The organism is Agrobacterium vitis (assembly GCF_037039395.1).
Classification (GTDB): domain Bacteria; phylum Pseudomonadota; class Alphaproteobacteria; order Rhizobiales; family Rhizobiaceae; genus Allorhizobium; species Allorhizobium vitis_E.
Genome location: NZ_CP146243.1, coordinates 115,344 through 206,864, shown reverse-complemented (window position 1 = coordinate 206,864; position 91,521 = coordinate 115,344). Strand labels below are relative to the sequence as shown.

79 protein-coding genes and 13 pseudogenes (1 of these 92 cut by a window edge) are annotated in these 91,521 nt (G+C 56.6%); 48 read left to right on the top strand and 44 right to left on the bottom strand.

Features of this window, described 5'->3' with window-relative positions:
• Nucleotides 1–26: 26 nt before the first annotated feature.
• A pseudogene (locus tag V6582_RS27595) lies at nucleotides 27–119 on the top strand (LysR family transcriptional regulator); the annotation flags it as partial.
• Nucleotides 120–257: 138 nt separating this feature from the next.
• Here V6582_RS27595 and V6582_RS21455 read toward each other — a convergent pair.
• The 3 genes from V6582_RS21455 to V6582_RS21445 form a co-directional block, all read right to left on the bottom strand.
• Nucleotides 258–680, bottom strand: coding sequence for a glyoxalase superfamily protein (locus V6582_RS21455; protein WP_156634938.1), 423 nt, complete (start codon nucleotides 678–680; stop codon nucleotides 258–260).
• Nucleotides 677–2,071, bottom strand: coding sequence for an MATE family efflux transporter (locus V6582_RS21450; RefSeq protein ID WP_156634937.1), 1,395 nt, complete (start codon nucleotides 2,069–2,071; stop codon nucleotides 677–679). The genes V6582_RS21455 and V6582_RS21450 overlap by 4 nt, the downstream gene beginning before the upstream one ends.
• A gap of 961 nt (nucleotides 2,072–3,032) precedes the next feature.
• The gene (locus tag V6582_RS21445) at nucleotides 3,033–4,061 is read right to left on the bottom strand and encodes an IS110 family transposase (protein ID WP_060718548.1); all 1,029 of its coding nucleotides are present in this window, start codon (nucleotides 4,059–4,061) and stop codon (nucleotides 3,033–3,035) included.
• Between the two features lie 206 nt (nucleotides 4,062–4,267).
• On the opposite strand from V6582_RS21445, the gene V6582_RS21440 reads away from it, so the two are divergent.
• Nucleotides 4,268–4,579, top strand: coding sequence for a DUF736 domain-containing protein (locus V6582_RS21440; RefSeq protein ID WP_041699667.1), 312 nt, complete (start codon nucleotides 4,268–4,270; stop codon nucleotides 4,577–4,579).
• Nucleotides 4,580–4,622: 43 nt separating this feature from the next.
• Here the strand turns inward: V6582_RS21440 and V6582_RS21435 are convergent.
• The 4 genes and pseudogenes from V6582_RS21435 to V6582_RS21420 all read right to left on the bottom strand — a co-directional run.
• Nucleotides 4,623–4,742 (bottom strand): annotated as a pseudogene (locus V6582_RS21435) (HU family DNA-binding protein); the annotation flags it as partial.
• Nucleotides 4,743–4,814: 72 nt separating this feature from the next.
• Nucleotides 4,815–6,355 (bottom strand): annotated as a pseudogene (gene ltrA / locus V6582_RS21430) (group II intron reverse transcriptase/maturase).
• A 610-nt stretch (nucleotides 6,356–6,965) separates the two neighbouring features.
• A pseudogene (locus V6582_RS21425) lies at nucleotides 6,966–7,133 on the bottom strand (HU family DNA-binding protein); the annotation flags it as partial.
• Nucleotides 7,134–7,216: 83 nt separating this feature from the next.
• Complete coding sequence (locus V6582_RS21420; protein ID WP_156634903.1) at nucleotides 7,217–7,489, bottom strand: WGR domain-containing protein; 273 nt, start codon at nucleotides 7,487–7,489, stop codon at nucleotides 7,217–7,219.
• Nucleotides 7,490–7,589: 100 nt separating this feature from the next.
• Here V6582_RS21420 and V6582_RS21415 point away from each other — a divergent pair.
• Nucleotides 7,590–7,738, top strand: a pseudogene (locus tag V6582_RS21415) (IS5/IS1182 family transposase); the annotation flags it as partial.
• 537 nt (nucleotides 7,739–8,275) lie between these two features.
• Here the strand turns inward: V6582_RS21415 and V6582_RS21410 are convergent.
• The 4 genes from V6582_RS21410 to V6582_RS21395 form a co-directional block, all read right to left on the bottom strand.
• Nucleotides 8,276–8,809 (bottom strand): AP2 domain-containing protein, encoded by a 534-nt coding sequence (locus V6582_RS21410; protein WP_156634902.1) that lies wholly within the window; start codon nucleotides 8,807–8,809, stop codon nucleotides 8,276–8,278.
• Nucleotides 8,810–9,298: 489 nt separating this feature from the next.
• On the bottom strand, nucleotides 9,299–9,685 hold the full coding sequence (locus V6582_RS21405) for a hypothetical protein (RefSeq protein ID WP_156616717.1): 387 nt from the start codon (nucleotides 9,683–9,685) through the stop codon (nucleotides 9,299–9,301).
• Between the two features lie 21 nt (nucleotides 9,686–9,706).
• Nucleotides 9,707–10,369, bottom strand: a complete 663-nt coding sequence (locus V6582_RS21400; protein WP_156634901.1) for a hypothetical protein — start codon at nucleotides 10,367–10,369, stop codon at nucleotides 9,707–9,709.
• Nucleotides 10,366–10,908: a hypothetical protein gene (locus V6582_RS21395; protein ID WP_349508971.1), complete on the bottom strand. Its 543-nt coding sequence runs from the start codon at nucleotides 10,906–10,908 to the stop codon at nucleotides 10,366–10,368. Before V6582_RS21395 ends, V6582_RS21400 begins: the two co-directional genes overlap by 4 nt.
• Before the next feature lie 135 nt (nucleotides 10,909–11,043).
• Between V6582_RS21395 and tnpA the strand changes: the two genes are divergently transcribed.
• From tnpA to tnpC, 5 genes are all read left to right on the top strand, one after another.
• A complete protein-coding gene (tnpA, locus tag V6582_RS21390; RefSeq protein ID WP_060718545.1) occupies nucleotides 11,044–11,496 on the top strand; it encodes an IS66-like element accessory protein TnpA in 453 nt (150 codons plus the stop codon).
• A complete protein-coding gene (gene tnpB, locus V6582_RS21385; RefSeq protein ID WP_349508970.1) occupies nucleotides 11,493–11,705 on the top strand; it encodes an IS66 family insertion sequence element accessory protein TnpB in 213 nt (70 codons plus the stop codon). The genes tnpA and tnpB (V6582_RS21385) overlap by 4 nt, the downstream gene beginning before the upstream one ends.
• Before the next feature lie 64 nt (nucleotides 11,706–11,769).
• A complete protein-coding gene (locus V6582_RS21380; protein WP_349508847.1) occupies nucleotides 11,770–12,861 on the top strand; it encodes an IS5 family transposase in 1,092 nt (363 codons plus the stop codon).
• Nucleotides 12,862–12,971: 110 nt separating this feature from the next.
• A complete protein-coding gene (gene tnpB, locus V6582_RS21375) occupies nucleotides 12,972–13,160 on the top strand; it encodes an IS66 family insertion sequence element accessory protein TnpB (RefSeq protein ID WP_349508969.1) in 189 nt (62 codons plus the stop codon).
• Nucleotides 13,161–13,222: 62 nt separating this feature from the next.
• Nucleotides 13,223–14,911 carry an IS66 family transposase gene (tnpC, locus tag V6582_RS21370; RefSeq protein ID WP_060718544.1) on the top strand — a complete coding sequence of 563 codons (1,689 nt, stop codon included), beginning with the start codon at nucleotides 13,223–13,225 and terminating at the stop codon, nucleotides 14,909–14,911.
• A 167-nt stretch (nucleotides 14,912–15,078) separates the two neighbouring features.
• On the opposite strand, the gene V6582_RS21365 is transcribed toward tnpC, so the two are convergent.
• The 3 genes from V6582_RS21365 to V6582_RS21355 form a co-directional block, all read right to left on the bottom strand.
• Nucleotides 15,079–15,510 (bottom strand): DUF4123 domain-containing protein, encoded by a 432-nt coding sequence (locus V6582_RS21365; protein ID WP_197434519.1) that lies wholly within the window; start codon nucleotides 15,508–15,510, stop codon nucleotides 15,079–15,081.
• 105 nt (nucleotides 15,511–15,615) lie between these two features.
• On the bottom strand, nucleotides 15,616–18,072 hold the full coding sequence (gene tssI / locus V6582_RS21360) for a type VI secretion system tip protein TssI/VgrG (protein WP_234889892.1): 2,457 nt from the start codon (nucleotides 18,070–18,072) through the stop codon (nucleotides 15,616–15,618).
• Nucleotides 18,073–18,452: 380 nt separating this feature from the next.
• Nucleotides 18,453–18,842 carry a WGR domain-containing protein gene (locus V6582_RS21355; RefSeq protein WP_432706321.1) on the bottom strand — a complete coding sequence of 130 codons (390 nt, stop codon included), beginning with the start codon at nucleotides 18,840–18,842 and terminating at the stop codon, nucleotides 18,453–18,455.
• Between the two features lie 225 nt (nucleotides 18,843–19,067).
• Here V6582_RS21355 and V6582_RS21350 point away from each other — a divergent pair, with 225 nt between their 5' ends.
• Nucleotides 19,068–19,277, top strand: coding sequence for a hypothetical protein (locus tag V6582_RS21350; RefSeq protein WP_071205425.1), 210 nt, complete (start codon nucleotides 19,068–19,070; stop codon nucleotides 19,275–19,277).
• Between the two features lie 282 nt (nucleotides 19,278–19,559).
• Here V6582_RS21350 and traG read toward each other — a convergent pair whose 3' ends face one another.
• The 3 genes from traG to traC are packed head-to-tail and all read right to left on the bottom strand — an operon-like array spanning nucleotide 19,560 to nucleotide 22,030.
• Nucleotides 19,560–21,527 carry a Ti-type conjugative transfer system protein TraG gene (gene traG / locus V6582_RS21345; protein ID WP_156634797.1) on the bottom strand — a complete coding sequence of 656 codons (1,968 nt, stop codon included), beginning with the start codon at nucleotides 21,525–21,527 and terminating at the stop codon, nucleotides 19,560–19,562.
• On the bottom strand, nucleotides 21,514–21,729 hold the full coding sequence (gene traD / locus V6582_RS21340) for a type IV conjugative transfer system coupling protein TraD (protein ID WP_197433862.1): 216 nt from the start codon (nucleotides 21,727–21,729) through the stop codon (nucleotides 21,514–21,516). Before traD ends, traG begins: the two co-directional genes overlap by 14 nt.
• Nucleotides 21,730–21,733: 4 nt before the next feature.
• Nucleotides 21,734–22,030, bottom strand: coding sequence for a conjugal transfer protein TraC (gene traC / locus V6582_RS21335; RefSeq protein WP_156591308.1), 297 nt, complete (start codon nucleotides 22,028–22,030; stop codon nucleotides 21,734–21,736).
• 247 nt (nucleotides 22,031–22,277) lie between these two features.
• Between traC and traA the strand changes: the two are divergent.
• From traA to V6582_RS21270, 13 genes and pseudogenes are all read left to right on the top strand, one after another.
• Nucleotides 22,278–24,356 (top strand): annotated as a pseudogene (traA, locus tag V6582_RS21330) (Ti-type conjugative transfer relaxase TraA); the annotation flags it as partial.
• Between the two features lie 20 nt (nucleotides 24,357–24,376).
• On the top strand, nucleotides 24,377–24,589 hold the full coding sequence (locus V6582_RS21325) for a hypothetical protein (RefSeq protein WP_156634798.1): 213 nt from the start codon (nucleotides 24,377–24,379) through the stop codon (nucleotides 24,587–24,589).
• Between the two features lie 255 nt (nucleotides 24,590–24,844).
• Nucleotides 24,845–25,726 (top strand): AraC family transcriptional regulator, encoded by an 882-nt coding sequence (locus V6582_RS21320; RefSeq protein WP_234889894.1) that lies wholly within the window; start codon nucleotides 24,845–24,847, stop codon nucleotides 25,724–25,726.
• A 108-nt stretch (nucleotides 25,727–25,834) separates the two neighbouring features.
• A complete protein-coding gene (locus V6582_RS21315; protein WP_349508968.1) occupies nucleotides 25,835–26,923 on the top strand; it encodes an MFS transporter in 1,089 nt (362 codons plus the stop codon).
• 405 nt (nucleotides 26,924–27,328) lie between these two features.
• Nucleotides 27,329–27,499 (top strand): hypothetical protein, encoded by a 171-nt coding sequence (locus V6582_RS21310; protein ID WP_156634801.1) that lies wholly within the window; start codon nucleotides 27,329–27,331, stop codon nucleotides 27,497–27,499.
• Nucleotides 27,489–28,388 carry a helix-turn-helix domain-containing protein gene (locus V6582_RS21305; RefSeq protein ID WP_349508967.1) on the top strand — a complete coding sequence of 300 codons (900 nt, stop codon included), beginning with the start codon at nucleotides 27,489–27,491 and terminating at the stop codon, nucleotides 28,386–28,388. Before V6582_RS21310 ends, V6582_RS21305 begins: the two co-directional genes overlap by 11 nt.
• 94 nt (nucleotides 28,389–28,482) lie before the next feature.
• Nucleotides 28,483–29,292, top strand: coding sequence for an ABC transporter ATP-binding protein (locus V6582_RS21300; protein ID WP_156634803.1), 810 nt, complete (start codon nucleotides 28,483–28,485; stop codon nucleotides 29,290–29,292).
• Nucleotides 29,289–29,975, top strand: coding sequence for an ABC transporter permease (locus tag V6582_RS21295; RefSeq protein ID WP_156634804.1), 687 nt, complete (start codon nucleotides 29,289–29,291; stop codon nucleotides 29,973–29,975). The genes V6582_RS21300 and V6582_RS21295 overlap by 4 nt, the downstream gene beginning before the upstream one ends.
• Nucleotides 29,976–29,984: 9 nt before the next feature.
• On the top strand, nucleotides 29,985–30,743 hold the full coding sequence (locus tag V6582_RS21290; RefSeq protein WP_156634805.1) for an ABC transporter permease: 759 nt from the start codon (nucleotides 29,985–29,987) through the stop codon (nucleotides 30,741–30,743).
• On the top strand, nucleotides 30,740–31,897 hold the full coding sequence (alr, locus tag V6582_RS21285; RefSeq protein ID WP_156634806.1) for an alanine racemase: 1,158 nt from the start codon (nucleotides 30,740–30,742) through the stop codon (nucleotides 31,895–31,897). Before V6582_RS21290 ends, alr begins: the two co-directional genes overlap by 4 nt.
• Before the next feature lie 23 nt (nucleotides 31,898–31,920).
• A complete protein-coding gene (locus V6582_RS21280; RefSeq protein ID WP_156634807.1) occupies nucleotides 31,921–32,760 on the top strand; it encodes a transporter substrate-binding domain-containing protein in 840 nt (279 codons plus the stop codon).
• Between the two features lie 199 nt (nucleotides 32,761–32,959).
• Nucleotides 32,960–33,970: an IS30 family transposase gene (locus tag V6582_RS21275; RefSeq protein ID WP_156634948.1), complete on the top strand. Its 1,011-nt coding sequence runs from the start codon at nucleotides 32,960–32,962 to the stop codon at nucleotides 33,968–33,970.
• A 45-nt stretch (nucleotides 33,971–34,015) separates the two neighbouring features.
• Nucleotides 34,016–34,236 (top strand): annotated as a pseudogene (locus V6582_RS21270) (IS6 family transposase); the annotation flags it as partial.
• A gap of 55 nt (nucleotides 34,237–34,291) precedes the next feature.
• Here V6582_RS21270 and V6582_RS21265 read toward each other — a convergent pair.
• Together V6582_RS21265 and V6582_RS21260 are read right to left on the bottom strand one after the other, a co-directional pair.
• Nucleotides 34,292–35,056, bottom strand: coding sequence for a class II aldolase/adducin family protein (locus V6582_RS21265; protein ID WP_156634931.1), 765 nt, complete (start codon nucleotides 35,054–35,056; stop codon nucleotides 34,292–34,294).
• On the bottom strand, nucleotides 35,053–36,192 hold the full coding sequence (locus V6582_RS21260; protein ID WP_234889925.1) for a TauD/TfdA family dioxygenase: 1,140 nt from the start codon (nucleotides 36,190–36,192) through the stop codon (nucleotides 35,053–35,055). The genes V6582_RS21265 and V6582_RS21260 overlap by 4 nt, the downstream gene beginning before the upstream one ends.
• A gap of 129 nt (nucleotides 36,193–36,321) precedes the next feature.
• On the opposite strand from V6582_RS21260, the gene V6582_RS21255 reads away from it, so the two are divergent.
• Nucleotides 36,322–37,209, top strand: coding sequence for a LysR substrate-binding domain-containing protein (locus tag V6582_RS21255; protein WP_197434537.1), 888 nt, complete (start codon nucleotides 36,322–36,324; stop codon nucleotides 37,207–37,209).
• A gap of 269 nt (nucleotides 37,210–37,478) precedes the next feature.
• On the opposite strand, the gene V6582_RS21250 is transcribed toward V6582_RS21255, so the two are convergent.
• From V6582_RS21250 to V6582_RS21235, 4 genes are all read right to left on the bottom strand, one after another.
• Nucleotides 37,479–39,134 carry an electron transfer flavoprotein-ubiquinone oxidoreductase gene (locus tag V6582_RS21250; protein ID WP_432706320.1) on the bottom strand — a complete coding sequence of 552 codons (1,656 nt, stop codon included), beginning with the start codon at nucleotides 39,132–39,134 and terminating at the stop codon, nucleotides 37,479–37,481.
• A 30-nt stretch (nucleotides 39,135–39,164) separates the two neighbouring features.
• The gene (gene folD, locus V6582_RS21245; RefSeq protein WP_156634563.1) at nucleotides 39,165–40,070 is read right to left on the bottom strand and encodes a bifunctional methylenetetrahydrofolate dehydrogenase/methenyltetrahydrofolate cyclohydrolase FolD; all 906 of its coding nucleotides are present in this window, start codon (nucleotides 40,068–40,070) and stop codon (nucleotides 39,165–39,167) included.
• A 9-nt stretch (nucleotides 40,071–40,079) separates the two neighbouring features.
• On the bottom strand, nucleotides 40,080–40,931 hold the full coding sequence (purU, locus tag V6582_RS21240) for a formyltetrahydrofolate deformylase (protein ID WP_156634582.1): 852 nt from the start codon (nucleotides 40,929–40,931) through the stop codon (nucleotides 40,080–40,082).
• 123 nt (nucleotides 40,932–41,054) lie between these two features.
• Nucleotides 41,055–41,627: a helix-turn-helix domain-containing protein gene (locus V6582_RS21235; RefSeq protein ID WP_234889864.1), complete on the bottom strand. Its 573-nt coding sequence runs from the start codon at nucleotides 41,625–41,627 to the stop codon at nucleotides 41,055–41,057.
• 428 nt (nucleotides 41,628–42,055) lie between these two features.
• Between V6582_RS21235 and V6582_RS21230 the strand changes: the two genes are divergently transcribed.
• The 11 genes and pseudogenes from V6582_RS21230 to V6582_RS21180 form a co-directional block, all read left to right on the top strand.
• The gene (locus tag V6582_RS21230) at nucleotides 42,056–43,150 is read left to right on the top strand and encodes an ABC transporter ATP-binding protein (protein WP_156634565.1); all 1,095 of its coding nucleotides are present in this window, start codon (nucleotides 42,056–42,058) and stop codon (nucleotides 43,148–43,150) included.
• Between the two features lie 154 nt (nucleotides 43,151–43,304).
• On the top strand, nucleotides 43,305–44,330 hold the full coding sequence (locus tag V6582_RS21225) for an ABC transporter substrate-binding protein (RefSeq protein WP_197434506.1): 1,026 nt from the start codon (nucleotides 43,305–43,307) through the stop codon (nucleotides 44,328–44,330).
• A 92-nt stretch (nucleotides 44,331–44,422) separates the two neighbouring features.
• On the top strand, nucleotides 44,423–45,673 hold the full coding sequence (locus V6582_RS21220; protein ID WP_156634583.1) for an ABC transporter permease: 1,251 nt from the start codon (nucleotides 44,423–44,425) through the stop codon (nucleotides 45,671–45,673).
• A gap of 2 nt (nucleotides 45,674–45,675) precedes the next feature.
• Nucleotides 45,676–46,485: an ABC transporter permease gene (locus V6582_RS21215; RefSeq protein WP_156634584.1), complete on the top strand. Its 810-nt coding sequence runs from the start codon at nucleotides 45,676–45,678 to the stop codon at nucleotides 46,483–46,485.
• A gap of 33 nt (nucleotides 46,486–46,518) precedes the next feature.
• Nucleotides 46,519–47,268 carry an electron transfer flavoprotein subunit beta/FixA family protein gene (locus V6582_RS21210; protein WP_156634567.1) on the top strand — a complete coding sequence of 250 codons (750 nt, stop codon included), beginning with the start codon at nucleotides 46,519–46,521 and terminating at the stop codon, nucleotides 47,266–47,268.
• Between the two features lie 13 nt (nucleotides 47,269–47,281).
• Nucleotides 47,282–48,211 (top strand): electron transfer flavoprotein subunit alpha/FixB family protein, encoded by a 930-nt coding sequence (locus V6582_RS21205; RefSeq protein ID WP_156634568.1) that lies wholly within the window; start codon nucleotides 47,282–47,284, stop codon nucleotides 48,209–48,211.
• A 130-nt stretch (nucleotides 48,212–48,341) separates the two neighbouring features.
• Nucleotides 48,342–50,789, top strand: coding sequence for a GcvT family protein (locus tag V6582_RS21200; RefSeq protein WP_156634569.1), 2,448 nt, complete (start codon nucleotides 48,342–48,344; stop codon nucleotides 50,787–50,789).
• On the top strand, nucleotides 50,786–53,233 hold the full coding sequence (locus tag V6582_RS21195) for a GcvT family protein (RefSeq protein WP_156634570.1): 2,448 nt from the start codon (nucleotides 50,786–50,788) through the stop codon (nucleotides 53,231–53,233). The genes V6582_RS21200 and V6582_RS21195 overlap by 4 nt, the downstream gene beginning before the upstream one ends.
• Before the next feature lie 23 nt (nucleotides 53,234–53,256).
• Nucleotides 53,257–54,585, top strand: coding sequence for an aspartate aminotransferase family protein (locus V6582_RS21190; RefSeq protein ID WP_156634571.1), 1,329 nt, complete (start codon nucleotides 53,257–53,259; stop codon nucleotides 54,583–54,585).
• Nucleotides 54,586–55,100: 515 nt separating this feature from the next.
• Nucleotides 55,101–55,817 carry an IS6 family transposase gene (locus tag V6582_RS21185; RefSeq protein ID WP_156634572.1) on the top strand — a complete coding sequence of 239 codons (717 nt, stop codon included), beginning with the start codon at nucleotides 55,101–55,103 and terminating at the stop codon, nucleotides 55,815–55,817.
• 49 nt (nucleotides 55,818–55,866) lie between these two features.
• Nucleotides 55,867–56,004 (top strand): annotated as a pseudogene (locus V6582_RS21180) (helix-turn-helix domain-containing protein); the annotation flags it as partial.
• A 132-nt stretch (nucleotides 56,005–56,136) separates the two neighbouring features.
• Here the strand turns inward: V6582_RS21180 and V6582_RS21175 are convergent.
• From V6582_RS21175 to V6582_RS21165, 3 genes are read right to left on the bottom strand one after another with little or no spacing between them, the layout of a single operon-like run.
• Nucleotides 56,137–56,691: a DUF4865 family protein gene (locus V6582_RS21175; RefSeq protein WP_156634573.1), complete on the bottom strand. Its 555-nt coding sequence runs from the start codon at nucleotides 56,689–56,691 to the stop codon at nucleotides 56,137–56,139.
• The gene (locus V6582_RS21170; RefSeq protein WP_156634574.1) at nucleotides 56,688–57,122 is read right to left on the bottom strand and encodes a cupin domain-containing protein; all 435 of its coding nucleotides are present in this window, start codon (nucleotides 57,120–57,122) and stop codon (nucleotides 56,688–56,690) included. Before V6582_RS21170 ends, V6582_RS21175 begins: the two co-directional genes overlap by 4 nt.
• Nucleotides 57,119–57,520 carry a tautomerase family protein gene (locus V6582_RS21165; protein WP_156634575.1) on the bottom strand — a complete coding sequence of 134 codons (402 nt, stop codon included), beginning with the start codon at nucleotides 57,518–57,520 and terminating at the stop codon, nucleotides 57,119–57,121. The genes V6582_RS21170 and V6582_RS21165 overlap by 4 nt, the downstream gene beginning before the upstream one ends.
• Before the next feature lie 107 nt (nucleotides 57,521–57,627).
• Between V6582_RS21165 and V6582_RS21160 the strand changes: the two genes are divergently transcribed.
• Nucleotides 57,628–58,542 (top strand): LysR substrate-binding domain-containing protein, encoded by a 915-nt coding sequence (locus V6582_RS21160; protein WP_156634576.1) that lies wholly within the window; start codon nucleotides 57,628–57,630, stop codon nucleotides 58,540–58,542.
• A 141-nt stretch (nucleotides 58,543–58,683) separates the two neighbouring features.
• On the opposite strand, the gene V6582_RS21155 is transcribed toward V6582_RS21160, so the two are convergent.
• The 5 genes from V6582_RS21155 to V6582_RS21135 all read right to left on the bottom strand — a co-directional run bounded on the left by V6582_RS21155 (nucleotide 58,684) and on the right by V6582_RS21135 (nucleotide 65,470).
• Entirely contained in the window at nucleotides 58,684–59,946 is a 1,263-nt protein-coding gene (locus V6582_RS21155; protein WP_156634577.1) for a type II toxin-antitoxin system HipA family toxin, read from the bottom strand.
• Nucleotides 59,943–60,170, bottom strand: coding sequence for a helix-turn-helix domain-containing protein (locus tag V6582_RS21150; RefSeq protein WP_113094258.1), 228 nt, complete (start codon nucleotides 60,168–60,170; stop codon nucleotides 59,943–59,945). The genes V6582_RS21155 and V6582_RS21150 overlap by 4 nt, the downstream gene beginning before the upstream one ends.
• A gap of 147 nt (nucleotides 60,171–60,317) precedes the next feature.
• A complete protein-coding gene (locus tag V6582_RS21145; protein ID WP_156634578.1) occupies nucleotides 60,318–61,229 on the bottom strand; it encodes an HNH endonuclease in 912 nt (303 codons plus the stop codon).
• Between the two features lie 569 nt (nucleotides 61,230–61,798).
• On the bottom strand, nucleotides 61,799–62,989 hold the full coding sequence (locus tag V6582_RS21140) for a hypothetical protein (protein ID WP_234889865.1): 1,191 nt from the start codon (nucleotides 62,987–62,989) through the stop codon (nucleotides 61,799–61,801).
• A gap of 1,129 nt (nucleotides 62,990–64,118) precedes the next feature.
• Nucleotides 64,119–65,470, bottom strand: a protein-coding gene (locus V6582_RS21135) for an IS3 family transposase (RefSeq protein ID WP_156634579.1) whose coding sequence is annotated in 2 segments (ribosomal slippage) — nucleotides 64,119–65,134 and nucleotides 65,134–65,470 — 1,353 coding nt in all. Because the reading frame shifts where the segments join, the coding sequence is not laid out codon by codon here.
• 499 nt (nucleotides 65,471–65,969) lie between these two features.
• On the opposite strand from V6582_RS21135, the gene V6582_RS21130 reads away from it, so the two are divergent.
• Together V6582_RS21130 and V6582_RS21125 are read left to right on the top strand one after the other, a co-directional pair.
• Entirely contained in the window at nucleotides 65,970–66,293 is a 324-nt protein-coding gene (locus V6582_RS21130) for an ArsR/SmtB family transcription factor (protein ID WP_156634580.1), read from the top strand.
• Between the two features lie 37 nt (nucleotides 66,294–66,330).
• Nucleotides 66,331–66,714 (top strand): annotated as a pseudogene (locus V6582_RS21125) (IS6 family transposase); the annotation flags it as partial.
• Between the two features lie 71 nt (nucleotides 66,715–66,785).
• Here V6582_RS21125 and V6582_RS21120 read toward each other — a convergent pair.
• Nucleotides 66,786–67,094: a hypothetical protein gene (locus V6582_RS21120; RefSeq protein WP_156634581.1), complete on the bottom strand. Its 309-nt coding sequence runs from the start codon at nucleotides 67,092–67,094 to the stop codon at nucleotides 66,786–66,788.
• Nucleotides 67,095–67,436: 342 nt separating this feature from the next.
• Here V6582_RS21120 and V6582_RS21115 point away from each other — a divergent pair, with 342 nt between their 5' ends.
• The 3 genes from V6582_RS21115 (at nucleotide 67,437) to V6582_RS21105 (ending at nucleotide 70,918) form a co-directional block, all read left to right on the top strand.
• Nucleotides 67,437–68,528 carry an IS5 family transposase gene (locus V6582_RS21115; protein WP_349508847.1) on the top strand — a complete coding sequence of 364 codons (1,092 nt, stop codon included), beginning with the start codon at nucleotides 67,437–67,439 and terminating at the stop codon, nucleotides 68,526–68,528.
• A gap of 385 nt (nucleotides 68,529–68,913) precedes the next feature.
• Complete coding sequence (locus V6582_RS21110; protein ID WP_156634537.1) at nucleotides 68,914–69,951, top strand: glycosyltransferase family 2 protein; 1,038 nt, start codon at nucleotides 68,914–68,916, stop codon at nucleotides 69,949–69,951.
• 16 nt (nucleotides 69,952–69,967) lie between these two features.
• Nucleotides 69,968–70,918, top strand: a complete 951-nt coding sequence (locus tag V6582_RS21105) for a polysaccharide pyruvyl transferase family protein (protein ID WP_156634538.1) — start codon at nucleotides 69,968–69,970, stop codon at nucleotides 70,916–70,918.
• 128 nt (nucleotides 70,919–71,046) lie between these two features.
• On the opposite strand, the pseudogene V6582_RS21100 reads toward V6582_RS21105, so the two are convergent.
• From V6582_RS21100 to V6582_RS21050, 11 genes and pseudogenes are all read right to left on the bottom strand, one after another.
• Nucleotides 71,047–71,436 (bottom strand): annotated as a pseudogene (locus tag V6582_RS21100) (transposase); the annotation flags it as partial.
• Nucleotides 71,437–71,463: 27 nt separating this feature from the next.
• Entirely contained in the window at nucleotides 71,464–71,784 is a 321-nt protein-coding gene (locus tag V6582_RS21095) for a hypothetical protein (protein ID WP_156634539.1), read from the bottom strand.
• Between the two features lie 17 nt (nucleotides 71,785–71,801).
• Nucleotides 71,802–73,502: an asparaginase domain-containing protein gene (locus V6582_RS21090; RefSeq protein ID WP_156634540.1), complete on the bottom strand. Its 1,701-nt coding sequence runs from the start codon at nucleotides 73,500–73,502 to the stop codon at nucleotides 71,802–71,804.
• Between the two features lie 21 nt (nucleotides 73,503–73,523).
• Nucleotides 73,524–73,835, bottom strand: a complete 312-nt coding sequence (locus tag V6582_RS21085; protein WP_156634541.1) for a hypothetical protein — start codon at nucleotides 73,833–73,835, stop codon at nucleotides 73,524–73,526.
• A gap of 1 nt (nucleotide 73,836) precedes the next feature.
• Nucleotides 73,837–75,174 (bottom strand): NtaA/DmoA family FMN-dependent monooxygenase, encoded by a 1,338-nt coding sequence (locus V6582_RS21080; protein WP_156634542.1) that lies wholly within the window; start codon nucleotides 75,172–75,174, stop codon nucleotides 73,837–73,839.
• Between the two features lie 42 nt (nucleotides 75,175–75,216).
• A complete protein-coding gene (locus V6582_RS21075; protein WP_197434500.1) occupies nucleotides 75,217–76,266 on the bottom strand; it encodes an LLM class flavin-dependent oxidoreductase in 1,050 nt (349 codons plus the stop codon).
• Between the two features lie 71 nt (nucleotides 76,267–76,337).
• Nucleotides 76,338–77,162: an ABC transporter permease gene (locus V6582_RS21070; protein ID WP_234889861.1), complete on the bottom strand. Its 825-nt coding sequence runs from the start codon at nucleotides 77,160–77,162 to the stop codon at nucleotides 76,338–76,340.
• Between the two features lie 44 nt (nucleotides 77,163–77,206).
• Nucleotides 77,207–78,019, bottom strand: coding sequence for an ABC transporter ATP-binding protein (locus V6582_RS21065; protein WP_156634545.1), 813 nt, complete (start codon nucleotides 78,017–78,019; stop codon nucleotides 77,207–77,209).
• A 114-nt stretch (nucleotides 78,020–78,133) separates the two neighbouring features.
• Nucleotides 78,134–79,141 (bottom strand): ABC transporter substrate-binding protein, encoded by a 1,008-nt coding sequence (locus tag V6582_RS21060; protein WP_156634546.1) that lies wholly within the window; start codon nucleotides 79,139–79,141, stop codon nucleotides 78,134–78,136.
• Between the two features lie 441 nt (nucleotides 79,142–79,582).
• Complete coding sequence (locus V6582_RS21055) at nucleotides 79,583–80,287, bottom strand: GntR family transcriptional regulator (RefSeq protein ID WP_156634547.1); 705 nt, start codon at nucleotides 80,285–80,287, stop codon at nucleotides 79,583–79,585.
• Nucleotides 80,288–80,439: 152 nt separating this feature from the next.
• Entirely contained in the window at nucleotides 80,440–80,934 is a 495-nt protein-coding gene (locus tag V6582_RS21050) for a flavin reductase family protein (protein WP_234889860.1), read from the bottom strand.
• Between the two features lie 180 nt (nucleotides 80,935–81,114).
• Here V6582_RS21050 and V6582_RS21045 point away from each other — a divergent pair.
• Nucleotides 81,115–83,343 (top strand): annotated as a pseudogene (locus V6582_RS21045) (efflux RND transporter permease subunit); the annotation flags it as partial.
• Nucleotides 83,340–84,743, top strand: coding sequence for an efflux transporter outer membrane subunit (locus V6582_RS21040; protein ID WP_156634550.1), 1,404 nt, complete (start codon nucleotides 83,340–83,342; stop codon nucleotides 84,741–84,743). The pseudogene V6582_RS21045 and the gene V6582_RS21040, both read left to right, overlap by 4 nt.
• A gap of 309 nt (nucleotides 84,744–85,052) precedes the next feature.
• Here the strand turns inward: V6582_RS21040 and V6582_RS21035 are convergent.
• Nucleotides 85,053–85,746 (bottom strand): annotated as a pseudogene (locus V6582_RS21035) (IS6 family transposase).
• A gap of 237 nt (nucleotides 85,747–85,983) precedes the next feature.
• Here V6582_RS21035 and efeU point away from each other — a divergent pair.
• The 6 genes and pseudogenes from efeU to V6582_RS21005 all read left to right on the top strand — a co-directional run.
• The gene (gene efeU, locus V6582_RS21030) at nucleotides 85,984–86,826 is read left to right on the top strand and encodes an iron uptake transporter permease EfeU (protein WP_156634560.1); all 843 of its coding nucleotides are present in this window, start codon (nucleotides 85,984–85,986) and stop codon (nucleotides 86,824–86,826) included.
• A gap of 14 nt (nucleotides 86,827–86,840) precedes the next feature.
• On the top strand, nucleotides 86,841–88,031 hold the full coding sequence (gene efeO, locus V6582_RS21025) for an iron uptake system protein EfeO (RefSeq protein ID WP_156634551.1): 1,191 nt from the start codon (nucleotides 86,841–86,843) through the stop codon (nucleotides 88,029–88,031).
• On the top strand, nucleotides 88,031–89,353 hold the full coding sequence (gene efeB / locus V6582_RS21020; RefSeq protein ID WP_156634552.1) for an iron uptake transporter deferrochelatase/peroxidase subunit: 1,323 nt from the start codon (nucleotides 88,031–88,033) through the stop codon (nucleotides 89,351–89,353). The genes efeO (V6582_RS21025) and efeB overlap by 1 nt, the downstream gene beginning before the upstream one ends.
• Nucleotides 89,354–89,388: 35 nt before the next feature.
• Nucleotides 89,389–90,213 carry an iron uptake system protein EfeO gene (gene efeO / locus V6582_RS21015; RefSeq protein ID WP_349508979.1) on the top strand — a complete coding sequence of 275 codons (825 nt, stop codon included), beginning with the start codon at nucleotides 89,389–89,391 and terminating at the stop codon, nucleotides 90,211–90,213.
• A 228-nt stretch (nucleotides 90,214–90,441) separates the two neighbouring features.
• Nucleotides 90,442–90,894, top strand: a pseudogene (locus V6582_RS21010) (IS110 family transposase); the annotation flags it as partial.
• A gap of 78 nt (nucleotides 90,895–90,972) precedes the next feature.
• Nucleotides 90,973–91,521: the 5' portion of an IS5 family transposase gene (locus V6582_RS21005; protein WP_156634554.1), read on the top strand. 450 nt of this gene lie beyond the right edge of the window; the window shows 549 of its 999 coding nt (coding positions 1–549); it begins with the start codon at nucleotides 90,973–90,975; the stop codon falls past the right edge of the window.

The window sequence follows — 91,521 nt, the reverse complement described above, 5'->3', positions numbered from 1 at the left end:
ACGGGATTGGGTGCGCGACCCGTGCTGCCGATTGGTCACCCCCGGCCTCTGGCTATCACCTCTGCTGTCTAAGCCGTCGCCAGCCAACCCCCGCCTTTTCCATAATCCTGGATACGCTTGCTATCGTGAAAAGGAGTATTGGGACCTTTAGCCGGAGCCGGATGACGCTTTGGCGCACTCGTGGCATGACGGCATTCTGCCCTTTGCGGACATTGGCCACCGCAAAAATCGGCCGCGAACCTTTAACTCACAGAGGCTCATAACGCGCTTAAAGTCAGGTGCGGCGTCCCGTTTGATGTCTTGCGTACGGAAGTTCCATTGATATCCACCGTACCTCTTACCATTCGACGCATGTTCGAAAAGCTGTCGAAGGTAACCGTGTCCACCGGTTCATCGAAACGGACAGTTACGCAATAGTGCGAGCCCGAGGATGATAATGCGCTGATTTCGCCCTTGAAGGAGTGCCCAAGATACCGCCCCTGTACCCTTTGGTGCAAATGGAACGGAGGGGGAGCAGCGTTGGCGAGGCGGGCGGACAAGGTGTTCCAGTCGCGCGCGCCGTTCTGCCGGGCGATCAGTTCCAGCGCCTGGGCATGGCCCAACACGGTACCGTCGGCGGCAAGTGCGCTCCTCAGAGATTTTGCGTGCGCCTTGGCTTCTGCGATGTTTCTGACTGTCATGACATGGTCCCCAGGGCCTTGAGCCCGACACCAGCGGTTCCCCGCGCCTTCAGGGCGACGGCGAGCACAAGAGTTGCGATGACTGCGGCCACGCCATCGGCCAACGGATAGGCGAACCAAATCGCATCCGCGCCCAACATTGCCGCAGCGATCGTGACCAAGACAGGCAACAGGATAAGCGGCTTGACCACGGTCAGAAGAGCCGCGCGGGCCGGTTGGCCGATGGCTTGGAAATATAGCCCGAGCACAAAAACTGGTCCGGAAAAGAGATAGACCGCAGCCATGGGACGAAGCAATCGGCCGACCTCGCCGATCACATCCGGATCAGCGACAAAGGCCGCTCCGACGACTGTGCCTTGGCTCAGCAACAAAACCTCGACGGCAAGACAGTAGAGCAATGTTGTTGCTGCAGCGATCCGCAGGACCGCATCCGAGCGGGAGTAAAGCCGCGCTCCAACATTGTTGCCGACGATGCTCTGCATCGCCATCGCGATCGCCATGATTGGCAGGAAGGCAAAACTGAAAATGCGTGTCACGATCCCGTAGGCGGCAATGGTCGTGGCGTAATCGGTGGCGCCTGCAAGACGGAGAGCGAGAACCACACTGGCGGCTGAAAGCGCCATTCCGATAAAACCCAGACTGACGGGGGCACCCAGCGCAGCAATACGCCTCCAACTGCCCGTCCATCGGTTCCGCCAGAGGCTGTTGAGCGGCATCATGCCCCCAAGGAACGGGCGTAGCCCCGCCAGAAGCACCAGTCCGAGCGTCTGTGCCAGAACCGTGCCCGTAGCCGATCCCGCGACGCCCAGTTCAAGCACGACGACCAGGATGTAGTTCAGCAGGATGTTGATGAGTGTGACCCCAAGTGACATGAGCGCCATCAATCCCGCCTGTCCTTCGTTCCTCCAGGCGTCGGCATGAATACCGAGCAGAAATTGTACCGGGGTTCCGAATATGGTGATTGCCAGGAAGATCCACACCATTTCGGCAACCGGGCCATCGGTGCCGGCAATGTGCAGAGCGAAGGCCCACCCGCCCGCAAAGAAGATCACGATCAGCGCTGACGCGGTCGTCAACGCAAGTCCATGCGCGCCGGCGAAGGTCGCGTTGGCCGCGTTACGGTCGTCGGCGCCGAGCTGGCGAGCCAGCAGGCTGGACATTCCCCCGCTGACAAGGGTCGAAAGCGCGATCGTCAGCATCAGAACTGGAAACGCCATGCCGACGGCCGCCATGGCGTCCGCACCGACGAAATGCCCCAAAAAGACGGCGTCGATAATACCTAGCATCCCGTTCATCACCATGATGGCGACCATAGGAAACGCGGTTGCGGCAAAAATTTTGCCTGGCGAGACACTCAGAAAACGATTTTCGGGCGATTGTCGCAAAGACATCACTCACTCCTCCAAAGAGGCATTTCGACTGTGATGGGGGCCTGCATTGCCACCAACGAAATGCTTCGAGGGTGAGAAAAAACGTCATATGCCGGGCTTTACCGTGACTTGCGTCTGCAGGCGGCAGGTGCTCGGAACCTTCGCGAGAAAAGCCAGCAAACTCACAGATTGTCAATAGGAGCGTGCGTGAGAATTCTGCACGCGGCCCAAGGGCGGCTAGTTTTTGACCGCCAAGTGGGCGGCGACCTTCAACGGGTCATGCGCTATCATTCGACATCCCACGTTGAATAGTCCGCTTGTGGCGCATCTGAGCCATGGCGGCAATCGACTTGAAGGAGCCTGCTGCAAATTCTGCAATCGCGTCAGCGTCACATAGCAGTGCTTACCCGAGAATATCCAGGCATGGTCCGACAACCAATCTACGCGAGGAAATGCAACGTTCCTTTCCTGGCAATCTCCCATATGTGGGCGCTGGCTTCGACCATACGACCAGGGTTTGTTGGCGGTATGTATACACCCCCATTAGTTACCACTCGACGATGCCATTGCCGTACCCCTTTATCTGCCAGCTGGCACGTCCACTGCGGTCTCGATGGGGCATGTCTGACCAAAGACCGCCTCGCGGTGCTCGGCTCGCTCGGCATCCGCAACGGCCGGCTCGTTTTCTTCCCCTGTCGGCTTAGCCGCCATTCCTCGCGAGGCATATGTGGACACCCCCTCGGTCAAGCCTTTCTTCTGATCTTTTTGAACCCGGCTGGCTGCTCGCATATGTCCGGCCTCTCTGATGATCGGCCGAACGGCCGCGGGCCTTGATGAAATCCGCGGATCATGGTCCCAATCAAAAAAGCGCATTCTGCAGATGCAGTCTCGCGAACGGGTTGTCCTGATCCCCGGCGGAACCGGTATTCATCACGATCGTCTGGCAGGCCCTCCGAACTCGGTGACGCTGGTGCGTCGGTTTCTATGCGATGGCGTTTGTGTATACCGTCTGCCGAGTCATCACGGCCCATGCGATCCGCGCCATCTTGTTCGCCAGCGCCACGGTCGTCAGGCGCGGGGGCTTCGTTAACAACAATTTCCTGACCCACTCGATGAGCGGCCCGTGCATCTTATGCCTGACATGCCTGAGGACGGCTGTCGCGCCGACGATCAGCAGCGTTCGCAGATATCGGTTCCCGGCCTTCGTGATCCTGCCGAGGCGCTCTTTTCCTCCAGACGAATTCGATCGTGGCGTCAGCCCGAGCCATGCGGCAAATTCTCGCCCCGACCTGAAGACTGACGCATCAGGCACCGTCGCCGCCAGTGCTGTGGCAGTGATGACGCCGACGCCCGGGATCGTCGCAAGCCTGCGGCCTGCTTCGCTCGTTCGTTGCCATTCGCGTATCTTGGCTTCAAGTGTCCTGACCTCGGCGGTCAGGGAGTCGATTTGCCTGGCCAAGGATACGACAATGTCAGTCACGAGCGGCGGAACGTCCAGCTCTGTCGGCTCGTGTGCGAGCACCCGCTCGACGAGCTCTGCCGTTCTTTCGATCCCGACCGGCGCCACGATGCCGATCTCGGTGAGATGGCCTCGTAAGGCGTTCACCAGCATGGTCCTCTGCCGGATGAGGAGAGCACGCGACTTGTGCACCATCAGGATCGACTGCTGCGACGCGGTTTTGATTGGAACGAACCGCATGGTCGGCCGGGTCACAGCCTCGCAGATCGCCTCGGCATCCACCATGTCGTTCTTCCCCCGCTTCACGTACGGCTTCACATAAGCCGGCGCCATCAGCTTGACCTCATGGCCCATGCCTGTCAGTTCGCGAGCCCAGTGATGCGCGGAGCCGCACGCCTCCATGCCGATCAGACTCGGCTCCAGCTTGGCAAAGAATGCAAGAAGGTGTGTGCGCCGGAGTTTCTGAGCGATCACGACACGACTGCTGTCATCAATGCCGTGAACCTGGAAGACATTCTTTGCAAGGTCGATTCCGATTGTCAGCCTGGACATCCCGTTTCCTTTCCAACGTTTGATTGGTCCCTGCCGATATTCTCGGCGGTAGTGGTGGGGGTGTCCACATCATCAAGAAAGCCTCTCCTTTGGCCGTCCTCCACTCTGTTTCGGCCCTTCAGGTGCAGGCCGATCGTCTCCGGTCCTATCGACTGCCATCGAGGCCGCGATGGACGCGGCCCGAACAACCGAAAAGGATTACGACAATGGCAACCATCGGCTCTTTCACCGCTTCCGGCAACGGCTTCTCCGGCACCATCAAGACCCTTAACCTCAACGTCAAGGCAACCATCCGCGCCGTCGAGCGCACTTCCGAAAAGGGCCCGGACTACCGCATCCTCGCCGGGGCTACGGTCGAATTCGGCGCTGCCTGGAAGAAGACCTCGAACGAAGGTCGCGATTACCTCTCCGTTAAGCTCGACGACCCGAGCTTCCCGGCTCCGATCTACGCAACGCTGATCGAGGTCGAGGGCGAGGAAGGCCTCTCCCTCATCTGGTCCCGGTCGAACCGGGACTGAGACTGGATGCCCCGCCTTGCGGCGGGGCTCTCCACGTCAGAGATCACTTGTTCAGTGCATCCTTGAGGGCCTTGGCAGGCGCGAAAGTCAGCTTCTTCGAAGCTGCAACAGTCATTTTTTCTCCGGTCGCGGGATTGCGACCCTCGCGCTCAGGTGATGTTTGTCGGGTAGGAACGACCCGTTGCCGGGCCGCTCCTCCCTAAGAACTGTACGTGCGAGTTTCCCAGCATACAGCTCAAGCCTCCGCCAAGCCCTGTTTGACCAGAGCCGCCAGTTCCTGTGCATCGGTATGAGATGTGGAATCACCGGGCCGATCCGTAACTTCCGACGGCAGACCGCGCCTTCCGGCGAAGTAGCTGTCCCACATGGGATCGAAAGGATTCGCTTCGGCCCGGATTTTGCAGTGGCGACGTATCGGTACGTCGGACGCGTGGATGAGGCGGATGAACTTGAGGTTTCCTGCCTTATCCTTCATCCCTGCGCGGAATACCCAGTCTCGTGTACCTTCCCGAGCGAAGTAACGATACTTCACCCAGCGAAGCGGCTTGTCCGGGTGTCTACGACAGGCCCACTGCCAGAGACACTTCCAGATGAGATGATCGACCTTGCGGAAGGTCTCCTTCGCCACCTGGTTGTGATGATAATTGGTCCATCCCCTTATGACCGGGTTCAGCCGCATTATCAGATACTCCTGCTTCACATCGGCGGCACCCTTGATGATCGTCCGAATCTTGCGCATAAACGCCACCACGTTCTTTTTGGCGGGTTTGATGTGGGTATGCCCATCATATCTGCGCACGTTCCAGCCGAGGAAGTCGAAACCTTCCTCGACCCGCACGATGCGAGTCTTTTCTTCAGACAGAGACAGACCTCGTTCCGACAGAAAGTCCTCGACTAGAGATTTCGCCTCCTCAAGCACCTCTTTCGAAGCACCTGTGACGACGAAGTCATCGGCGTAACGTATCAAGTGGACCTTGGTCAGGCTGTTGCGACGTCTTGGGCCGTAGAAGTCCCGTAACATCTTTTCCATTCCGTCCAAGGCCATGTTAGCGAGCGTGGGCGAGATTATTCCCCCTTGCGGAGTACCCGCTTTCGTCGCGTGCCAATCACCATCCTGTATGTAACCGGAGTCCAGCCATTTCCGGAGCACCACCTTGTCCATGGGGATGTTGGCGATGAGCCAGTCTTTGCTGATTTCGTCGAAGCAACCAGCAATGTCCGCATCTAAGACCCATTCCGCCGTGCCTCGTCCGCGCAGAGCAATATAGCACTGGCGGGCCGCATCACGGGTCGCTCGAAACGGTCGGAAACCGTACGAATTCGGGTCTGCCGTCGTTTCCGCGACAGGTAGCAGAGCGAGCAGGTGAAGTGCCTGCATGGCCCTGTCCTTCATCGTCGGAATACCGAGCGGACGCAGTTTCTTGCTATTTGCTTTCGGGATATATACCCGCCTCAACGGCAAAGGATGATACCCACGCCGTTGAGCGACAATAATCCTCTGACGCACTTACCCGGTGTGTCCCAGATGATCCGGTCCACTCCGGGTGTTCTCTTTCCCTGATTTCCAGTAACCCGTTTCACGGCAAGCGCTTTGCCGCTGAACGAGTGGGTCAGCAGCCGTTGCAAGGCTTTCACCTTGCCCCAGCGACCTTCCCTAACCGCCTTCGCAATACGCATCTGCAGCCGTCGCACGTGTTGGTAAGCCTTGCGCCAGTCAATCTGGTCCCAGCTCACCGCTTCGCGGGAGGCCGCACCAGTCACTGTTGTGACCGTCATTTGCCTGTCCTCCTGCCGAGGGTTCTGCACATTCTCTCGCGACGGGAGACCCGTCGGAAGTCTGCCCCCTTTCGGGCGGGGTGATGTTGGCGAGCCGCAACCCCTGTCCAAACCATTACAGTCCGGCGTTCGCTTTCTCCGACATCCTCTGCCCGCACCGCCAACAACTTTCCTTGCGGTCGGCCTGCCCGTTGCCGGGCGACGATACGGGTTTACCGTGTTTCACCTAAATAACGCGGGTGGGTTAGATCCTGCCTATCCGCCGGCGGTCCTTCGTCCGTGTGCCTCCAAAGTAAAGGGAAGCAGCCGACCGCACACCTTTTGGTTCAAGCCTGTCAGCATCTTTGGCTTGTCAAATTTCACGACGTTTATCAGCAGTTCATTTGCATTGATCATACCACCCAGCCTAGCGCCTCATCCGCACTGATGCTCGCAGAAGATGCCTCAGCCTCACGACATCGGCATGGCCCGAAGGCCCGGCTACATTGTCCCGACAGCTTCAAACCGGACCGTTACCAGTCCCGCATGTGCCGGTAGGCTACTGATGACGGAACATCAGGTTTGTCCCGGAATATAAATCCCGTACAAACAATTACTTAGGCAACTTTCACGTCGCACTCACCTTAAATTTGCCGAAGCCGGGGATTGACGTTTCCGCGTCGGAGCCTGCGGCGTCGGCGATGGCCTGGAACACGGATTCGACGATGCCCTTGGCCTGAACCTTTGTCAGGCCGTTGTCGGCGGCGATCTTGTCGGCGATTTCATTGGTGGTGGTCATGGAAATTCCTTGCATCTTGTCACAAAGATAAAATCCGTGTCAGCTTATGAGCGGATTGTCATCGGCAAGGATTGGGACGAGGGTCAGATCCGCTGGATGTCCACAGGTCGTTTTGGCCGATAACCTCGTTTGGGCTTCTCGCGAAGCACGTCGAGGAACAGGTTAATGGCCTGGCTCTCATTGTCGAACAGATGCACCATCTGCTGTCCGCGCGTTCCGATCCGGCCCCAGGCGTGCACAAGCGACACCTCTCCGAACAATGTCGGTTGAACAGCAAGCGCATAGAACCGCGCCATGTTCTGTTCCGGCGCGATACGCTCGACATAGATGCGGTAGCGCGTTGGTGCGGAGATCAAATTTCAATGTTCTACGTCTATACGCCGGGATCAAAAACAGGTTGATTGATCCCGGATGCCGCACAAACATAACACCGCCCGCCGCCGTCACATCGGTAAGATGAAGTTCAAATTGACGAACTGGGCGGAGTATGAGGGGGTCTTTGCCGCCGTGGCAGTTTGACTCCTTGGAAAACGCCGGAAGCAACGGCGGGCTGGGAAGCCCCACGTCGCATGACGCTTGGTGGCCAGCCGCGCTATGCTTGCTTGCGGACGCCATCCGTTCGTCGCCAAGCCTTGACGGGAGAAACCGAATAAGCAGGGCCATCAAAGACCAGGTTCCGCACGTTTGCCGATCCCTGCACCAGCGCCCTTTGTTTTACCTGTCTTCCGGTATGACAATCAAGATGTGGCAACGAAAGGGACGCGAAAGCAGGACTGGCGGGAAGATCCCTCAAAACCACAGGAAACATCGACTTTCTGATGATGAGGTGTAGCGGCGCGGAATAGTGATTGTTCTGAGGCGCAATAAATGGTGATTTTGGTGCAAATTATTTGAGACGGAAGCGATCCCGCGACGCACATTCGTTGAGACAAGGTTCACAATCTCGGAGACAGACGCAAAATCATGATACGGCGGCGCAAATTGTCGGTGTCTTTAAACTCGCCAGAAAAGACCAAAGGGTGGATTTACCCTTGCGCTGATTTCCGCAACGGGTCTTCTCGTGATTTTCTAACGCCAATATCGGTCTATTCACTACTACCAAAAAACGGGCCGTTTTTTGGTAGTGCTGATGACAATGCCTTCTAATCGTCGTTGTCGTCTAGGGTAAGCTTGTCATGAAGTTTCAAAGCTTGCGGGCTGCGTAAAGCCGGATCTTCGCCATTTTCGACAGCCAGGACCATACGAATGCGTTCTTCTTCCGCCATGCGGCGGGCTGTCTCATAGCCGAATTTGCTGACGTTGAAGGTGCGCGTGAACTGTCGGCGGCGGCGCTTTCCCGCAGGGACCGGCGTGTTATCATCGAGGGCGATCTCAATACGAGCCATCCAGATACCGCTTTTATGTGCCCCGGTAGGTCCGATAAAATAGACGCCCGGCACGCTACTGCCTTCTGAGCGATTTTTGCGCACCAACATCCGCATATCATTGTTGGTCAATGGGGGTACGACCCGGAGAACGGCATCGCGGTAGGCTTGCGCCACTTCCAGCGCCTGTTCCTTGCCACCATAGGTGCTGTCACTGAAGGTCATGTGGATCGATTTCCCGCCGCGCGACATGTTGACCATCCAGGCATCTTGTTTGTGTCGGTCGACGTCGAGCCGATTGATCGCATACATCGCCTCGTCGTGGAACTGCTCCTTTCGAAGAAGGCTGAGTCTCGGTCTAGTCATCGTCTACTTCCATTGAGGATGGACATCAGGTATTCATCGACGACGTACAGTGGGTTGGCACAAGTCCACAGCTTCGCCGAATGTAAAATATTGAGCCGGCCAACTTTTGCTTACAAAAGTTCGAAGTGCATTCGCTTTTCAGTGTGAGGCTCAATCAACTGCCTCTTCTACTCCGGGAAACATATCGCCACGCGAGAAAGATGCAGCCAGTCAAGGCTGCGTAGCCAATGCTAATTAGCGGTCCACTTATGAACATCACAATAACTGGGCATGCAATGTCATTGCTGCACTCATATAGACCATTAATGGCAGCCCACATAGCCGTCTTATATCCTAGAAGGATACAGAGAAATGCAATTAGACTAAATGTAAGCGCTATCTTGAGAGCTCTCACAGGTTGGACCTCGTAAGCGTTTCTTTAGGTAACAGCGTTGCTTAGGGTGCCAATATGCTCGCCTCAGCGACAACTTTAGAGACAACGCCTTGTTCGTTAAACGTAAGGTAAACCTCCCACATCATTGCGGCCATAACCGTGTCCTGTTTAGGATCCTTAAGTCCGAAGCGATAGGAGATTACTGCTTTCGCTGGGTCATCTTCGACATCACTATAATATATGTTGCTAGCATCATGGGCGCCTTCCGCCTCAAGACGAACTTCGTGGTCAACAATGCGCCTAATTTCCTCCCGCCTTTTACCCATTAAAATTTCCGCATAGTACGCTGTAGCACCTGCCTCGTCCCGTCTATTCCAGTCGTCAAATGTGAGCACTCTCCCGTTTTGCGGAAAACCGATCAACAACATCTTTTGTTCGTCTGAATTCATCACAGCCCTCCTGGCTTATTTTTACCTGGCAATCAGTAGGTCCGTTCCCCAACCAGGATTTATAGATGTTGAAGGTTTCCGCGTTGGAAGGCCAGTGTGTTTCAATATTGTGTACGCGACCGAATTACTGTTCGGCCCTTGTATTTCATACTCAATTCGCGCAGCTGAAATATCTCTCATAATCGCAATGAATTTATCATGGTAACCGCAATGTTCTGGACCTTCCGCAATCGTGATAATGCCTTGCGGAGAGCTTTCAAATGTCCTCTGCTCGTAACTTCCCCTCCAATTCCCCGTGTGCGTTATGATCGCGCCAAACACACTCATTTTGCTCCACCATCCGTCATCCAAAGTAGTCTGGTCAGATGGCCTAAATTTCCCAGAAGGCTGAGAATTTTGATGATTATATTCCGTTATCCCAGGCGCACCTGAGAGCTTGTTACCCGAGGTCGGGCCGCCACGGTAGAAGCGGACCGTGCCATCGGCTAACGTATAGCGGATAAACAAATGCCCAAATTGTGCCTTACTATCTATATAACCCGTCGGATCTTTTACTGTTACTACGTTGAAAGCACCCACCTCCACTTTACAACTGCAGTTCTGGCAGACTTCGTCCGTGTTCTGCTGCCCACCTGCCTGAGCTTGTAACTTAGCCAACGAGTTAGACACACTGCTGTCACTCATTCGAGAACTTCCCGTTGTTCCTGAGCCGCCCATCGATGAAGCAATCTGGAGAGCTTTTCTTGACTGAATTCGTCCCCGCCTTCTGCCGATGAAAGCGCCTCATTCGCGATCGGATACTTCTGAGGGAATTGACTATGTCTTGCTGAGCAAATTACGAAATTGATCAAGTCCGTCTTTGTCGTTAAGCCGTGTTGTTTCCCACGCTCGATTTCCAGCTTGCTGATTGTTCGTGCCTCCTCCAGATTAATGTTTCTTTCGGCCCCGAGGCATTCAATAAGTCCAGTTGCAACTTGCTCTCTAAACTTCGCATCTTCGACCTTTTGAAACGCCTCAACATGATGAGCGCCAATGCGGGGGTAAGGCGCCCCCGTATCAGTTTCGTCGCGTAACTGCTGAACCTCCCGTTGATGGGAACTCCCGACCGGCGCGATATAGTTTGGTGAGGATGCAAGCTCCCTTACTTCTCGTAGGCGAATATCCAGAATGCCTGCGCGAATTTTAGCCCTCGTACCATCTTCGTCACACGACACTGAGAACATCAGCATGTTGCCAGGAGCGTTAAGACTCTCGACTTCGGAGTAATCCGTAAGCGCGGTCTCCGCCCCATTGGATTGGGTGTATTTTGAGGCTTGCTGCGTATGCGAGAAGGTTTCCAGTTTTATCTGGAGATTTGCATGGCAGATGATGGATTTGTTGGTCGCTACGAAGTTGTCGAGCCGCGCCGCGGTAACCGGCGTTGGCCGGATGATGTGAAGGCGCGGATCGTGGCGGAAAGCTTTGAGCCTGGTGTTCGTGTTGTGGATGTCGCGCGCCGTCACGGCGTTATAGCAAACCAGCTTTCCGATTGGCGACGTCAAGTGCGTGACGGCATTCTGGTGCTGCCGTTTGCGGCGGCAACGACGCCGTCGGAGCACGATGGTGTCGAGCCGTCATTTGTTCCTCTGGCAATCGCTGCGGAGCCGCCTGAGCCTGTCAATCGTTTGCCGCTGCCGAAGCTGGCCTCCGACGGGCCGAGTGTGCAGGTTTTGACGTTGGAGATTGGCTCAGACGTTGTGATGCGGGTTCCTAATAATGTGCCCGTTGAACGGGTCGCCGCTCTGGTTCACGCTGTGCGAGGAGCGTCATGATCGTCGCGGGCCAACGACTGCCGATCCTGATCGCAACCCGTCCGGTTGACTTCCGCTGTGGGCATCAGGCGCTGGCTTTGATGGTGCAGACCGAGTTGAAGCTGGACCCGCATTCCGGGGTGACGGTGATCTTCCGGTCGAAGCGCGGGGATCGTCTGAAGATCCTGGTGTGGGATGGCACAGGAATGGTGCTAACTGGACACCTCTAAAAACCTCCCCATTTTCCGCGTTTCATGATTCAATCCGGCCAGTGTGATTTTCTGGGAGCGGATGATGCGTGGGCAACCGGGCTTTTGGGATTTGGATGATCGTTACGAACGGCTGAGTGCCGTCGGCGATCCGCTGGAGAAGCTCAACAGCATCATTCCATGGGCGATATTTGAAAAACCTTTAGCGAAGGCGCTGAAGCGGTCCGACGGATCGAAGGGTGGACGTCCACCATTTCCGTCGGTTCTGATGTTTAAAATCCTGGTGCTGCAAGCGCTTTATAATCTCTCCGACGACCAAGCGGAGTTTGTTATCCAGGACCGGCTGTCGTTTATGCGTTTCCTTGGCCTTTCCCTTTCGCAGAAGGTGCCGGATGCCAAGACGATCTGGCTGTTCCGAGAGAGTTTGGTGCGTGCAGGTGCCATTGATAATCTGTTTGCCCGTTTCGACAAGCATCTCTCACGTTCCGGATATCTGGCCAAAGGCGGGCAGATCGTTGACGCCACGATCATCCAGGCTCCCAAGCAACATAACAGCCAGGACGAGAAAGACGCGATCAAGGCCGGCGAAATCCCTGAGGACTGGAAGGATAAACCCGCCAGGCTGGCCCAGAAGGACCGCGACGCGCGATGGACAGTGAAGTATTCCAAGGCGAAACGGCCAACGGAGACGCCGACGTCGACGACGACTGGCCAGCACGATATTGCCATTCCAATGTTTGGTTACAAAAACCATGCAGGCATCGACCGAGCCCATGGCTTTATCCGGGGATGGACGGTGACGAGTGCGAGCGCCCATGACGGAGCCCAGCTTCGAAACGTAGTGACCAAAGACAATACCGCGTCGACGGTCTGGGCCGATACGGCCTATCGCTCCAAGACCAACGAGGAATGGTTGCAGGACAATGGCCTAAAGTCCGACATCCATCAGAAGAAGCCAAAGGGCAAACCCATGCCGGAGGCGATGTCGCGCGCCAACGGCCGTCGTTCGAAGGTCCGCTCCGCCATCGAACATGTCTTTGCGCGGCAGAAGGACAAGATGAAGCTCTTCGTGCGCACCATCGGAATCAGCCGAGCGAGGGTGAAGATCGGCATGGCCAATATCACCTACAACATGCTTCGCTATGTCTGGCTGACTGGAAAACCACGGACCGCATAACGCGCAGCTGGCCGGAAGGCCGAAATGCATGCCGCAGATGCGGCAATCATCACAAAAAATGGGCGATCATCCGCGCGAGTTCATCGCGGAAATACATCCACGGCACCATCTTGCCAACTGCGACCGGTAAATCGAGGTGTCCAACTTACAAAATTCTTGAACATGGAAGCTTTGCCTGGCCCAAGGTTCAGGATGGGACGATGCGTCTTTCCAGGGGTCAATATGAGGCTTTGTTCGAAGGTCTTGACTGGCGGCGGGTGATGGCGCAACGGGTGACCGCGCCGTCGGCGGCAGGATGATTGTTCGGCCGTCTTTCTATTGTTTTATTTGGATTTTTTGAGCTGCTTTGCTATAAAGCGGCATGTCGCAACCTATTGATCTCAGCCTGTTTCCGGACCTTCCGCCAGAGGTAGTCAAAGCCTTTGCGGCGATGCAGTTCGAACTGTCGGTCGAGCGTGCGGCACGCCAGCATGAGCAGGCGGTCGTTGCCGAAAAGGACGCGTTCATCACTGAGCTGAAGGAACTGATCGAGAAGCTTGAGGGGCAGGTTCACGACTACAGGCGCACGAAGTTCGGGCCAAAATCGGAAAAGCTCGATCCGGCGCAGATGGAACTGGCACTGGAAGACCTTGAAACGGCGATTGCCGAAACACAGGCGCGGATCGCCGCCGTCGAGAAGAAGATCGAAGCCAGCGCAGATGATCCCGAAAAGGCTGGCAATTCTGGAGAGGTTGGCGATCCGGACAAGGCCGTTTCTCGCAAGGAGCGCAAGGCCCGTGCACTGCCCGAACACCTGCCGCGGGTCGAGCGCGTGATCGAGCCCGATAGCATCGTTTGTCCCTGCGGTTGCGGCAACATGGTCCGGATCGGCGAGGACCGGACGGAACGGCTCGACCGGATCCCGGCGCGCTACGAGGTGATCGTCACGATCCGCCCGAAATACGCATGCCCCAAGGGTCGAACCGGCGTCGTCCAGGCCAGAGCGCCGGCGCATCTTCTGGAAGGGAGCTGGCCGACGGAGGCCCTTCTGGCGGAGATTGCCGTCTCCAAGCATTCCGAACACATGCCCCTCAACCGTCAGGCCGAGGTCATGGCGCGACACGGCGTGCCAATCGACCGCACGGTGCTGGCCGATTGGATGGGGCGCACGGGTAGCGAAATCGCACCGGTGGTCGACCACATGGCCAAACGGCTGCTGTGGGAAAGCACGCGCCTCTATGTCGACGAAACGACCGCCCCGGTGCTGGATCCTGGGCGAGGCAAGACAAAGACCGGCTATCTCTGGGCCGTGCTGCGTGACGACCGCGGCTGGAATGGTTCTGCTCCGTCAGGTGTGGTGTTCCATTATCGGCCCGGGCGTAAAGGAGAATATGCCGCTGAGATCCTTGACGGGTTCAACGGCACAATCCAAGTGGATGCCTACGGCGGTTACTCTCATCTCGCTACGTCCGATCGTATCGGCGGCGCTCCGCTGAAGTTGGCTTTCTGTTGGGCACACGGGCGCAGAAAGCTGATCAAGGCCACGCCAAAGAGCGGATCGCCCATCGTCGACGAGGCGTTGGTGCGGATCGCCGCGCTCTACAAGATCGAAGACAGTATCCGAGGCTCAGACCCCGAACATCGCCGGGCAGTTCGACAGGACCTGTCCCTCCCGCTGGTGGAGGAGTTCTTCACCTGGCTGGCAGCCCAGGCCGCGCGCGTCTCACGCAAATCTGACCTCGGAAAAGCCCTGGCCTATATGCTGACGCGACAGGACGGATTCCGGCTGTTCCTGGACGATGGCCATGTCGATATCGACTCCAACCTGGTGGAAAACGCGATCCGCCGCCCGGCCATGAACCGCCGCAATGCGCTCTTTGCGGGGCACGATGAAGGGGGCCGCAATTGGGCTCGGTTTGCCAGTCTTATCGGCACTTGCAAAATGAACGGCGTTGAACCTTACGCCTATCTTTGCGACCTCTTCACCCGCCTCGCAAACGGCCACCTCGTGAAAGACATCGATGCCCTGATGCCTTGGGCCTATGCCACCCGTATCAAGGCCTCACAATGAGCTCGTCAGATACTCATCGGTGAGCTCACATCCGGCCCCCAGGCAAAACTATCAAGCCGCTGCAACTGAAAAATCAATGGGGCGTGGACGCCGCATACAGTAATCCTCGAAAATGAACAGGCGAATAGGACCGGCGAATTGTCTTAGCTCATAATAGTCTGCATTCATCAAATAAGTACGTAATGTCGCGGATCGTAGAAGCGGAACACGACAATCCGATCGTTGGGAAAAAGGCGGACCCGGGTGAATTTGCGGAAATGCCGCCTCAACCGCAATATCGTGGCGTCCTCAAGAACTTCCAAGCCATCCGAACCGAAGAACTCCCCGGCTGCACGCTTGCGGGCAATGTGTTCAGAATTCGTCGAAGGGTATTCGCGACTCAGTGTTTCACACGAAACCTGAAAATATACACCCCAACCTTTCGACCATCCCTCACTCAGGAGCCAGTCGGTGAGCCGGTTGTCCGGCTCCAGTCGAACAAGATACGGACTATTGATAATGCGATCATTCTCGATAGGGCCTTCAAACAGGCTGCAGAACTCTAACTTGCTATTAATGAGTTCGTGAGCGAGGTTTGGCGCCCATTGGCCATCGAGCAATGCCCATACGCCAACGTCAGAGTCAGCATTGTACCACAAATTCTCCTTGATGGTTGCGAGTTTAACTCGCTGAATCTTGAACTAGCGCATGATTGCTGCGGTCCATCATTGTGACGTGCTCGCATTGGCGGAAGCATATCGGCACTCCTCGGCAAAAGGTTTACGTGTTTTTCGGGGGACACTCGGTGCGCCGGGGCCTGGTGACTGCCCCTGAACGATAACAGGGGTATAGAGAATTGGCCCTGGACCAATGGTAAATTGCGCGCCGCCACCTTTAACAGTAGTCGTTTTGCCTGCGGTGATTGATATAGTTCCATCTTTCTCCATGGTTAGGGAAGAGCTTCCTACCTTGATGGAGAACCGCGTACCAACCTCGATCGTGAACTCGTTGCCTACGTTGATAGATTTTCGTTTCCCGACATGGGTTTCCTGTTCATCACCGACGACGCTGACTGACTTTTTTCCAATATTGCTTTGAAGGGTCTTACCAACATTGACAACCTTGGTGACCCCTACCTGCTCAACGCTAGCCATACCGACAGTTTCTGAGCGGAAGCTCCCAACAACGGTGTTCATCACTCCCGTTTGTGGGAACAAGTTGCTCATCACTTCGCCCACCAAGGAGCCGGATGCCCGCATCATATCTCCAGCGTCCGTCCGCGGTGAGGCATTCGAAATAAGATTGTCTCTGGCATCCAAGCTCTGGCTATCAAAATATCCTAAAGCGAGGCCGCTTATAGCGTCAGTAAATGGCTTGATTTCAGAAGGTCGGCCAGAATCTCTTCCGGCTTCGTCGAGCATTGTTGCGGTAACTTTCGCCATTTCCGAATAGCGTTTCGCCTGCCATTGAGCACCAACACCAATTGCACCTACAGTCAAATGCACTGAGCCGCCGATTTCGTGCTTCTGGTTGCCCGCGACTTCCACGGCGCGGTTGCCGCCGATGGAGGCGACCTCATGCCGGTCGACGCGCTTGGTGCGATCGTTCAGCACGCGTGACGTCTGATCCTTCTGGGCATGGAAGAACATGTTCTCCTGGCCGTTCTCGTCCTCGAAAGTCATCTCGTTGAAGCCGCTACCTTTGTGGGTGTTGGAGCGCAGCACCATCCGGGTCTTATTGGCCGGAAGATCATAAGGCACAGCATTCTTCGGATTGGGCACCACCCCCGTCACCAATGGCCGGTCCGGATCGCCATCAATGAAAGCGACCATAACTTCCATGCCGATCCGTGGGATGATCTGCCCTCCCCACTGGCCGCCCGCCCAGTTCTGGGCAACCCGCACCCAGCAAGTGTCGCTGCCATCCTTCTTTGCCTTGCGGTCCCAGGGATACCAGACCTTGATGCGGCCATACTGGTCGGTGTGGATCTCTTCACCGGAGGGTCCGGCGACGATCGCCACCTGCGCCCCCTCAATGCGGGGGCGTTTCGTGTCGCGATGTGGCGTCAGCGGAACCCGCGACGGAATAGCCTCGAACGCATTGCGATATTCCGGTTCGTTCTCCGTCGTCTCATAGGAGCGATCAACGACCCAATGGGTAATATGGGTGATGACATGCTCTTCGTATTTATGTTCCGGATGCGGCTCCTCGTAAGGGGTGAACCGACGGCCAGGTTCCAGGAAACGCACATTGGACTGGCCCGTCACCCGCTCATGATCGGCTTCCACAGCCTGCATCCGAAACGTCTCGGCCACTTCGGCCTCTTTGACATCGGAGATGCGGGCTGGATATTCGTAAAGCTCGCGCTGCTTGGCGCCTGGCATCTGGATCAGCGACGGCGTGACGTTGAGCGGAACTGTGCTTGGCGTCTCGAAATTCCAGTCCGCGCCGGCGCGCTGGCCGGGGACATAGGAGAACTGCCGCATCCATTCATTGATATGGTTGCGATCCGAGGAGCCTTGGGCAAGACGCACATTCTGCTCGCCTTCTGCTGAAGCCGATGGCTTGCTCCAGGCTACCTTGCTGTCGCTGACCTTCAGGCGGTGAACGCCGGTCTCATGTTCAAACCAGAAGAACAACCCTTCTTGCTCGAAGCGACGCAGCAGATAATCGAGATCGGTCTCGTTCCATTGCGTTGAATATTCCCGCGACGGCGGCGTTTTATGCAGAGGGGCATATGCGGGGGCCGGAATGCCATGCTCAGAGAACAATGTCTCCATCACCTGGATGGCCGTCATGTTCTGCCAGATCCGGCAATCGGACCGGCGTGATAACAGCCAGAGTTGCGGGCGGATAGTCAGCGTGTAGGAGCGTAACCCCCGTGTGACTGGCGGACCTTCGGACAGATTGGTCACAAGTCCATTAAAGGGCCGTCGCACGCCCTCGCCATCCAATTCGCCCTGGCGGATTTCCAGGGAGACATCGACCAGTTTGCCGATCAGCTCTTCCGGCTTGACGGCCTCACGCTTGGCGCGCACCGACAAGGTGATCTCGAACAGACGATTGACGCCTTCGTCAACCATCATCCGTTCAGGCAACAACTGATCCTCACCCAAGGGCGACGACAGTTTCAGTACACGGCTGGCCTGGATGAAATCGGCAGGTGACAGAACGTCGTCCATGGAAGCCCCCAAATGTCGTTTTCAAAATCAAAAGATCGTATTGCTGGCCACGCAATGGCTATCCTAATATTCACTCATCAAGTGTCGCAATCACGACATCGAATCTCGAACCTAGATCACCCTACCAAAAGGTCAAGGTCTCGGTTGTAGATTTTTGTCTGGTTGTGTTTTCGCAGCAATTCGCTTTAAACAGTCGCCTTTTGTTGAGCAACAGGCCAAAATCCAAGCATCCTGACCCATCAGTGCCATCAAAAGCTGCACACCCCTGCCGGAGTAAGTTCGAGGAACAATGAGCATGATCTTCGAAATCAATCATGTGCGTTCATCGCAAGGAATATGATTTCATTCTCATTTATTGCGCGCCACTACAAAAAGGGCAGCTATTCAGTGCGATTGACCTCGGAATAACCCCGTCGTTTCTTTGTGCGCTCGAGGTGGGAAACGGCCCAATCCGCGTCTTCCTGGCGATCGAAGGTTTCAATCATCGTCTGGCCGCCTGAGCCGATCCGGCCCCAGTTGCGAATGACTGATGCGCCTCCAAACAGTGTTGGCTGGATTGCAAGCAAGTAGAAGCGTCGCATGTTCTGCGTCGTGTCAATGCGGTGAAGATGAACCAGGTCTTTCGCGTCTTTTTCCATGACCGCATTGTTGTTTCCTCTTGGAGCTGCGTCCAACGACTTTTCTGAATCGATGAGGCTTGATTGATTCAAAGCCATGATGAACCGCCGCTGTTGGACAATACCGAAATGGGCGAGGTGGTTTTGTCCCATTCGGGTTGCAGCGCGATCCCGCTGACAAATTCGCAATGACGGCCAATGTGCTCTTTTGTGGGTGCAAGATCATCCCTCGAAGATGGCACCAAACGCGCGGTGTCCCGGAATCTCTTGATAAGATGCACGTCGAACATGCAATGGGGATCTTGGATATGTCGTGTTGAGGCTTGACGTTCTCAAAAGATAATGAGAACATAAAGTGAACATTGATCGGAGGCGACCATGAACACAGCCGACATTGCAATTCAAAACGCCAGGCAGGAAATATCCAAGATACGAGCCGCCCGTGAGGTACACATGGCGCAACGCTTGGAAATGCAACGCAAGGCAGAGGCCATGATACGTCGTCCTCCGACCTATATGGTAAGGAAATACGGTGGCCAGCAACTCACTCTCAACATCGGGGCGGGCCATGCAAACAAAACCAATTGAACCCCAGGTTCATGATGAGGCGGCTCACCTCATCGCTTGGCACGATGGAGACGCGACGGCTGCCATCCGGACTTTACTCAAAGATTGTCGCCATCTTCATGAACAGTTGCGGCTGGCGGCGGTTGCAATGGGCTGCGGATATACACGAGGCTGGATGCCAACAGCCGAGCCGAAACACCTCGACGTCGAAGCGACCTCGACTTGTTGTAAAGAAACGTAGCCGCGCCCAATGTGAACAAAACGGATAGGTATGGATCGCCCTGTTGACAGGAGCGTACCGCCTCAGTCTTCATCCGACTTCGTCACTTTGGGTGCGGCAATGGCCGTTGTTGTCGTATGGGGGTGGTGGAACCTATTCTCCCCGACGCAGGCTTTCATGTCTTCGCGTCGAAACCAGATGGCGCGCCCGCAGCGTAGCGGTGCATTGCCAGCAGTAAAGACGATTTGCTCGTCGCTGCGCATGCGCAGAACCTCATGCGGCAGGATCAACGGCCGGCGGCTGAGCTGTTTTGATCGCGACCGTGACGATCCCTTCATTCCGGAGGAGCGATTGGTTTGGTCGACCTCAACCGTGGTATCGCCACATCGCTTCGAGATGTAGTCTGCGGTATCAGGATCGTTGATCGCCGCAAATGATATCCACGACGCGGATTCGAACCATTTGGACGTCGCGTCCCGGCCGCCATAGGCCTCGCGCATCTGGCCCAGCGACTGGAAGATCAGCGTCAGCGTGATGCCGTATTTACGACCTGCATCGCGGGCAGTTTCAAGGATGCGCAGGTAACCGAGCCGGGCGACCTCATCAAGCAGGAAGAGGGTGCGTCCCTTCACATCACCGTTGCGATTGTAAATGGCATTGAGCAGCGAGCCGATGACGACACGCGCCAGGCCGGGATGGGCTTCCAACACCTTCAGATCGAGTGCGATGAAGATGTCCGTTCCGCCCTCGGCGAGATCGTCGGTGGAGAAACTATCGCCCGACACGAGGCTGGCATAGTTCGGGTAGGATAGCCAGTGTGTCTCCTTCACCGCGTTCGCGTAGACGCCGGAAAACGTTTCCGGCGTCATGTTGACGAAGACAGCGACGTTCTCCTTGACGAAGTCGGATTCCGACTGCTCATAGATCTCGGTCAACCGGCCCCGCAGCTTGGGCTCTGGTTCGGAGAGATTGGCCCGGACAAGGCGCAGTGTCTGGTTCTTCTCGTCCGTGTGACCGGACAGACAAACGTCGGCGATGAGTGCGGTCAGAAGCTGCATGGCCGAGGCGCGAAAGAAATCGTCGCGGGCGGATGCTGTGCGTGCATTGTCGGTCATGATCCAGGTGGCGACGGCGACGATATCTTCTTCCTTCGTATTGCCGTGACGACCGATCCAGTCGAGCGCGTTGAAGCCCACTCCCTGCAGGGTGGGATCCAGCACAATCACCTTCCGGCCAGCCTTGCGTCTGTGATCGACGACCATCGGTGCGACCTCGCTGGACGGATCAAGCACAACCAGTCCACCACCCCATTTGAGCGCGGCCGGGATTGTTACCGACGTCGTCTTGAAGCCACCGGAGCCGGCAAAAACGATACCGTGCGAGGAGCCGAACGAGCCATCGAAGCAGAGCAGCGGTGACTTGCCTCCGGCACCCCAGCTCTGCGGATCATCGGCTCGAAAAGGCATAGTAGCCACGCTGTCCTTGTCGACTCGATATCGCTCGCCAATGACGATGCCGCCGGGTTCGGGAAAGAGCTTTGCCGCCTCCTGCAACTTCATCCAGTCGGCTTCCCCATGCACTGCCCGCTTTCCGCCGACCCGCTTAGGTCCGGTTTGAGCAAAAGCGGCGTTGCCCTTGATCGCGACGCGCAGCGCAAACATTGCACTGACAAAGGCGACGCCTACACCGACCATTGTCGCTGGATCGGCATAGGTGAGAACCGATTGTCCTGCCGGTACGCTGCTCGCGATGCCGGTCAGGCGGATCGTCTCGGGTATGATCGCGATAACGATCGCCGCACCGTTTCCGGCAAGGACGCTCAGACCCGCCGTCTTGATGTTGGCTGATCCATTTGCCGCGAACAACGCAACGACACCAGTTGCGGCGACCGTGATGTAGGGGAGGGCAAGGCCTGTTCGTCCCAGCATCAGCTTTGCCTGGGGGGATGAGCCGAGCTCCGCCAGCCGATGTTCCATTCCGAATGTCATGACCAACGCGGCAAGCATGATTGCCGCTGGCAGGACGAACAGCACAAGCCTATTCACCCTCATTGCCAAACGCCTCCACGCCGATGGATGTCAGGCGTGATCGCTCCGCCTCATTGTCCTTGATCCGGTTGCTCGCATCGATCAGAAGACCGAGCAGCAGCGCCCGCTGTTCATAGCGCAAGCCCGCTTTCACGATCAGGCCGCCGAGCTCGATCTTTTCGCGCGTGTCCTTTTTGCGCGCTTCTGTCGTCATCGCCTTCGCCATCCGATCAAGCCTCACCAGGCCCGCCCGCATCCGCGCCAGGCGTGAACGACGGGCGGGTGTCGCGATCTGGCTTGTCACCATGCCCATTCTCTTTTCCGGTCGCAGGTCCTTTGCCTCCGCGAAACCGTCGTGCAATCTCCTCGAAAGCCGCCTGAAGCTCTGCCTCGTCAATCTCGATCTCACCAATCCCGGCCTTCAGCGCGATCCGGCCGATGCGTTCGGCCTCGCGTGTTTCAGCCGCTCTCAGCTGGTCCTGCAATCTGGCGATTTCTTCCCTGATCTTCGACGATGGCTTTTTCATTCCGGTTGCTCTCCCTGGCGTTGCTGTTGCGACGCCAACTTTCTCCCGGATGCGCGACAAAGGGAATCTGCAGATCTGCAGATCGCCAAGGGCGATGCTTTCGTGAATGATCCCGCCGTTCCGTAGGAATGGCTCCAAGGGCGCAATTATACGTCGCTGATGCGACGTGCTTGCTCACGGCCCTGGCGGGGTCGTTGTGGGGTCGTCGCCCCGACGAACGAGATTCGAACCGGGAGTATTTTACGCCGTGGCCATCGCCCATTTCTCAGCCAGCATCGTCAGCCGCGGCGACGGCCGCAGTGCCGTGCTGTCTGCGGCCTACCGGCACTGTGCGAAGATGGACTATGAGCGCGAGGCCCGCACCATTGATTATACCCGTAAACATGGCCTCTTACATGAGGAGTTCGTCCTCCCCGTAGATGCCCCGAAATGGGTCCGCTCCCTTATCGCCGATCGCTCTGTATCGGGAGCGGTCGAGGCCTTCTGGAACAAGGTCGAGGCCTTCGAGAAGCGCTCCGATGCCCAGCTCGCGCGGGACCTGACCATCGCACTTCCGCTGGAGCTGACGGCCGAGCAGAACATCGCACTGGTACGCGACTTCGTGGAAAAGCACATCCTTGCCAAGGGCATGGTGGCCGATTGGGTCTACCACGACAATCCCGGCAATCCGCACATCCATCTGATGACCACATTGCGCCCGCTCACCGAAGATGGGTTTGGGGCAAAGAAGGTCGCGGTCACAGGTGAGGATGGCCAGCAGGTCCGCACCAAGTCCGGCAAGATCCTTTACAAACTCTGGGCCGGTTCCACCGAAGATTTCAACAAGCTGCGCGATGGATGGTTCGAACGCCAGAACCATCACTTGGCGCTCAGTGGTATAGATCTTCGTGTCGATGGCCGCTCCTACGAGAAGCAGGGCATAGACCTGGAGCCGACCATCCATCTCGGCGTCGGCGCAAAAGCGGTCGAGCGCAAGGCCGAAAGCCAGGGCGTGCGTCCAGAGCTCGAGCGGATCGAGCTGAATGAGCAGCGTCGAAGCGAGAACACCCGTCGAATTCTGCGACGCCCAGAGATCGTCCTCGACCTGATCACTCGGGAGAAGAGCGTCTTTGATGAGCGAGATGTCGCCAAGGTGCTGCATCGCTATATCGACGATCCCGGCATCTTTCAGCAGTTGATGGCGCGCATTATCCAGAGCCCGGATGTGCTGCGTTTGCAGCGCGATACGATCGACTTCGCCACGGGCGACACGGTGCGGGCCCGCTACACCACGCGGGCGATGATCCACCTGGAAGCAACGATGGCACGGCAGGCCATCTGGCTGTCGAACCAGCAAGGACGTGCCGTCTCTGACGCTGTGCTGGATGCTACGTTCCGACGTCATGAACGGCTTTCGGACGAGCAACGGACTGCAATCGAACGGATCACCGGCTCCGCCCGGATCGCTGCCGTGGTTGGCCGTGCGGGCGCTGGCAAGACCACGATGATGAAGGCGGCGCGTGAGGCATGGGAACTGGCCGGCTATCGTGTGGTCGGCGGCGCGCTTGCGGGCAAAGCGGCCGAAGGCTTGGAGAAGGAGGCTGGCATCCAGAGCCGGACGTTGGCGTCGTGGGAGCTGCGCTGGGGTCGGGGCCGCGACATGCTCAATGACAGGACCATCTTCGTCATGGACGAGGCCGGCATGGTCGCCTCCAAACAGATGGCGGGCTTTGTCGATGCCGTTGTGAGGGCAGGCGCCAAGATCGTCCTGGTCGGCGATCCCGAGCAGCTTCAGCCGATCGAGGCGGGGGCTGCCTTCCGCGCCATTGTTGATCGCATTGGATACGCCGAACTCGAAACCATCTATCGCCAGCGTGAGGACTGGATGCGCAAAGCCTCGCTCGATCTGGCGCGGGGCCGCGTCGGAGAGGCGCTGGCTGCCTATCGCTCAGAGGGCAGGGTGCTTGGTTCCGAGCTGAAGGCTCAGGCTGTCGAAAACCTCATTGCCGACTGGAACCGCGACTACGATCCGGCAAAGTCCATGTTGATGCTGGCGCATCTGCGTCGCGACGTTCGCATGCTGAATGCCATGGCGCGCGAAAAGCTTGTCGAGCGCGGTATCGTGGCCGAGGGCCATGCCTTCAGGACCGCCGATGGTATCCGCCATTTCGATGCCGGCGACCAGATCGTCTTCCTGAAAAATGAAGGTTCGCTTGGCGTCAAGAATGGCATGATCGGCCGCGTCGTCGAGGCAGCAGCGAACCGGATTTCGGTCGTCGTCGGGGAGAGCGATCAGCAGCGTCAGGTGTTGGTCGAGCAGCGCTTCTACAACAATCTCGATCACGGCTAAGGAATGCTGCCGTGGTAGTGTTTGTCGAAAAATCCCTGCCGGCGGGAATGAAGCTCGACGATCCGGTAAAGCAGGGGGTCGGTTGGCAGAAGACGCATATCGGCAACGGGGCGTCGAACAGGCATGCCTCTGCTACCGGATGCGGTTTCGTCAAAGAACCCGGCCAACCGGTTCAATCGTGGACCTTGATCACATTCTTGAAGGAAACTACTGAAATCCTGCATTTCTAAACCTTTAAAAAATGAGGGATCAACGCGACGACACCCAAAAGATCTGGAAAGAGATAAATGCCGGAGGGTGACGGAATATGGGCGGCGTCAACTCGTCCTAAGTCGGTATTTCACGCTGTGCTTTCATCGGCATGCCGTTTTGTCATGAAAGTGCCATGATCGGACCAGCGTGGATCCGCGGCGGTTGTTCAGGACGCCTGAATCGACCTATAAAAGTGATGATTGGCGGTTTTTCATGTGGGAGGATTGCCCTGTTTGACGAAGACCTGTGATTTTCGCCCAGATGAGGCCCGTCGTTGCGACCACCGAAAGCTGGTTCATCAGTATGTCGATTGGGGCATTGTTCGCGCCGACCTTGTCAGAAGAACGGGTTTCAAGCGGCAGGAAACGAAAGTTGCATTGAAGCATCACTGCTTGCTGATCAACCTGCACGGCGAGGCGCGCATCGGCGAGGATTTTGTCGAGGGGCGCCCGGTCGCCTTCACACCGCGCCGACCAGGATCGGTGATTTTCATTCCGGCCCATCACGAATGGAGAGGCTGGGACGAGGGCGACGCGGCTGGATCCTACTTGTTCGTTTCCATCAACACTGGTTTTATTGAGCAGACAATCGGCTCGCATTGGGTCCCTGGATTAAAACCTGCGATCGGCTTTCGCGACAACACTGTCGAAGCCTGCCTGCACCGGATATCAGCGGAGCTGAAAAACCCGGATCCGATCAGCCTCGTGATGGTCGAGAGCCAGATCATCCAGCTTTTTGTGCAGATCCTGCGGATAAATGGTGCGGGATTGAAGCCCACCAAGGGCGGACTGTCTTCCTTTGATCTGAAACGTGTTCTGGCATTTATCGAGGAGCGGCTTACAAAGCCTCCCACCCTTCTGGAAATGGCCACAGTGGCAGGCGTCAGCCGGCGCCACTTCTTTCGCGCCTTCAAACAGTCGACCGGGAAAACACCGCATAGCTATCTGGCTGAATACAGACTGAAACAGGCCCTTGCACTGTTGAACGGCACTGAACTCTCGGCCACAGAGATTGCTTTGGAATGCGGTTTTGCAAGTTCGAGCCACTTCACCTATGCCTTCCGGCGCACCTTCGGCGTCAGCCCGCTGGAATATCGTCGCGGATGGCGCAGTTGAAGCCTTTCCGCTTGTTTATGGCACGATCATGATATCTAGGCACGATTATGAAAGCGTGCGACATGTGATCCCTCCATCATGGCCTTTGACCATCGATGAAGGTGCCCGATGTTTCGACGATGCCTTGCAGCAGACACGGGACGGGCGTCTCAAATCTGTTTTCTCGTCGCAATTTTCTTTATGTCCTTCGGCCGCAACAGCTATAATTTCGCGTGCTCGTGGCTTCTCGTTGCCTCGGGTCACGGCACCACATCCGTTGCGGTGTTTTTTGCTGTCTCCAGCTTGACAGAGCTTGTGACAAGTCCGATCGCCGGATGGCTGTCCGACCGATATGATCGCCGCAACCTGTCAATGATCGCCGACATCACCCGACTGTTTGCTGCACTGCTGATTGCAGCCATGATTATGGTCGCTGATCTGCCTTGGATGCTGTGGTTGTCGACCATTGTGTTCTCGGGCTGCGACAGGCTGTCCCTCACGGCGACACAGTCTATGATTCCATCGTTGAGAGCCGACCAATCGCTGGCAAGAATCAATTCGATTGTGTTCGTCATACTGCAGATTGGAAGCCTCGCTTCCGCAGCCATCATCGGTTTCCTGCTGCAGGCGTGCTCCCCTCGGGCCGCATTGTTCGCCATTGCTGGATGCTTTTGCCTTTCGGCTGCCTGCGTTGGCCTGATGCACAATGAAAGGCAAACTCCGTGGCGAGAGGTCGTATCGAGAGACATATCATTGGTACTTAATGACGCCTTGCTGCGGCTTGCCGTCATCTATGCCCTTTTGAACGCCGGCGGTATGTTGGTGAGCGTGGTTGGACCCAGTTTTGTGTGGGAGGAACATCTGGGACGGGCCATGGATTTTGGGCATCTGGAAAGTGCATGGTCAGCCGGTTCTATCCTCGGGGTTCTCATGCTGATCCCGATGATGCGGTTCATCAAGCTCTCCAGCTTGCATCTGATCGTCCTTGTCGTCATGGCCAGCCTGTTTGCAGCCACGGCCTTTGTTGCTTTTTCCTGGAACCTGCTCGTCTTCGCCATGCTGGGGGCCTTCTATAATCTTGGCAGGGTGTCCGTCGAGGTGGCGCTGCAGGCTTGCGTTGCGCAAGACGAAGCTCGGCCGGGCCAAAGGCACCATCCATTCCATCGCCGTTGCCGTGAGCCTGCTTCTGGTTGCGATAATCTCTCTGACATCGGATGATCTCGAACCCTCAACCATGTTTTTGATGTTTTCAGGCCTTGTCGTATTGAGCGTGAGCGCTCTGGCAAGCCTGCCGGTTCAGCGCAAAAGCCACTGATGCGAAGTTCCGATGTGTTTTTCGCCAGCGCAGACTGGCGAAGCGCTGTCATCTCATTTATCCTGTGACGTGAGGCAGTACGTGCTGCCTTGGGGCGTGGAAACCCCTCCGTGCGACTGATGCTGGTCGATTCAGCATCGAACTCTCTGACCTTTCGGGTCGGGGAGCCTGTGGCGTATGTCCAGGTTCCCCGGAACTAAAGGCCACAGGGCTGTCACGGACAGTTTCCAACTCCCCGATCATTCGGAGGTTAAGTGAGTCTATCGCGGGGACGGACCGCGACAAACTCTCTTGATGGGGAGCAACCGATGGGACAGCAAGCCGTTCAGCATTATGATCTGCGACATGCCGAACTGGTTGCCCATGAGCGCCAGAAGTCAGCATCCCATCCATCATCGCCGCAGCATGTGAATGTGGCACGCGCCTGGGCGATATCGTTGCCATTGATGAATGGGGCCGAGGCGCATGATGGCGTCTGATTTGCACCCGACCTTCAAACGCGGACCTTGCCGAACCTTATCACACCAGTCGAAATCCTGGCACCATATGCGCGCCGATCTGGTGCGCAGGACGGGTCTTGACCGGGAAGAGACAGTGTTTATCGCTGACCGGCATCTTGTTCTTCTCAATCTTCACGGACATTCGGAGCGGGGCGAGCATTTTCTGGACAATCGTAGAGCTGGTTTCGTGCGCCGAAAACCGGGTGCAATCCTCTTCGTTCCAGCTGGCAGTATCTGGCGGGGCTGGGAAACGGGGGCGTCCAATGCCGCCTATCTGTCTCTCGGCGTCGATCCCGCAAAGCTGACGGGTCTGTTTGCATCTGTGCCGTCACGAACCGTGTCCTGCCTTTCCCTTTCGCCCGATCTTGGCTTTGAAGATCCGATTGTCATGTATGCAATGCGCGGGATCGGCTCGGAAATTCGGGAGGAGAGTCCACTGAGCAATCTTCTTGTCGAAAGCTATGTCGCGACGATCTTCACGCAATTGATGCGAAGGCAAAGCAGTCTACCCGCGCGGCGCCAGGGTGGGCTCTCATCTGCCACCCTCAACCGCGTGGCCCAGAAGATCGACGATGAGCTGGACGATGGCCTGTCTCTCCAGCAGTTGGCAGACCTGGCCGGGCTCAGCATTCCTCATCTTTGCCGGGCCTTCAAGCAGACCTTCGGCTTGCCACCCTATCGATATATCATTCAGCGCAGAATAGAGCGTGCGAAACAACACTTGCGCGACACATCTCTCTCGATCACCGAGATTGCCCTGTCCTGTGGTTTCTCGAGCGCAAGCCACTTTGCCAATGTCTTCAGAAAAGAAGTCGGAACAACGCCGCTCGACTATCGTGCCACATGGTCCGACAGGGCGTTCCGGTAATTTCCTGATCAGATCCCGTTGCCAGATCAATTTCCTGCAAGCGCCACGCAAATGAGCGGGCAATCATGGTGATATCTTTCGCAAGGATGTCATCATGGAATTCGAAGCCGTTTCATCCCGTCTGCAACTGCCACATCCCTCTGATCAGACAGCATTGCGCGTCAAGGATCTGAAAAAGCAGTTCGGTCCGCTCGAGGTGCTAAAGGGGATCTCGTTGAGTGCTTCGCGCGGTGAGGTGATTTCAATCCTTGGATCCAGCGGATCAGGAAAAAGCACCTTGCTCAGATGCCTCAATTTTCTCGAGGAACCGAGCAGTGGCGACATCTGGATTGGCGGCCAGCATATTCACCTGCGCCGGGGACGGGCTGCCCAGTCGGAAATCAATGTCCTGCGTGCCGGCCTTGGTATGGTGTTCCAGACCTTCAATCTCTGGTCTCATAAGACAGTTCTTGAAAACCTGATCGAGGCGCCGGTTTACGTGCGCAAGATCCCGAAAGAAATGGCATGTGCTCGGGCTGAAGACCTCCTGTCGAAAGTTGGCCTGGCGGATAAGCGCCATGCCTATCCTGTGCATCTGTCCGGTGGTCAACAGCAGCGGGTCGCCATCGCCCGGGCGTTGGCGATGGAGCCCGACATTCTCCTGTTCGACGAGCCGACATCGGCTCTCGATCCCGAACTGGTTGGCGAGGTTCTGAATGTCATTCGGTTGCTTGCCGATGAAGGGCGAACCATGCTGATCGTCACCCATGAACTCGCGTTTGCGCGTCAGGTCTCCAACCGCATTCTCTTCCTCCATCAGGGGCGGATCGAAGAGGAAGGGGCGCCTGAAGCCATATTCGAACGACCGGTGTCGCCGCGGTTGCGCCAATTCCTATCCGCGCAGTTCGGGAGGACCACCCGATGATATCTCTGCAAGAGCTTGGCCTGCAAGGGTTTGGAGCGCAAATCGCGGCAGGTGCCGCCACGACGCTTCAGACAGCATTAACAACCCTCCCTGTGGGGATCTTTGTCGGCCTGTCCGGGGCAGCAGCAAAGTGCAGCCGCTTGCCGCTGCTTCGTCGTCTGGCGCAAGCCTACACGACAATCATCAGGGGCATTCCGGAACTCCTGATCATTCTCATCTTGTATTTCGGGGGAACTGTTGCCCTGACGGCGATGTTCGGGCGCTATGTCGAGGTCAATGCGTTTGCAGCCGGCGTGTTTGCCCTGACCATCGTGTTCGGTGCCTATGCGACTGAAGTCTTCAGGGCCGCAATCCTGGCAGTGCCACGGGGACAAATCGAGGCCGCTTGCGCCCTTGGACTGTCTCGCTTTGCTCTCTGGCATTTGATCGTCCTGCCGCAGATGTGGCGCTACGCCTTGCCGGGTCTTGGCAATCTCTGGCTCACCTTGCTCAAGGACACGGCTCTCATTTCCGTGGTCGGGCTGGAAGATCTCATGCGCAAGACTGGTGTCGCGGCTGGAGTGACCCACGATCCTCTCAGGTTCTATCTGGTTGCCGCCTGCCTCTATCTGCTGTTCACCTCAGTATCTTTGGTGGTTTTGACGCTGCTCGAGCGGCGAGCAAGCCGTGGTCTGGACCGATAGGAAATCATCATGAACATCACTCTCATCCTTGAGGTTCTGCCGCATCTGCTTGGTGGCGCATTGCTGACAGCAGAATTGACGGTCACGGCCGTTGTGGCCGGATTTCTGATTGCGGTGCCCTTGTCCTTACTGCGTGCATCTCCGTCATTGGTCGTCTCCGCGCCCGTTCAGTTCTACACTTTCCTGTTTCGGGGCACGCCACTGCTGGTCCAGCTTTTCCTGATTTACTATGGTGCGAGCCAGATCGGCTGGCTTCGAGCGAGCCCGGCCTGGATTGTCTTGCGCGACCCCTATGGCTGCGCCCTTATCGCCTTTTCACTCAACCACGCGGCCTACGCGACCGAAATCTTGGCGGGTGGAATTCGTGCTGTTCCGAAAGGAGAAGTGGAAGCGGCAAAGGCGCTCGGCATGCCGGCCCTGTTGCGCATGAGGCGGATCATTTTTCCCAATGCCTTGCGTCTATCCTTCCCCGCTTATGGAAATGAGGTCGTTCTGATGCTGAAGGCAAGTTCTCTCGCCAGCACGATCACGCTCATGGAGTTGACCGGAACGGCCCGAAAGCTCGTCGCCCAAACCTTTTCGCCATACGAAGTCTTTGTGTCGGCGGCCCTAGTCTACCTTGGACTGACCCTGGTTCTTGTTCATATCTTTGCTTGCCTGGAGCGACATCTGGCCAACCAGGAAAAGCGTAGTTCTGAGGTGAATGAATACAAAGCACTGACCAACGTTACACCCCCACTCTCGACGAAAGAAAGGGCGTCACAATGAGCGGTCGCATGTTCCCTGCATCGAATGATCCACTTTATGGGGTGAGCGAGGCCGCTTTGCGCGGCAGCTGGTATGATATTGATCTCGGCGCAATCCGGCATAATTATCGTCAGCTGCGCGGACATTTGTCCGCCCATGTCAAGGTTTTTGCCTGCCTGAAACGCAATGCCTATGGCTGTGGCGCCGGTCCGGTCGCTTCGGCCCTAGCCTGTGAGAACATTGATGGCTTCGCAGTTGCCTCCTTGCTGGATGCTTTAGCCATCCGGCGCGCGGGGGTCTCGAACCCGATCCTTCTATATCCCGGCGTCACACCTGTGGGGGCCGCCATGGTGGAAAGCCTTGATCTCATCGTCAGTGTATCGAGCCTCGATGAACTCCAACAATGGTCTGCTGTCGTCAACACCTTGCGAGTGTTCATCAAACTGGATCTCGGGTTTTTTCGGGCCGGGGTCACACCTGCGGGTGCCAGGAAGCTGGTCGCCGTGGCAATGGCAGATCCCACTGTCCGAGTTGAGGGTATCTACGCTCACATGAGTGAGCTCCCGACGGTGCAACCCACCGACGCCGACGCGCAACATGAACGCTTGGTCGGCATTATCACTGATCTTGATAATCTGGGAATCCGTCCGCCGGTTGTGATGATGTCAAGTACTGACGGTGTCTTGAACCATCCTGACATGGACTTCGACGCCGTTGATCCAGGAGCGCTGTTCGTGGGGATCGGCGGCTCTTCAACGCTCGCGCGCGCAGTCGAGTTGCGTCCGGCCCTTAAAGCTATTTCCACGAGCCTCGTTTGTGTCAAGCGCCTCGACCCATCCCTTGGGCCAGTGCCGGAAATCCCAGGTTACAAGACAGATATGACCCTCGGCGTTATTGGTATGGGCTGGGGAGACGGTTTGCCCCGGCATATTCCGGAAGGCGCTGTTGGTCTGGTTCAAGGCAGGCGCGCTCGGCTGTTGGCGCCGGCGCATCTTGAACATATTCGCATTGATCTGACCGGTATCCCGAACGCCAGAACGGGAGACGAGGTCATCCTTCTCGGTCGACAGGGACCGGAGATGATCACTCACGACGAAGTCTGCGCCATCTGGGGCACAGATGCTGTCGGCCTCTATGCCGATCTACGGGACCACGTCCCTCGACGCTATCTCTGAACCGACAAAAAAGGGAACAAACAATGAATATATTTAGATTGCCACTCATATTGCTTTCTATCTTTGCGATCGTCGGACCGGCTGTGGCTGTTGAACCGCGACTGATCAAGATTGCTACCGAAGGCGCGTTTCCGCCCTGGAACGCAGTTGATCCATCCGGAAATGCCATAGGATTTGATGTCGATGCCGGCAAGGCGATCTGCGAGCGCGCCAAACTCAGATGCGAGTTTGTCACACAAGCATGGGACGGCATCATTCCCGCGCTGACGGTTGGCAAAGTCGATGCAATCATGGCCGGCATGTCGATCACTGATAAGCGAAAAGCCGTCATCGGGTTTTCGGAGCCTTATGCCCTTACCTCCAACTATTTTGTCGTCGCAAAGGCGCTTAAGCTTCCAGAGATGGACGGCACGGCACGTCTTTCACTCTCATCCATGGGAGTGAAAGATAGCCAGTCTTTGAAGGTCCTGGAGGCCAATCTTCAAGGGAAAATCATAGGGGTCCAGGGCTCTACAAATGCCGAAGCCTTTGTCCGCGACTATCTGGGGGAGGCCGTCGATGTCCGCACCTATGATAAGCAGGATAGCCTCAATCTTGACCTGATTGCCGGGCGGATCGATGCGGGATTGGCGGATTACTCGGTCTGGAAGAGTTTTCTGGAAACTAAAGAGGGCGACGCAATGACCCTTTATGGCCCACAAATTTCTGGTGGTGTGTTTGGGCCCGGTGTCGGGATCGGATTGCGAAAGCAGGACAAGGAACTAACTGGGCAACTCAACGCTGCGATCAAATCTCTAAAGGTTGACGGCACGCTGAAAGCGCTAAGCTTGAAGTGGTTTGGGGCGGATCTGGTATCAGAGTGATAGTTCCCGGATGCATGCGAAGGTTGTTTTGTGTTCGGCGATCGCTACGGAGATTCCCATTGCACATACTCCCATAATAAGCGCCAAAATAAGTTCCATAATTATGCTTATCAATATTTGCGATGTAGCCAGGTGGGTTCAAGGATGAAGTGCGACTTGCAATAGATAACAACGATTTACCCCTTGCAAGGAAAGCGCAATGAAACGCACCTACTCCCATATCGACTTGGACGAACGCCGTAAGATCGCTCGCTGGCGTATGGCGGGCCAGAGTATTGAGATGATCGCCGAGACACTCGGTCGCCATCGCTCGACGATCTTTCGTGAAATCAAACGGAATACGTTCATCGATGAGGTGGTCCCGGACCTCAATGGCTATTACTGCGTCACGGCGCATGACATGGCGTGCGAACGGCGGGCCAAGCTGAGGAAGCTGGCGCGCTTCTCGAATGTGAGGCAGTCCGTGATCGACCGGATCATGCATGGCTGGTCGCCCCAGCAGATCGCCGGTCGCATGCGACTGGAACACCATCCGATCTTTGTCAGCCACGAGACAATCTACAAGTTCGCATACTCGGCTGATGGTCATGCCATCAAACTGTGGCGTCACTTGCCGGAGCATCGGGCCAGGCGACGACCACGACATGCAAGACGCAAGCATGGTCAAAGGTTTGGCCCGGAACTCAACATTCTGCACCGGCCGGATGTCGTTGCTGACCGCAAGCAGTTCGGGCATTGGGAATGCGATCTGATCCAGTTCCGCAAGAAGTTCGGCAAGGCCAATGTGACATCGCTCGTTGAGCGGGTGAGCCGCTTTACGATCTTGTTGCGTAACAATGATCGCCAGTCTCGCCCGGTCATGGATGGCATCATCCAGGCGCTGAAGAGCCTCCCTCGCCTCGCCCGTCGATCGATGACATTCGACCGAGGCACCGAGTTCACCGACTGGCCGTACCTTCAGGCAGGCATAGGAACGCAAACATGGTTTTGTGACCCTCAGTCGCCCTGGCAGAAGGGAACGGTCGAAAACACCAACAGGCGAGCGCGGAAATGGCTTTCCAGGGACGTCGACCCCTTGTCCGTAGCCGATGCCGATCTGATCAAGATCTGCAATCAACTCAATCAGACGCCGCGTAAATGCCTTGGCTACCGAACACCGGCTGAGGTCTTCCGCAAGAAACTACTCGCGCAGATGCGACATGCCAGCTAGCTTGAAAGCCACGCAGGTCGCGCTTCAGCGTGAACTCACACCAGCGGCCTCAACAATCGGGCCGAAAACAACCACCTGCCGTTTCGAAAAGGGAACGAACCATGCCGGGCCACCGATCGCCGGGAGCATTGCAACGGTTCGTCTCCATGCACTCCGCTACCCGCAATTGCTTTTCAGTTCCATCCCGCCGCCGAGCCGCACAAACAATTCGCTACCATCACCTCGAAGCTTTCGACGCATGGAAAATTGCGGCTTGCATCCCCTGAAAATCCGAGATCCTCAACTCATTCTCGGCATGGGAACCTTAACGTGACAACACCGTCATTCCCTGTAGCATGGGTCGCTTTTGTCCAATTCCGACTTCAGATAGTCGAAGTGACGTTCGGCCATTCCCCGGTAGGGAATCCATCCCTTCGTTGTTGCTTCGGCCACTTCGTCTGACAGGACCGCGAGTGGCTTTCCGGAGGAAAGCGCCAAAATGACTGTCTGGGCGGCTTTCTCGAAGAAATAGAGATCCTCGAAAGAGTCTGCCACGGTTGGACCAGCAATGGAAACGCCGTGATTGCCCATGACAAGGACAGACTTGCCCCTCATCATCTGCGCAAGGCGAACCCCCTCCTCTTCTGCATCGGCAATGCCTCCAAACTCGAGGTCATAGCCGATCCTTCCGAAAAAGCGCGCCGTGTTGTTGTCGAGCGGCATCATCGTTGGATCCTTGAGGCATGAAAGCGCCACCGCATAGGGCGAATGGCAGTGTAGGACCACGCGGGCCTCCGGTAGCATGCGATGCAACGTGCCATGGACCGTCCAGGCCGACGGATCGGGCGCGTTTGGACCATGCATTACGTTCGGATCGTCTGCGTCCAGAAGCAGAAGATCGCTGGCCTTGATGGTGGCGAAATGCTGCCAGCGCGGATTGAGCAAGAACCTTCGACCGCTGGGGGACGCGGCGGCGCTGAAGTGGTTGCCGACGGATTCGCTCCAGCCGAACCTGTGACAAATGCGGAAAGCGGCGGCTAAGTCCTTCCTCAGAGCAGCGATCTCGATCTGTTCAGTGATATCGTTCTCAAGCGCTGCCAAAGTCATGACTTGAATCTCCCATCGCTGACGAGGGCGCGATAGGTGGAGCGCATTTCCGCACGGTCGGCATAACATCCACGCAGATAACGGTCGCCACTGATAGCCGAATAGGCAAGACGACCATGAACGATGCGGTGATTGTCGAAGACCATGCATTCACCCGCCTTCATCAGAAAGCGCATCATGTACTTGTCGTCCTGAAGCATTTTTCCAAACCGGCAGAACGCCGGATAATAATCATCGAGGAATTCCTGAGGCAAATCGAACATGTCGGCCATGTGCTGGCTGATCGTCAGGCCGGAAACGTCGCCATGCTGGTCGAGTTCGATCACCCGCTGGCGCGAACGCATATCGTACGTGTCATGCTCACAATAGAAGGGAATCTCGGTCTCCGACAGCAGCCGGAATCCTTCCGGATCAAGCGTGCGGAAATCATTGGCGACCGCGACGCCGTCCGAATAGATGCTGAGACCACCCTGCACAGAGTTCGCCCGGCAATGGAGGAACTGGATACCTGGCGCGAATTCCTCCGCCGGCGTATCGGTGTGCAGTTCCAGAGCCTTGGCCGTGTACGCTGTGTTCGTGGGGTTGATGTGCGTCTTGACGTCGAAATAGTCGCCGAAGAATGTAGGACGCACATGCCCCATCAGCTGCACCGTCTCGGTCAATCCTTCATTGCCGTCCGGCATGTCCGTGACAATCGTCAGGCCATCGGTGATCATCGCCTTGATCCATTCGGCAACCTTGGCAGGATCCTTGACCAACTCGGGCTGAGAGAAGCGCGCAATCGTCGGATAGTGGTCGCTGTACCATGCCTTCCTCGGCAGGTCGGCCGGATCAACGCGACGTTTGCCATCGGCATAACGCATAAGCATCGAAATTGGATAACGCGACGTATGGTTCTCGCCCTGCCATTTCACTACCAGCGCATCGCCTTCCACGGCAGCCGATTCCGGCTTCGGCGCGTTTTCAAGGTGAAAGATGTCGTAATGGCGCTCGCGCGTTGCCGTGTCGAACGAGGTCGGACAATTGTCGCGAAGCCAATAATAATTGAAATAGCTGGTCTTGCCGTCGTCCTGGACGAACCGAAGCCCGTTCTCTCCTAGCTCAACCATAGTGGCGGGCATAAAATGTGTGTTCATGACGACCATCCCGGACTTATACATCTTTTCGAGGCATGACTGGCTTCGACATCAAGGATACGAGGCAAATATCTTATTTGGAATGCTGTAAATTCTTACGATAGTATAAGGTGAGATTATAGAAAAATGATGCCACTGCTACCTCCGCTGCGATTGTTCGCCGTGTTCGAGGCTGTGACCCGTACGGGAAGCACTCAACGCGCTGCCAATGACCTGAATGTCACCCAGCCAGCGGTGAGTCAGGCCCTGAAAATACTTGAAGACTTCGTTGGCGTAAGGCTTTTCGATCGGACGACGCGGCCAATCACACTGACACCCGCTGGCGAAATCCTCAGGGTTGGCGTGTCGGAAGGGCTTGGCAGGATAACGGACGCGATGGAACGAGCCAGAGCTTTGTATCTGTCATCCGATAACTCGGTTACGGTCGCATGCACTGTCGGAACGGCAACCTATTGGCTGATGCCGCGCCTTGCCAGCTTCTATGCGGATCATCCCGACATCGCGGTGAATGTGCTGACGACGGCAGGAAGTGCCGAAGTGCTTCCCGGTGTCGATCTCGTCATTCGCTATGGTTCCGGCGGATGGAACGACGGTCACACGGTCAAGCTTTTCGACGAGAAGGTTACGCCCGTGTTCAGCCCCCTCCTGCGGGATAGCATCAGGTCGCTGGACGATCTTAACCATGCGACACTGCTTCACGTCGTGAACGCCGACACGACTTGGCTGACGTGGAAAGATTATCTAGATCGTTTAGGACTACCGGACAACAAGACTCTGGGACGCAATTTCACCAATTATGTGCAGGCCACACAGGCCGCGCTCTCCGGTCAGGGTGTCATGCTGGGGTGGGAATCAAACACCGGAGACCTCGTGCGCGAAGGCAGGCTGGCGGCGTTGTTTGGAGCCGAGTACCATCCTCAGGAAGCATTCTATCTGGTTATTCCCGCCAAAAGCGAGCGGCGTGACGTGTGTCAGCTTTTCAGCAAATGGCTGAATGCCCTGAAGACAGGCGAGTAGGCTCGATCCATTGCGTTTCCGACGCGCAAAGTCGCGCGGGAAACAGAGAAGCAACAGAACTATCAGCCTTTCATTGATTATCACGGTCCGTAGAGCAAGCTCTCAGGCTGATCACGTCTTAGCATCTGTCGCAACATTCCGAGCCCAGAAACTCGCATAGATTGCGGATTTATACATTCTCGTCCTGTGGGCAACGTCGGAGGGAGTTGAACCAGCTTGAGCTTTGTCTAACTGTTCCGTTTCCCAACTCTTTCCGTCGAGACTTGGTATTACATGTTCGGATAAACCGGTCCTTCGCCTCCTTGTGGCGGCACCCAGGTGATGTTCTGGTTCGGGTCCTTGATGTCGCAGGTCTTGCAGTGGACGCAGTTCTGGGCGTTGATGACGAAGCTCGGCTCGCCCTCCTTCTCCACCCATTCATAAACCCCGGCGGGACAGTAGCGGCTGGACGGACCGGCATAGACGCCAAGCTCGGAACTCTTCTGCAGGGCCATGTCCTTGACCTTGAGATGAACCGGCTGGTCTTCCTCGTGATTGGTGTTGGACAGAAATACCGAGGACAGGCGGTCGAAGGTCAGCACACCATCCGGCTTGGGATAATCGATCTTCTTATGCTTTGCAGCCGGTTCAAGGCTCTGGGCATCGGTCTTGCCATGCTTCAGCGTGCCGAATACGGACAAGCCGAGAAGCTGGTTGGTCCACATGTCCAGCCCGCCAAGTGCCACGCCGAGCACCGTGCCGAGTTTCGACCATAGCGGCTTGACGTTTCGCACCCGCCGCAAATCCGTGCCGATTTCGCTGCCACGCCAGCTGTTTTCGATCTCGACCGGCTCATCATTGGCGCGGCCTGCGGCAATTGCCTCGGCAATCTTTTCCGCCGCCATCATGCCTGAGAGAACAGCATTATGGCTGCCCTTGATGCGCGGCACATTGACCATGCCCGCCGAACAGCCCAGCAGCGCTCCACCGGGGAAGGACAATTTCGGCACCGATTGATAGCCGCCTTCGGTAATCGCCCGCGCTCCATAGGAAATCCGCTTGGCACCCTCGAAGGTTTCACGGATCGCCGGATGGGTCTTGAAGCGCTGGAATTCTTCAAACGGATAGAGATAGGGGTTCTTATAGTTCAGATGGACGACAAAGCCGACCGCGACCTGATTGTCCTCCAGATGATAGAGGAAGGAGCCACCGCCGGTTTTCATGTCCAGCGGCCAGCCGAACGAGTGTTGGACCAGGCCGGGCTTATGGTGCTCAGGCTTGACCTGCCACAGTTCCTTGATGCCCAGGCCGAATTTCTGCACATCGCTGTCGCGGGACAGATCGAATTTGGCGATCAGCTGCTTGGCAAGCGAGCCACGCACCCCTTCGCCGATCAGCACATATTTGCCCAGCAATTCCATGCCGCGCGTGTAACTGGAACCGGGTTCGCCGTTCTTTTCGATGCCCATATCACCGGTGGCAACACCGATCACTGCGCCAGCCTCATTATAAAGCAGTTCGGTTGCGGCAAAGCCCGGATAGATCTCGACACCGAGCGCCTCGGCATGGCCCGCCAGCCAGCGACAGACATTGCCGAGCGAGACGATGTAATTGCCGTGATTGTTCATCAGCGGCGGCATCAGCGCGTTGGGCAGGCGCATGGAGCCAGCCGGTCCGAGAAACAGAAAGTGGTCAGCGGTGACTTCGGTCTTGAACGGATGATCGGCTTCCTTGCGCCAATCCGGCAGGAGCTTATCGACACCAACCGGATCGACCACGGCCCCGGAGAGAATATGGGCGCCGACTTCCGCGCCCTTTTCCAGCACCACAACCGTCAGATCAGGATTGACCTGCTTGAGGCGAATGGCCGCCGAAAGCCCCGCAGGCCCCGCACCCACAATCACCACGTCGAATTCCATACTCTCGCGCTCTATTTCGTCACTCATTGCGCTGATCCAAGGTATTTTTGTCCGGGCTCAAAAAGCCGGTTGGGGCAACCCATTGGCGAGGCACGCTGCCTTCAATGTGTTTGCCATGAGCATTGCGATGGTCATCGGACCGACACCCCCTGGCACGGGAGTTATCGTCCCAACGGTGTTGAGAACATCATCGAAATCTACGTCCCCGACAAGGCGCGACGTTGAACCGACGTCCGTGCCCGGAGCTATTCTGTTGATGCCCACATCAACTACGAGAGCGCCAGGTTTGATCCAGTCTGAGTTGACCATGCGCGGGCACCCGACCGCTACGACGAGAATGTCAGCACGGCGGCAGACGGATGGAAGTTCTTTGGTCTTGCTATGAGCGATAGTCACCGTGGCATTGGCGGCGAGTAATAGATTGGCCATCGGTTTCCCGACGATATTTGATCGACCAATCACGACGGCATTGAGACCAGAAAGATCAGTTCCCAACACTTTTTCGATAAGAACCATTGATCCTGCTGGTGTGCAGGGAACAAAAGCCTGGGCGAGCGAGCCGGTTGCGAGTTTGCCGGCATTCACGTAGTGAAAGCCATCCACGTCCTTGTCCGGCGAGATCGACTGTACTACTTTTTCGGCGTTGATATGTTTCGGCAGGGGCAACTGAACCAGAATTCCGTGGAGAGCCTCGTCGGCGTTCAAAGAAGCGATGAGGGAAAGAAGTTCAGCCTCACTCGTATTTTCCGCCAGTTCATGCTTGATGGAAAGAAAGCCGCATTCTTCGGCCTTCTTTCCCTTGGATGTCACGTAAACCTGGCTCGCAGGATCGTTCCCGACGATAACAACGGCCAGGCCTGGCTTAATCCCTTGAGCAACCAGACGAACTGTTTCTGATTTGACGTGCTCCAGCACGTTTTCTGCAACGACCTTGCCAGACAGCACCTTTGAGAATTTGTCCATGGTCGATCCTTACGCAAAGACGACGGTTTTGTGGCCGTTCAGCATCACGCGGCATTCCAGATGCATTTTCACCGCGCGCGCCAGTACTCGGCTTTCGATGTCACGGCCGGTCGCCACGAAATCCTCTGCGCTCATCGCGTGGGTGACCCGTTCAGTCTCTTGCTCGATAATCGGACCCTCATCCAGATCCGGTGTGACGTAATGCGAGGTCGCTCCAATAATCTTCACACCGCGGTCAAAGGCCTGGTGATACGGCTTTGCACCCTTGAACGAAGGCAGGAACGAATGGTGGATATTGATGATCTTGCCGAAGAGCCGTGTCGAGAGGTTGTCAGACAGCACCTGCATGTAACGAGCGAGAATAACCAGATCAGCGCCCATTTCGCTTGCAAGCGTAATCAGCCGCTCTTCTTGCTCCGCCTTGTTCTCCCTCGTCACCTTCCAGCAATGGTAGGGAATGCCTTCAAGTTTTGCGGTTGCAGCGCTATCCTCATGATTGGAAGCGATTGCCACAACTTCGGCATTCAGCCATCCGACTCGGATCTGATACAGGAGATGGAGCATAGCGTGGTCGAATTTGGAAACCATAATGATGATCTTCGGCTTGCGACTGACATCGACAAGCTTGGTTTTCATCTCGAATCGGTCGGTTACCGATTTCAGGACGCGCTCGACATCGTCGCGGGACTTCTCGTCCGACGTAGTGAATGCTAAACGCATAAAGAACCGATTGGAATTCTTATCCCAATACTGATTGCTTTCGGCAATGTTCGCGCCAATAGCAGCCAGCTCTGTCGTCACCGCCGCAACGATTCCGACCTTGTCCACGCAATTCAGCGTCAGGATGAAGTTTGATGGCATGGTTATTCCCCTTTTTTTGCCACTGAGTAGGTAGCCGTCATCGCTCCGCAAAGCGAAGTGACGAAAGCGCCCTTAACTGAATTTAGACCGATCGAACGACTGGTCGGCAGGCCTTCCGCGACGCTAGTAGTGCGGCGGCGTAATGACCCAAACGACCTTCGTCTGCTTGTCACCGGAATTCGCACAACGGTGGATTTCCGTGCTCTTGAAGGAAAAACTGTCACCCTCTTCGAGCTGGAAAAACGTACCTGACACCCATAAGTCCAGCCGTCCTGAAACGACGAGCCCTGCCTCAACGCCATCGTGGCTGTAATCTCCGCTGTCAGCGCCCGGCTCGATGGTGCTCATGAGCAACTCAAGCGGACCGCTCAAATTGGGAGAGAGCAGTTCTTCCTCAATGCCAATCCCGGTAAAGGTAAAGCGGCGGCGGTTGTGTGACCGCACCACTATGTCCCTTTCCTGGCTCGGAATGTCGTCAGCATGAAAAAACCAGCTCATGTGCACACCGAGAGTGCCGCTGATCTTTTTCAGGACGCCGATCGGCAACTTCGTCTGATTGCGCTCTATCTGACTGAGGTATCCCACGGATATCTCAGCAGCGTCGGCAACCTGTTGCAGCGTGAGCCCCTTAACCTTTCGCAGTTCCCTGATCTGTCCGCCAATCGCTGCCTCAGGCGCCACCTCTTCGGCATTCAAGGCTTCAGCTCTACGCAAACTTCTCGGGGGCATCGCGATTCCTCGGCAAAAAATCAGAAATATTTACATCTCAGGCAGAGCCGCAGACAATTTCTGAATGTTGAGTCATCGCCTTCCATGAAATTTCTAGCGCAGTTTTTCAATAGTTTTCTGATGTTGGCGTGATACTGAATATTTATTGGTGAAAAATCAAGCCATTTTTTTCACACTTGTAAAACCATTTTTTATATGAGATGAATTTTCTAGTCCAAATTATATGGATTGTGGCACTGACCCCCAAGCAAGGGAAAAAAAATCAGGCCCTCAGACCGGAGTGGGAACATGAGATTTTCTGAACGGAACGCCCGACGGGGCACCGTCCGGCTTGCACAGCCGTGCCTGTCGGTCAAGACCTGCACCCTGCCGCTGAGCTATCGAGCGAGGCAGAAATGAACCAGAGTAACGACACTTACATTGTTCGCTTCGATGCCGTTGAAAAGACCTATGACGGCGTCAATATTGTCGTCAAACGATTGAACCTCGATATTCGAAAGGGCGAATTCCTGACGATGCTGGGACCATCGGGATCAGGCAAAACAACATCGCTCATGATGCTCGCAGGGTTTGAGACCCCTACCTCAGGCGCGATCATTCTTGATGGCAGGCCCATCGAAAATCTACCCCCGCACCATCGCAATATCGGGGTTGTCTTTCAAAATTACGCCCTTTTTCCAAACATGACGGTCGCTGAGAACGTTGCGTTTCCTCTCCAGATGCGGCGCGTCGGGAAAGTGGATCAGAAGGAACAGGTTCGGGCGGCCTTGGACATGGTTCAAATGGGCCAGTTTGCAAACCGTCGACCAGCTCAGCTTTCCGGCGGTCAACAACAGCGTATAGCGCTGGCAAGAGCACTCGTTTTCAAACCGTCTCTGGTCCTCATGGATGAGCCCCTCGGGGCGCTCGACAAGCAACTGCGCGAGCATATGCAGCTTGAAATCAAACACCTGCATGAACGGCTCGGCATATCCATCGTTTACGTGACTCACGACCAAGGCGAGGCGCTGACGATGTCCGACCGAATTGCCATCTTCAACGATGGTATCGTTCAACAGCTTGGTTCCCCAACCAACATTTACGAGAACCCATCCAATCCCTTCGTCGCGCGGTTTATCGGCGACAACAACGCGCTAGCTGGACGAGTGCAATCGATCAATGGATCCGAATGTCACGTTCATCTGGATGGTGCAGACCAGTTGGTTCGGGCAAGAGCGTCAGGCTCCATGAGTGCCGGTGCCCGCACGACGCTATCGATTAGACCAGAACGTATTCACATCGATCCAAAGGGTGACAACGACAATGTCGCAGCCGCCATCATCGAAGAGGTGTTCTATCTCGGCGACCACGTCCGGGTTCGTCTGTCGGCTCTCGGAAGCAACGATATCGTCGTCAAGGTTCCAAATGGATCATTGCAGTCATCGGAAATGACCAAAGGGAAAAAGGTCAATATCGGCTGGAGCCAGGCCGACTGCTCTGCTCTCCAGTAGCCAAGAATTCAGCGCAGCAATTTTTCGAGTTGCTGTCTGGAAATAACCAAGGGCGGGCATTTCAAATTGATCGTTCTTGGCCAGTGACTGAACGATAACAATCAGGGGAATGACAATGAAGAACAAAATCACGTCCAAGTTCACCTCGGCAGCTATGTACGCAGTCCTGCTGTCGGGATCGTCCACTTTCGCCCATGCAGCAGACAGCCTCACGATCGCGTCTTGGGGCGGTGCGTATCAAGAGAGCCAGGCAAAGGCCTACTTCGAACCTTTCAAGAAGGCGTCCGGCGTCAATATCGTAACCGATGAGTGGAGCGGCGAAACTGCGAAGCTCAAGGGCATGGTCGAAACCGGTACAACGAGCTGGGACGTTGTTGACGTCGAACCAGGTCACGCGCTGCAAGGTTGCGACGAAGGCTGGCTAGAGCCCATTGATTACAATAGCCTCGGTGGGAAAGACAAATTCTTACCCGGCGCTGCTCTGGAGTGCGCAGTCGGCAACGTCGCCTTTGCCTACATTTTTGCCTATGATGCTTCGAAATTCCCCAATGGTGGCCCGACAACTGTTGCAGACATCTGGGACGTCAAGAGGTTTCCGGGCGCACGCTCCCTTCGTAAATCCCCCAAGTCGACTCTCGAGCTTGCCTTGATCGCGGACGGCGTCGCACCGGCCGACGTTTACAAGGTGCTCGCCACCAAGGAAGGGGTCGATCGCGCATTCAAGAAACTCGACCAGATCAAGCCGTACGTAAAGGTCTGGTGGGGGGCCGGCGCTCAGCCGCCTCAGCTTCTTGCAGACGGCGAAGTGGCTATCACCACCGCATATAACGGCCGCATCTACGATGCCGTGAAAAACAGCGGAAAGAATTTCAAGATCGTTTGGGATGGCGCGGCTCTCGACTGGGACATGTGGGCGATCCCGAAGGGAACCTCCAAGCTCGAACTTGCAAAGAAGTTCGTTGCTTTCGCAAGCAAGCCTGAAAACCTTGCCGAACAGACAAAGTACATGCCGTATGGCCCTTCAAGCCTCGAGGCATCGAAGTTCGTTGATGCATCCGTCATGTCAAACCTTCCGACAGCTCCGGACAATTCAAAGACGTCGTTCTCGATCTCAGCTCAGTTCTGGGCCGACCACGACGAGGAACTGACAGCGCGCTTCAACACCTGGCTCGCTCAATAAGGCAACCCTCTCGGTGGAGGGGCAACCCTCCGCCGAGTTTTCAATGTCCGTTTTCGTTGGCGAGAGTATCGATGGCACTGCCTAAACATGACATGCCCTACAATGAGACCGTCGTGACAAAGACCGCATCCGGCCCAAACCTCGCATTGAAGAAGCGGCTCGAAAGGTCGCGTAGGGCCGGAAGCCTCAAGGCTCTGGGGCTCGTTGCGCCGCTTCTCGTGTTTCTCTTGGTGACTTTCCTGTTTCCGATCGGACTTCTTCTGGTCCGCGCCGTGGACAATCGGGAAGTTCCAAACGTTCTGGCTTTAAGTGCGCCGCTTCTGGCCCGATGGGATGGTCGGGAGCTTCCCTCCGATGAAACTTTCCGCGCATTTGTCGCGGATCTAAAGGCAGCCCCGCGTGATCGGATTGCCGAGTTGGGAAAGCGCCTCAACTATTTGGACGCAGGATTTCGCACACTGGTTACTCGTACCGTTAAGGAACTTGGTGACCTCGATCCGGCTAACACCAAGCAGGGACTGATCGCTATTAACGAAAAATGGGGGCAGGTCGCGACCTGGCAAACCATCCTGGATGGCTCGCCCGCGATTACGGATTACTACCTTTTGAAAGCACTCGATCTCAAGAAGGCACCCGACGGTTCAATCGTGATGGAAACACAGGACGCGATCTATATCGACGTCATCATCCGGACGGTCCTTATAAGTCTGTCAGTGACTATCCTTTGTGTCCTGATTGGCTATCCACTTGCCTACATGCTGGCTTCTACAGATCCCAAAACTACGCGCTGGTTGATGATGCTGGTTCTCCTGCCATTCTGGACGTCCCTGCTCGTGCGAACGACCGCGTGGCTGGTACTCCTGCAGAACAACGGGGTGGTAAATTCCCTTCTGCGAACGCTTGGCCTGATCACCAATCCATTGGAACTTGTCCATAACCGCGCTGGCGTCCTCATTGCGATGACCCACATCCTCTTGCCGTTTGTCGTCCTTCCGGTGCACGCCGTCATGAAAGGGATCCCCGGAACATATTGGCGGGCCGCATCGTCACTCGGCGCACCACCCTACAAGGCCTTCTTGCGCGTTTATCTCCCGCTCACATTACCTGGTGTGGGAGCGGGAGCGCTCCTCGTGTTCATTCTGGCGCTTGGCTACTACATCACGCCAGCCCTCGTTGGGGGTCCGAAAGACCAGATGCTGAGCTACTTCATTGCCTATTTCGTCAATCAATCGTCGAACTGGGGTATGGCAGCAGCACTCGCAGTTGTGCTGCTTGGCCTCGTCGTTGGTTTCTATACGGCGCTCGTTGTCGCTTATGGTCGGCGCACGGGAGCAAAAGCATGAGTATGGCAGTCTCGCTTCCAAAGGCCACCGGCGCACGCTGGCTACTGCGTTTCTTCTCGGCGCTTGTGCTTTTTTTCCTCATGGCACCAATTCTCGCAATCATACCGTTGTCATTCAATGCCGAGCCCTTTTTCACTTATCCCATGCCCGGCTTTTCGCTTCGCTGGTACGAGGACGTGTTTGCCTCGGCGGATTGGCAGTTGGCAGCGCGCAACAGTGTCATTGTGGCGATCTTTGCAACTTTGCTGTCGACTATCCTGGGTACCCTAGCCGCGATTGGCCTCAATCGACCGGACTGCCCCTGGAAGATGGCCCTGTCGGCCATCATCATTTCGCCGATCGTTATACCGGTCGTCGTCGCGGCTGTCGGTATTTTCTACTTTTATGCAGACATCGGTCTGCTGAACACGCTGACTGGATTGATCCTCTCGCACACTGCTCTCGGTGCGCCTTTCGTGATGATTACCGTGGCCGCAACGCTCGAGGGCTTCGACCACCGTCTTATGCGGGCCGCAGCCAGTCTCGGAGCCGCACCAACGACCGCTTTCCGCCGGGTTATGCTCCCAATCATCATGCCGGGTGTCGTTTCCGGTGCGATCTTCGCATTCGTCACCTCTTTTGATGATGTCGTGGTGGCTCTTTTTGTGACTGGCGCCGAGCAGAAAACACTTCCGCGGCAAATGTGGTCAGGCTTGAGAGAGCAAATCAGCCCGGCGATTACAGCGGTCGCCACACTTCTTATCATTGTTGCAGCAGCATTGATGCTGACGGCAAACGCCCTTCAGGCCCGCCAGGAGCGAGCCGAACCCTGACGCAGAATAGTGCGCTCGATCTCGGAGACCACCATGAAGATTCTTGTCCCTGTCAAAAGAGTGATCGACTACAACGTCAAAATTCGGGTCAAACCCGATGGATCTGATGTCGAGCTCGCGAACGTCAAGATGTCTATGAACCCGTTCGACGAAATCTCCGTCGAGGAAGCCCTTCGTTTGAGGGAAGCCGGCTTGGCGAAGGAAATTGTTGTCGTATCGATCGGTCCAGCAAAGGCGGAAGAAACGCTGCGAACTGCTCTGGCCATGGGTGCAGATCGTGCAATCCTCGTCGAAACGGATACGCCGGTCGAACCGCTTGCCGTCGCTAAAATACTGAGATCGATCGCTGAGGCAGAACAGCCTGGTCTCATCATCGTCGGCAAGCAGGCTATCGACGATGACTGCAACCAGACCGGTCAGATGTTGGCAGCCCTTCTTGGATGGGCTCAGGGCACATTTGCTTCCAAGCTGGAGATTGCAGAAGAAAAGGCGACCGTCACACGCGAAGTCGATGGCGGTCTGCAGACGATCCGCATCAAGCTCCCCGCTGTTGTCACGACCGATCTGCGGCTTAACGAGCCGCGCTACGCATCGTTGCCGAACATCATGAAAGCAAAGAAGATGCCACTCGACAAGACAACGCCTGCCGCGTTGGGCGTTTCGACGGAGCCTCGTCTCAAGCTGTTGAAGACAGAAGAGCCTGCGGGCCGCAAGTCGGGCATCAACGTTAAGTCGGTCGCCGAACTTGTCGAAAAACTCAGAACTGAAGCTGGCGTCCTATAGTCGGGAGATGACCATGACAATATTACTCATCGCAGATCACGATACCGTATCAGTGTCGGACCAGACAGCAAAAGCCCTTACAGCCGCTCGGAAGATTGGCAGTGTCGTCCACATTCTGGTTGCCGGGCACAATGCAAAGGGCGCAGCGACTGCGGCTGCGGCCCTTGAAGGCGTGGCAAGAGTCGTGATAGCCGACGCGGCCCATTTCGCAAACAATCTTGCCGAGCCACTTGCCGACCTCATTGTTGGTCTGTCTCCAGCATACGATACACTGATCATGGCGGCGACCTCCGTCGGCAAAAACGTCATGCCCAGGGTCGCAGCACTTCTCGATGTGGCTCAAGTGTCCGAAATCATCGAGGTTGTGACACCTGACACGTTCAGGCGCCCGATCTACGCCGGAAACGCAATCCAGACGATTCAGGCAACGGATACCAAGCGCGTCATTACCGTCAGGGCCGCGGCTTTCGAACCTACAGGGGTAGCCGGTGGCGCACCAATCGAAACAATAGATGCTTCGGTAAACCATGAGCTATCGACCTTTGTGGGCGATGCACTTTCGTCCTCGGATCGTCCCGAGCTCTCATCGGCCAAAATTATCATTTCCGGTGGTCGTGCGCTTGGATCCGCCGAGAAATTTTCGGAAGTGGTCTTCCCGGTCGCTGACAAGTTGGGAGCGGCTGTTGGCGCATCTCGCGCGGCGGTGGACGCAGGATATGCTCCGAACGACTTGCAGATTGGCCAGACAGGCAAGGTTGTTGCACCGCAGCTTTACATCGCTTGCGGCATCTCCGGTGCGATCCAGCACCTCGCCGGCATGAAGGATTCGAGGGTCATCGTCGCAATCAACAAGGACGAGGAAGCGCCGATCTTCCAGGTCGCCGATTACGGACTCGTGGCCGACCTGTTCGACGCTTTGCCCGAGCTTCAACGGATTCTGTAGTCGCAGCCGAGTCACTAAAGAGAAGTAGGCCGACGAGTCAACACGCCTATGCGCGAGTTTATCGGTTGCCAGAAATAACAAAAAATGAGGGGTGCTAGCGGCAGCCTCCTTGTCATTCCGGAGACAAACAATGTCTGAAGTACCAACAAGAGCGCGCGTTGTCATCATTGGTGGTGGCGTCGTTGGCGTCTCAGGCCTCTATCATCTTGCTAAAGCCGGCTGGACGGATTGCGTTCTGCTCGAAAAGAATGAGCTGACCTCCGGCTCTACCTGGCACGCGGCCGGCAATGTTCCGACGTTTTCGTCCTCCTGGTCGCTCATGAATATGCAACGCTACTCGACCGAGCTGTACAAAAAGCTTGGTGCCGAAGTCGACTACCCGATGAACTATCATGTCACCGGCTCGCTACGGCTCGCGCACACAGATGAGCGAATGTTGGAGTTCCAACGCGTCAAGGGAATGGGACGCTATCAGGGCATGGACATTGAGGTCCTTGGCGTAGACGAGATTACGAGCCGCTATCCCTTCCTGGAAACCCACGACCTCAAGGGCGCACTTTACGATCCGAACGATGGAGACATCGATCCTGCCCAGCTCACCCAGGCGCTTGCCAAAGGTGCCCGCGACATGGGTGCCAGGATCATCCGCTTTTGCCCTGTGACATCCGTCAGCCGCGACAAAGAGGAATGGGTTATCTCGACTGAGAAAGGTGACATCCGATGTGACTACGTCGTCAATGCCGCAGGTTACCGCGCACAGGAAGTGGGCCGCATGTTCGGCAGAAACGTTCCGATGGCGGTGATGAGCCATCAATACATCCTCTTCGAGGAAATCCCGGAACTCGCTGCATGGTCGAAGGAGAATGGTGGCAAACTGCCCCTTCTGCGCGATGTCGATAGCTCCTACTATCTGCGACAAGAGAAGACCGGGATGAATCTCGGTCCATATGAGCGTAACTGCCGGGCACACTGGAATACCGCCGAGGATCCGATGCCAGCGGACTTTTCATTCCAGCTCTATCCAGACGACCTCGATCGCCTCGAATGGTATCTGAATGATGCCGTCGAACGTGTTCCGATCCTTGGCACCGCTGGTCTATCCAAGATCATCAATGGTCCTATCCCTTATACTCCGGACGGCAATCCTTTGATCGGGCCGATGCCAGGTGTACCCAATGCGTTCGAGGCATGTGTCTTCACTTTCGGCATCGCACAGGGCGGTGGTGCCGGAAAGGTGCTCGCCGAATGGATCACCGAAGGCCAGACCGAATGGGACATGTGGTCCTGCGATCCGCGTCGATTCACACATTATACTGACCAGCAATACTGTGTAGACAAGGCTATGGAAGTCTATGGCAACGAATATGCCATTCATTTTCCAAAACACATGTGGCCAGCAGGCCGCGACAGGAAGCTTTCTCCAATCCATAATCGCATCCAGGCACTCGGGGGCCAGTTCGGCGCATACAATGGTTGGGAACGAGCCAATTGGTACGCGCAGCCCGACGACGACACGTCAGAACACTCAACCGAGACATTTAGCCGAGATGGACCGTGGCAGCAGCGCATTCGTGAAGAATGCCTTGCTGTTCGTGACCATGCAGGCATCCTCGACCTTCCGGGCTTTTCGCGATTCAAGGTCGAAGGCCCCGGCACACGCGAATGGCTTCTGAGCATGACCACGGGTCTTGTTCCGAAGCCCGGGCGCATTGGTCTGGCCTACTTCGCGGACGAGAAGGGACGTATCGTTACCGAGATGTCGATCATGGCGAACGACGAAGACGAGTTCGTGCTCATCACCGCAGCGGTAGCCCAGTGGCATGACCGCGAATGGCTGGAGAAGCATCTGCCGAAAGACGGGAATGTCACCATCACCGACGTCACGGAACAGTATTCGTGCCAGATCCTGACTGGTCCGGCCTCGCGCGATATATTGGCGTGCGTCACCGCCTGCGATCTCTCTAAGGGATGGTTGACACATCAAACAACCGAGATCGCCGATCGCCCCTGCCGGATCATCCGCGTATCGTTCGCCGGTGAGCTTGGCTGGGAAATCCACAGCCGAGTCGAGGATACACCATCCGTATTCGATGCGATTTGGGAAGCAGGCAAGGGTTTCGGGCTGCGTCCGTTCGGGATGTTCGCACTGGATTCGCTGCGGCTTGAAAAGGGCTATCGCACCTGGAAGGGTGACCTTTCGACCGACTACACGATCCTGCAGGGCGGTCTCGACCGTTTCGTGAAGTGGGACAAGGAAAACTTCCTCGGCAAGGCGGCATTGGCGGGCGAAAAGCAGGCGGGCGTGAAAAAACGGTTTGCGACTTTGACTGTCGATGCAGGCGATTTCGATGCGCCCTACATGTCCACCATCTGGCTCGGCGACACGATCGTCGGGGAAACCACATCGGGCGGCTATGGGCACCGCGTCGGCAAGTCAATTGCCCTCGGCATGCTGCGCTCCGAGCTGCATGAACCGGGCACCAAACTCGAAATTGAAATTTTTGGCCAACGACATGCGGCTACCGTCCATACTGACGAACCGCTCTGGGACCCTAAGAACGAAAGAATTCGCGCATGAGTAACCTTCCTGCCAAGGCACGCGTCGTCATTATCGGCGGCGGCATTTCCGGTTGCTCGGTGGCATACCACTTAGCGAAACTGGGATGGACCGACATCATTCTGCTCGAACGCAAGCAGTTGACATCGGGAACGACGTGGCACGCAGCCGGCCTCATCGGCCAGCTTCGCGCCTCGCAGAACATGACACGCCTGGCTAAATACTCGGCCGATCTTTACGTGAAGCTCGAAGAGGAGACCGGCATTGCGACCGGCATGCGTCAGAATGGCTCGATCACGGTTGCCTTGACACACGAGCGTAAGGAAGAAATCTACCGTCAGGCGACACTGGCGAGGGCATTCGACATCGATGTGAATGAAATCTCGCCGGAGGAGGTCAAGAACCTCTATCCGCACCTCAACATCGCAGACGTCGTCGGCGCGGTGCATTTGCCCTTGGACGGGCAATGCGACCCCGCCAATATCGCCATGGCGCTGGCAAAGGGCGCACGTCAGCGTGGCGCGAAAATCATCGAGAATGTCAAGGTAACCGCGGTCAATGAGAAGGATGGCCGCGTTACGGGCGTGTCATGGGCACAGGGCGAAGATGAAGGGACGATCGAGACGGACCTGGTCGTCAATTGCGGTGGCATGTGGGGCCGTGACCTTGCGGCCCGCTCCGGGGTCACCTTGCCTCTTCACGCGTGCGAGCATTTCTACATCGTCACCGAAGCCATCGAAAACCTCTCGCGGCTTCCCGTTCTTCGCGTGCCGGACGAGTGTGCCTACTACAAGGAAGACGCGGGCAAGATGCTGCTTGGCGCGTTCGAGCCGAAGGCAAAGCCATGGGGCATGAATGGTATTCGCGAAGATTTCTGCTTTGACCAGCTGCCGGAAGATTTCGATCACTTCGAGCCTATCCTGGAGAAGGCCGTCAACCGGATGCCGATGCTTGAAACAGCCGGCATTCACACCTTCTTCAACGGGCCGGAAAGTTTCACGCCGGACGACCGTTATTATCTTGGCGAAGCGCCCGAATTGAAGGGCTACTGGGTTGCCGCCGGTTACAATTCCATCGGCATCTCGTCGTCGGGTGGCGCAGGATTTGCACTCGCCCAGTGGATGAATGACGGCGAAGCTCCGTTCGATCTCTGGGAAGTCGACATCCGGCGTGCCCAGCCATTCCAGAAGAACCGCGCCTACTTGAAGGAACGTGTGACGGAGACACTTGGTCTCCTATACGCAGATCATTTCCCCTATCGGCAGGTTGCGACATCCCGCGGAATTCGTCGGTCTCCATTGCACGAGCATCTGAAGGCGCGAGGTGCCGTGTTCGGCGAAGTTGCCGGCTGGGAGCGCGCCAATTGGTTCGCAAACGAAGGGCAAGAGCGCGAGTACCGTTACAGCTGGAAACGGCAGAACTGGTTCGAGAACCAGAAGCAAGAGCACCTTGCCATCAGAAACGGCGTCGGTCTGTTCGACATGACCTCCTTTGGCAAAATCCGTATCGAAGGTCGCGATGCCCTGGCGTTCCTTCAAAGGGTTTGCGCCAACCAGATGGATGTCCCTTCAGGCCGTATCGTCTACACGCAGATGCTGAACAATCGCGGCGGTATCGAGAGCGACCTCACAATTACGCGCCTCTCGAACACCGCCTTCTTCGCGGTCGTTCCAGGTGCCACGCTGCAACGCGACCTTGCCTGGTTTCGCAAGCAGATTCAGCCGGAGGAGTTCGTCGTTGTCACAGATATCTCAGCGGCCGAATCCGTTCTGGTGCTGATGGGACCGAAGGCTCGCGATGTCATCACCCGGGTCAGCCCCAATGACTTTTCCAACGCCGCATTCCCGTTTGGAACAGCTCAGGAGATTGAGATCGGGATGGGCCTGGCCCGCGCGCACCGTGTCACGTATGTCGGCGAGTTGGGCTGGGAATTGTACGTGTCGAGTGACCAGACAGCGCACGTATTCGAAGCGCTTGAGGACGCCGGGAAAGAAGTTGGCCTGAAGCTTTGCGGGTTACACGCTCTGGACTCCTGCCGTATCGAAAAGGGCTTCCGCCATTTTGGCCATGACATCACCGACGAAGACCACGTTCTGGAAGCAGGGCTCGGGTTCGCCGTCAAAACTAACAAGGGTGACTTCATAGGTCGGGATGCCGTGGTCCAAAAGCGGGAGACCGGTCTTGAACGCCGGATGTTGCAGTTCAAGCTGCGTGATCCGGAACCCTTGCTTTTCCACAACGAAGCCTTGGTGCGCGATGGGGAAATCGTCTCGATCATCACATCCGGCAATTACGGCCATCACCTCGGAGGAGCAATCGGCATGGGTTACGTGCCGTGCAAGGGAGAAACCGAGGAACAGGTCCTTGCGTCGGTCTACGAAATCGAAGTGGCAGGCCAGCGGTTCGCGGCGGACGCATCGATACGCTCGATGTATGACCCGAAATCAGAACGAACCAAGCTCTAACAATGGCCTAGGGAGTACTCAAAATGACGATCGCCAACACCGTTAATCTCGATAGCTACTGGATGCCCTTTACGGCGAACAGGCAGTTCAAGAAAGCCCCTCGCCTCCTCGCCTCGGCCGAGGGTGTTTATTATCAAGATGTCGACGGCAACAAGGTGCTGGACGGCACTGCCGGCCTATGGTGTGTGAATGCTGGCCACGGCCGGAAATCCATTGCCCAAGCCGTTGAGCGCCAGCTGATGACGCTCGATTTTGCGCCGTCGTTTCAGATGGGGCATCCTATCGCGTTCCAATTCGCCGAGCGCCTTGCCGATGTCGCGCCAGGCGAGGATGGCAAGAAGCTCGACAAGATCTTCTATACGGGCTCCGGCTCGGAATCCGTCGACACGGCGCTGAAGATCGCAATTGCATATCAGCGCGCCATTGGACAGGGAACGCGTACGCGCGTGATTGGTCGGGAGCGCGGCTATCATGGCGTCGGATTCGGCGGCATTTCCGTTGGCGGTCTCGTCAACAACCGTCGTGTATTCCCAACCCTTCCCGGCACAGACCATCTTCGCCATACCCACGACCTTGCCAAAAACGCATTTACGAAGGGCGGTCTTCCTGAACACGGCGCCGATCTGGCGGACGATCTGGAGCGCCTGGTTGGGCTGCACGGCGCCGAAACCATAGCAGCCGTAATCGTAGAGCCTGTTGCCGGCTCCACCGGGGTCCTGCTCCCTCCGAAAGGCTATCTCGAACGTCTTCGCGCCATAGCCGACAAGCATGGCATATTGTTGATCTTCGACGAGGTCATCAGCGGCTTTGGCCGTTTGGGTACTCCATTTGCAGTCGACTATTTTGGCATAACACCCGATATCATCACCACAGCCAAGGGCCTTACCAACGGTGTCGTTCCAATGGGAGCGGTATTTACCAGTTCGGCGGTTCACGACGCTCTCATGCACGGTCTGGAATCTGCAATCGAACTATTCCATGGCTACACGTATTCCGGTCATCCCGTTGCATGCGCCGCCGGTCTCGCCACGCTCGAAATCTACCAAAAGGAAGGGCTCCTAACGCGTGCTGCGGAACTTTCACAGCACTGGGAAACCGCTATCCACGCCTTAAAGGGGCGAATGAACGTCATCGACATTCGAACGATCGGTCTTGTTGCCGGGATCGAACTCGCGCCACGCGGAACCTCCGTCGGGACGCGTGCCTATGACGTCTTTGTCGACTGCTTCAACCGCGGCGTTTTGATCCGCGTAACCGGAGACATCATCGCGCTCTCTCCACCGTTGACGATTGAAACGAGCCAGATCGATGACATCGTTTCGTTACTTGCTGACGCAATCGATCGCGCCTAATGACATGAAGGGGAACGTGAATAACAGTGTTCCTGCTTTCCCGTTCCCCATGCCATCCAGAAATGCCCGCCTTGATAGGATATGAACCCTGGCCCTTTGCTCGGCGACACAGCTTTGACGGAATATGCCCATGTTCCTTCAGCTTAGAGAAGTAAGCATCCGACTTTCGGCCGAAGCCAATTTTACTGCTGGGATGAAGCCATACCCCGGTTGTAGGCATGGCCATGCGGCTTCGAGGACGCAGCGCGTTGATTGGTCGGAAGTCGAAGATGGCTTTAAAAACTGGTGGAGGATCGAGCGATCGCGCGCTACCATCATTTGGAAAATTATTCCGATCCGACTTATTGCTTTGTTAAGGAGCATGGGCCAGATGTCTCATCAATAAGACCCGCCACGCCTCGGACTTAGCTTCGGCTTCGAACTGCGCACCCCGGCGGGTTTCTTTCGTTTTGGCCATGGTATGAAGGGCATCGTAACGTTAACCGGACATCGATCAAAATGTGGGATCTGGTTGCATGACCAGATCTAGCCGTGATCCACTTTATCGTCGCCACCGATTTCCCGCTGAAGTTATTGCCCATGCAGTTTGGCTGTATTTCCGGTTTCCGCTTAGCCTGCGGATGGTCGAAGATCTGCTGGCAGCGCGTGGCGTCATCGTCTCTCATCAAACCGTGCGGCTCTGGGCTGAGAAATTCGGTAGACACTTTGCCAATGATATCCGCAAACGATCTACCGGCAGGCTCGGGGACAAATGGCATCTCGATGAGGTTGTCATCACCATCGTTGGAAGGAAACACTGGCTTTGGCGCGCCGTTGATCAGGATGGCTTTGTTCTCGACGTGCTGGTGCAAAACCGCCGCAATACCAAGGCGGCAAAACGTTTGATGCCCAAGCTCCTGAAAGCCCAAGGCCGTGCGCCGCGTGTGATGATTACCGACAAACTACGATCCTATGGTGCAGCAAAGCGGGAGGTCATGCCCGGCATTGAGCATCGTTCTCACAAAGGATTGAACAATCGGGCAGAAAACTCGCATCAGCCCGTCCGACGACGCGAGAAGATCATGAAGCGCTTCAAGTCAGCACGACATCTTCAGCGTTTCGTTTCCATCCATGACCCCATCGCCAACCTCTTTAACGTTCCCCGACACGATATCCCATCCGTCCACCATCGCGAACTGCGAACAGCAGCCATGCAAGCATGGCACCAAATCGCGCGCCTTCACGCCGCATGAACTAATTCCTCGCGCCAAGATGTTGCGTTCAAGGCGATAAGTTTACAGTGCCGACGGCATCTACAAGGGCAGGAAGAAGAATGTCGATGACGCCGAGATTCGCAGGCGGATCACGGCTGGTGCAACGAAAGCTGCCGTCGCTCGTGAGCTGAACATTTCCAGGATGACTGTCTACCGCGCCTTGGAAGGTCAAGGTTCGCCATAAGACTATGTGATCACGAGTTCACCATCCGTTCTTTGAGTTGGCCAAAATCGCAGCTTCGGGCCGACTGGGCCTATGGAGGTGCGTGACGTTTATCGGACAGGGCAATTTATTACATTAAGGCAACGAGATGTGGCCGACGTAATAGACTTGCCTTGTTTCTGCTATGACGGGCATTGTCGACCAAAGACAAAAATGCTCTAGTCGCCAATTCGTCGGATCGAATGCTGCGACGGCCGCGAGCGCGCCAGACCGCACTGCTGATTGCGCCTCGGCTGTGGCCGCATCGCGCTGGCTAGCGAGATCGGAATAGGCCGTAATTTGCCGGATCTCCCGTGTGGCAAATCGAACGCCCGTAAGGTCAGAAGCGGTTTGGGCATGCCATACTAGCCATGTCTGGATAGATGGCCAACCGAAATCCCGAGCCAGGCCCGCAAAACCGGGGCTGGACAGAAAGCCGTCGATGCCTTTAGGCTCATTCCAAAGATAGAACGGCGCATAAAGATTTTCGCGACTGGTAAAGCCAACACCCTGCTTTCGCGCATAAAGATAGGCCTTGAAGCGAAGGCGTGGAAATCCGTCGAGCAATGGCCCTTTATCGCGAATGCGCCGCTCAATGATTGCCATATCGTAGTCGGCAGGTAGGGTGAAACTGTACTGCATAGCAATCATTGCTTGAATTCCTCCTGTTGGACTGGACCTAACCAGCGGACGGCGGTTCCGTCTTTCACAGGTTGGACACTCAAATAACTGAAAGGGCTGAGGGGTGTTGCGCCATGCCAGTGACGTTCGTCGGGCGCAAACCAGATGGCATCTCCAGCGCGAACCTCGGCCGGATCGTCGCCTGCTCGCTGGACGAGCCCGACGCCATCGAGGACGAAGAGAAGCTGGCCTCGCGGATGGCTGTGCCAATGGGTTACAACTCCCGGCGAGACAAAGGCACGCATTGCCGTTATTTCACCTTCGGTTTGGCTGGAGAGGAGCATCTGGACAAGAAAGGATCTGCTAGAGATACCGTCAGGCGCAGTCGCGATCCCTTCACCTGCCCGACGGATGGTCATCTCTAATGGACAGGCCGTCTGCATGTCGAAAACATCGGTCATCGGACGCCCTCCGTTGAAGGCACTTCGGCTGAAACACCCGACGCGAATGACCAGTCCTCGAATGTAGAATTGGCAATGGCGACCATCACGTCCTCTGGCCTTATTCCGGGTGCCACTGCCAGGTTTTCGACGAGCCTTTTGTAGAAACGCGCCTTTGTTTCCCGCGAACGCGCCTTACCCGTGGTAATGTGGAAGAAGATATAGTCGTCTGATCGCGGGCCGCCACGATAGCTTCGGTCGAAGATCAATTCGCCCGGTTGGTGCTGATGGATTGCGGCGAAGCGGTCCAATTCCGGAACCTCGAAACAGTCGACAAGGGCACGGTCGAGACTGTCGGAAACTGCGGCGAGATAGTCGGCGGATTTGCCCGCAAGCAAAGATATTCGAGTGAAGGGCATAAGTTCGGTTCCTTGATGCGCATTGACAGGCACAGTATAGAACGACATTATCGTTCTGATAATCAGATTATTCAGGACACGTTATCCTGTTTTTTGGGACAATATTAATGCGCTTGACCAATCTCGATATGGACGCTCTGCGGAGCTTCGTGGCCGGAATCGAAGCAGGATCATTTGCGCAGGCCGCTGATCGGCTTGGCCGGTCCACTTCGGCTGTCAGTGCCCAGCTCAAGAAGCTGGAGGATCAGATGGAGACCGAATTGGTACGCAAATCGGGACGCGGCCTGGCTCTGACCGATAGCGGCGACATTCTGCTTTCCTATGCCCGGCGCTTGCTGAACCTCAATGACGAGGCCATCAGCGCCGTTCGCACCCCGGAACTTGAAGGCTGGATACGCCTCGGCATTCAAGAGGATTTTGGAGAAACGGTATTGCCGCGAGTGCTCGGCCGTTTTGCACGCGCACATCCCCGTGTTCGGATTGAAGGGCGTATCGCCCGGAATAGTGAGTTGCGAGATAAGATCGACTCAGGTCATCTTGACTTGGCGCTGGTGTGGGATGATATGACCGCGTCGTCCGCGGAAAGGATTGCCTCAGTGCCGTTATGTTGGCTCGGTTCGGCGGAAGATCAACCCGTTTGGCAGCAAGGCACGAATGATCCACTGCCGCTTGCCGCATTGGAGGCGCCGTGCCTACTTCGCTCCATTGCCTGCAGCCATCTTGACCGACAAGGTATTGCATGGCGAATTGCATTCGTCAGCCCAAGCCTTGGCGGAATGTGGGCAGCGACGGCGGCAGGCCTTGGCATTGCACTCCGCACGCCGTTTGGTCGACCAGCTTCAGTGCGCGTCCTCGATCCCGCCACAAGCGGTTTGCCGCAACTTCCCTCCCTTGGCCTCAGTCTCCTCCGTCCGGGGAAAAAGGAAACCCGGATCAGCGAGCATCTTGCTACGATCATTCGGCAAGCGTTGCAGGATGCACTTCCGGAGGCATGGATGTCTGAAGGTCAGACAGGGACCTAAACCGGACGATTTATGGCAAGGTCACAAGAGCCAAAATCCGGTCGATGAAATGAGGTAGATGTCTTTTGCTCTTGAAAGGAGCCGAACCACCGACCCGTTTGTCCAAGGACAAAGCGGTGGATATCGAGACCATTCTACTGCTTAAAGGACCTGCTCCGCGGCCCTCTGTAGCAAACCAGCCCGACTAGAGATGACCTTGCGAATTGCACTCAGGATGGGGTGCCTGATCCCCTCGTCAGCCAGTTCTGCAACAAGGGCATCGGCCTCGCTCACAATCCTTTCCGCCATCTGGGCAAGATCGCGAACAAGGATGCGCTGGGAAGATTTAGTGTCGGGCACCAATGCCTTCCAATGCTTCAGCTGAATCGTGTCGGGCACATCGCGGCCGCCAATCTTCATGGCGAGCCTCTTTGACAAGCGGGGATAAACAGCCGTGCAAACGACATCGTAGATCGGTGCCAGATCCGGTTCATCGGAGCCATAAAGCAGGGCGTAATTCTTGCCGTGAGCATCGGCGTTACCGACGAGATAATGGAAGATCAGCATGCGGATGAGCTGTAAACGATCCGCGACAGGTCTAGCGCAGGCCTGGTCGATCAGCCCGAGAGCCCGTTCTGTCCCCGGTCCGCCCTCGGCCTCATACTTCAGTTCCGGCGGGACGCTAAGGGCCTGGCAAAAGTCTTCCTGGTGTAGGCGCTCAATGATGCCGTCTGCAGCTTTCGTCCGATCATAACGCTCAACCAGGAGAAAGGCGGTCGCCCCGTCTAGGCGTATCTCGACATCGGGTACCGGCAGCTTAAGGCGGGCAGCCAGCCGCATACAAAAATACTCGTTCTCCACCGTGCCTTCCAACGCCTGGATGACTGGCTTCAAAATATGGGTCGTTGGTCTGCCGTCTTTTGCCAAGGCAATGGAATCTCCATCGACAATGACCGCCAGTTTATCCTGCGCGCCGGCGAGCGATAGGCGAATGCCCTCGTCTCCGCCAAGCAAAGGCCGGGTCCGTAGCCTGCTGAGAATTTCATCCAGACGTTCTGAAGTGAGAATTTCGGCGTGGGATCGGCTAGGAGGTTCGGGCGCCGTGCCTGTCGGGTAGAGTGACAAAGCACCTGCGCACTCGCCCCCGATAACTTCCAGTAGCCCGAAGGCATTGCCTGCTGAGAGGCCGAGCGCACCAGCGAGGCGTTGCCGCGCCCCCTCGTCCGGCAAGAGACCGGAGAAAAAAGGGCGCACCACCTGATCACCAAAGGGCTCTTCTTGCAGGGGCATCGAGAACGAGATCGCACGCGATAGTTGGTGCAGGAGATACGCGCCATCATAGGCAAAAGTCAGCAAGCCGTCGTCAAGCCGGCTGAGTACGCCCGCCTTGGTGTCGCGAAAATAGACGTCCAATACGCGGGTCATGATCGCGAACCTTGGCGACGGCCGATGGAAACGACGAGACCAAGACCAGCTAGGACTTGCATCGCACGGCCGATCTGGCAGCTCTCTTTGCCGGCCTCGAGTTCACGCAGAAACCGGACGCCTACGCCAATTACCCCGGCGAGTTGCTCTTGGGTTAACCCTTGCTGTTTGCGCTCCTGACGGATCAGCATGCCGAGGCTTTTCGTATCTTTGATCTTTTCCATAATCACACCTATCGGGACGATTATACTACCAGACGGCATAAAGGGAAGTCAAAAGAACCGATCGGGATGATTTCAGGTTTGTTTGCACCAACGGACCGAAATAGAACCGTACGGGATGAAACCACAGCGCAAGACTTACCCTAGCGCTCACTGCTTGAAGCAGTTCTCACGGTGCCATCTCAGGAACTGGGGATGTGGCCGCTCGAAGACCCGGCAAGGCACGATCGCCTTCCCGGTCTTGTTGAGGAGTCCTTGGATGCTGTCAGGATCATTCGCGTGACGCGATATCAGGATATCAAGATCGTCCGAAAGGCCAATCAGACCGCGGTCAAACATCCAGTGTGCGGTACCCGAAAGCGCAATTCCGTTGGAAAGAATGTCAGGTCCACTCGCTTCTACGGGGCGAATATGTGCGGCATCGACCTCCGCCCGGCCACCACCGTTGATGAGCTTCAATCCCGTGATGGCGCATCGTTTATCATAGGCCTGAAGAACGAGCCGGCGAAACAGCCGATTTCGAACGATCCGCGACGAGAGTTGCATAACCCGGTCGCGCTCCTGCTCGAATATGAACGGCGCTTGAGCTTCATCTGCAAATCCATCGATCGCAGGAGTGAGCAGCGGCTCATCCAACCGAGGCAGTTCAGGCTCATGCTCGTCTATGCCGATCGATACGATGCGGTTGAAATCTGCTGCGGATATCGGCCGGACTGCCGCCTGTGCCCTGCCCGAAATGCGGCCTTCTTCATTCAGCACGCCTCGTTCTATGACACCCTCTGGCCCACTGAACGGAACGGGATTGATGAAGTCGAGATAGCTACCGTGTTCGATCAGCGCCAGATACATGCCGGGCGCCTTCGGATCAGGAATAACCCTTTCAACTTTGGCGACAGCAAAATAGCCGCGGGTCGCGGCGACCTTCCGAGGCTCGTAGTAAACGATCCAGTCACCCACACACGCCTGGACACGACCGAGATACTGGCCTGGGAACTGGTATTGTTCGGCCGGGCTGTCGTCGTAAATCGAATCTGATCGGTGAATGAAAACCCCGAATCCCATCCGCAACCTTTAGCATGAGGCTCTTGATGCTTCATCTGAAATCTGGGGATTAAGCCTGGGGGCCAAATGCTCGCAGCTGCGGCAAAACCATTTGTTAAACGTCCGCTCCTATTCCCGCCCGCCCTCGGCACTGGTGCCGAGAGAAATGGAATAAGAGCATGGTAAAACACGATCTTTCAATTCATCACTTTCAACGAAAAATCTCGGATTTCTGCGAGGTGCGCATTGCCCAAATCGCCTCAAAGCGGGTGGTGGATTGCATTCGGTCCTATCTCATAGGGCTCGTCATCCACCGCCGACCACCACCGATCGTGAATGGCCGTATGGACTGGACGGCCATTGGCCAGACATGTGGGATTGAAGGCGAAATGAAAGCGGAGTTGAAGAAGCAGCTGCGTCCAGGTTTGGACGCGATTATCCGCTGGCTTGGAGCGCCACCTGTCGCCGAGGACATCCTGTCCACAAAACCACGTGCGAAATCGAAGAAAGCCGTTCCCCGCAAGTCGGAAACTGTGACGCGTTCCAGGCCGCAACAGATCCTCTCAGACAAGATCCCGGCTCAATCTTCGTCAATGCCAAGAGAGCCCCAACCGAAACCGATTAGTCCGTTTCCTGAACCATTGTTCGAAGCAACCGATGATCCGACCGGCTTCCATGATGCACTCGTTTATCAGATGCGTCGGTTCGGCGAGAGCTACTGGCAACTGTATCGCGCCGTTATTCGATTGGGCGAGACTTTCGATGACAAGACTCACCATGATCGGCTCGAACGGATCGCGATGCACCCGCATGACACGCTGGATTTCCTTCGAGCGATTGGCAGCGTGCCGGTGGAATGCATCGCAGGCGCCGTGCCAGTCACGCGCCGCAAAGTCTATCTCCTCTGGCGCGATCAGCCCTTCGATTGGCTGAACCTTCTTCAGGAGCTCCGGATGCTGGCGGATCCAGCCCACCTCCGCCCGGGTGAGAGCTTGGGCGACCATCAGCATGTCTTCTTCCCACTTGGTATAGAAGCCACGCCGCTGCTCGCGCCATTGCAGGTACCAATCCCATACGCCTGGGAAGATTAGCAGGCCAAAGGTCAGTTGGCTGAGCGGCACGCCGCGCCCTTTGACGACGCCGGCAGGTGAGGCGGCGAGCGCCCCGAACATGAGGCCTAGATGCTCGACCTTCTGGGATGCGGTTTCCTCTCCCCAAACTCCATTTCGTTGGAAGCCGATCGCGGTCAGCGTTGATGTCTTGAAGCGGATCAGATCGGCCATCTCCATAGCCAGCCGCGGCGGCGCATCGACGACGCCGGACAGGAGATCAGGATCTTCTAAGGCTTGCGTATTGTGGGTCCTGCTTTCTGGAGTGATCTGCGATCGGGGTGACAGGGCTGCCCCACCATAGGTGACGCCTGGAAACCGAATTGCATAACGCTGTTTGATCGCCGCCGCCTGGTAGCGGCGATAGTCGGTCGAGCCCGAGATGATGACCCTGCGCACCCATTCGATGATTTCCTCCCGCTTGGAGAACGGCAGACTGCTGAAATCGTCCGGAAGATGCCATGCAAGGCGGCGCCGTTCCGCAGCGCTGATGTCCTCGCCATCAATTGCTTCCACGTTTGCAAATACCGTCTCAAGCGCATCAGTCATGCGCTGCGCTGTTCGATGGGAAACAGTGAATTCCTTGCAGATTTCATCCAAACTGATTCCGACCCGCCGCGTGGCCGCCAAACGCGCCAACCTTATTAAATCCTGCGCCTTTGAGAACGACATGATTGAGTTATCGACCTTCAATTATGACAATTATGGACACCTTATACACGTTATGGATGAATTTGTGCTCTGTCGAGATAGAAGCCGCTCTGCGGGACTTCGCTCGATTAGAAATCTACAATGCTAATGACAGACGTCGGTTAGAGCTTTTAATCTGCCTTGGAAAACCGTGCCTGCCAGGCCTCCATGACGGCTACTTTCTCAGGCACGATCACGGCTTGTCGGGCCGCCCAGGCCAACACCAACCGAACTTCGTCGGCGAGTCCAAGTTGGGAGAAGAACCTCTTTGAGGACAATAACAGCCTCCTCTTCATCTGCCAAAATTCCTTCCGAGTCCAACTTCCAGTTCGCTGCTTTCGCAGATGACACCTGCTGCCATAAACAATTAAAGCACGGATTTTAAAAGATATTTCACTGAATTCCGTAAATTTTGGAAAATTATTTCCCCATCGGGAAAATTTCTTGCAACTAGCATTTTAAGACCTCTCAAAGCCCCTTCAAAGCGTGTTTGAAGACCATTTGAAGAAGGTCGTAGATCAGGCGAATAGCTTTGCTTGATTTGGGATCAAGCTCAGGCAACATGCGGCAGCAGGCAGCGCTTCTCTTCTTCTTTTTGCTGAGAGGTGCGACATGAATGACCCGACTGCTTTTCTGAACATCAAACTCTTTGGGATGGAGGCATCTGCGAGCGGACAATTCGCGATAGCGGCTGTGGTGCTAATCGCATTTGCCACTTTGATCGTGCGATTCAGGCGATAAGAATGGGCCTCGTCAGCAACTTACTTGAGCTTGTCCCTTTGCCTAAACCAGGAGCGCAGACGGAACCCCTTTTGCTAAGCCCAGTATCCGGTATGGAACTTCTTTAAGTAGTTCGTTCACGATCTGATCGCCATGATATCAGACAACCACGCTGAAGGAGCGCTCGATGTCGCTTATCACGGCTTCTAGGGTTTGATCGGCCGGCGCCCAGAACACGCTTCCAGCGTCCGCCGCCGAAACTAGTGAACCAACCAAGTCTCCTATAGCAGAGAGAGTATCTGAATTGGCCGTCACGTTGTCCGTCGTCGAATGATTTGAGACTTTTGGGGCTCTGGAAGAACGGAGTTTCCGGCTCGGTTTGCGGGTTGATTTAAGCCGCTTTGGCCTGGTGGTTCAAGCGGCGCTGTCTGATGGTGTCACGTTTGATCCTTTCGCGTTCGAGCAGGATGGTCTGGCCGCGTCCGAAGTAGACGTCGGCCGGAGTGAGATTGTCGAGGCTCTCGTGGTATCGGCGATGATTGTAATGCTCCACGAAGGCCGCGATCTTGGCTTCGAGGTCTTCCTTGAAGAAGTAGTTTTCCAGCAAAATGCGGTTCTTCAACGTCTGATGCCAGCGTTCGATCTTGCCCTGTGTCTGCGGATGGCCGGGAGCGCCATGGACCTGGTCGATCTTGTATGTCTTCAGCCATTCGCCGAGATCGAAGGCGACGTAACACGGGCCGTTGTCGGACAGCAGGCGCGGTCGGTGTTCGACCTTGACCCTGTCGCAGCCTGAGGCGGCCAGCGCCAGGTCGAGCGTGGCTGTGACATCGTCTACCTTCATGCTGGTGCACAGCTTCCAGGCGATGATGTATCGCGAGAAGTCGTCAAGAATGGTCGACAGGTAGAACCATCCCCAGCCGATGACCTTCAGGTAGGTGAAGTCGGTTTGCCACATCTCGTTCGGCCGCGTGGTCTTGTCCTTGAACTCATCGCTGGCCTTGATGACGATATAGGCTGGCGACGTAATCAAGTCATGGGCCTTGAGCAGGCGATAGACCGAAGCCTCTGACACGAAATAGCTTTCCGTGTCGGTGAACTTTACCGCCAGCTCGCGTGGCGACAGATCGGCATGATCGAGCGCCATGGTGATGATCCTGCCCCTGATATCGGCGGGGATGCGGTTCCACACCCGTGACGGCGCAGACGTCCGGTCTTCCAGCCCTTCGACGCCATGGGTCTGGAACCGGTCATACCATCTGTAAAATGTTGGCCTGGGAATGCCGAGCTTTTCGAGGGTTTGCCGGACCGACAGATGTGACTGCTCGACCAACCTGATGATCTCAAGCTTTTCGGTGGCGGGATATCTCATTCGTCGTCGCCCCCATGCCCGATCATGCTTTTTTTGAGCAGGCGGTTCTCCAGGGTGAGGTCGGCCAGCGCCTCCTTCAGGTCGCGGCTCTCCTTGCGCAGGGCTTTCACCTCGTCACTCGTTGCCGAACGGGAGGTATCGCCTGCAAGGCGCTTCTTGCCGGCTTCGAGGAATTCCTTGGACCAGCTATAATACAGGCTCTCGGCGATCCCTTCACGGCGGCAGATCGCGGCGATGATGTCTTCGCCACGCAGGCCTTCCAGGACGACACGGATTTTGTCCTCGGCTGAATGGTGCTTGCGCGTGGCGCGGCGGATGTCCTTGATCGTCTTCTCGGCCGTCGATGTCTGCAGCCCGGATTTTTGTCTCATCTTCGCTTCCTTTGATAGAGCTACGATGAGCCGAAAATCCTCTCTTCTCAATTAAGCTAGTTCTGTCTCATGTGCGCTGATGTCGGACACAGGCGGCAGCGACTGCCATGATCTGATCCATTTCCAGCGGAGAACGTCACATCGATCGTCTCCGGTACCGTCATGGACGCGACACTGCCACACGTTGCTGTAGGCTTCACTCCGCTGGAAGCATATGCCGTGCAGCCCTTTCGCTTGCTAACGGAAGCGGCAATGAACTTGCTGCCCGGTATTTGAGGTCTGCACTGAACGTACTTTCGTACCCGGCCTGAACGCCAGTGATGCCACGGCTAAATCTCCTATGACATCTCCATGACAGATGCGGGCATTTTAGCTTCATGAATTAGTGACGTATGATAAAATGTAAGCGCTAACAACAAGTTCCTGATTTGTTCCAAATTTTAGCACTTTCTTGCTGGCTGCAGCATATGCTTGGAACCAAGCCACTACGAGGTACACGATGAACAAGATATCCTTAGCAGAGCAGCGAGACTTCGTGGAAACGAGCGCAGCGCTATTGCAAGCGATGGCGAACCCTGCCCGCATTAACATTCTGATTATTCTGGCTGAAAGAGAGGTTTCCGTCGGCCCGCTCAGTGAACTTGTTGGCTTGAGCCAGTCCGCATTGTCACAGCACCTCGCCAAATTGCGACAGGCTGGTCTTGTGTCGAACCGTCGAGAGGCACATACCGTCTATTATATTTGCAAGTCCAGCGCGGTTCTGCGGGTTTTGGCAATGCTCTCAGAGTTCTATCGACCTCATCCTACGCATGCTTCGCCATAGATCTTCGTTGAAGATGATCAGGCATGTTGAGTTCCAGATGATGGTCGATGTCAAAGGCAGCCACTACCCCAAAGACGTGGTTTTATATGCGGGGTTTTTCTACGTCCAATATGCATCGTCCTATCGTGATCTCGAAGAGATCCTGGCCTAGCGCGGTGTTGCCGTTGGCCACGCAACGCTGAACAGATGGGTCGTAAAATATTCGCCGCTTATCGCTTGCCGGGCCTGGCGCCGCAAATCCGCGACCAGCCGTTCTTTGGCGAATGGACGAGACCTATATATAGGTCAAAGGCAAGTGGACCTATTCCTATCGCGCTGTCGAGAATTCAGTAAAACCCTTGATTTCATGCTGTCCGAGCATCGTGATGAGGCTGCAGCCAGCGCCTTCTTCGCCCGCACGATCGAGACAGTCTCTCAGCCATCATTGAGCAAGTTTATATCTACCTGTAATACTATTCGTTGTCAGTGATCACCTACCGTCTCATTGATGCATCATCCAGCGAGAAAAGGAAAACCCATGCTTCGTAAAATCACCCTCGCAATAGCTGCTCTCATGATCATCACCTCCGGCCCTTCCTTTGCCGCCGAGCGATGCCGGGATGCCAAGGGCAAGTTCGTAAAATGCGCGACGACCAAGCCACCCACGCCGACAAAATGCAAGGATGCAAAAGGTAAGTTTGCAAAATGCGGAACGCCTGGCGCAAAGTCGATGTAACAGTATTTACCCTCGCCTTCGGTCACGCGGATCGCATTCTCAGGCCGCGTGACTGGCTGCTCATCACTAGCCCTGAGCAAGGCCATCGTAAGCGGTGTCTCCCCCTCGCGCCTTGACCGACTTTGGCTGATTTGGGGCCGAGAGCGGACCAACAGGACTTGGCCACTAACCAAGAGATAGCTGCCATTTGTCGGGCGATCCGGGCAACAAAGCCCGCCCCACCGAACCGCTCGCCCTTCACCAACGCTGTCAAGCCGGCGGCCACATATTTCGATAGGACATTTTACGAACGGTAAAATACGCGAGGCCTCGGCATTTTCTCATCTTAAAATAACTTAAAATATAATAAATTGGACACCTCTAAAAACCTCCCCATTTTCCGCGTTTCATGATTCAATCCGGCCAGTGTGATTTTCTGGGAGCGGATGATGCGTGGGCAACCGGGCTTTTGGGATTTGGATGATCGTTACGAACGGCTGAGTGCCGTCGGCGATCCGCTGGAGAAGCTCAACAGCATCATTCCATGGGCGATATTTGAAAAACCTTTAGCGAAGGCGCTGAAGCGGTCCGACGGATCGAAGGGTGGACGTCCACCATTTCCGTCGGTTCTGATGTTTAAAATCCTGGTGCTGCAAGCGCTTTATAATCTCTCCGACGACCAAGCAGAGTTTGTTATCCAGGACCGGCTGTCGTTTATGCGTTTCCTTGGCCTTTCCCTTTCGCAGAAGGTGCCGGATGCCAAGACGATCTGGCTGTTCCGAGAGAGTTTGGTGCGTGCAGGTGCCATTGATAATCTGTTTGCCCGTTTCGACAAGCATCTCTCACGTTCCGGATATCTGGCCAAAGGCGGGCAGATCGTTGACGCCACGATCATCCAGGCTCCCAAGCAACATAACAGCCAGGACGAGAAAGACGCGATCAAGGCCGGCGAAATCCCTGAGGACTGGAAGGATAAACCCGCCAGGCTGGCCCAGAAGGACCGCGACGCGCGATGGACAGTGAAGTATTCCAAGGCGAAACGGCCAACGGAGACGCCGACGTCGACGACGACTGGCCAGCACGATATTGCCATTCCAATGTTTGGTTACAAAAACCATGCAGGCATCGACCGAGCCCATGGCTTTATCCGGGGATGGACGGTGACGAGTGCGAGCGCCCATGACGGAGCCCAGCTTCGAAACGTAGTGACCAAAGACAATACCGCGTCGACGGTCTGGGCCGATACGGCCTATCGCTCCAAGACCAACGAGGAATGGTTGCAGGACAATGGCCTAAAGTCCGACATCCATCAGAAGAAGCCAAAGGGCAAACCCATGCCGGAGGCGATGTCGCGCGCCAACGGCCGTCGTTCGAAGGTCCGCTCCGCCATCGAACATGTCTTTGCGCGGCAGAAGGACAAGATGAAGCTCTTCGTGCGCACCATCGGAATCAGCCGAGCGAGGGTGAAGATCGGCATGGCCAATATCACCTACAACATGCTTCGCTATGTCTGGCTGACTGGAAAACCACGGACCGCATAACGCGCAGCTGGCCGGAAGGCCGAAATGCATGCCGCAGATGCGGCAATCATCACAAAAAATGGGCGATCATCCGCGCGAGTTCATCGCGGAAATACATCCACGGCACCATCTTGCCAACTGCGACCGGTAAATCGAGGTGTCCAATTTATTATTGACAATAAAAATAACGCTGATTATTAATTCATATTATGAGAGATATAAAGATCTCTGTTAAATCTGATTTATATTTCATGTAATGCATTGCATTATTTAATATATCATACAAAATATTGCAATATCAATATTTTATAATTTTGAGTCCCTGACGCATGTCCATTTCACCATTAATTTGGTGATTTTTTGAATTGAGACGCTTCAAATCGAAACATACTGACGGGGGTCAAATATGTCAAATTTTACAGTTATTATTCCATTTTACCAGAAAAATGATGGGATATTACGAAGAGGACTATCGTCAGTTTTTGCTCAGTCCTATCAAAGTTTTGAAATTGTCATTGTTGACGATGCATCCCCCCACCCGATTATGGAGGAACTCGCACCACTGAGCCAATCCCAACGAGACCGAATCCGGGTTATTCATCAAAAAAATAGCGGACCAGGGGGCGCTCGCAACACCGGCCTTACCCATATCGGCGACAATAGTCAGTATATTGCCTTCCTCGATTCTGATGATACTTGGCATGAAGACCATCTCAAAAACGCGATCGAGACGATGCAGCGCTTTGAAGCAGATTGCTATTGGGCTTCGATCAGCGGTGGTGAGGGTTTCGAATTTCATTTTAGTATTCAGGGACTGGAGCAGAGCGAAAAAGTACAACGTCTTCAGGACACGCCGCTCGTTCTGGAAGTCCCGGACATGACGGGGCTCATGTTCAAACAGGGAGAATTTCTCTATCTCAGCCAGTTTTTGCACCTATCAACCATGGTTATTGGTCGCTCGCTTGCTGCAAAGGTTCAATTCGAGGCACATTTGAGGCTGGCTGCAGAAGATGTGCTGTTTTTCAGTGATTGCGTGCTTGCCGCAAAGCGGGTCGCACTCTGCGGCGCAGACGGTGCGCAGCGCGGAGAGGGAATGAATATTTTCCACAGTATTGACGCATCCTCCCCTATCTACCTTAAACAGCAATTCGACATGTGTCTGGCTCAGAACATACTGGTGGAAAAATTCGCAAAACGCTCAGCTCTCCTCACAGCAATTCGTGACAGCAAGGAAACCGTGCGGCGCCATGCTTTATGGAGTCAGGTGGGAAGGATCAAACGCGGGCAAATGCCGCAGCTTGGACTTCTGGCACAATGGGTTGTGAAAGATCCAAAATTGCTATTGACCTTAGTATCTCTGACGGTGAGCAAGTTAAGGCCATCCCGTTCGACTGAGGTCGTTCGTGCTTCAGATCAAACCAGCCCCATCCAGGAACAACTATAATGAATGCAGAAAGTCTATGAAAGCTTTTTACTGGGAATGTGCGAACGGCAATTTTGGAGATGACCTCAATCTCTGGCTTTGGGATTTCCTGCTCCCCGGCTTTAGAGAGGTCGATGACGACTTGCTTCTGGTGGGAGTCGGAACGGTTCTCAACGGTGCGCTGCTTCCCCCTACGGGCCGCAAGCTGGTTATTGGCAGCGGCTTTGGCTATGGTAGCCTGCCGGATATGAGCGATAGAGCGCAATGGGACATACGTTGCGTGCGCGGGCCATTAACAGCCGAAAAACTCATGCTGCCGACGGATATGGGAATAGTCGATCCTGCCGTTATGGTGCCGGATATGCCTGAATTTGGAAAATTACCGAAGCTGTATAAAAAGAGCTTCGTTCCCCATTGGGAGTCAGCTGTTTCCGGCATCTGGAAAACCATAAGTTCACAGGTCGGCCTGACCTATATCGACCCATGCGGCGAAGCCAAGGCCGTTATCCGTATGATCGCACAGTCGGAACTGATTGTGGCCGAGTCCATGCACGGTGCAATTCTGGCGGATGCCTTCCGGGTTCCCTGGATCCCCGTCTCAACCTCGCGGGCAATTAACAGCTTCAAATGGAACGACTGGGCATCCACTCTTGGACTTACCTATAGGCCAAGGCGCGTGGCCATATCAACCCGTGCTGAAGCGATGATGAAGGACGATTCCTTCTGGGGTATGAGATTTAGTGACAATAAAACGGTGCTGGACAATCCAAATAGTCGCGTTGTCGAGACGGCGGTTCTTGAGCAGGCACGCTCACCTCGAAAAACCTCTATAAAAAATATAACCAAACAAGCGTTGGCTGTACCGTCGGCGCTTGGTTTATGGCAGGCAAGTCGTATTGAGCCTCAATTGAGTTTCGATACCGTGCTTCAAGAGCGCAAAAACCGCTTCATGGACGTGATTTCAGGTGTGCAGCGCGACTACATTTAGTGATCCCATCATAGCGTGGCGCACCATGCTATAACGGCTCACCCACCAATCTTCGGCATTTTCAACCCGTAAAAGGCGTTGGTGCGCGGCTCAGCTAATCAGCGGATCTCGTTCTTTGATGGGTCCGCTTATTTGGCTGCTCCTGCCGAGGCTCGGCAACGAACGGATTTCGGTCGTCCGCAGGCGAGCATTCGGTTAAGAATGGCGACGCCGATCGCAGCTTCGGTCTGTTGAGCGAGGAATGACCGAGCGCGCAAACGCTGTCCAATGACGCCTTTATATCGACCCATCGCGGTTTCAACCAATGCTCGTTTGCCATAGCCGGTAGATGCCTGCCATTTAAGCCGGCCGTCTATCTGCACGGATGCGATGTGGTCGTGTCTCTGGCAGAACGCCTGGGCGTTGGGCTTTTCAACCGCATTCGAGCGCGGTGGAATGACTACCCTTGCGCCTAGGCTGTGACGCAGGACAACGTCATAGGTGGGAGCACCATCATAGGCTCCATCGGCAGTGAGGCGTTATGTTTGTGCGGCATGCTGGATCAATCAACCTATTTTCGATCCCGGCCCCATAGATGCAAAATGTTGAAATTTGATCCCCGCACCAACGCCCAGTTCCGCCGGAATCGGGTGCACGTTCGACCATGTGTCCCTTGTCCAGATGCGTGTGAACATCGACAGGCGTGATCGCGCTGATGTTTTCGCCGTCCAGGAATATATCGACAGCAGCGCACGGTCACGATCGGAACTTAGCCCTTTCAGTTCATCGTCGAACAGCAGACAGGCAGGGACCCGCGCATTGCGCAGGTTTGCGCTATCCTTGCCGCTCAGGCGGAACTCCGCCTGAATTGCCCGCTCGATCGTCATGTCGCGCTTCCCTCACCTCAGTGGGTATCAAAGACCGCCTGGTAAAGGGCAAGCTTCGCCTCGACTGCGGCGCGTTCTTCCGGCGTTGGCTTGGCTGGGTCCCTGGCCGGCGGCAGCATGCCGAATTTCATCAGGCAGGCCATCAGGAGAATGCGGCCCTTGATCGACGTCAGGTTGGACCCTGCGATGAAAGGGCCGCCCCTGAAAGCAAAGCCTTCTGTCGAGCCCCGACCGCACATGACGACCGGAAAGCCGCAAAAGGCGGCGCGGGCGAGGATGCGTGACTTGGAGGAGGCAGCCGGTTTGCCATAAGGGTTCAGGCCTTCCAGCACGAAGCCTGACAGCGGCTCCTTCTCAAGCTTGTATTCCATCAGCGCTATGACATCGACCTCCTGCGCCGGGTCGCTTTCAAAGTCATCTTCGATATAGGACGCGTCCTTGACGATCGAGACTTTCGGAATGGCGCTTTCCAGCAGCCGGCCTTCAGTGTCCTTGATCTGAACCTCGACCGCGTAGAAGCCGTCCAGTCCCTTGAGGTTGCCGTTGACGGAAGCCGGCAGTTGCGTGATCCGCACGTCGGATTTGTAGCTGTGCTTCATGACCGGGATATAGCGCAGTACCGATCCCACGCCGCTGCCGGCTGCGCCCACTATCCCGCCATGTCCCCCTGTCGCGACATAGCCGCCCGGCCGCGCATCGCCCTTTGACACCTCGCGCGCAGCAAAGACACGCTGGTCCTGCACCAGCACCATACCGGCAACATTACGTCCGTCCTCGCCCGCCCAGCAGCGGGATTGAATATACTCTGCGCTGTCGGCAAGGTTCTTGGGTCCGTCGTTGGAAATCTGGCCGTGGTAGCGCTGGGACGCGTTGCCGCAGACTGGAACGGTCACGTCCAGCAGCAGGTTGAACCAGTACATCGTCTCTTCGATGCGCGGACTGCCCTGCGTCCAGATCGCGCCGTCATAATCGCCCGACGAGAGGATTTGCTGCGTCATGTTGGTGACGCGGGCGAGGGTCATGCGGGCCGGAGACATGTTGAGGTGATGCGGACGGTAGGGCCAGAAATCCTTGCCGGCCACTTCCGGCGCAATATCGCCCTCGCCCATGTCAGTCCGCTTTTCGGCGGAGAGGCCTTTCGTGTAGCCGCCGGACGGCGCGACGCGGTAGAAATCGACATCGGCTATGCTGGAGATCGTATTGCCGAAGCCGAGGCTGTCGATCCCCAGCCGGTCCGTTTCCTCGAAAATCCGGCTTCCATCCGGCGTAAAGGGCTGGCGGCTCTTGTCACGCGGCGCGAAGGGATAGGCCGTATCGGTCTCCCAGGCAGAGCCATCTTTTTGACGCGCCATGTAGGGCATCGGGTAATAGCCGTCTTCGGGCTTAAGTTCGACCTTGAAGACCGGCTTGTCATCCGGCGACTGCCGAGTTTCGTGGAGAGCGCCGGTGCCGTCGAGATATCCGTCCGGATCGGCATAAATTTCCGCGACATCGCTTTCCAGCGGATGCGCGGTGAACTGCTCGACATAGACCGTCACTGGCGACGCCAGCTTCTGCGGGCGCAATACGTCAAAGCGCACTGGATTACCCTCGATATCCGTCACGAGGGGTAGACCGTGCTGCGCGCGTGCCTTGTTGGACGTGACCAGCGGCGGCGTGTTGGTAATGGTCGCGTTCGGACCGGCAAGATGGGCAATGCGTACCTTCTTGTCACTCATGGCAATTCCCTCCGGGCAACTTCACGCGCCCTGTTCATCTGCTTTGAAAACATGCCGCTCGAAGCGCTCGAGAAGCACTCCCATCTCCTCGCGCTGGCGCGCGAATTCCGGGCTCTTGTCGCGTGCCGCCAGATCGGCAGCTAAGGCCGCCTCGTCGGAAAACCGGCACTCCCAGCGCACGTCCGGCCCCTTGTCGCCCTGTCGCACGAAGATTTCGCCGGCGGCGAGCCCCAGACTGATGCGTAGCACCGAACCCTTGCGACGATGGGTGAGCACCGCCTCCGCAAGGCCCGGTTTGGCGAAGTAGTTGGTGGTCTCGACGATGATCGTCATGTCATGAGTCCATCAGGTTTTCGCGCAGCGTCGAGCCCGCATAGGCCTTGCGGAAGCGGCCGCGGCGCTGCAGTTCCGGCACCAGGAAATCGATGACGTTCAGCAGATCGCGCGGCACGCCGGGCGGATGGGCGATCATGAAGCCGCCGCGCTCCCCCGTCTCGACGAAAATCTCTTCGAGATAGTCGGCGATCTCCCCGGCCGAGCCGACGACGGCATGGTCGTAGGAGCCGGTATGCTGCTTGATGTGATAGTAGAACTCGTCTCGCGTGATTTCCTTGTTCGGGTCGATCTCATGCGTCATGTTCATGAAGCCGACCGGCGAGGCATTGGATTTCACGATGACATCGTTGATCTCGGCGGTCGTGAAGCGCTCGGGAAGTTTCGAAAGGTCGTAGCCGATCTGGTGGGACATGAACGCGCCCACAGCCTCAAAAGGAACGGCATTGAGGAGATGCGCGTGGCGGCGCTTGGCGTCTTCTGTCGTTTCTCCGACGATCAGCACTTCGTCCCACACGATGCCGACCTTTGCCGGATCGCGTCCCTGTGCGGCCAGAGCTGCATCAAGGTCGGCGCGATGCTTCTTGCGCTTTGACATGTCGTGATTGGCGGCAAAGATCATGTCGGCGAAGGTTGCCGACGCCTGGATGCCGCGCGGCGAGGCGCCCGCCTGCACCACGACCGGCTTCACCTGCGGCGAGGGAACCGAGGCCAACGGCCCCTTGACCGAGAAGAACGTGCCCTTGTGGTTGATAGCAGCGACCTTCGAAGAGTCCGCGACGACGCCAGTCTCGCGGTCCCAGATGAAGGCGTCTGGCGCGACGCTTTCCCATAGCTGGTTGCAGACGCTCATGAACTCTTCCATGCGGCCGTAGCGGTCGTCATGGTCCATGAGATCCTCAAAACCATAGTTGGCTGCGTCGGCGCGCCGCGATGACGCAATGACGTTGAAAGCGATGCGACCGCCGGTGACGTGGTCCAGCGAATTGAGCAGCCGCGCGACATAGTAGGGCGGCAGGAAGGTCGAGGAGTAGGTCAGCCCGAAACCAATATGCTGCGTCACCTGGCTCATCGCCGCGATGAAAGGGCTCATATCGAGGCGCGGCCAGCCGACGCCCCATCTAACGGCATCCGCGATCGAGCCTTTCCAGGTGCTCGGGATACCGGAGCCGTCGCCGAAAAACAGGAAATCCAGCATACCGCGTTCAGCGATTACCGCGACTTCCTTGAAGATACGCAAGTCCGGATAGGTTGCATGAGACCAGGAGCCTGGCAGGCGCCAGCGCCCCTCCAGATGCGTCCAGGACAGATCGTAACCGATGTGCATTTTCGCCGTCATGTGAAATTTCCCTTGATGATCCGTCCCCTTGCGCGCGATCGCTCACGCACCGAGTTTCACCGCCTCTGTGGCCAGAATGGCCTTGAGTTTCGGATAGACCTGCTCGCCGAAGCCTTTCAGGTCGACGATGAAGTCGATGAACGTCATCTGCAGGGCGTCGAGCCCGGCCCCCAGGTACATTTGCGCCATCTTGGCCGCGACCGTTTCCGGCGATCCGATGATCGGCGTGCCGTTACCGAAGCCGACGACATCGGGGTTGCGCAGATAGGAGGTGCGGCTGCCGTAGGATTCGCGGTTGTCGCGTTCGAAGGAGTTGATGAGTTGATCGAAGGCCTTTTCGTCGCGCGCATCGCGCAGAGCCGCGAAGCGCTTCATGGCGTCTTCATCGGTCTCGCCGACGACGATCATGACATTGCCGGAAGTCTTGAGTGTCCGGCCGATTTGCTCGGCGTAGGTTTTGACCTTGGCCACTTCCGCGCCGCCGCCGCCGACAAACTGATAGTCCGAATGCTTCGCCCCGAAGGCGAGGCCTTCATCGGAAATGCCGGCAGACACGATGGCCGGAAATGGCTTCGACAAGGGCTTCGGATCCGAAACGCAGCCCTTGAGCTTGAAGAACCGGCCGTCCCAATCAGTCGTCGGCTGGCTCCACAGCGACTTTATGATGGAAATCCATTCGTCTGCGTATTCATACCGGTACTCGCCATAGCCTTCTGGGACGAGCCCCATCTGCTCGATCTCTTCCAGCGTATTGCCGGTCACGATATTGATGCCGAAGCGCCCGCCGGAGATGTTGTCGATGGTCGCGATGATCTTGGCAGCGACCGCCGGGTGGAACAGCAGCGGATTGATGGTCGAATAAACCTTGATCGACTTGGTGACGCCCGAAACAGCCGAGGCCATCGACATGGGCTCGATCGTGTTCTGCCAGAAGCCGCTGTCGCCTGGGAAGCCCATCCACTTTCCCATGGAGAAGAGATAATCCAGCCCCATGTCCTCCGCGATGCGGGCAATGCCGCTATGCAGTTCGAAGGTGGGCTGATAGCGTGGCGCGGCATTCGACATGAGAAAGCCGTTGCTGCCGACCGGCATGAATATTCCGAGTTCTACCTTACGCATTGTTTTTGTTCCCCAGTCGGACGACGGTTGTTCGACAATCGGTTTCAGTTCTCGCGCTTCAGCGCGCTCTCGTGCCATTTGCGCAAGAGGAGATGTGAAATGAGGCTGGTCAGTGCGAAAATCACGACGCCGGTGAAGGTGATGAGAAGCAGGGCGGCGAAGAGCCGTGGCACATTGAGCCGCCGGCCGGCCTCGAGGATACGGAAGGCGAGACCCGCCTTTTCGCCCGCAGCCCCCGCCGTGAACTCGGCTACAATCGCACCGATCAGCGCGAGGCCACCGCCGATCCGCAAGCCTATCGTGAAATAGGGCAGTGCGCCGGGGATCAACAGCAGCCGCAGCCGCTGCCATCGGTTGGCCCCATACATCTCGAACAGGTTCAGCAGATTGTGGTCTGCACTCTTCAACCCCTGGGTCGTGTTGGAAAGGATCGGGAAGAAGGCGACGAGGAATGCGCAGAGCAGCAGCACAAGCTCGGTCTGCTGCACGTAGATGATGATCAGCGGCGCAACAGCCACGATCGGCGTGACCTGCAGCACGACGGCGTAGGGGTAGAAAATCAGTTCAAGAAAGCGCGACTCGGCGAACAGGATGGCGAAGAGCACGCCTCCGGCCAGAGCAGCGGCGAGCGCGGAAAAGGTGATCTTCAACGTGATGAGGAGTGCTGCGGAAAGAATGCCCCAGTCATTATAGAGCGATGCTGCAACATCCGTCGGCGCAGGAAGGATATAGAGCGGGACGGCCGCCTCGCGCACATACCACTGCCAGAGCACCAGAAAGATCAGCAGCGCACCTGCGGGAATGGCGACTTGGGCGAGTGGTGCCCGATAGCGGTGCCAAAGAGCTACAGGCGCGGGTTTCGGCGCCATTTCTGCGGTCCTGGCGGTTTCGCTTTCCATGATCTGTTTCTCGCTCATAGGTGATCATGCTCCCCCATGGTTTGATGAAGCACCGCCGAGATGTGGCGGCTGACGGCGGCGAATTCCGAGGACGTGCGGGTTTCGGCTCCGCGCGGCCAGGAGAGCTGGTTATCGAGATCGGCAATGACGCGGCCGGGCCGCGCGGCCATGACGACAATGCGGTCTGACAGATAGACAGCCTCTGTCACCGAGTGGGTGACGAAGAGAACCGTCCAGCGGTGCTCGCTCCAGAGTCTCAGAAGGTCGTCGTTGAGCTTCTGGCGGGTGATCTCGTCGAGCGCCGCGAAGGGCTCGTCCATCAAGAGGAGCTTGGGCCGGGTGATCAGCGCCCGGGCGATCGACACGCGCATCTTCATGCCGCCGGACAGTTCGCGGGGATAGGCGTGACCGAACTTCTCCAGGCCGACCATGGCAAGCGCATCCATGATGGCTTCCCGCGCCTGCGCCTTCGACTGGCCGGCGAGCCGGAGCGGCAGCCAGACATTGTTGAACACGGTCGCCCACGGCATGAGCGTCGGCTCTTGAAAGACGAAGCTCGTCTCCCGTTGCGGACGCCCGTCTACGGTGTAGCTTGAACGGGGCCAGTCGATCTCGCCGCTGGTCGGGTCGCCGAGGCCGGCGACGAGCCGAAGCGCGGTCGACTTTCCGCATCCCGATGGCCCGAGAAGGCTGATGAATTGCCCCTCCTGGACCTTCATGGACATGCCTGACAAGGCGAGCGTCCCATTGGCGAAGCGCTTGCTAACATCACTGAGCGTCACGATCGGACGGACAGTGGTCGGCGGAGTTGGCATACGTACGTCCATCATGGATCTTCTGTTCAGACAGGATTGAAATAGCAGGAGCTATCCGAAAGGGGCTCCGGCCTGGGGCGGACGGAGAGATGCTGCGGGTCTCGTCGAGACAAGGGCAGTCTCACCCTACTTGGCGAGTTCCTTGCCGAGGCCTTTGCAGACAAACTCGTTGGTATAGGCCTTCTTGTAGTCCAGGCCCGCCTTGAGCACACCGGCCTTGGACATGGAGTCGAAGAAGGTCTTGTAGTGTTCGTCGGTCATGCAGCCGATGCCCTCGGCGGCGGCATCGCCGCTGGTGACGATCTCGTATTTTTTCAGCTGCGCAATCGTGAAGGCGATCTGCTCATCCGTCATTTCCGGATTGTCCTTCTTGATCAGATCGTTAGCAGCCTTGTTGTCGCCATAGAGATAATTGTACCAGCCCAAGATGGAGGCCTCGACAAAGCGTTTCACCAGGTCCGGGTTCTTCTCGTAGAGCGCTTTCTGGGTCTCGATGGTGGTCGCATAGGCGGCATAGCCGTAGTCCGCAAGCAGGAAGGCTTTCGGGTCCCAGCCCGCCATTTTCTTGATCGCAAAGGGTTCGGAGGTGATGTAGGCCTGCTGTCCGGACTTCGCATTGGCAATGAACGGCGCGGGGTTGAACGTGTAGGGCTTGACCTTCTCGTCCTTGAACGCGGGGTTCGCCGACTTCATCCAGCGGAAATAGGTGTCGTAGCCTGCACCCGAGAGGAACAGCGTATCGAGCTTGGCAAGATCGTCGATCTTCTCGATGCCCTGGTCAGGATGGGCAAGAATGGCCTGCGGATCCTTCTGGAAAATCGCCGCCACCGTGATCAGCGGCACGTTGTTGGCCACCGCGTCGAAGGCGCCCAGCGTCCCGCCCTGCATGAACTGGATCTTTCCGGCAATCAGCTTCGCCTCGGTGGGGGTCTGCGGGCCGCCCATCATGATAGAAACATCGAGGCCGTACTTCGCGTAAGTGCCATCGGCCAAGGCCTGGTAGAAGCCGCCATGCTCGGCCTGGGCCAACCACCCTGTTCCCATGACGACCTTGTCAGCCGCTTCAGCCGAAGCGACGGACCCTAAAATTCCAAAAATTGCTGTGCATGCGAATTGGGTGATTACATTTGACATTTCAGTTCCCCTATTGGCGTGCATTTTTATGCCTCGTTGAGGGCAACACTGTCCGCTGTTTCATGGCCTGTCAACTTGGCAAATCGCAGCTGCGAGAATCGGACGTTGCGCCGCAACATCAAATCCGAGACCGCAGGATGCATAGGAACGGAGCTCCAAGGGATGGTTTTCACGCCCAGGTTTTGCCGGAAGCAAGCCGCGTGTTCTCATCAAAAATTGAGATTCCTCAAGTGTATCATGGGATTGAAATCTCAGGACGACGCATCGTCATCTGGCGAGGAGGAATTTCGCGAACAATTTCATGTTGCGCCGCCATGCCCGGAACGCGGCGCAGTCATGCATTCAGCGCCAAGTACCTATTTGCCCAGCGCATAGATCTGAAATTTCAGTTTCTGGAAAATATGCTCTGGCGTGACCCTGGCTGCCGGACGCCAGACGCAGTCACGGCATCAACGTATGGACACTGAAGGGCAGCGACGGTTCCCCGACAAGAAAGTTGCGGTCCGGGCTGTAGCCGCTCGCCTTGCGGATGGCAGCCTCGATGCCTGCCATGTCGCGAGCCTCCATCGCGTCGACGATGTCGAGATGATATTGGCGCTGCTGGTGCATTTCAGTGGAGGACGCGCGTTTCAGTCCGAAACACCAGAAGCGACAGGCGTTGTTGTGCAGCCGGCGGAGGGCGACCTCGATCTGTTGATTTTGGCTGGCTCGGGCCAAGGCGCGATGAAACGCCCAGTCGATCTCGACCATCTTGTGGATATCGCGGCGCTCGACGGCGTCAGCATGCTGGGCGAAGGCGCCGCGGATGGCGGCAAAGTCTTCGGGCGTGCCGCGAACGGCCCCTAGTGCGGCCGCGTAGCTTTCAAGCAGCAACCGGGCCTCGTAGACATCCTGCAATTCACGCAGGCCCAATTCGGCGACGCGTGTTCCAATGCGCGGATGGCGCTCGACCAACCCCTCAAGATCAAGCCTGAACAGGGCGTCGCGAACGGCCGCCTGGCCCAGGCCGTACTGCTTCATGAGCTGCTTTTCGTCAACCCGCGACCCGGCCTCGATCTCACCCGTGATAATGGCGATGAGGAGGCGCTCATAGGCGTCTGTTCTGAGAAGTTTCCCGGCTCTCGCGGGGGTCTGCTTGCGCGGCATCCGACCATCCTTGGCCAGCGTGTTCGCCGGCTCTGCTCAAATTGGACGCCTTTCCAACCTTGAAACGCGGGCCCGAAAGACATGCGTTTAGCGCCCCATATGGCGCAATAGCCAACGGGCCGTAAAATTTCAATATCCAGGACTCGGAAATGTCACACGCCCGCAGATATGCAACGGACATATCCGCCGTTCATGTAGACAAGTGGCGAAAGCGGTGCGTCCCAAAGCTCTATCGCCTCCACAGATCCGATAAAGATCGTATGGCTGTCTGCCTGAAGCTGTTGTTTTACCCGGCAGTCGAAACTGGCAAGCGAGCGAGCAAGCGCTGGCGCACCTGTCGAAATCCTGCGCCAGTCCCCATCCCGGAACCTCTGCTCCTTGAATCTGGAAGATGAAAAGACTTCGGCAATGGCATCGTTGTCCTCACCCAGAAAGCTCACACAGAAAACACCCGACTCGATCAGGGGGTCATGGCACGAGGCGGACCGGTTGATGCATACCAGCAAGCTGGGCGGCTCGACAGAGACGGATGTCACGGAGGTCGCGATCATGCCGTGCCATGCATCATGGGTGTCTTTCGTGGTGATCAGTGAGACACCGCTTGCAAGCCGCCGCATGCCGGACTTGAAATGTTCGTCTATCATCATGGCCTTCATCCTCGCTACAACCACGCCCAGAACGGGACATAATTTATGAAACTGAAATTTCTGTTCTCGCATTATGTTGCAGTTGACGATGGCCAATAAGATGATTTTCGTGCATGGCAGCTATGCAAATTGTAGAGATCTTCTGGCCCAGGCGGGCGGGTGAACGACATGTCGATTGCCTTCCTGCGCAACTGGCGTGCTACACTTGTCCCGGCGGTCACCGTTCCGGTCTCGATCCTCGGCACCTTTGGTGCGATGCAACTCCTCGGCTAAAGCCTCGATAATCTGTCGCTGATGGCGCTGACCATTGCCACGGGCTTCGTCGTCGACGACGCAATCGTCGTTCTGGAGAACATTGAGCGTCACATGCAGACGGGCGTGTCACGTGTGGAAGCCACCCTGCGCGGCGCGCGCGAGGTCAGCTTCACCGTCGTCTCGATGAGTGTGTCGCTCGTTGCTGTGTTCCTACCCATCGTTTTGCTCGGCGACCTCGTCGGGCGGCTCTTCCGTGAGTTCGCAATTGTGCTTTCGGTCGCGATCGGCGTCTCGCTCGTGCTCGCACTTACCACCACGCCGATGATGTGCGCCCTGCTGCTTCGCTCCGGCGGCCATCATCCCCCCGGAAGCCTGGCGCGTGCGGCCGGCAGCGTGGTCGATGGGCTGCAACACCTCTACGACCGGTCCCTCCAGCGCGCGCTGGCTTACCCTTTCCCGGTTCTCGTCACGCTTCTCGTCACAGTGGCGCTCAACGTCGTTCTCTTCACCGCCATTCCGAAGAGCCTGTTTCCCCAACAGGACGGCGGTCTGATGATGGGCGGTATCATGGCTGACGAGAGCATCTCGTTTCAGGCCATGACGAAGAAGCTGGCGCAGGCCCAGGACATCGTTAAGGCCGATCCCGCCGTTCAGACGGTGGTAGGTTTCACGGGTGGGGGCAGCACCAATCAGGGCCAAGTGTTCGTCACCCTGAAATCGCTTGAGGAGCGCGACGCCTCAGCCTTGCAGATAATGGCGCGGTTGCGCGCAAAACTCGCCGCTATTCCCGGTGCGCAGCTGATGATGTTTCCAACGCAGGATCTCTTCATCGGGGGCCGCATGAGCTTTGCCCAATACCAATATACCTTGCAGGCCGACGACATGGCTGAATTGCGAAAGTGGGGAGAGAAGCTGACGGCTATCTTGAAGCAAAGCCCGGCGCTGGCCGATGTCGCCTCGGACCAACAGACCGGCGGCCTCAACACAAAGATCATGATCGACCGGCCGACGGCCATGCGCTACGGCCTGACGCCCAACATCATCGACGCGACGCTTTATGACGCCTTTGGCGAACGGCAGGTCTCAACCATCTACAAAGCGCAGAACCAGTACGGGGTCATCATGGAGCTGGCACCGCGCTATCTGGAGGATCCGGAGTCGCTCAATTTAATCTATGTGAGTACGTCAGGAGATTCGGCGAGCGGCACGTCTTCGACCAATGCCTCCTCCACCCTGGTCTCGACCACGTCGACAAGCAGTTCAACCACGACGTCTTCGAGTTCATCGGCCAGCAACCAGGCGACCAATTCGATCGCGACCTCGAGTGGCGGCAGCGCCTCCAGTGGTGCGGCAGTCTCGACTTCGACCAGCACCATGATCCCGCTGGCCGCCTTCGCGCGGCTGGCGGGTGCCACCACTCCCGTCCAGGTCAACCATCAGGGCCAGGCCGCCGCGACCACCATTTCCTTTAACCTCGCGCCTGGCGCCAAGCTCGCAGATGCCACCGCTGCCATCGAACAAGCCGTGCGCGACATCCGCATGCCGACATCCATCCATGGCAGTTTCGCCGGCTCGGCCGGAACGGCGCAGTCCATCATCGCAACCATGCCGATCCTGATCGGTGCAGCGCTGCTTGCCGTTTACGTAGTGCTCGGCATCCTTTACGAAAGCTACATCCATCCGCTTACCATTCTTTCGACGCTGCCGTCGGCCGGTGTAGGCGCCGTGCTGGCGCTGAGCCTTGCCAACACCGAGTTCACCGTAATCGCCCTGATCGGGGTCTTCCTGTTGATCGGCATCGTCAAGAAAAATGCCATCATGATGGTGGATTTCGCGCTCCAGGCGGAGCGTGAAGATGGTCTGGCGCCCGAGGCCGCGATCCGGCGGGCCTGCGTGATGCGCTTTCGTCCGATCATGATGACCACCTGCGCGGCCCTGTTTGGCGCCGTGCCGCTCGTCCTTGATCAGGGCATGGGCGCGGAACTGCGCCGCCCGCTCGGCATCGCTATCATCGGCGGCCTTATCGTCAGCCAGATGCTGACGCTCTACACCACACCGGTGGTTTATCTCTATCTCGATCGCCTTCGGCACCGCTCGCTCAAGTTCTGGCATCGCGCGTTCCCTGGATCGGCCATCACGGAAACGGCGCAATGAAGCCACTTCTCATCATCAGCACGCTCTGCGGCCTGTCGTCTCTTCTCCAAGCCTGTGCGGTCGGGCCGGACTATCTCAAGCCCGACGTTGTAACCCCGGTCGCCTTTAAAGAGGCGCCGAAGGGATGGAAAGTCGCAGAGCCAGGCAATGGCATGACGCGAGGAAAGTGGTGGAGCGTCTACAAGGATCCGCTGCTCGACGAACTCGTGCCTCAGGTCGCGATCAGCAATCAGAATTTGAAGGCTTATGAAGCCGCTTATCGCGAAGCGCAGGCCGTGGTACGTGAAACACGCTCGAGCCTGGTCCCAACAGTAACGGCCAGTCCGAGTATAACCCGCAAGCGCAGCTCTGCGGTGACTGCGAACACCCAGACCGCTGAAGTCACGGGAAGCTGGGACATCGATCTGTGGGGCAAGGTGCGCCGCAAGATCGAGAGCAATCAGGCGGCAGCCGAGGCCAGTGCCGCAGAACTCGCCGACCTCACCTTGTCGGCCCAAGCCGATCTGGTGACGGATTATTTTGAGCTGCGCTATCAGGATTCGCTGGCTCGCCTCCTGAACGACACGGTGGCAGCCTATGAGCGCAGCCTCAAGATCACGCAGAACCAGTATGCCGCTGGCGTGGCATCGCGCTCCGACATTATCACCGCTCAAACGGAGCTTGCCTCGACCCAAGCCTCCGCCATTGCCGCTGGAGAACTGCGCGCCCAATACGAGCATGCCATCGCGCTGCTGATTGGCAAGTCGCCATCGGAACTGACGATCAAGTCGGGAGCCTTGGCACAGGCGGTACCAAACATTCCGCTCGTGGTTCCCTCCGCGCTTCTGGAGCGCCGACCAGATATCGCCGAGGCGGAGCGAACGATGCGACAGCAAAATGCCCTGATCGGCGTTGCGGTCGCCGCCTACTATCCCACCATCAATTTGTCGGCCGTCGCCGGCTATTCCGGGGTGTCACCACTGGTCTCGGCCACCAACATGGTCTGGTCGCTTGCCTCAAGCGGCAGTCAGACCTTGCTCGATGGGGGAACGCGTTCCGCCGCCGTGGACGCCGCACGGGCCACCTACGATCAGAGCGTCGCCAATTACCGGCAAACGGTGCTCACCGCGTTCCACGATGTCGACGACGAGCTATCGAACCTGCGCATCCTCCAGCATCAGGCTGCGGCGCAAGCTGAAGCGGTTCGGCTTGCACGGAAGGCCGTCACGATTGCGCTCAACGAATATCAGGCCGGGACGACGAACTACACGACAGTCGTGACCGCGCAGGCGACTTCGCTCACCAACCAGGAGACGGCGCTTTTAATCGCGCAAAACCGCCTCGTTGCCAGCGCCAACCTAATCAAGGCTCTGGGCGGAGAATGGAGTGCCTCACACCTATCAAAGACAAGCCCGCCATGATGAACTTCAATGGGGCTTGATGAGGTGGACGGCATCCCGCCCCGGCGCGTGAAGTGCCATGATGCGGTTGTTAGGAGCCGCAATGAGGAGAGCCGTCTATGAAGGAAATTATCACGGCACCGTAAAGTTAACCGACACCGTTCAAAAATGTTGCGCACGGCTTTCGCTTATGCGGTCTGCAGGCGTGCAATTTCGCTCCACATTGCATGGCTTCGGTTCTCAGTTCGCGATGATGGTCTGAGGAGATCTCGTGGGGGCTTGTCGCAAACATTTTCGGAGCGCGTGATTATCCCCTGAGCATCTTCATTTTCATGCTTTGTTAACCTTTTGCAGTCCGAAGAGGCGCGCAAGCAAATCGTTCTGGTTGTTGAAAGTCCAGCCGCCGGAAAAGCCGAAGCCTTTTCTGAGCCAGAGCGTCGCTTCGAAACCGGCAATGGTTCGGCGTGCCGTGTTAAAGGACTGGAAGCCTCTGATCTCGGGCATGTTCTTCTTTACCCGGATGCAGGCGCTCACTATCGACTGATGTCTTGATTGCCGACGGAAAAGTACTGACGCCGTCCGTCCCGATCTTTGCCGGTGATAGCAGGGGCTCGTCCTTCAGCATTGTGCGGAAGAACCGCTTGGTGGCGTCGAAATCGCGCTTAGCGGTCAGCAGGAAATCCACCGGATTGCCATGCTTGTCGATGGCTCGGTAAAGAGCGCGCCATTTGCCGCGAATCTTGACGTAGGTTTCGACGATCTGGACCGAGCCACAATGCGGGCGCCGAAACTGCCGCAGCCGCTTTTCTATCATCGGCGCATAAGCCAATACCCAGTGGTTGACCGTGCTATGATCGACCTCGAAACCACCTTCCCGGAACATCTCCTCAAGGTCTCGATAGCTGAGCGGATAGCGCAAGTACCAGGCAACCGCCTGTACAATCAGCCATGCCTCGAAATGTCTGCCTTTGAAAACATCCTTCGAATGGCGCTTCAGCTTCTCGGCAATGGTATTCAGAATCATGGCTCCCTCCGCAACTTTCGGAGCGGCAAATTCCATGCCTATGGTCGACATGCGGTTAAGCCCGAAAATTTGCGAGAAGCCCTCTCGTACGGAACCTAATTGATGCAACACGGCTGCCGCGATCACATGACGGTGAACATAAGTAACGCCATTGAAGTTTGCCACAAAGTTGACTTTGTTAGTCCTATTTGCTGGCCCAACGCTTTCTCCTCCCATAGCAACATTAAAGACACTGACATGCTTGCACCGTTTCTCATCATGTTTCGCGAGGGCGTCGAAGCGGCGTTGATCGTGGGGATAATTGCAAGCTATCTTAAACAGACCGGACGCGGCATGTGGATGCCTGTTGTATGGATCGGCATCCTGCTCGCAATCGCGGTTTCGCTGTTCGTTGGTGCCGGACTGCAGGTCGTCAGCGCCGAGTTTCCGCAGAAAGCGCAAGAGCTGTTCGAGGCCGTGATTGGCATGGTCGCCGTCATCGTGTTGACATCGATGGTGTTTTGGATGCGCAAGGCGGCCCGCTCCATCAAGGCAGAGCTTCATCACTCCATCGATGAAGCATTAGCCTCGCATTCCGGCGGTTTCGGGCTTGCCACCATGGCATTTTTGGCTGTGGTGCGCGAAGGCTTGGAATCGGTCTTCTTCCTTCTTGCCACATTCCAGCAGTCAGACAGCGGGCTCGCCCCACTTGGAGCGCTTTTGGGCGTTGTTCTCGCCGTTCTCGTCGGGTGCGGCATCTATGTGGGCGGCCTGAAGCTCAATCTGCGCCATTTCTTCCGCTGGACGGGCGTCTTCATCCTTATCGTTGCGGCAGGCATTCTGGCCAATGCGGTCAAGGCCTTGCATGAAGCCGGCTTGTGGAACCATCTTCAGTCCGTCGTCTTCGATCTGAGCGACCGACTGCCGCTCGACAGTCCTCTTGGTTCAGTCCTGGGCGGTATTCTCGGCTATATCGATGCGCCGACAATCAGCGAAGTGACGGTCTATGTCGTCTTTTTGACGACCACCCTGTTCCTTTTCCTCGCGCCGTATCCACCCGCGCCAGAAGTCCAAACTTCTCATTCCGCGCGCAAAATCTGAAAAGACCTATCTCAATGAATGGCATTCCCTCCAAGGATATCCTTCCGCGCAAGCTCTTGGCTGCTGGCATCGGGATATCTGCCGTCCTGGTGCTCGTTTCGGGCACGGCGTTCTACTATGCCTCGCGTTATTCGCACGCCGTAAGGAAGACCACCGCAGGCGGCGCGGTAACGGTGACGATTGCTGGCAAAAGCTGCAATCCGAACGAACTGACTGTGCCGGCTGGCCGCACCGTTTTCGAGATCGTCAACACGTCGGATCGCGCTGTCGAATGGGAAATCCTTGATGGCGTCATGGTTCTGGAAGAGCGTGAAAACATCGCCCCCGGCTTCACCCAGAGCCTGACGGCGATGCTGGAGCCCGGCACTTACCAGATCACCTGCGGCCTGCTGTCAAACCCGCGTGGCACCCTGCATGTTACGGCCGCGGCCAGCGGAGCTCAAGCCGCCGCCCAGCCCTCGATGAAGGCCTTCATCGGCGCGATGGCGGAATACAAGGTGTACCTTGCCAGCGAGACCGATGGTTTCGTGACCGCTGCGAATGACCTTGCGGAAGCCATCAAGGCTGCAGACCTGGCAAAGGTTCGCTCGCTCTACGAGCCCGCACGCATCGTCTATGCCCATCTCTTGCCGATTGCCGGCCAGATTTCCGATCTCGACAGGACGATCGAAGCGCGTGCTGATTATTTCGAGAAGAAAGAGCAGGATCCCGCCTTTGTTGGGCTGCACAGGATCGAGTTTGGCCTGTTCTCGAACAACAGTCTCGAAGAAATGGCACCGGTGGCAAACAAGCTTGCCGCTAACGCGCAGGCCCTGGCGGATCGCATCCATGACCTTCGTATCACGCCAGCCCAAATGATATCAGGGGCTGCCGCTGCGATGGACCGTTTCGCCACGGCCGGGCCTGGGCTTGATGAAGACCGCTACGCCCATAGCGATCTTGCCTCTTTCGATGCGGCGCTATCAGGCGTGCAGAAGGTGGCCGATCTTATCAAACCAATCGCCGCCAAGACGGCCCCCTCGCTGACAGAGCAGGTCGATAAGAACATCACCTCCCTTCAGATGACGCTTCGAAAGCACCGCAGCACTGAAGGCTATGTGCGCTATTCCACTCTTACCGAAGACGACAAGTCCGACCTGAAGAAGCAGGCCGCAGCTCTTGCCGCCGACCTCGGCAAGCTTCTCCAAAATCTGAGATTAAGCTGATGACACACCAGAACAAGACAAAAGACGATAATATCCTTGTTTCGCCTGAGCGCCGCTGCCTGCTGATCGGCGCAGGCATGGGCGCGGCGGGCGTTATTGCCGGTGCGAGAGGCGCATCGGCATCTGACAACATGATGCCAAGCGCAGTGACCAATGCGCCAGAAAGCGACAAGCTGGAGGAGAGCCAGCCTTTCTATGCCATGCACCAGTCAGGCATTGTCACGCCGCGTCCGGCGGCAGGCCTCGTCGTTGCCTTCGACGTGTTGGCCCAGAACCGCGCAGACCTTGAGCGGCTTTTCCGCACCCTGACGGAGCGCGCTGCTTTCCTGATGAAGGGTGGGCCGGTTCCACAGCTCGCCCCCAAATTTCCGCCAGCCGATTCCGGCATCCTTGGCCCCGTCGTTACCCCGGACAATCTGACAATTACCGTTTCGATCGGCAATTCCCTGTTCGACGATCGCTTTGGTTTGAAAGATGCCAAGCCGAAGCGTCTGCAGCCTATGAAAGATTTCCCGAACGACGCATTGCAGCACGAGCTTTGCCACGGCGATATCCTGATCCAGTTCTGCTCGAACACGCAGGACACCAATATCCATGCGCTGCGGGACGTCATCAAAAATATGCCGGACCTCATGATGGTGCGGTGGAAACAGGAAGGCAGCGTCCCGGTGCAACCGCCGCATTCGGAAAAGGCGAAGGAAAGTGCCCGCAATTTCCTCGGCTTCCGAGACGGCAGCGCCAACCCGGATTCCGGCAATTCCGGGCTCATGGACAGGATCGTCTGGGTGCAGCAGGACAGCGACGAACCCGCCTGGGCCGCCCATGGCAGCTATCAGGCAGTGCGCATCATCCGCAATTTTGTCGAGCGTTGGGATCGCACGCCCTTGCAAGAGCAAGAGACGATCATCGGCCGCCAGAAGGACAGCGGCGCACCATTCGGCGGCAGGGTCGAGGCCGACATTCCTGACTATGCCAACGATCCAGATGGCAAGGTCACGCCGCTGACGTCGCATATTCGGCTCGCCAACGCGCGCGATAAAGAGGCTGAGGCACATCTCATCCTGCGTCGACCATTCAATTATTCCAATGGCGTCAGCAAGGCAGGGCAGCTGGAAATGGGCCTTCTCTTCATCGCCTATCAGGCCGATCTCGAGAAGGGGTTCATTCACGTTCAAAACAAGCTCAATGGCGAGCCGCTTGAGGAATATCTCAAGCCGATCGGCGGCGGTTATTTTTTCGTTCTGCCTGGCGTCAAGGACAAACAGGATTTTCTCGGGCGTGGTCTTCTCGAAGCAACCGGCCCCGTGAATGTACGCGGTTGACCCGCATTTCTCCAACCCAAGGAACAAGCCTCATGATACGTCGCACTTCGCTTCTGTCCACGGTCTTCGCAACGGTCCTTCTGGCCAGCACGGGCCTCGCCCAGGCCAAGGTCGCCCCTGAAGATCTCGTCCAGCCGATCGCTGATTACAAAATTTATGTCGAGAAAAATCTTGCCACGCTGGCCAAGGACACCAAGGCCTTTACCGATGCGGTCAAGGCTGGCGACCTGGAAAAGGCCAAGATGCTGTATGCCCCGACGCGTGTGACCTATGAAAAGATCGAGCCGGTCGCCGAGCTATTCTCCGATCTCGACGCCGCTATCGACTCGCGCGCCGATGATCATGAGCAGAAAGAGAAGTCTGCCGACTTTATAGGCTTCCACCGGATCGAATATAGCCTGTTTCACGAGAATTCGGCCAAGGATCTCGGCGCACTCGCCGACAAGCTTTATGCAGACGTGACGGAATTGCAAACGCGCGTGAAGGGCCTGACCTTCCCGCCGGAAAAAGTCGTAGGCGGTGCTGCCGCGCTGATCGAAGAAGTGGCAGCGACTAAGATCACGGGTGAGGAAGATCGCTACAGCCATACCGACCTTTATGACTTCCAGGGCAATGTCGACGGTGCCAAGAAGATTGTTGATCTCCTCACGCCGCTGATCAAGCAGGAGGATCCGGCTCTGCTGAAGAAGATCGATGAGAATTTTACAACGGTCGACGGCATCCTTGCCAAATACAAGAGAAAGGACGGTTTTGAGACCTACGACAAGCTTACTGACGCCGACCGCAAGGCTCTTGCCGGCCCAGTCACGACGCTTGCCGAAGACCTATCCAAGCTCCGTGGCACGCTCGGACTGAACTAGATCTCTCGCTGCGGCGGGCGACGTCGGTTCGTTGGCGAGAAAAAGCCTTAGAGAAAGGAAAAAGGAAGCTTTTCGGAGATTTCGCTTTCTCCGGAAATGCTTCGTTTCATGTCGATTTCAGGGGGTGGTGTTGTCATGTTAAGTTTTTAACTGTTGGTTATGGGATGGCCCGCCCTTCCGAGGGCATCGAGTATGATGTCCTTTTCTTGAAGAGAAAGGAGCAGAGCCATGCAGATTTCTATCTTGGGCATCGACATCGGGAAAAACAGCTGCAGCGTTGTTGGGGTAGATGACCGCGGCGCTGTATTTGTCCGCCGGACGATGCGGCGACAGACATTGATTGAATTCGTTGAGAAGCTACCAACCTGCGTTATCGAGATGGAGGCCTGCTGTGGTGCTCACCATCTTGGCCGGCTCTTTGCCGCTAGAGGCCATGAGGTTCGGCTGATGTCGCCGGAATACATCCGCCCATATGTAAAGGCGCAGAAGAATGATGACAAAGATGCCGAGGGCATTGCCGAGGCGGCATCACGACCGCCGATGCGGTCTGTCGAACTGAAGAACCAGGAGCAGTTGGATGTCCAGACGTTGCATCGGGGTCGATCACGGCTGGTTGCGGAGCGAACGACCTTGATCAATCAGCTGCGTGCCGTTCTTCTTGAGAGAGGTGTCATATTCGCCGCGGCGTTGGTGCGGGGATCAAATTTCAACATTTTGCATCTATGGGGCCGGGATCGAAAATAGGTTGATTGATCCAGCATGCCGCACAAACATAACGCCTCCCGTCGCCATCGCATCGGTAAGATGAAGTTCAAAGTGACGAACTGGGCGGAGTATGAGGCGGGCCTTCGCCGCCGTGGCAGCTTTACATTTTGGATAACTCCCGATGCGCTGGCGGGCTGGGCTGCTCCACGTCGCAGGACGCGTGGTGGCCAGCCTCTCTATTCGGATCTGGCGATCGAAACTACTCTGATGCTGGGCATGGTGTTTGGGCTGCGTTTGCGCCAGAGCAAAGGCCTGCTGAGTTCGGTGCTGGACATGATGGGATTGGATCTGCCTGTGCCCGATCACACCACGCTAAGCCGACGGGCCAGAACCTGGAAGCCATCAGGCAGAGGCAACGACCGGCCGCATGTGGCGGACGGACCCATTCATGTTGTGGTCGACAGTACTGGGCTCAAGGTCTATGGCGCCGGCCAATGGCTCGAGGAGAAGCATGGCGTAAAGTCCCGCCGCAACTGGCGAAAACTGCACCTGGCTATTGATACCGATAGTGGCGAGATTATTGCCCATAGCCTGACAGATCAA

Excerpts from the sequence above, each read along its gene's own strand:
- V6582_RS21455 (WP_156634938.1), bottom strand. The coding sequence starts at position 680 with ATGACAGTCAGAAACATCGCAGAAGCCAAGGCGCACGCAAAATCTCTG.
- V6582_RS21450 (WP_156634937.1), bottom strand. The coding sequence starts at position 2,071 with ATGTCTTTGCGACAATCGCCCGAAAATCGTTTTCTGAGTGTCTCGCCA.
- V6582_RS21445 (WP_060718548.1), bottom strand. The coding sequence starts at position 4,061 with ATGTCCAGGCTGACAATCGGAATCGACCTTGCAAAGAATGTCTTCCAG.
- V6582_RS21440 (WP_041699667.1), top strand. The coding sequence starts at position 4,268 with ATGGCAACCATCGGCTCTTTCACCGCTTCCGGCAACGGCTTCTCCGGC.
- V6582_RS21410 (WP_156634902.1), bottom strand. The coding sequence starts at position 8,809 with ATGTATGCGATCAATCGGCTCGACGTCGACCGACACAAACAAGATGCC.
- V6582_RS21405 (WP_156616717.1), bottom strand. The coding sequence starts at position 9,685 with ATGAATTCAGACGAACAAAAGATGTTGTTGATCGGTTTTCCGCAAAAC.
- V6582_RS21400 (WP_156634901.1), bottom strand. The coding sequence starts at position 10,369 with ATGAGTGACAGCAGTGTGTCTAACTCGTTGGCTAAGTTACAAGCTCAG.
- V6582_RS21395 (WP_349508971.1), bottom strand. The coding sequence starts at position 10,908 with ATGTTCTCAGTGTCGTGTGACGAAGATGGTACGAGGGCTAAAATTCGC.
- tnpA (WP_060718545.1), top strand. The coding sequence starts at position 11,044 with ATGGCAGATGATGGATTTGTTGGTCGCTACGAAGTTGTCGAGCCGCGC.
- tnpB (WP_349508970.1), top strand. The coding sequence starts at position 11,493 with ATGATCGTCGCGGGCCAACGACTGCCGATCCTGATCGCAACCCGTCCG.
- V6582_RS21380 (WP_349508847.1), top strand. The coding sequence starts at position 11,770 with ATGCGTGGGCAACCGGGCTTTTGGGATTTGGATGATCGTTACGAACGG.
- tnpC (WP_060718544.1), top strand. The coding sequence starts at position 13,223 with ATGTCGCAACCTATTGATCTCAGCCTGTTTCCGGACCTTCCGCCAGAG.
- tssI (WP_234889892.1), bottom strand. The coding sequence starts at position 18,072 with ATGGACGACGTTCTGTCACCTGCCGATTTCATCCAGGCCAGCCGTGTA.
- V6582_RS21355 (WP_432706321.1), bottom strand. The coding sequence starts at position 18,842 with ATGGGACAAAACCACCTCGCCCATTTCGGTATTGTCCAACAGCGGCGG.
- V6582_RS21350 (WP_071205425.1), top strand. The coding sequence starts at position 19,068 with ATGAACACAGCCGACATTGCAATTCAAAACGCCAGGCAGGAAATATCC.
- traG (WP_156634797.1), bottom strand. The coding sequence starts at position 21,527 with ATGAGGGTGAATAGGCTTGTGCTGTTCGTCCTGCCAGCGGCAATCATG.
- traD (WP_197433862.1), bottom strand. The coding sequence starts at position 21,729 with ATGGCGAAGGCGATGACGACAGAAGCGCGCAAAAAGGACACGCGCGAA.
- traC (WP_156591308.1), bottom strand. The coding sequence starts at position 22,030 with ATGAAAAAGCCATCGTCGAAGATCAGGGAAGAAATCGCCAGATTGCAG.
- V6582_RS21315 (WP_349508968.1), top strand. The coding sequence starts at position 25,835 with ATGTTTCGACGATGCCTTGCAGCAGACACGGGACGGGCGTCTCAAATC.
- V6582_RS21310 (WP_156634801.1), top strand. The coding sequence starts at position 27,329 with ATGGGACAGCAAGCCGTTCAGCATTATGATCTGCGACATGCCGAACTG.
- V6582_RS21305 (WP_349508967.1), top strand. The coding sequence starts at position 27,489 with ATGGCGTCTGATTTGCACCCGACCTTCAAACGCGGACCTTGCCGAACC.
- V6582_RS21300 (WP_156634803.1), top strand. The coding sequence starts at position 28,483 with ATGGAATTCGAAGCCGTTTCATCCCGTCTGCAACTGCCACATCCCTCT.
- V6582_RS21295 (WP_156634804.1), top strand. The coding sequence starts at position 29,289 with ATGATATCTCTGCAAGAGCTTGGCCTGCAAGGGTTTGGAGCGCAAATC.
- V6582_RS21290 (WP_156634805.1), top strand. The coding sequence starts at position 29,985 with ATGAACATCACTCTCATCCTTGAGGTTCTGCCGCATCTGCTTGGTGGC.
- alr (WP_156634806.1), top strand. The coding sequence starts at position 30,740 with ATGAGCGGTCGCATGTTCCCTGCATCGAATGATCCACTTTATGGGGTG.
- V6582_RS21280 (WP_156634807.1), top strand. The coding sequence starts at position 31,921 with ATGAATATATTTAGATTGCCACTCATATTGCTTTCTATCTTTGCGATC.
- V6582_RS21275 (WP_156634948.1), top strand. The coding sequence starts at position 32,960 with ATGAAACGCACCTACTCCCATATCGACTTGGACGAACGCCGTAAGATC.
- V6582_RS21265 (WP_156634931.1), bottom strand. The coding sequence starts at position 35,056 with ATGACTTTGGCAGCGCTTGAGAACGATATCACTGAACAGATCGAGATC.
- V6582_RS21260 (WP_234889925.1), bottom strand. The coding sequence starts at position 36,192 with ATGAACACACATTTTATGCCCGCCACTATGGTTGAGCTAGGAGAGAAC.
- V6582_RS21255 (WP_197434537.1), top strand. The coding sequence starts at position 36,322 with ATGCCACTGCTACCTCCGCTGCGATTGTTCGCCGTGTTCGAGGCTGTG.
- V6582_RS21250 (WP_432706320.1), bottom strand. The coding sequence starts at position 39,134 with ATGAGTGACGAAATAGAGCGCGAGAGTATGGAATTCGACGTGGTGATT.
- folD (WP_156634563.1), bottom strand. The coding sequence starts at position 40,070 with ATGGACAAATTCTCAAAGGTGCTGTCTGGCAAGGTCGTTGCAGAAAAC.
- purU (WP_156634582.1), bottom strand. The coding sequence starts at position 40,931 with ATGCCATCAAACTTCATCCTGACGCTGAATTGCGTGGACAAGGTCGGA.
- V6582_RS21230 (WP_156634565.1), top strand. The coding sequence starts at position 42,056 with ATGAACCAGAGTAACGACACTTACATTGTTCGCTTCGATGCCGTTGAA.
- V6582_RS21225 (WP_197434506.1), top strand. The coding sequence starts at position 43,305 with ATGTACGCAGTCCTGCTGTCGGGATCGTCCACTTTCGCCCATGCAGCA.
- V6582_RS21220 (WP_156634583.1), top strand. The coding sequence starts at position 44,423 with ATGCCCTACAATGAGACCGTCGTGACAAAGACCGCATCCGGCCCAAAC.
- V6582_RS21215 (WP_156634584.1), top strand. The coding sequence starts at position 45,676 with ATGGCAGTCTCGCTTCCAAAGGCCACCGGCGCACGCTGGCTACTGCGT.
- V6582_RS21210 (WP_156634567.1), top strand. The coding sequence starts at position 46,519 with ATGAAGATTCTTGTCCCTGTCAAAAGAGTGATCGACTACAACGTCAAA.
- V6582_RS21205 (WP_156634568.1), top strand. The coding sequence starts at position 47,282 with ATGACAATATTACTCATCGCAGATCACGATACCGTATCAGTGTCGGAC.
- V6582_RS21200 (WP_156634569.1), top strand. The coding sequence starts at position 48,342 with ATGTCTGAAGTACCAACAAGAGCGCGCGTTGTCATCATTGGTGGTGGC.
- V6582_RS21195 (WP_156634570.1), top strand. The coding sequence starts at position 50,786 with ATGAGTAACCTTCCTGCCAAGGCACGCGTCGTCATTATCGGCGGCGGC.
- V6582_RS21190 (WP_156634571.1), top strand. The coding sequence starts at position 53,257 with ATGACGATCGCCAACACCGTTAATCTCGATAGCTACTGGATGCCCTTT.
- V6582_RS21185 (WP_156634572.1), top strand. The coding sequence starts at position 55,101 with ATGACCAGATCTAGCCGTGATCCACTTTATCGTCGCCACCGATTTCCC.
- V6582_RS21175 (WP_156634573.1), bottom strand. The coding sequence starts at position 56,691 with ATGATTGCTATGCAGTACAGTTTCACCCTACCTGCCGACTACGATATG.
- V6582_RS21170 (WP_156634574.1), bottom strand. The coding sequence starts at position 57,122 with ATGACCGATGTTTTCGACATGCAGACGGCCTGTCCATTAGAGATGACC.
- V6582_RS21165 (WP_156634575.1), bottom strand. The coding sequence starts at position 57,520 with ATGCCCTTCACTCGAATATCTTTGCTTGCGGGCAAATCCGCCGACTAT.
- V6582_RS21160 (WP_156634576.1), top strand. The coding sequence starts at position 57,628 with ATGCGCTTGACCAATCTCGATATGGACGCTCTGCGGAGCTTCGTGGCC.
- V6582_RS21155 (WP_156634577.1), bottom strand. The coding sequence starts at position 59,946 with ATGACCCGCGTATTGGACGTCTATTTTCGCGACACCAAGGCGGGCGTA.
- V6582_RS21150 (WP_113094258.1), bottom strand. The coding sequence starts at position 60,170 with ATGGAAAAGATCAAAGATACGAAAAGCCTCGGCATGCTGATCCGTCAG.
- V6582_RS21145 (WP_156634578.1), bottom strand. The coding sequence starts at position 61,229 with ATGGGATTCGGGGTTTTCATTCACCGATCAGATTCGATTTACGACGAC.
- V6582_RS21140 (WP_234889865.1), bottom strand. The coding sequence starts at position 62,989 with ATGTCGTTCTCAAAGGCGCAGGATTTAATAAGGTTGGCGCGTTTGGCG.
- V6582_RS21130 (WP_156634580.1), top strand. The coding sequence starts at position 65,970 with ATGAACAAGATATCCTTAGCAGAGCAGCGAGACTTCGTGGAAACGAGC.
- V6582_RS21120 (WP_156634581.1), bottom strand. The coding sequence starts at position 67,094 with ATGGCCTTGCTCAGGGCTAGTGATGAGCAGCCAGTCACGCGGCCTGAG.
- V6582_RS21115 (WP_349508847.1), top strand. The coding sequence starts at position 67,437 with ATGCGTGGGCAACCGGGCTTTTGGGATTTGGATGATCGTTACGAACGG.
- V6582_RS21110 (WP_156634537.1), top strand. The coding sequence starts at position 68,914 with ATGTCAAATTTTACAGTTATTATTCCATTTTACCAGAAAAATGATGGG.
- V6582_RS21105 (WP_156634538.1), top strand. The coding sequence starts at position 69,968 with ATGAAAGCTTTTTACTGGGAATGTGCGAACGGCAATTTTGGAGATGAC.
- V6582_RS21095 (WP_156634539.1), bottom strand. The coding sequence starts at position 71,784 with ATGACGATCGAGCGGGCAATTCAGGCGGAGTTCCGCCTGAGCGGCAAG.
- V6582_RS21090 (WP_156634540.1), bottom strand. The coding sequence starts at position 73,502 with ATGAGTGACAAGAAGGTACGCATTGCCCATCTTGCCGGTCCGAACGCG.
- V6582_RS21085 (WP_156634541.1), bottom strand. The coding sequence starts at position 73,835 with ATGACGATCATCGTCGAGACCACCAACTACTTCGCCAAACCGGGCCTT.
- V6582_RS21080 (WP_156634542.1), bottom strand. The coding sequence starts at position 75,174 with ATGACGGCGAAAATGCACATCGGTTACGATCTGTCCTGGACGCATCTG.
- V6582_RS21075 (WP_197434500.1), bottom strand. The coding sequence starts at position 76,266 with ATGCCGGTCGGCAGCAACGGCTTTCTCATGTCGAATGCCGCGCCACGC.
- V6582_RS21070 (WP_234889861.1), bottom strand. The coding sequence starts at position 77,162 with ATGGCGCCGAAACCCGCGCCTGTAGCTCTTTGGCACCGCTATCGGGCA.
- V6582_RS21065 (WP_156634545.1), bottom strand. The coding sequence starts at position 78,019 with ATGGACGTACGTATGCCAACTCCGCCGACCACTGTCCGTCCGATCGTG.
- V6582_RS21060 (WP_156634546.1), bottom strand. The coding sequence starts at position 79,141 with ATGTCAAATGTAATCACCCAATTCGCATGCACAGCAATTTTTGGAATT.
- V6582_RS21055 (WP_156634547.1), bottom strand. The coding sequence starts at position 80,287 with ATGCCGCGCAAGCAGACCCCCGCGAGAGCCGGGAAACTTCTCAGAACA.
- V6582_RS21050 (WP_234889860.1), bottom strand. The coding sequence starts at position 80,934 with ATGATGATAGACGAACATTTCAAGTCCGGCATGCGGCGGCTTGCAAGC.
- V6582_RS21040 (WP_156634550.1), top strand. The coding sequence starts at position 83,340 with ATGAAGCCACTTCTCATCATCAGCACGCTCTGCGGCCTGTCGTCTCTT.
- efeU (WP_156634560.1), top strand. The coding sequence starts at position 85,984 with ATGCTTGCACCGTTTCTCATCATGTTTCGCGAGGGCGTCGAAGCGGCG.
- efeO (WP_156634551.1), top strand. The coding sequence starts at position 86,841 with ATGAATGGCATTCCCTCCAAGGATATCCTTCCGCGCAAGCTCTTGGCT.
- efeB (WP_156634552.1), top strand. The coding sequence starts at position 88,031 with ATGACACACCAGAACAAGACAAAAGACGATAATATCCTTGTTTCGCCT.